This window comes from Wolbachia endosymbiont (group A) of Udea olivalis, assembly GCF_964028365.1.
Lineage (GTDB): Bacteria > Pseudomonadota > Alphaproteobacteria > Rickettsiales > Anaplasmataceae > Wolbachia > Wolbachia pipientis.
This window is the reverse complement of the sequence record NZ_OZ034773.1, coordinates 980,412-1,095,754: the sequence shown is the minus strand read 5'-3', so window position 1 is coordinate 1,095,754 and position 115,343 is coordinate 980,412. Positions and strand designations below refer to the sequence as shown.

General features: G+C 35.3%; 103 protein-coding genes, 4 tRNA genes and 4 pseudogenes (2 of these 111 cut by a window edge). 69 read left to right on the top strand and 42 right to left on the bottom strand.

Annotation, left to right across the window (positions count from 1 at the left end; all coding sequences use genetic code 11):
* Positions 1–1,603, top strand: partial view of an AsmA-like C-terminal domain-containing protein gene (locus tag ABWU32_RS05080; RefSeq protein WP_015589123.1) — the 3' portion only. 1,523 nt of this gene lie to the left of the window's left edge; only the last 1,603 of its 3,126 coding nucleotides appear in the window; the start codon falls outside the window, past its left edge; it ends in the stop codon at positions 1,601–1,603.
* Between the two features lie 294 nt (positions 1,604–1,897).
* Here ABWU32_RS05080 and ABWU32_RS05075 read toward each other — a convergent pair whose 3' ends face one another.
* From ABWU32_RS05075 to ABWU32_RS05055, 5 genes are all read right to left on the bottom strand, one after another.
* Complete coding sequence (locus ABWU32_RS05075; protein ID WP_051062209.1) at positions 1,898–2,305, bottom strand: transposase; 408 nt, start codon at positions 2,303–2,305, stop codon at positions 1,898–1,900.
* Between the two features lie 19 nt (positions 2,306–2,324).
* A complete protein-coding gene (locus tag ABWU32_RS05070) occupies positions 2,325–2,525 on the bottom strand; it encodes a hypothetical protein (protein ID WP_010082383.1) in 201 nt (66 codons plus the stop codon).
* Positions 2,509–2,838: a transposase gene (locus ABWU32_RS05065; protein WP_007548762.1), complete on the bottom strand. Its 330-nt coding sequence runs from the start codon at positions 2,836–2,838 to the stop codon at positions 2,509–2,511. Before ABWU32_RS05065 ends, ABWU32_RS05070 begins: the two co-directional genes overlap by 17 nt.
* Positions 2,839–3,029: 191 nt before the next feature.
* The gene (locus ABWU32_RS05060; protein ID WP_353278436.1) at positions 3,030–3,401 is read right to left on the bottom strand and encodes a hypothetical protein; all 372 of its coding nucleotides are present in this window, start codon (positions 3,399–3,401) and stop codon (positions 3,030–3,032) included.
* A 124-nt stretch (positions 3,402–3,525) separates the two neighbouring features.
* Entirely contained in the window at positions 3,526–5,118 is a 1,593-nt protein-coding gene (locus tag ABWU32_RS05055; RefSeq protein ID WP_353278434.1) for a hypothetical protein, read from the bottom strand.
* A 700-nt stretch (positions 5,119–5,818) separates the two neighbouring features.
* Between ABWU32_RS05055 and ABWU32_RS05050 the strand changes: the two genes are divergently transcribed.
* From ABWU32_RS05050 to lpdA, 3 genes and pseudogenes are all read left to right on the top strand, one after another.
* Complete coding sequence (locus tag ABWU32_RS05050) at positions 5,819–5,986, top strand: hypothetical protein (RefSeq protein ID WP_153296805.1); 168 nt, start codon at positions 5,819–5,821, stop codon at positions 5,984–5,986.
* 433 nt (positions 5,987–6,419) lie between these two features.
* A pseudogene (locus ABWU32_RS05045) lies at positions 6,420–6,740 on the top strand (transposase); the annotation flags it as partial.
* 75 nt (positions 6,741–6,815) lie between these two features.
* The gene (lpdA, locus tag ABWU32_RS05040) at positions 6,816–8,189 is read left to right on the top strand and encodes a dihydrolipoyl dehydrogenase (RefSeq protein WP_015589121.1); all 1,374 of its coding nucleotides are present in this window, start codon (positions 6,816–6,818) and stop codon (positions 8,187–8,189) included.
* Positions 8,190–8,194: 5 nt separating this feature from the next.
* On the opposite strand, the gene ABWU32_RS05035 is transcribed toward lpdA, so the two are convergent.
* On the bottom strand, positions 8,195–8,587 hold the full coding sequence (locus ABWU32_RS05035) for a hypothetical protein (RefSeq protein ID WP_006279962.1): 393 nt from the start codon (positions 8,585–8,587) through the stop codon (positions 8,195–8,197).
* 69 nt (positions 8,588–8,656) lie between these two features.
* On the opposite strand from ABWU32_RS05035, the gene murG reads away from it, so the two are divergent.
* Positions 8,657–9,688, top strand: a complete 1,032-nt coding sequence (gene murG / locus ABWU32_RS05030) for an undecaprenyldiphospho-muramoylpentapeptide beta-N-acetylglucosaminyltransferase (protein WP_015589119.1) — start codon at positions 8,657–8,659, stop codon at positions 9,686–9,688.
* Here the strand turns inward: murG and gshB are convergent.
* Positions 9,673–10,602 carry a glutathione synthase gene (gene gshB, locus ABWU32_RS05025; RefSeq protein WP_015589118.1) on the bottom strand — a complete coding sequence of 310 codons (930 nt, stop codon included), beginning with the start codon at positions 10,600–10,602 and terminating at the stop codon, positions 9,673–9,675. The genes murG and gshB overlap by 16 nt on opposite strands.
* Positions 10,603–10,662: 60 nt before the next feature.
* Positions 10,663–11,259, bottom strand: a complete 597-nt coding sequence (locus tag ABWU32_RS05020; RefSeq protein WP_006279461.1) for a BON domain-containing protein — start codon at positions 11,257–11,259, stop codon at positions 10,663–10,665.
* A 140-nt stretch (positions 11,260–11,399) separates the two neighbouring features.
* Between ABWU32_RS05020 and ABWU32_RS05015 the strand changes: the two genes are divergently transcribed.
* From ABWU32_RS05015 to ABWU32_RS04990, 6 genes are all read left to right on the top strand, one after another.
* A tRNA-Leu gene (locus ABWU32_RS05015) sits at positions 11,400–11,481 on the top strand.
* Between the two features lie 158 nt (positions 11,482–11,639).
* Positions 11,640–12,974, top strand: a complete 1,335-nt coding sequence (gene tig / locus ABWU32_RS05010) for a trigger factor (RefSeq protein WP_353278959.1) — start codon at positions 11,640–11,642, stop codon at positions 12,972–12,974.
* Positions 12,975–12,985: 11 nt separating this feature from the next.
* Entirely contained in the window at positions 12,986–13,612 is a 627-nt protein-coding gene (clpP, locus tag ABWU32_RS05005) for an ATP-dependent Clp endopeptidase proteolytic subunit ClpP (RefSeq protein WP_006280254.1), read from the top strand.
* Positions 13,612–14,889 (top strand): ATP-dependent Clp protease ATP-binding subunit ClpX, encoded by a 1,278-nt coding sequence (gene clpX, locus ABWU32_RS05000; protein WP_006279985.1) that lies wholly within the window; start codon positions 13,612–13,614, stop codon positions 14,887–14,889. Before clpP ends, clpX begins: the two co-directional genes overlap by 1 nt.
* A 15-nt stretch (positions 14,890–14,904) precedes the next feature.
* On the top strand, positions 14,905–17,358 hold the full coding sequence (gene lon / locus ABWU32_RS04995; protein WP_141456951.1) for an endopeptidase La: 2,454 nt from the start codon (positions 14,905–14,907) through the stop codon (positions 17,356–17,358).
* 283 nt (positions 17,359–17,641) lie between these two features.
* On the top strand, positions 17,642–18,937 hold the full coding sequence (locus ABWU32_RS04990; protein WP_141456953.1) for a Na+/H+ antiporter NhaC family protein: 1,296 nt from the start codon (positions 17,642–17,644) through the stop codon (positions 18,935–18,937).
* On the opposite strand, the gene ABWU32_RS04985 is transcribed toward ABWU32_RS04990, so the two are convergent.
* Entirely contained in the window at positions 18,893–19,099 is a 207-nt protein-coding gene (locus tag ABWU32_RS04985; RefSeq protein WP_236718462.1) for a hypothetical protein, read from the bottom strand. The two genes, ABWU32_RS04990 and ABWU32_RS04985, sit on opposite strands and share 45 nt — an antisense overlap.
* Between ABWU32_RS04985 and ABWU32_RS04980 the strand changes: the two genes are divergently transcribed.
* The 3 genes from ABWU32_RS04980 (at position 19,011) to recJ (ending at position 23,247) form a co-directional block, all read left to right on the top strand.
* Positions 19,011–20,222, top strand: coding sequence for a cbb3-type cytochrome c oxidase subunit I (locus ABWU32_RS04980; protein WP_265028061.1), 1,212 nt, complete (start codon positions 19,011–19,013; stop codon positions 20,220–20,222). The genes ABWU32_RS04985 and ABWU32_RS04980 overlap by 89 nt on opposite strands.
* A 1,003-nt stretch (positions 20,223–21,225) precedes the next feature.
* Complete coding sequence (locus ABWU32_RS04975; RefSeq protein WP_041573526.1) at positions 21,226–21,447, top strand: hypothetical protein; 222 nt, start codon at positions 21,226–21,228, stop codon at positions 21,445–21,447.
* 60 nt (positions 21,448–21,507) lie between these two features.
* Positions 21,508–23,247 (top strand): single-stranded-DNA-specific exonuclease RecJ, encoded by a 1,740-nt coding sequence (gene recJ / locus ABWU32_RS04970; RefSeq protein WP_353278432.1) that lies wholly within the window; start codon positions 21,508–21,510, stop codon positions 23,245–23,247.
* A gap of 907 nt (positions 23,248–24,154) precedes the next feature.
* Here the strand turns inward: recJ and ABWU32_RS04965 are convergent.
* Positions 24,155–24,961 carry a YgfZ/GcvT domain-containing protein gene (locus ABWU32_RS04965; RefSeq protein ID WP_015589111.1) on the bottom strand — a complete coding sequence of 269 codons (807 nt, stop codon included), beginning with the start codon at positions 24,959–24,961 and terminating at the stop codon, positions 24,155–24,157.
* A gap of 186 nt (positions 24,962–25,147) precedes the next feature.
* Between ABWU32_RS04965 and ABWU32_RS04960 the strand changes: the two genes are divergently transcribed.
* From ABWU32_RS04960 to ABWU32_RS04950, 3 genes are all read left to right on the top strand, one after another.
* Positions 25,148–25,429: a co-chaperone GroES gene (locus ABWU32_RS04960; protein WP_173862882.1), complete on the top strand. Its 282-nt coding sequence runs from the start codon at positions 25,148–25,150 to the stop codon at positions 25,427–25,429.
* 100 nt (positions 25,430–25,529) lie between these two features.
* Positions 25,530–27,179, top strand: a complete 1,650-nt coding sequence (groL, locus tag ABWU32_RS04955; protein WP_141456977.1) for a chaperonin GroEL — start codon at positions 25,530–25,532, stop codon at positions 27,177–27,179.
* 673 nt (positions 27,180–27,852) lie between these two features.
* Positions 27,853–28,356 (top strand): protein-disulfide reductase DsbD domain-containing protein, encoded by a 504-nt coding sequence (locus ABWU32_RS04950; protein ID WP_015589109.1) that lies wholly within the window; start codon positions 27,853–27,855, stop codon positions 28,354–28,356.
* Positions 28,357–28,512: 156 nt separating this feature from the next.
* Here ABWU32_RS04950 and ABWU32_RS04945 read toward each other — a convergent pair.
* Positions 28,513–28,828, bottom strand: a pseudogene (locus tag ABWU32_RS04945) (transposase).
* Positions 28,829–29,187: 359 nt separating this feature from the next.
* A complete protein-coding gene (locus ABWU32_RS04940; RefSeq protein WP_007552972.1) occupies positions 29,188–29,457 on the bottom strand; it encodes an IS110 family transposase in 270 nt (89 codons plus the stop codon).
* Positions 29,458–29,914: 457 nt separating this feature from the next.
* Here ABWU32_RS04940 and ABWU32_RS04935 point away from each other — a divergent pair, with 457 nt between their 5' ends.
* Positions 29,915–31,258, top strand: coding sequence for an alanine:cation symporter family protein (locus tag ABWU32_RS04935; RefSeq protein ID WP_265027797.1), 1,344 nt, complete (start codon positions 29,915–29,917; stop codon positions 31,256–31,258).
* 346 nt (positions 31,259–31,604) lie between these two features.
* Positions 31,605–34,283, top strand: a complete 2,679-nt coding sequence (locus tag ABWU32_RS04930) for a hypothetical protein (RefSeq protein ID WP_174516893.1) — start codon at positions 31,605–31,607, stop codon at positions 34,281–34,283.
* Here the strand turns inward: ABWU32_RS04930 and ABWU32_RS04925 are convergent.
* The 5 genes and pseudogenes from ABWU32_RS04925 to ABWU32_RS04905 all read right to left on the bottom strand — a co-directional run bounded on the left by ABWU32_RS04925 (position 34,275) and on the right by ABWU32_RS04905 (position 40,072).
* Positions 34,275–34,871: a Maf family nucleotide pyrophosphatase gene (locus ABWU32_RS04925; RefSeq protein ID WP_007550161.1), complete on the bottom strand. Its 597-nt coding sequence runs from the start codon at positions 34,869–34,871 to the stop codon at positions 34,275–34,277. The two genes, ABWU32_RS04930 and ABWU32_RS04925, sit on opposite strands and share 9 nt — an antisense overlap.
* On the bottom strand, positions 34,849–35,112 hold the full coding sequence (gene infA / locus ABWU32_RS04920) for a translation initiation factor IF-1 (RefSeq protein WP_007550159.1): 264 nt from the start codon (positions 35,110–35,112) through the stop codon (positions 34,849–34,851). Before infA ends, ABWU32_RS04925 begins: the two co-directional genes overlap by 23 nt.
* 112 nt (positions 35,113–35,224) lie before the next feature.
* Positions 35,225–37,711 carry a hypothetical protein gene (locus ABWU32_RS04915; protein ID WP_141456969.1) on the bottom strand — a complete coding sequence of 829 codons (2,487 nt, stop codon included), beginning with the start codon at positions 37,709–37,711 and terminating at the stop codon, positions 35,225–35,227.
* Positions 37,712–37,962: 251 nt separating this feature from the next.
* Positions 37,963–38,691, bottom strand: a pseudogene (locus tag ABWU32_RS04910) (IS5 family transposase).
* A gap of 103 nt (positions 38,692–38,794) precedes the next feature.
* Positions 38,795–40,072: an adenylosuccinate synthase gene (locus tag ABWU32_RS04905; protein WP_015589105.1), complete on the bottom strand. Its 1,278-nt coding sequence runs from the start codon at positions 40,070–40,072 to the stop codon at positions 38,795–38,797.
* Positions 40,073–40,252: 180 nt separating this feature from the next.
* Here ABWU32_RS04905 and ABWU32_RS04900 point away from each other — a divergent pair, with 180 nt between their 5' ends.
* Positions 40,253–41,848: a hypothetical protein gene (locus ABWU32_RS04900; protein ID WP_353278429.1), complete on the top strand. Its 1,596-nt coding sequence runs from the start codon at positions 40,253–40,255 to the stop codon at positions 41,846–41,848.
* Here ABWU32_RS04900 and ABWU32_RS04895 read toward each other — a convergent pair.
* Together ABWU32_RS04895 and ccmC are read right to left on the bottom strand one after the other, a co-directional pair.
* Complete coding sequence (locus ABWU32_RS04895) at positions 41,802–42,128, bottom strand: hypothetical protein (protein ID WP_015589103.1); 327 nt, start codon at positions 42,126–42,128, stop codon at positions 41,802–41,804. The genes ABWU32_RS04900 and ABWU32_RS04895 overlap by 47 nt on opposite strands.
* 26 nt (positions 42,129–42,154) lie before the next feature.
* Positions 42,155–42,865, bottom strand: a complete 711-nt coding sequence (gene ccmC / locus ABWU32_RS04890) for a heme ABC transporter permease CcmC (RefSeq protein ID WP_015589102.1) — start codon at positions 42,863–42,865, stop codon at positions 42,155–42,157.
* A gap of 135 nt (positions 42,866–43,000) precedes the next feature.
* On the opposite strand from ccmC, the gene ABWU32_RS04885 reads away from it, so the two are divergent.
* From ABWU32_RS04885 to ABWU32_RS04860, 7 genes are all read left to right on the top strand, one after another.
* The gene (locus tag ABWU32_RS04885; protein ID WP_015589101.1) at positions 43,001–43,831 is read left to right on the top strand and encodes a pyruvate, water dikinase regulatory protein; all 831 of its coding nucleotides are present in this window, start codon (positions 43,001–43,003) and stop codon (positions 43,829–43,831) included.
* 49 nt (positions 43,832–43,880) lie between these two features.
* Complete coding sequence (ykgO, locus tag ABWU32_RS04880; RefSeq protein ID WP_006279631.1) at positions 43,881–44,009, top strand: type B 50S ribosomal protein L36; 129 nt, start codon at positions 43,881–43,883, stop codon at positions 44,007–44,009.
* 49 nt (positions 44,010–44,058) lie between these two features.
* Positions 44,059–44,373, top strand: coding sequence for an FtsB family cell division protein (locus ABWU32_RS04875; RefSeq protein WP_015589100.1), 315 nt, complete (start codon positions 44,059–44,061; stop codon positions 44,371–44,373).
* A gap of 287 nt (positions 44,374–44,660) precedes the next feature.
* Positions 44,661–44,915: a transposase gene (locus tag ABWU32_RS04870; RefSeq protein ID WP_353278418.1), complete on the top strand. Its 255-nt coding sequence runs from the start codon at positions 44,661–44,663 to the stop codon at positions 44,913–44,915.
* 32 nt (positions 44,916–44,947) lie between these two features.
* A complete protein-coding gene (locus ABWU32_RS04865) occupies positions 44,948–45,382 on the top strand; it encodes an IS3 family transposase (RefSeq protein WP_151808064.1) in 435 nt (144 codons plus the stop codon).
* A 3-nt stretch (positions 45,383–45,385) separates the two neighbouring features.
* Positions 45,386–45,547 carry a DDE-type integrase/transposase/recombinase gene (locus ABWU32_RS07965; protein WP_010082071.1) on the top strand — a complete coding sequence of 54 codons (162 nt, stop codon included), beginning with the start codon at positions 45,386–45,388 and terminating at the stop codon, positions 45,545–45,547.
* On the top strand, positions 45,540–45,704 hold the full coding sequence (locus ABWU32_RS04860; RefSeq protein WP_010082072.1) for an IS3 family transposase: 165 nt from the start codon (positions 45,540–45,542) through the stop codon (positions 45,702–45,704). The genes ABWU32_RS07965 and ABWU32_RS04860 overlap by 8 nt, the downstream gene beginning before the upstream one ends.
* A 100-nt stretch (positions 45,705–45,804) precedes the next feature.
* Here the strand turns inward: ABWU32_RS04860 and ABWU32_RS04855 are convergent, their stop codons facing one another.
* The 4 genes and pseudogenes from ABWU32_RS04855 to ABWU32_RS07960 all read right to left on the bottom strand — a co-directional run.
* A complete protein-coding gene (locus ABWU32_RS04855; RefSeq protein WP_174517006.1) occupies positions 45,805–46,887 on the bottom strand; it encodes an efflux RND transporter periplasmic adaptor subunit in 1,083 nt (360 codons plus the stop codon).
* Between the two features lie 209 nt (positions 46,888–47,096).
* Complete coding sequence (locus ABWU32_RS04850) at positions 47,097–48,179, bottom strand: Fic family protein (RefSeq protein ID WP_006280480.1); 1,083 nt, start codon at positions 48,177–48,179, stop codon at positions 47,097–47,099.
* A gap of 237 nt (positions 48,180–48,416) precedes the next feature.
* Positions 48,417–50,165, bottom strand: coding sequence for a DNA primase (gene dnaG / locus ABWU32_RS04845; protein ID WP_015589099.1), 1,749 nt, complete (start codon positions 50,163–50,165; stop codon positions 48,417–48,419).
* A 618-nt stretch (positions 50,166–50,783) separates the two neighbouring features.
* A pseudogene (locus ABWU32_RS07960) lies at positions 50,784–50,870 on the bottom strand (WPE palindromic element domain-containing protein); the annotation flags it as partial.
* Positions 50,871–51,065: 195 nt separating this feature from the next.
* On the opposite strand from ABWU32_RS07960, the gene ubiG reads away from it, so the two are divergent.
* Entirely contained in the window at positions 51,066–52,241 is a 1,176-nt protein-coding gene (gene ubiG, locus ABWU32_RS04840; protein ID WP_015589098.1) for a bifunctional 2-polyprenyl-6-hydroxyphenol methylase/3-demethylubiquinol 3-O-methyltransferase UbiG, read from the top strand.
* Positions 52,242–52,252: 11 nt separating this feature from the next.
* On the opposite strand, the gene ABWU32_RS04835 is transcribed toward ubiG, so the two are convergent.
* Positions 52,253–52,675 (bottom strand): TrbC/VirB2 family protein, encoded by a 423-nt coding sequence (locus tag ABWU32_RS04835; RefSeq protein ID WP_233395601.1) that lies wholly within the window; start codon positions 52,673–52,675, stop codon positions 52,253–52,255.
* A gap of 157 nt (positions 52,676–52,832) precedes the next feature.
* Between ABWU32_RS04835 and metG the strand changes: the two genes are divergently transcribed.
* The gene (gene metG, locus ABWU32_RS04830; RefSeq protein WP_353278426.1) at positions 52,833–54,470 is read left to right on the top strand and encodes a methionine--tRNA ligase; all 1,638 of its coding nucleotides are present in this window, start codon (positions 52,833–52,835) and stop codon (positions 54,468–54,470) included.
* Between the two features lie 73 nt (positions 54,471–54,543).
* Here the strand turns inward: metG and ABWU32_RS04825 are convergent, their stop codons facing one another.
* On the bottom strand, positions 54,544–55,995 hold the full coding sequence (locus tag ABWU32_RS04825) for a hypothetical protein (RefSeq protein ID WP_353278424.1): 1,452 nt from the start codon (positions 55,993–55,995) through the stop codon (positions 54,544–54,546).
* A gap of 117 nt (positions 55,996–56,112) precedes the next feature.
* Positions 56,113–57,564: a replicative DNA helicase gene (locus ABWU32_RS04820; protein WP_141456959.1), complete on the bottom strand. Its 1,452-nt coding sequence runs from the start codon at positions 57,562–57,564 to the stop codon at positions 56,113–56,115.
* A 114-nt stretch (positions 57,565–57,678) separates the two neighbouring features.
* On the opposite strand from ABWU32_RS04820, the gene ABWU32_RS04815 reads away from it, so the two are divergent.
* From ABWU32_RS04815 to radC, 4 genes are all read left to right on the top strand, one after another.
* Positions 57,679–57,761 (top strand) — tRNA-Leu (locus ABWU32_RS04815).
* A 24-nt stretch (positions 57,762–57,785) separates the two neighbouring features.
* Positions 57,786–58,382, top strand: coding sequence for an RDD family protein (locus ABWU32_RS04810; protein WP_174516777.1), 597 nt, complete (start codon positions 57,786–57,788; stop codon positions 58,380–58,382).
* A gap of 178 nt (positions 58,383–58,560) precedes the next feature.
* On the top strand, positions 58,561–58,755 hold the full coding sequence (locus ABWU32_RS04805; protein WP_155968352.1) for a hypothetical protein: 195 nt from the start codon (positions 58,561–58,563) through the stop codon (positions 58,753–58,755).
* Positions 58,730–59,404 (top strand): RadC family protein, encoded by a 675-nt coding sequence (radC, locus tag ABWU32_RS04800; protein ID WP_197907349.1) that lies wholly within the window; start codon positions 58,730–58,732, stop codon positions 59,402–59,404. The genes ABWU32_RS04805 and radC overlap by 26 nt, the downstream gene beginning before the upstream one ends.
* Positions 59,405–59,575: 171 nt before the next feature.
* Here the strand turns inward: radC and ABWU32_RS04790 are convergent, their stop codons facing one another.
* Both ABWU32_RS04790 and ABWU32_RS04785 read right to left on the bottom strand, forming a co-directional pair.
* Positions 59,576–59,698, bottom strand: coding sequence for a hypothetical protein (locus tag ABWU32_RS04790; protein ID WP_255324787.1), 123 nt, complete (start codon positions 59,696–59,698; stop codon positions 59,576–59,578).
* A gap of 112 nt (positions 59,699–59,810) precedes the next feature.
* On the bottom strand, positions 59,811–63,071 hold the full coding sequence (locus tag ABWU32_RS04785; protein WP_141456955.1) for a UvrD-helicase domain-containing protein: 3,261 nt from the start codon (positions 63,069–63,071) through the stop codon (positions 59,811–59,813).
* An 81-nt stretch (positions 63,072–63,152) separates the two neighbouring features.
* On the opposite strand from ABWU32_RS04785, the gene ABWU32_RS04780 reads away from it, so the two are divergent.
* The 12 genes from ABWU32_RS04780 (at position 63,153) to ABWU32_RS04730 (ending at position 70,763) form a co-directional block, all read left to right on the top strand.
* Complete coding sequence (locus tag ABWU32_RS04780; protein ID WP_015589090.1) at positions 63,153–64,019, top strand: 4-(cytidine 5'-diphospho)-2-C-methyl-D-erythritol kinase; 867 nt, start codon at positions 63,153–63,155, stop codon at positions 64,017–64,019.
* A gap of 3 nt (positions 64,020–64,022) precedes the next feature.
* Positions 64,023–64,379, top strand: coding sequence for an Mth938-like domain-containing protein (locus tag ABWU32_RS04775; RefSeq protein WP_015589089.1), 357 nt, complete (start codon positions 64,023–64,025; stop codon positions 64,377–64,379).
* Between the two features lies 1 nt (position 64,380).
* The gene (locus tag ABWU32_RS04770) at positions 64,381–65,181 is read left to right on the top strand and encodes a metal ABC transporter permease (protein ID WP_010962536.1); all 801 of its coding nucleotides are present in this window, start codon (positions 64,381–64,383) and stop codon (positions 65,179–65,181) included.
* A gap of 131 nt (positions 65,182–65,312) precedes the next feature.
* Positions 65,313–65,492 carry a hypothetical protein gene (locus ABWU32_RS04765; protein WP_010082539.1) on the top strand — a complete coding sequence of 60 codons (180 nt, stop codon included), beginning with the start codon at positions 65,313–65,315 and terminating at the stop codon, positions 65,490–65,492.
* 5 nt (positions 65,493–65,497) lie between these two features.
* Entirely contained in the window at positions 65,498–66,490 is a 993-nt protein-coding gene (gene holA / locus ABWU32_RS04760) for a DNA polymerase III subunit delta (protein ID WP_015589088.1), read from the top strand.
* A 169-nt stretch (positions 66,491–66,659) separates the two neighbouring features.
* On the top strand, positions 66,660–67,694 hold the full coding sequence (locus ABWU32_RS04755; RefSeq protein WP_353278420.1) for a Fic family protein: 1,035 nt from the start codon (positions 66,660–66,662) through the stop codon (positions 67,692–67,694).
* Positions 67,695–68,100: 406 nt separating this feature from the next.
* Positions 68,101–68,886, top strand: a complete 786-nt coding sequence (dapB, locus tag ABWU32_RS04750; protein ID WP_010962542.1) for a 4-hydroxy-tetrahydrodipicolinate reductase — start codon at positions 68,101–68,103, stop codon at positions 68,884–68,886.
* A complete protein-coding gene (gene pstB, locus ABWU32_RS04745; RefSeq protein WP_006280935.1) occupies positions 68,883–69,641 on the top strand; it encodes a phosphate ABC transporter ATP-binding protein PstB in 759 nt (252 codons plus the stop codon). Before dapB ends, pstB begins: the two co-directional genes overlap by 4 nt.
* A gap of 78 nt (positions 69,642–69,719) precedes the next feature.
* Positions 69,720–69,974 (top strand): transposase, encoded by a 255-nt coding sequence (locus ABWU32_RS04740; protein WP_353278418.1) that lies wholly within the window; start codon positions 69,720–69,722, stop codon positions 69,972–69,974.
* Positions 69,975–70,006: 32 nt separating this feature from the next.
* Positions 70,007–70,441, top strand: coding sequence for an IS3 family transposase (locus tag ABWU32_RS04735; RefSeq protein ID WP_151808064.1), 435 nt, complete (start codon positions 70,007–70,009; stop codon positions 70,439–70,441).
* A gap of 3 nt (positions 70,442–70,444) precedes the next feature.
* A complete protein-coding gene (locus ABWU32_RS07955; protein ID WP_010082071.1) occupies positions 70,445–70,606 on the top strand; it encodes a DDE-type integrase/transposase/recombinase in 162 nt (53 codons plus the stop codon).
* Positions 70,599–70,763: an IS3 family transposase gene (locus tag ABWU32_RS04730; RefSeq protein WP_010082072.1), complete on the top strand. Its 165-nt coding sequence runs from the start codon at positions 70,599–70,601 to the stop codon at positions 70,761–70,763. Before ABWU32_RS07955 ends, ABWU32_RS04730 begins: the two co-directional genes overlap by 8 nt.
* Before the next feature lie 179 nt (positions 70,764–70,942).
* Here the strand turns inward: ABWU32_RS04730 and prfB are convergent.
* A protein-coding gene (gene prfB, locus ABWU32_RS04725) for a peptide chain release factor 2 (RefSeq protein WP_141456981.1) occupies positions 70,943–72,047 on the bottom strand; the annotation gives its coding sequence in 2 pieces (ribosomal slippage) (positions 70,943–71,971 and positions 71,973–72,047; 1,104 coding nt in all).
* Between the two features lie 153 nt (positions 72,048–72,200).
* On the opposite strand from prfB, the gene mgtE reads away from it, so the two are divergent.
* A complete protein-coding gene (mgtE, locus tag ABWU32_RS04720; protein ID WP_015589086.1) occupies positions 72,201–73,571 on the top strand; it encodes a magnesium transporter in 1,371 nt (456 codons plus the stop codon).
* A 255-nt stretch (positions 73,572–73,826) separates the two neighbouring features.
* Here mgtE and ABWU32_RS04715 read toward each other — a convergent pair whose 3' ends face one another.
* A complete protein-coding gene (locus ABWU32_RS04715) occupies positions 73,827–75,287 on the bottom strand; it encodes a TrkH family potassium uptake protein (protein ID WP_353278416.1) in 1,461 nt (486 codons plus the stop codon).
* 407 nt (positions 75,288–75,694) lie between these two features.
* On the opposite strand from ABWU32_RS04715, the gene ABWU32_RS04710 reads away from it, so the two are divergent.
* A complete protein-coding gene (locus ABWU32_RS04710) occupies positions 75,695–76,681 on the top strand; it encodes a hypothetical protein (RefSeq protein WP_015589084.1) in 987 nt (328 codons plus the stop codon).
* A gap of 79 nt (positions 76,682–76,760) precedes the next feature.
* Here ABWU32_RS04710 and ABWU32_RS04705 read toward each other — a convergent pair whose 3' ends face one another.
* Positions 76,761–77,777, bottom strand: a complete 1,017-nt coding sequence (locus tag ABWU32_RS04705) for a substrate-binding domain-containing protein (protein WP_015589083.1) — start codon at positions 77,775–77,777, stop codon at positions 76,761–76,763.
* Between the two features lie 141 nt (positions 77,778–77,918).
* On the opposite strand from ABWU32_RS04705, the gene dcd reads away from it, so the two are divergent.
* Complete coding sequence (gene dcd / locus ABWU32_RS04700; protein ID WP_006280485.1) at positions 77,919–78,476, top strand: dCTP deaminase; 558 nt, start codon at positions 77,919–77,921, stop codon at positions 78,474–78,476.
* A gap of 5 nt (positions 78,477–78,481) precedes the next feature.
* On the opposite strand, the gene ABWU32_RS04695 is transcribed toward dcd, so the two are convergent.
* On the bottom strand, positions 78,482–79,504 hold the full coding sequence (locus ABWU32_RS04695) for a hypothetical protein (protein ID WP_141456986.1): 1,023 nt from the start codon (positions 79,502–79,504) through the stop codon (positions 78,482–78,484).
* 438 nt (positions 79,505–79,942) lie between these two features.
* On the opposite strand from ABWU32_RS04695, the gene ABWU32_RS04690 reads away from it, so the two are divergent.
* From ABWU32_RS04690 to ABWU32_RS04675, 4 genes are all read left to right on the top strand, one after another.
* Positions 79,943–83,269, top strand: a complete 3,327-nt coding sequence (locus ABWU32_RS04690; RefSeq protein WP_174516821.1) for a glycoside hydrolase TIM-barrel-like domain-containing protein — start codon at positions 79,943–79,945, stop codon at positions 83,267–83,269.
* A gap of 57 nt (positions 83,270–83,326) precedes the next feature.
* A complete protein-coding gene (locus ABWU32_RS04685; protein ID WP_015589080.1) occupies positions 83,327–84,193 on the top strand; it encodes a hypothetical protein in 867 nt (288 codons plus the stop codon).
* Positions 84,194–84,378: 185 nt separating this feature from the next.
* Positions 84,379–85,542 carry a multidrug effflux MFS transporter gene (locus ABWU32_RS04680; protein ID WP_006279533.1) on the top strand — a complete coding sequence of 388 codons (1,164 nt, stop codon included), beginning with the start codon at positions 84,379–84,381 and terminating at the stop codon, positions 85,540–85,542.
* A gap of 133 nt (positions 85,543–85,675) precedes the next feature.
* Positions 85,676–87,376, top strand: coding sequence for an ankyrin repeat domain-containing protein (locus tag ABWU32_RS04675; protein ID WP_264378113.1), 1,701 nt, complete (start codon positions 85,676–85,678; stop codon positions 87,374–87,376).
* Positions 87,377–87,431: 55 nt separating this feature from the next.
* Here ABWU32_RS04675 and ABWU32_RS04670 read toward each other — a convergent pair whose 3' ends face one another.
* Together ABWU32_RS04670 and tkt are read right to left on the bottom strand one after the other, a co-directional pair.
* A complete protein-coding gene (locus ABWU32_RS04670; protein WP_167482804.1) occupies positions 87,432–87,686 on the bottom strand; it encodes a hypothetical protein in 255 nt (84 codons plus the stop codon).
* Between the two features lie 17 nt (positions 87,687–87,703).
* Positions 87,704–89,692 (bottom strand): transketolase, encoded by a 1,989-nt coding sequence (tkt, locus tag ABWU32_RS04665; RefSeq protein ID WP_015589077.1) that lies wholly within the window; start codon positions 89,690–89,692, stop codon positions 87,704–87,706.
* Positions 89,693–89,805: 113 nt separating this feature from the next.
* On the opposite strand from tkt, the gene rpsD reads away from it, so the two are divergent.
* The 8 genes from rpsD to ABWU32_RS04625 all read left to right on the top strand — a co-directional run bounded on the left by rpsD (position 89,806) and on the right by ABWU32_RS04625 (position 94,626).
* The gene (rpsD, locus tag ABWU32_RS04660; protein ID WP_010962555.1) at positions 89,806–90,420 is read left to right on the top strand and encodes a 30S ribosomal protein S4; all 615 of its coding nucleotides are present in this window, start codon (positions 89,806–89,808) and stop codon (positions 90,418–90,420) included.
* Between the two features lie 9 nt (positions 90,421–90,429).
* Positions 90,430–90,516: transfer RNA gene (locus ABWU32_RS04655), tRNA-Leu, on the top strand.
* A gap of 30 nt (positions 90,517–90,546) precedes the next feature.
* Positions 90,547–90,747, top strand: coding sequence for a Fe-S cluster assembly protein IscX (gene iscX / locus ABWU32_RS04650; RefSeq protein ID WP_007552114.1), 201 nt, complete (start codon positions 90,547–90,549; stop codon positions 90,745–90,747).
* A gap of 447 nt (positions 90,748–91,194) precedes the next feature.
* The gene (locus ABWU32_RS04645) at positions 91,195–91,536 is read left to right on the top strand and encodes a DUF721 domain-containing protein (protein WP_010082513.1); all 342 of its coding nucleotides are present in this window, start codon (positions 91,195–91,197) and stop codon (positions 91,534–91,536) included.
* Positions 91,537–91,573: 37 nt separating this feature from the next.
* Positions 91,574–91,888 (top strand): 50S ribosomal protein L28, encoded by a 315-nt coding sequence (gene rpmB / locus ABWU32_RS04640; RefSeq protein WP_353278412.1) that lies wholly within the window; start codon positions 91,574–91,576, stop codon positions 91,886–91,888.
* Positions 91,881–92,744, top strand: a complete 864-nt coding sequence (gene lipA / locus ABWU32_RS04635) for a lipoyl synthase (RefSeq protein WP_015589076.1) — start codon at positions 91,881–91,883, stop codon at positions 92,742–92,744. Before rpmB ends, lipA begins: the two co-directional genes overlap by 8 nt.
* A 53-nt stretch (positions 92,745–92,797) precedes the next feature.
* Positions 92,798–93,514: a bifunctional demethylmenaquinone methyltransferase/2-methoxy-6-polyprenyl-1,4-benzoquinol methylase UbiE gene (gene ubiE / locus ABWU32_RS04630; RefSeq protein ID WP_010962557.1), complete on the top strand. Its 717-nt coding sequence runs from the start codon at positions 92,798–92,800 to the stop codon at positions 93,512–93,514.
* Positions 93,511–94,626, top strand: a complete 1,116-nt coding sequence (locus tag ABWU32_RS04625) for an FtsW/RodA/SpoVE family cell cycle protein (RefSeq protein WP_015589075.1) — start codon at positions 93,511–93,513, stop codon at positions 94,624–94,626. The genes ubiE and ABWU32_RS04625 overlap by 4 nt, the downstream gene beginning before the upstream one ends.
* 194 nt (positions 94,627–94,820) lie before the next feature.
* Here ABWU32_RS04625 and ABWU32_RS04620 read toward each other — a convergent pair whose 3' ends face one another.
* The gene (locus ABWU32_RS04620; RefSeq protein WP_015589074.1) at positions 94,821–95,684 is read right to left on the bottom strand and encodes an Rpn family recombination-promoting nuclease/putative transposase; all 864 of its coding nucleotides are present in this window, start codon (positions 95,682–95,684) and stop codon (positions 94,821–94,823) included.
* A gap of 997 nt (positions 95,685–96,681) precedes the next feature.
* Between ABWU32_RS04620 and ABWU32_RS04615 the strand changes: the two genes are divergently transcribed.
* Together ABWU32_RS04615 and ABWU32_RS04610 are read left to right on the top strand one after the other, a co-directional pair.
* Positions 96,682–98,391 carry an ABC transporter ATP-binding protein gene (locus tag ABWU32_RS04615; RefSeq protein WP_015589073.1) on the top strand — a complete coding sequence of 570 codons (1,710 nt, stop codon included), beginning with the start codon at positions 96,682–96,684 and terminating at the stop codon, positions 98,389–98,391.
* Positions 98,392–98,617: 226 nt separating this feature from the next.
* Positions 98,618–100,414: a hypothetical protein gene (locus tag ABWU32_RS04610; RefSeq protein ID WP_265027792.1), complete on the top strand. Its 1,797-nt coding sequence runs from the start codon at positions 98,618–98,620 to the stop codon at positions 100,412–100,414.
* A 330-nt stretch (positions 100,415–100,744) separates the two neighbouring features.
* Here ABWU32_RS04610 and ABWU32_RS04605 read toward each other — a convergent pair whose 3' ends face one another.
* Complete coding sequence (locus ABWU32_RS04605) at positions 100,745–100,870, bottom strand: hypothetical protein (protein WP_007549126.1); 126 nt, start codon at positions 100,868–100,870, stop codon at positions 100,745–100,747.
* 518 nt (positions 100,871–101,388) lie between these two features.
* Complete coding sequence (locus tag ABWU32_RS04600; RefSeq protein WP_041573564.1) at positions 101,389–102,717, bottom strand: IS4-like element ISWosp9 family transposase; 1,329 nt, start codon at positions 102,715–102,717, stop codon at positions 101,389–101,391.
* A 97-nt stretch (positions 102,718–102,814) separates the two neighbouring features.
* Between ABWU32_RS04600 and ABWU32_RS04595 the strand changes: the two genes are divergently transcribed.
* Positions 102,815–105,922 (top strand): tetratricopeptide repeat protein, encoded by a 3,108-nt coding sequence (locus tag ABWU32_RS04595; RefSeq protein ID WP_353278409.1) that lies wholly within the window; start codon positions 102,815–102,817, stop codon positions 105,920–105,922.
* Positions 105,909–106,085 carry a tetratricopeptide repeat protein gene (locus ABWU32_RS04590; protein ID WP_141457140.1) on the top strand — a complete coding sequence of 59 codons (177 nt, stop codon included), beginning with the start codon at positions 105,909–105,911 and terminating at the stop codon, positions 106,083–106,085. Before ABWU32_RS04595 ends, ABWU32_RS04590 begins: the two co-directional genes overlap by 14 nt.
* Before the next feature lie 38 nt (positions 106,086–106,123).
* Here ABWU32_RS04590 and odhB read toward each other — a convergent pair whose 3' ends face one another.
* Positions 106,124–107,296, bottom strand: a complete 1,173-nt coding sequence (odhB, locus tag ABWU32_RS04585) for a 2-oxoglutarate dehydrogenase complex dihydrolipoyllysine-residue succinyltransferase (RefSeq protein WP_015589060.1) — start codon at positions 107,294–107,296, stop codon at positions 106,124–106,126.
* Positions 107,297–108,417: 1,121 nt separating this feature from the next.
* Between odhB and hemC the strand changes: the two genes are divergently transcribed.
* The 3 genes from hemC (at position 108,418) to ABWU32_RS04570 (ending at position 110,462) form a co-directional block, all read left to right on the top strand.
* The gene (gene hemC, locus ABWU32_RS04580) at positions 108,418–109,296 is read left to right on the top strand and encodes a hydroxymethylbilane synthase (protein ID WP_015589059.1); all 879 of its coding nucleotides are present in this window, start codon (positions 108,418–108,420) and stop codon (positions 109,294–109,296) included.
* Positions 109,287–110,174 (top strand): UDP-N-acetylmuramate dehydrogenase, encoded by an 888-nt coding sequence (murB, locus tag ABWU32_RS04575; RefSeq protein ID WP_141457145.1) that lies wholly within the window; start codon positions 109,287–109,289, stop codon positions 110,172–110,174. The genes hemC and murB overlap by 10 nt, the downstream gene beginning before the upstream one ends.
* 96 nt (positions 110,175–110,270) lie before the next feature.
* A complete protein-coding gene (locus ABWU32_RS04570) occupies positions 110,271–110,462 on the top strand; it encodes a hypothetical protein (protein WP_070356842.1) in 192 nt (63 codons plus the stop codon).
* Between the two features lie 114 nt (positions 110,463–110,576).
* Here ABWU32_RS04570 and ABWU32_RS04565 read toward each other — a convergent pair whose 3' ends face one another.
* The 4 genes from ABWU32_RS04565 to ABWU32_RS04550 form a co-directional block, all read right to left on the bottom strand.
* Positions 110,577–111,509 (bottom strand): Rpn family recombination-promoting nuclease/putative transposase, encoded by a 933-nt coding sequence (locus ABWU32_RS04565; RefSeq protein WP_353278406.1) that lies wholly within the window; start codon positions 111,507–111,509, stop codon positions 110,577–110,579.
* Between the two features lie 306 nt (positions 111,510–111,815).
* Positions 111,816–113,627: a glutamine--fructose-6-phosphate transaminase (isomerizing) gene (gene glmS / locus ABWU32_RS04560; protein ID WP_141457364.1), complete on the bottom strand. Its 1,812-nt coding sequence runs from the start codon at positions 113,625–113,627 to the stop codon at positions 111,816–111,818.
* A gap of 80 nt (positions 113,628–113,707) precedes the next feature.
* A complete protein-coding gene (gene yajC, locus ABWU32_RS04555) occupies positions 113,708–114,079 on the bottom strand; it encodes a preprotein translocase subunit YajC (protein ID WP_015589055.1) in 372 nt (123 codons plus the stop codon).
* A gap of 129 nt (positions 114,080–114,208) precedes the next feature.
* Positions 114,209–114,285: transfer RNA gene (locus ABWU32_RS04550), tRNA-Asp, on the bottom strand.
* 191 nt (positions 114,286–114,476) lie between these two features.
* Here ABWU32_RS04550 and rpsB point away from each other — a divergent pair.
* Complete coding sequence (rpsB, locus tag ABWU32_RS04545; protein ID WP_015589054.1) at positions 114,477–115,325, top strand: 30S ribosomal protein S2; 849 nt, start codon at positions 114,477–114,479, stop codon at positions 115,323–115,325.
* Positions 115,306–115,343, top strand: the beginning of a protein-coding gene (gene tsf / locus ABWU32_RS04540) for a translation elongation factor Ts (protein WP_015589053.1). Its footprint extends 823 nt past the window's final position; the window shows 38 of its 861 coding nt (coding positions 1–38); its start codon is at positions 115,306–115,308; the stop codon falls past the right edge of the window. Before rpsB ends, tsf begins: the two co-directional genes overlap by 20 nt.

Below are 115,343 nucleotides of genomic sequence, written 5' to 3'. Positions count from 1 at the left end.
CAAAGCTGTAAGTGATGCGTATGGTTTATATGAGCCTATAAGATTTAAGCTGGATGATGTGGTGAAGGTTGAAAGGGATAAAGTAAGTGGAATGGCAAAATCCGTATTTAATTTTCGCATTTTTAATCTAAATGCTGATGACAAAAAAGTAGACTTCTCAGCAAATTTTCATTCTGAAATTGACAATTTGGCCGTCTATAATGCAAGTCTTGGTAAATATGATATTAAGCTTAGTTTTGGCAGTGACTTTATAGATTTAAATGGTAGTGGTATGGTGAATAACACACAGCTATTATTTGACCTGAAAAGTAGCAATAGGAATGAAAGTTTCGCCTGGAATTTGACCGGAGATTTACCCGCTCAAATATTTAATTTTGATAGTGGCTATGTCAGTGCAAATTTAGAGTCAGTGATAAATCAAGATAAGACGGGGTATGTTAATGGTGATATAGATTTATCAGAATTTGAATCACATTCAAGCTACTTAGGGTGGAAAAATCGCTTTGAAGATCACAATAAAATTTTGTTTTCTACAAGGTTAAAAGGAGCAGGTGAATTGTTAGTAGATAAATTAGACATTGTAGGAAATGACCTAGATATAAAATTCAGCGGAAGAGTAGAAAATGGAAATTTATATTTAAATTCTAGTAGCTTTAAATTGCCTGATAATGATTTTAGTATAGAAATTGAATCAGGTAAGGAGAAAAATGCCATAACTATTTATGGTGAGGAAATTAACTTAAGTGATATTTTAGGCTTGCTTGGCAAAAACAGTAATGGATTAAATAAAGATATAGAGATTAGTATGAATGTTGACAATGTAATTATGAAAGAAGGCATCGTTATCAAAAATGCTAAGCTGAATGTAACCTGTACTAAAGGTAATTGCAATGGAAGTCAATTTACAGGGCAGTTTCTGGAAGATAGCAGCAACATACTAGCAGAATACAGTGGAATAGGGCTCGAAATATATGCGGATAATTCAGGTATGCTTTTGCGTTCCTTAGGCATTAGTAAATCAATTAAAAACGGCAAATTGTCTTTTTATCTCTCTCCTCAGAGAGAAAGTGGAGAACATTATGGTACGTTATCCATTAGCAATTTCTACATCAAAGATGCTCCACTACTTACTACTTTATTGTCGATGTCTTCATTGCCTGGCATTGTAAATGCCATAAAAAATGAAGGTGTATACTTTTACAAATGTAATGCACCTTTTTCATACAAAGATGGCACTATTGAAATTGAAGAATCTTGGCTTGAAGGGGCGGAGTTAGGTATTAGCACTGGTGGTAAGCTCGATATTAGAAATTATAAATTCCAGGTTGCAGGACAAGTAATACCAGCATATTCAATTAATAAATCTTTGTTAAAAATTCCTATAATTGGAAAACTTCTTACTGGTGGGAAAAGTAGGGGAATCGTTTCAATAGACTATAAAGCAAGTGGTGATGACAAAAACAATAACGTATCTGTTGATCTTATCTCTTCGCTAACTCCAAACCTATTAAAGAGGTTATTGGGAGTGTTTGATCGCATTATGACAAAAACTAACGAAAGTGGCTTAAAAGGTGGTGTGAAAAAGAAATTTGGTTCGATATGACCAAAAGGGAAGTTATTTAACAAAATTATGGACAAAAATGCAAGAATTTCAGAATGATCTACCTGGTTTTTTATTTAGTTGTTTAAGTAATACCACTCCCTTTAACCTCTCTATATTTGCTGAACAACTAAAAAGGGTAGGGGGGTGGTTGTAAATTGTATCTGTTCAGCAGAGTGGCAAAATAAGGTAGACGAGAAAAGACAACTATAGGAACAAATGGGTGTCATGCCAGTGCGTGACACTGGTTTGGCTTTGTTGCATCGCTCTTCGGATAGTAGGTAACGCACAATAAATTTATGAAGCTATCTCAAATTTAGCCATGCCTATTTCAGTAAATTTGTTAAGCAAATAACATTTGAGTAGCAGTTCCCTCTCACGATTCATTTCAGATTTGTTCCTAAAACTAAATCCAAATGTCTTTTTTAATCGCGAGAAAAAACCTTCTATATAAGATCTTTTTCCATAACTCATCTCTTTTTTCCACTTCTTTATACCATCTTCATCATATGACTTTATGAGCTTGACTGCAGAATTTCTCTCAGCCATATAGTCTAACTTTGGATGCTCTGCTGCGTTGTTTTTCGGAGGAATTTTCGTTTTTATACCATATTGATTACACAGCTTATAGAGCTTTTCTCTGTCATATGCCCTATCTGCATATAGTACTTTTATGACATACTGAAAATCGACTTCTTTTAGCAAATCACAAGCTCCATAGTGATCAGCCGTTACTGTATTTTACAGCTATGGCTTTTTTGCTGTTTGTATTCAACATTACATGCAATTTTCTTGTCTGTTCATAGCTGCGATACTTTCTATCTTCGCTATTTTCTTTGCTATGACCAGGAGTGTTGTTGTATATACTAATTCCTGTACTGTCTATAGCAATTTCGATATCTTCCATATTATTTTCTGCAATCATTGATCTTAATATTGAGTTTCTTAAACCTTCTTGATGATTGTGAATAGCTGATAACTTGCAAATTTTTCCCAATTTGCTCAAGGTATCCTGCTATAAACCCAACTGTTTGCCTCAGGCCTATTCTAAATAAACAAGTTATTATGTGCACCAAAATTACAACTTTATCGCTATAAATATTGTTGCCACCTGGTATTTTTGGACCATTCTCGTACCACTTTTCTATGGCTTCGTTGATATAATGAAAAATATTTCCTCTTTTTTCTAGAAATTTGTTATATTCGCTATGGTTACTGACCCTCATTTTTTGTGGCATATTTTTTCTTTCAAGGTTAAATGGCTATTTTATAATGAATTTTGTCAGTAGCCACCAGATTTTTTCAGTTGCTATGCAACAAAGCCATCCCAGTGTCAAGCACTGGAATGACATCACAGGGGCACTGGAATTTTTGTTTCAATATTTGTACATTAGCCATGCATCTGAACAGATACTGTAAATTAGCTATATTACATTAGCCCATCAGATGAGTTGTAATGGTTATAATTGTCTGATAAGTGATCTCTAACATCGTGACCTAACTCATTGGCATCAGGCTTAACTTCGTGATCTAACTCATTAGCATCGAGCTTAAACAAAGAAGGATTATCATCAGATTGTTGATTAGACTCTTTCTCTTTCGACCCAAATAACCATGAAAAGAGTGATGAGATAGAATCAATAATGGATTTAATTGCTGAAAAAATATTGGATAAGAAATTACTGGGTTGCTGAGTATCCTCTTCGGCTGATTCTGGTTCAGGCTCTTTTCCTGCTGTGTCATCCACATCTTGTTCAGGCTTACTTCTGCTTATGAGTGTCTTATCTAACCATTTGGACATATTCTTGTCTGGATTATGAAAATACATTTTCTCTATGTCCTTGTTTTCATCAACAAAAATTACTACAGTTGCATTCTGACTTAATGACCCTTCATTTAATCTATAACGTTCACTAACGAGCGATTCATGAGAGTTCTTTATATCTTTGAATCAATCGAAGTTTTTCTTCTTCTACTAAAAGGTAACCTCTGTGTTGTATAGCATAATTGGTCCCTTTGTACTTAAATTGCAACATTCCTGTAACCTCTGTGTAGTCATCACCTTTTTGTTCTTCTTCTGGCTCTGGATTCGTGCGGTTTTCATTTACCTCTTCTTCAGACTTACTTCTGCTTATAAGTGTCTTATCTAGCTGTTTGAATATATTTTTGTCGGAGTTTCGAAAATACATTCGACTTATCTCCTTATTTTCATCAACGTGAATCGATAAAACTGTATTCTCATTCCCCAATCCATCACATTCACTAACGAGCGATTCATGAGAGTTCTTAATGTCTTTGATAAATTGAAATTTTTCTTCTTCTGAAAAGTACTTGCATCTTACGTTATAAGTGGTGCCTTTGTATTTAAAACTAAATATCCATCCATGGTCTTTATATTCATCTACTAGTTCATGAATATTCTTGACATTTTGTATAGCTTTAAATTTTTCATCTTCTGAAAAGTCCTTGTATCTTACGTTATAAGTGGTGCCTTTGTATTTAAAACTAAATATCCATCCATGGTCTTCATATTCATCTAGTCCAGAATTCTTGACACGTTGTATAATTTGAAATTTTTCATCTTCTGAAAGGTCCTTGAGGTATATACTACCAGTTGTATCTTTATATTTAAATTTAAACATCCATCCATGGTCTTCATATTCATCTAGTCCAGAACTCTTGACACGTTGTATAATTTGAAATTTCTCTTCTTCTGAAAGGTTTAGGCGGTATACACTACCAGTTGTACCTATGTATTTAAAAATAAAACTCCATCCATCGTATTTATATTCATCTACACCCATCTGCTTGCAAATAGCTTTATAATTTTTTTCTTCTACTTCTCGTCCAACAACATTTGCTATGAGTTCAGTATCCAGAATACTCAAAGTTTGGACTGTTGCCGATGGTGAAAAACACAATTGAAATATGTGGCCTAGCTCATGACCCAGAACAAAATCCATGGCACTTTGCTTATATGTCAGAGTATTCTGACAATCTGTTACTCCTCGTGTAATATATCCTGGACTACCATCTTCATCTATGCCGAGAAGATTGTTATACTTTGTATAATCGCTTCTATTATTGAAAATGTAAACCGTTATATTTTTACTTATGCTACTATCTTTGAAGCAAAACTTTTCTTTAAATGCCTCATAGGCAGTTTTAATGTCTGTTTCTATTTGGTTTTGTTCCTGCTCAGATAAGTTGTCGTATTTTATAGTACAATTTATATACCCGTATTTAACGGTAAAGCTGTTAGACAAAACATCATGTATATTTGTGGAAAAATAATTGAACTGCTTTGACTCGGCTTCTTTATACAATTGATGCCCATATTTATCACTAGAATACTTTGGTAGTTTAGGTACTTTGGCAATTAAGTTTTTGTTACTATCAAAAAAAGAAATATCAGAATTACCAATCCTAAAATCCTTTATAGATTGCCCGCAAGTGCCATCATTTGCACAATCATGATTATCTTTCTTATTAAACCATGCGTTGGTGTATTTTTCCATTTTGATACCTCACTACCAAACCTTACTATATTATTATCTTGGTAAAAATCATAATAATTCGTTAACTTGTATTTTAAATCTGTATCAAATGTGCTTTTCTCGTAAGGTATCAATTGTGAAGTAATTAACTTTATTTGTTTAAAATTTTGCTAAAATAGCTCTTTTTATACTATGTTTTATATAGCTAAACTGACTTAGATTTACTGACAATTTGAAAAACAAAAATTCGTCATTCCGCTACTATAGTATTTTCTAAAACGAATGATAAACGTCTAAAATGGTATTACCAACTAAAAGGTGTAAGTTTGTACATTGATGCATTAGAGGTCTGAGGCGACTTTTGATGGTGTGCCAACAATGCTCTATCGGATTTAGATCTTACTATTACCCACAAATATAAATGTTTGTTGCATAGCTCTTAATGGCATAACTTTTGCTTGAAATAACTGTTTATATGGTGCAATTTACAGCTTTTAGTTGCTAAAATTATAACTCTTAGTTTAATAATTTTAGTCTAATAAGCTTTCAGGTTAATAAAATTAAATTATTTGAGTAAATACAATATTATGTTTTTATTTGTGGGTAATAGTAAGGCTTAAAGCAAAATGTAGTACGAACGGTAGGTGGATCTAAAAGATCGAATTACAATCCTGTATACAGCATTTTGCATTATTGTTTGATTATATTTATAGGTACAAAAATGGCTAGAATAATTTTCATGGGAGTAGATGTTTCCAAGGAAGCATTGGACATCTCAATTAATGGCAAGCATAAGCGCATAGCAAACGTGAGTGATGCTATATCTAAGTTTATAGAAACAAATATAGTCGATTTACCCATCAAGTTATATGTAAACTGGTGGCTATGAAAAGCTCATTATAAAATTGTTGCAAGATAACTGTCCATAAAGCTCACCCGAATCGGGTATATGCATTTGCCAAAGCTTGCAATCATTTTGCAAAAACTGACAAGTTAGATGCTAAATTACTGGAAAAATACGCTGAATTTGTCAGTAAAGACGGTGAAGTAAAAGGATGTATAATTTCACAAAAGCAAGAGGAATTAAAGGAGCTGGGGGCAGTTGAGCGTAATTTAAATGATGCAATTCATGCAAACAAGTGTCGCCTGCAAAGTGCGACGGGAAAAGCTAGAGAATACATAGAAAGACAGATAGGGTTTGCTGAAAAACAATTGAAAGAAATTAGGCAAGACATAGAAGACACAATAGATTCTGACCCTGAATTGAAAGGAAAAAATGAGCTTTTAATCAGCTATAAAGGTATTGGTCAAAGACGGCGAGCGTTCTACTGACAGAGGTGCCTGAGCTTGGTAGATTAGAGAATAGAGAAATTGCATGCTTAGTTGGAGTTGCACCTAAAACTAGTGAAAGTGGAAGAAAAGTTGGCAAAGCTCAAATCAAAGGAGGCAGGTTTTATGCAAGGAAAGCACTATACATGTCAGCTCTTGTTGCTATGCGCCACAACAGAAAAATGAAAGCGTTTTATCAGCGTTTGGTTGATTCTGGCAAAGCTGCTAAGGTTGCATTAGTTGCTGTCATGAGAAAAATTATCGTTTGTTTAAATGCCATGATAAAAAATAACAACTTTTATCTTGACTCTTAAGACGGTAGATGACAGACCATTGATTGTATGGGTTCCATCTGTTATATATAATCTTTTTGAATACGAAGAAAACTGATGAATGAGTATGATATTACGGTTATAGGTAGCGGTCCTGGTGGTTATATAGCGGCAATTAGGGCGGCACAGCTTGGGTTTAAAACTGCAATTGTGGAAAAAGAAAAAAATTTAGGCGGTATATGCTTAAATTGGGGATGTATACCAACAAAATCACTGCTTAGAGCATCTGAGGTTTATAGGCTAATAAAAAGATCAAAAGAGTTTGGTATAGAAGTAAAGGGAGCGAATTTTGATATACAATCAATAGTGAAATACTCAAGAAACGTTGTTGATAAATTGTCAAGCGGTGTTGCATATTTGATGAAAAAAAATAATATCAAAGTTCATCAAGGTTTTGGTAAACTTGCAGGCAATGGTACTATAAAAGTCGTTAGCGATAAGGAAGAACAAGAAATTGTTTCCAAGCATATCATTTTAGCAACAGGCGTGAGGGCACGGAATCTGCCTGGAATAGAGGCAGATGGAGATTTAATATGGAATGCGCAGCACGCTATGACTCCAGAGAGATTACCAAAATCGCTACTAATTATAGGGTCTGGTGCAATTGGAATAGAATTTGCAAGTTTTTATAGTACTTTGGGGGTTGATGTAACAATCATAGAGATAAAGAGCACTATTTTGCCGCTGGAGGATAAGGACATTTCAGATTTAGCACAAGAAATATTCACAAAACAGGGGATAAAAATATATACAAACAGTAGCGTAAAAGCTCTTACTAAAAGTAAAGACTCTGCTCAAGTGCTACTAAGTAGTGGTGAAAGCAAAGAATTTGATAAGGTGATTGTTGCGGTTGGAATTCAAGCAAATATTGAAAATATAGGTTTAGAAAATACAAAAATTAAATTAAGCCCTTCTGGCTTTATTGAAACGAATGAATGGTATGAAACTAGTGAATCAAATGTGTATGCAATAGGTGATGTAGCTGGCCCACCATGTTTAGCACATAAAGCGAGCCATGAAGCCGTGATCTGCATTGAAAAGATTGCTGGTAAAAATGCTCATGCGTTAAAAAAAGAATGCATACCAAATTGCACTTATTCTCATCCACAAATAGCGAGCATCGGCCTTACTGAGGAACAGGCAATAAAAGGTGGGTATGATATAAAAATAGGAAAATTTCACTCTAATTTTAATGGTAAGTCTGTTGCACTCAGTGAAACTGAAGGGTTAGTGAAAACGATTATAGATAAAAAAACCGGAGAAATTCTGGGTAGCCACATGATAGGTGCAGAAGTAACGGAGTTAATTAGCAATTTTGCTCTTGCAAAGCAACTAGAAGGAACAGACTTCGACATAAAATCTACGATTTTTCCTCATCCAACCATTTCAGAGATGATACATGAATCAGTGCTTGCTGCAGATGTTAAATAGTTGAACTAACGTTCCATCGTTTTAGAGTTGTCAATGTCTTGAGTAGTAGTTTGATTAGGCACTTTAGTTTCAATAGATTGATTACCACCAGCATCAGAATTCTGTAACTCTTCTTTCAATCCCTTAGCTGCTTCTTTAACTTCAAGCTTTGCCTTTGGATGAAGATCTTCTGGGCCTTTTCCTTTAGTATCCAAACCTTGTTGTAGATTAGTGCTTTTCATTTTATTATGCTGCTCGTGCTCAGGTAGGTCAACGACCGAATTGAAAAGAATTTTTATTATATTTTTTAGCAGTTCTAAAAAACCTCCGCTTCTGCCTTCTCTTTGTTCTTGAGGTTTATTTTTCTCATTAGGTTCTTTTTTACTATTACTTTTAGGCATTTTTAACTCAACTATCATAACGCTTAATAAAATTCTACGTGCAAATTGTTAAATAACAGTTAACAATCTAGGATTTATTATTTACAGATGGATATTATTTTAGCAACAGGTGGCACAGGTGGGCATATCTTTCCGGCCATAGCTTTAGCAAAAGCACTAAAGACACAAGGATACAATTGCATATTATTCACTGATAAAAAAACAAATAAAAATACCGACATAGAAAGCTACACCTTACCATTACGTAGACCAAGCAGCAACAAATTTAAGTTTTTCCTTTTCTTGATATACAGCTCTATGTTAGCACTGTATCAAGTAAGAAAATTAAAACCAAAATCGGTCATTGGTTTTGGTAGCTATGCTTCTTTTCCAACTCTTCTTGCAGCAAGAGTTCTTTCTATACCTATAATTTTACATGAACAAAACACAGTTTTAGGGAGAGTAAATAGATTCTTTTTCAAGAGTGCAAAATTAATTGCAACCAGCTTTCCGGAGACTAAATATGCAGAGGGCAATAAATGTATTTTTACAGGAAATTTTGTTGATATAAAAGCACAGAGCCATTCTAGCACTGAGAAAATCCTAAATATATTGGTCATAGCAGGCAGCCAAGGTGCAAATTTTTTTGATGATGTAGTAAGCAGCGTAATTTGTGATTTACCTATTAAAATGAAAAAGAAAATTAGAGTGACGCAGCAATGTACGAAGAAAAATGTAAACAAGGTCAAAAGTCTATACAAAAGTGAAAAGATCGATTGTGAATTGAGTGAATTTTTTGATGATATGGAGAATAGACTGGCCAATGCTCACTTGGTAATTAGCAGAGCAGGAGCAACTTCAATAGCAGAGATCACTCTTGCTAGGCGTTCTGCTATATATATTCCTTACCCTTACTCAAAAGATAATCACCAATTTTATAACGCAAAATATATTGAAGACTCGAGAGCAGCTATAATAGTTGAGCAGAATAGTGAAGCAAAAAAAAATCTAACAGAGGTACTATTTGATCTATTAAATAATTCTCAAAAATTGCGTGATATGACCAATAGTACAGAAAAAACAGGGATAAAGAATGGGACTACTGAGTTTGTTAAGGTGATTGTTCACAGGTTTAGTTGATGGCTGCTTGCTTTTTCTTCAAACACGTCCCAAAGATCCTTTTCTAGCGATATATTATACAATTTATTGATATAAACTACTCCCGTGGGTGAAGTTGTGTTAATTTCGAGCAGGAAGTCATCTATAATATCAATACCAACAAATATTAGCCCTCTTTTCTTTAATTCAGGACCAATTTTGTTACATATTTCATTGTTTCTATCGTTCATTTGAGCGGGCTCAAAACTTGCTCCAAGTCGCATGTTTGTTCTGATCTCTCCACTGATTTTTGGAATTCGTTTCATTACACCAATTGGTTGGCCATAAAGTAGCAATATTCTTTTATCTTTATCTATGTTTTTACAAAATGATTGTGCAATCACAGGGCATTCGTATTTTGCTATCATGAGATCCACTACTACTTGAATACTATTCTCATCTTGTATTCTTATCACATCGTTTCCTCCATAACTATACAATGGCTTCAGAATAATATCTTGATAGTTGTAGTAGAAATCTCTAATCATTGATATATTTTCAGTAATCAAAGTTGGCGGAATTAGCTCTGGAAATAATGAAGTTATCAATTTTTCAGGACAATTTCTTATTTCTGTTGGATTGTTAATTACCAATGCGCTGGTTTTTTCTAAGATATATGTTGTTGTAATATAACGCATATCAAAGGGTGGATCCTGTCTGATAAATATGATGTCCATTTCATTCAAGTTGATTGCTACATCCTCTTTAGAGATAAAACTAAAATCATCAACGCTGACTTTCTGAGCCAGAGCAATTGGATGGTTTAGCTTTAGTGCTAAATTGTTAGGAGCATAGACAAAAACTTCGTGCTTCCTCCTTTGTGCTTCCTTTATTAGCACGAATGTAGTGTCAGTTTCAAAATTTATATTTTCATCCATCTGAAAGGCAATTTTCATTTATGTTCTCTACCTATTGTCACAACTGTACAAATGTTATAATTTGAAAGCGATTTTTGCCTAATGGCGTAACTTACTGTACCTGTATCGTACATAACTTACAACTTGTTTTACTCCCTTTACTTTTCTTGCAATTGCTATTACAGCTTTTAATTCCGCTTTATTTTGGGCTATACCCATCAAATAAACAACTCTATCAACCGTATTAACGCTATAATTAATTGACTTAATATTTCTTTTTCCCAGGAGTCTTGTTCTTATTTCCGCTGTTATCATGCCATCTACAGTGGTGTCTAGCATGGAAGCCATTTGAATTGGTATTACTCTTATTTCATTTATCACTTCTTTAATTTCTTTTTGCTGCCAAGCTATTTTTTCTGCTGTAAGTTGTTTTTCAGGAGTGTCAACACTTCCAATGAGCAATACTCTTCCTTCACTTACTTTAACCTTTATGGATGAAAATAGCCCATGTTTTAAGAGCCCCTTATTAATTCTGATGACCATAGTCGTATCATCAATGATATTTCCCAAGGATTTGTCCTGCATTGTTATTGCTGTTGCTGTCGCTGTAGCCACCACACCACCTATTATAAGGGTTGTGCAACCACTTTGTGTAATCAAAAAAATTGCGAGTAAGAAGCTTGTTATTAATCTCATTATTGATTTTCATGGTTTAGAGCTTTCATTAAGAAATGTTAATAAGCTTTTTTGATTGTGTAAATACCATAAATTAAGTAAGACTTTAAACCTTGAATATTTTTAATGGAATACCTATAATAGGGTACTGAAAATTTCTTGCGGATATGGCGGAATTGGTAGACGTGCCAGGTTTAGGTCCTGGTGAGCTTGCTCGTGGGGGTTCAAGTCCCTCTATCCGCACTTTAAAGTCATGTAACTTAGGTTTTAAGGGAAAATTTATAATCACTAAATACACTTTTGTTTGTGTAAAAACCTGTTCTTAAGGATTGTGTTTAACTTAAATTCTGGTAAAATGACTCTATTAAGATATGAATTAAAATGTTAATAAATGAATTATGATGTCTAATAATATACCTCAAAATACAGTCGAAGTAAATAGCGTATATACCTACAAAGAGCTTAGTATAGATAAACTAAAGTATGAGTATGAAATCACAGTTGGTAGTGATTATATAAAACAAAAGGTAAATTCCAGGTTGCAAGAGATAGCAGAAAATGCAAAATCACCTGGATTTAGGGCTGGAAAGATGCCCTATGACCTTGTTGTTGCAAATTATAAAAACGAGGCTTTGGAATATGTGATAAATAATACAATTGATTATTGCTCAAGTGATTTGATGAAAAAAATTGAAGTCAAGTCTCACATTTATCCTAAGGTTGATGTTATATCATTACCAGATCTGGGCAAAGAAAATGAGGAGGGCAATTTTGTATACAAGCTATCTTTTGAGTCGATGCCTGAAGTACCGATGATAGATCTTGACAAAATAAACTTAAAGAAAATTGAAGCAAAGATTGAAGAGGAAGATATAAAAGAATTTATTGATTCTATCAAAACAAAGTTCCCCAATTTTGCCTCTGTTGATGATGCTTCTTATCAAGCGAAAGATGGGGATAAATTGATAATTGATTTTGAAGGGCGGATTAGGAATAAGCTCTTTCAAGGTGGAAGTAGCAAAGATTTTGCCGTTAATTTAGGGTCTGGCACATTTATTAATGGTTTTGAAGATCAATTAACTGGTATGAAAAAGGGAGAAACAAAGAACTTTAAGTTGAAATTTCCTGAAAATTACCAAGCCATTTCCCTTGCAGGACAGGAAGCTGATTTTTCTGTGCGAGTTAATGAGATTCAAATTGCCAAAGATTTTGAAAATGATGATGAAATAGCTAAGAGTATTGGGTTTAAAGATTATTCTTTGCTAATAAATCATGCAAAAAAAATGATTGGTGATCAGTGCACCGAAATGAGAAATCTCTTAATTAAAAAGGAGCTGTTTGATTATTTGGATGCTAATTATAGTTTTGATTTACCCACAGACATAGTAAAACAGGAGCAACAAAGAATGGAAGGAGAATTGGGTGCTCAAAATGATTCTCGTAAAGAAGCTGAAAAACGTGTAAAGCTTGCTATGTTATTTATGAAATTTAGTGCAGAACATAAAATATCATTAACTCAAAATGATGTTTTGAGTGTTATTGTAAATCAATATGTCAGTAAAGATGTGCAATTTGACAGAGTAATTAAGCATTTTGAATCAAATAAACAATTTCAAGAATTAGTTAGAGGGCAAGCGCTTGAGTATAAAGTGACAGATTATATAATAGAAAAAGTTAGTAAAGAAGAGCAGATTGTTTCTGTGAAAGAATTAAAGGAATTATTTGATAATATTTAATAGGAAAAGGTATGACTCTTATACCAATTGTAGTTGAACAAACTAGTCGCGGTGAGCGCGCTTATGACATATATTCAAGACTAGTGAAAGAAAGAATAATTTTTGTAACAGGTCCTATTGAAGACAATATGGCCAGTGTAATAGTAGCACAGCTTTTATTTTTAGAATCGGAAAATCCCGATAAAGACATTTGTATGTACATCAACTCACCAGGTGGTGTTGTAACTGCTGGTTTGTCGATCTACGATACAATGCAGTATATAAACCCAGACGTTTCAACTTTATGTATAGGTCAAGCTGCGTCTATGGGTTCTTTATTGCTTGCAGCTGGTACAAAAGGTAAGCGCTACTCTCTACCTCATTCAAGAATTATGATACATCAGCCATCTGGTGGTTATCATGGTCAAGCAACTGATATAGAAATACATGCTAATGAAATTTTGCGAGTTAAGAAAAAACTAAATCAAATTTATGAAAAACATACTGGAAATTCACTGAAGAAAATTGAAGGAATGATGGAAAGAGATAAATTCATGGATCCTGAAGAAGCAAGGAAAATTGGCTTAATTGACAGGGTGATAGCTGAGCGTACAGATATTGAAATTGAAAATATTAAAGTTAAACAAAAGGTGGGTTAATGGATAACAATAATGATTTACACTACTGTTCTTTTTGCAACAAGGCGCAAGATGAAGTAGATAAATTGATTACTAACTCTTCGGATGGTTTAAAGGTGTTTATTTGTAATGAGTGCATAGAATTATCCCATAAAGCAATAAGTCAAAAGAAAGATAGATCTTTTAATTCAGATCGTATATCTGATATGAAGCTATTACTAAAGAAACCTGAGGATATAAAAAACTTTCTCAGCAAGCATGTTGTAGGTCAAGAACACGCGCAACACGTTTTATCTGTAGCTATGTATAACCATTGTCAATCCATGGTACAATTTCATGCTATAAGTGATATTGAAATCGAGAAGTCAAATATAATGCTTATTGGTCCCACTGGTTCTGGTAAGACTTTGCTAGCCAAAACACTTGCTAAAGTTTCAGATGTGCCATTTGCTATGGCTGATGCGACAACTTTAACTGAGGCAGGTTATGTGGGTGATGATGTAGAAAGCGTGTTGTCGCGTTTATTACAAGCTGCAAATTATGACGTTGTAAAAGCACAGCGTGGTATAGTGTTTATAGATGAAATAGACAAGATTACAAGAAAATCTGAAAGCACTTCAATAACCCGTGACGTTTCAGGTGAAGGGGTCCAGCAAGCTCTGCTTAAGATTATGGAGGGTACAGTTGCTTATGTTCCGCCACAAGGAGGGCGAAAACACCCGCAACAAGAGTTTATACAAGTGGATACTAGTAACATACTGTTTATTTGTGGAGGAGCTTTTGAAGGCCTCGATAAAATTATTGAAGCGAGAAAAAAGGGAACGTCAGTTGGCTTTGGAGCAGATATAAGTCAGTCTAAAGAGCAAAAGAAAAAGAATGCTTTACATGATGTTCAACCTGAAGATTTAATCAAATTCGGTTTAATACCCGAATTTGTAGGGCGGGTTCCAATAACTGCTGTTTTAGATGAGCTGGATCATGAAGATTTAATACATGTGTTGACAGAGCCAAGGAATGCACTAATAAAACAGTACAAAGCATTGCTTGCGTTTAGCAAAGTAAACCTTGAGTTTTCAGATGAAGCAATATCAGCTATTGCTAAAAAGGCTATAAGCTACAAAACAGGTGCAAGAATGTTACGTGCTATCTTGGAGTCACTTTTGCTTGACATTATGTATACATCTGGAAACGGAGGCTTTGAAGGTAGCACTATAGTAATCACTAAGAAAATGGTAGAATTAGGAAAAGCAACGGTTAATCATAATAACAATGGCAATGTTATAACGGTTAATGATTAATTTGAGGCATATATTATGAACATTGAACGTGCTGTAAGCTCTAGTTTTACTGCATTGCCAGTATTACCTTTAAGAGATGTAGTAATTTTTCCAAATATAATGGTGCCTTTATTCATAGGCAGAGAAAAATCTGTTAATGCACTAGAGTATGCAATAAGTAGTAGTAATCACCAAAATGAGATTTTTCTTGTAGCACAGAAAGATGGCTCTGTTGATAATCCAGAGCCTGAAGATCTTTATGAAGTAGGTGTGTTAGCAAGCATTGTACAACCGTTAATAAAATTACCTGACAATGCAGTAAAAGTTATAATCCGGGGGATAAGAAGGGGAAGAGTTGTAGAATATATTAGCTCTCATACTTTATTACAAGCCAGGGTAGAGTTAGACAATCATTATAAAGAAGATGAAGACAATATTGATTTAGAAGCTTTAAGGCGGTCTGTTGTAGACGCGTTCGATAGCTGGTGTAAGCTAAACAAGAAAAATCAACCCGAGGTTGCCATTAACTCCATTGATCAAATCAAAGAAGTTGATCAACTTGTAGACACGGTAGCTTCACATTTAAATATAAAAGTATCAGATAAACAAAGTATACTTGAGGCTTATGACCCAGAAGAGCGTTTAAAAAAAGCTTTTGCTTTTATTGAGAGAGAAATGAGTATTTTGAACGCACAAAACCGTTTATATAAGACAATTAAATCGCAAGTTGAAAGCACTCAGAAAGTTTACTACCTTAACGAGCAATTGAAAGCTATACAGAAAGAATTAGGCGAATTTGAGAATGGTGATGAAGGGAATATACTCAATGAATTTGAAAAAAAGATAAATGAAACAAAGCTTTCTCAGGAAGCAAGAGAGAAAGCTATAACTGATTTGAAGAGATACAAGAAAATGAATCCCATTTCTCCTGAAGCTACAGTTATATCTAGTTACTTGCATTGGTTGCTTGAGTTGCCATGGGGAAAGTACAAAGATGCAAAAATTAACTTAAATGCAGCTAAGAAAATCTTAGATGAAAATCATTATGGCATAGAGAAAGTAAAAGATAGAATAATAGAATTTTTAGCGGTATTAAAAAGAGTAAAAGAGATAAAAGGTCCTATACTTTGCTTAGTTGGACCGCCAGGTGTTGGTAAAACTTCTTTAGCTAAGTCTATGGCAAGAGCAGTAGGAAGAGATTTTGTTCGCATAGCTCTTGGTGGTGTGCGTGATGAGTCTGAGATACGAGGGCATAGGAAAACTTATATTGGCTCAATGCCTGGTAAAATCATTCAACACATGAAAAAAGCTAATTCATGCAACCCGCTTTTTCTGCTTGATGAAATAGATAAGATGGGTTCTGATTCGCGTGGCGATCCTGCATCTGCATTACTTGAGGTTTTAGATACTGAGCACAATAAACACTTTACGGATCATTACTTGGAAGTTGAGTTTGATCTTTCAAGTGTAATGTTTGTAGCTACGGCAAACAGCTTAAATTTACCACATCCTTTGCGTGATAGGATGGAAATTATACAATTGTCCGGGTATACTGAAGATGAAAAAATCAGTATTGCTACACACCACCTTATTCCGAAGTTAAAGAAGGAGCATGGTTTGTATCAGAAGGAATGGGACATAACTAATGAGGCGTTATACGAGTTGATACGTTTATATACACGTGAAAGTGGTGTGCGGAGTATGGAAAGGGAGCTTGCAAAGCTCATGAGAAAGGCAGTTAAAGAAATATTGACTGATAAAAATAAGAAAATATCCGTAGGGGTTGACAATTTACAAGATTATTTAGGGGTACGTAAATATACCTTTGGCATTGCGGAAAATGAGAGTTTAGTAGGAATAGTAACTGGGCTCGCCTATACTGAAACAGGTGGTGATATTTTGATGATAGAATCAGTCCTAATTCCGGGCAAGGGAGAAATAAAATACACAGGAAAGCTTGGAGAGGTTATGCAAGAATCTATAAAAGCTGCGTATAGTTATATTCGATCAAATTGTTTGTTTTTTGGTATAAAGCCCGAAAAATTCCAAAATAATGATATACATTTACATGTACCTGAGGGTGCAGTACCAAAAGATGGCCCTTCTGCTGGCGGCGCGGTATGTACGTCTATTGTTTCTCTTATGACGAATATACCAGTTAACAAAAATGTTGCTATGACAGGCGAAGTGACATTGCGTGGTAGAGTTTTAGCTATTGGGGGCTTAAGAGAAAAATTGCTTGCAGCGCTCAGAGGATCAATCAAAACTGTGATTATACCAAGTGAAAATGAGAAAGATATGCAAGAGATTCCGGCAAGCATCAAAGAGGGGATCAACGTAGTTTTTGCTAAGAATATTGATGAAGTTATGAAAGTTGCTTTAATGCACCCTACTACTCCAATTGATGGTGATGATAATCAAAATAGTGTGCCTTCCTCTATAGAAAGTAAAGATGATACTTTTCCTATGTCGGAAACATTGAAGCATTAGATTAAAAAAATATTATCAATCTCCATTTCTCTTTTATCTGGCAAGAATCCACCAACTTGTGCATCCCATAAGGATATGACTTGCTTTGTTGTTATGTCATTCATATTTTTTACTTATTCTATCTCCCAGTTTAATTCAAGTAGATGATATATTATAATAGTCCTTTTCATGGAAACCTTTTCTGGTGGATTGCTTTCTAGAAAAACATTGGTCAAGGTGCCAACTGTGGTTTATAATAATATAAATTATATCATAGTTGATTTGCGTTTATCAGAGCTGAGGTATGTTTTATTTTACAAATTTTTTGCCTATTTTACTGTTCCTATTTCTTTTTGTAGGAAGCGGCATATATTTTACTGTTCTTGGCGTGTCAAATGCTTTTTATCAGTTATCTCCACTAGTAGCCATTGTTCCTGCCATAGCTCTGGGTTGGGTTTTATACAAGGGCAATACTGAAGAAAAAATGTATGCCTTTCTAGATGGGGTAAGAGATCGTAATATTATCACTATGTGCATCATTTTTTTACTTGCAGGTGCATTCAGTGAAGTAACTAAAGCAATCGGTAGTGCTGATGCCACAGTTAATTTGGCTCTTTCATTTATACCAACACAATTTTTACTCATAGGATTATTTTTTGTAGCAGCTTTCATCTCCACTGCTATTGGTACATCAATGGGCACCATTGCAACAATTGCTCCTATTGCAGTTGAACTGACACAAGCTGGGATTTCTCCTTCCTTAGGAGTTGCAACCGTTGTAGGAGGAGCAATGTTTGGCGACAATTTATCTATTATCTCTGATACTACAATTGCATCTGTGATGTCTCAAAAGGCTGATATAAAGAAAAAATTAAAACTGAATGCAAAAGTGGCACTAATTGCTTCTATATTCACAATAATTATATTATTTTATAGCTCAAGCAATAGTGCTGCTATTTCAGTTAAGGAGTATTCTTTATTGCTTGTGACTCCTTACATAATACTTATATTGCTTGCAAACTTTGGAATAAATGTATTTACGGCATTGGTTTTAAGCATAACTTTTGCTGGAATCATTGGATTTATAAATAACAACAATTATGGTTTATTGTTTTTAAGCCAAAACATCACTAAGGGGTTTATGAGTATGCATGAAATTATGCTACTGTCATTGATGGTTGGCGGGCTTTCAGGACTGGTAGGTAAAAATTCTAAGGAGCTTGCAGATAAACTTTCATCTTGGGTTATGATACAACGTGGTGGACAAAAAACTGCGCAATTATTTATTGCAAAAATAGTCAGCATATTTGATATTTTACTTGCAAATAACACCATCGCTATAATTTTTAGTGGTGAAATTGCTAGAGATATTGCTAAGAAATATGAAATACCGCCTCACTATAGTGCAGCATGGCTAGGCATATTTTCTTGTGTATTTCAAGGATTAATACCGTATGGCGCTCAATTGCTTTTGGCTAGCACTATTGCTGGAGTTTCACCTTTGGCAGTCGTGCCACACGTATACTATTGCTATGTTTTAGGTATTATTGCAGTGTTATATATTGTATTGAACAAAATTGAGAAAAAAGATTGTGCTTAATATACAAGACAACGCTCCGCTCTGTAGAAAATGGATGTTCTTGGCAGTATGTGCTCTTGCTTGCTCTGGGTTACTGTCAATAATTGTTATTTTTCTACGATTGCCTTTTATCTCCTCTCTTGTTCCTTCTGCACAATATATTTTTGATAATGCGCTGGTAATACACGTGAACTTGTCAATTTTAGTGTGGATGTGCTCTATAATATCTCTGCTCTTTATCATAAACCTACAAAATACCAATAGTTGGTTTAACTTTTCATGGGTTCTATCAACCCTTTCGATGCTGCTCATGTTTATATCCGCATTCGTTCCAAACACTGAAGTTATCAAAAGTAATTATATTCCCGTGTTACAAAACAAATTATTTTTGTTTGGACTCAGTTTATTTATTGCCAGTATATTAGTAAATACAATGCTAGCATACACATCAAAAAAAGAGGTTTCATTTCTCTCTGTTGGGCAAATTGGGCTAGTTATTATACTTGTATCGTCATTTCTTTGCTTTGTTTTAGCATATAATAATATGCCTCCAGGTCTATATCACTCAGATAATAATTTATTTTACGAATATCTCTTTTGGGGAGGCGGACATTTATTGCAGTTTGCTTTTACTCAAGGAATGTTTTTAGTCTATTTAATGATCAGTGATGTTAGTTTAGCTTCAAGCAATAAAATTACTATTTTACCACTATTTATAAACACGATTTTAGCTGTAGGCGCACCGTTTGTATATTTTGTTTATCCAGTTGATAGTGCCAAGTTAATACAGTTTTTTACTTGGCATATGAGGATTGCTGGAGCAGTTTTGCCGTGCTTTTTGATAATATTAGTGTGCTGCAACATCAGAACTTTTATTAATGATAAAAGCAACTATTTATTACATTCATTTTTGTTGTTCACTTATGGAGATGTGCTCGGAGTGTTGACTATTGAAGGAAATGTCACCATTCCCGCTCATTATCACGGTTCTGTAGTTGGGATCACTATAGCTTTTATGAATTTCATTTATTGGCTGTTACCCAAATTAAACTTTAAAGAGATAAAAGGTTCCATGGTAAGATTACAGATTTATGCCTACAGTATAGGGCATTTTCTCCATATCACTGGTCTTGTGTGGCTTGGTGGATATGGTGCTTTAAGGAAGGTTGCAGATCTGCCAAGTATTTCATCAATGTTAGCACGCACGTGCTTCATTATAGGTGGCGCTATATCAGTTGTTGGTGGAATGTTGTTCGTAATAATTGTGCTTTTACATCTGTTAAAAGGCAAAGCGCGTACCAACTGACCCATAGAAACAAAAAAAACTTCCTTGACAAACTCCGCCAGCCCCCTTATCATGAAACTGAAGCTATTTATTTATCTTCTCTGTACAGATTAAATGACAAAAAAACTCACGTATCTGGCGTCCCATGTTTAATTTTTTGCACTATGTGCACCTTATGTCTTTATAAAATTTCTAGGTTTTTACCTAATATAAGCTGAAATGCGCTTATAAAGCATTTAAAACATCAAAAAACGCCGATTTAAAAAATGGATAGTGAATAACTAGCTACCCTAGGGTTTCTTTTGCCTTTTTTTCTGTTTAGTAAATTTCTTAATGTTTATAATTTAGATTAGTTGCGGCTTAAAAGCAACTAAATCGCGGTTATTAAGCGTTTAGAATAAAAAAACGCCATACTTGAAAGTATAATGTAAGTAATTAGCCAACCACGGGGCTTCTTTTGCCTTTTTTTTCATTTGGTAAATTTTTTAATATTTATACGGAAGGTAGCGCGTGACGCTGGAACCCCAAAAAAAGGATGATGTCATCCCAGTGCTCCTTTTTTTGTCATCCGAGTAGCTGACACTGTCCTCCTTTGTCATCCCAGTGCCCAAACATTGGGATCCAGCATTTCACGCAATCCCATCAAGAACGTTGTATTTTACATAACACTTTTATGCTTACCAACTTAATAAAATTCCTGGATCCCAGTGGGCTTTGTTGCATCGCTACTTATGAAAGGCTAACTATAATTAGGATTATAAGCAACTTATTGAAAATCTTGTTTTTTTTGCAATCAATCTGATCAAATTTAAGAATAGTAACTTGTTATTTATATTAATAAATTTAATTCTATTGAAAATAGCTAAAGCATTGAAATTCTTGAATTTTAGCCGGATTAGTGAGTGGTAGTGAAATTTCTTTTACTCAAATTTAGGTATTCACTGACCGTTCTTGTTATAAATACCAGAATAATAAGCTACTGATATTCTCCACCTTTTTTATCTTTAATCCATCATAGCTAGCGATGCAACAAAGCCATCATAGTCAAGGCACTGGAATGACAAAAAAAGGAGGCACTGGAACGACAAAGTGGAGTGTCTGCTTCTGTCATCCTATGATAGCTAAAAAGACCTGGTCACGCGCTGGAATGACACCGAAGGGGCTACTGCCCTCTTGGATGGAGACCAGTGTCAGCTACTTAGATGATACCTTTTTTCTACTTAGTTTAGGTTATGCAGAAGTCTAATACAATTATAGAACAAGCTTAAAAATTCTGGTAAAGTAGTTTTATTTACAAAGAAAGAATATGCTACTTGAAATTGAAAAGCGCAGCATAACAAATGCATTGTGGAAGTTGCAAGAAGCAGATCAAAGGCAAATCTTAACTCTTACACAGAGATTTGAGTTACCAGAAATATTAGCAAGAATATTGGTTACTCGTGGTGTTAACATAGAAAATGCAAGCGACTTCTTATATCCACTAATCAGATCGCTATTACCAGATCCCTTTCACCTTCTTGATATGGATAAAGCTGTTTCTCGTATAATACGGGCAATAAAAAATGATGAAAACCTTGCAATATTTGGTGACTATGATGTTGATGGTGCAACGTCGTCAGCATTGATTAACAGGTACCTGAGAGCGATCGATATACACTCTATAATCTACATTCCAGATCGTGTTGATGAGGGTTATGGATTAAACACAGATGCTTTATTACAACTTAAAAAGAATGGAATTGATTTATGTATTTCCGTTGATTGTGGTACGCTTGCATATCAACCAATAGAAGATGCAAAGGCTTTTGGTCTTGATATTATAGTTGTTGACCATCACCTTGGTACGGAAAAATTACCAAGCGCCGTAGCAGTTGTGAATCCAAACCGCCTTGATGAGAGCTCTCCTTATAATAACCTAGCAGCAGTTGGAGTGTCATTTCTGCTAATTGTTGCTCTTAATAAAAGCCTACGTGAGCAAGGATTTTTTACCAACAAAAAAGAACCAGATTTATTTGATCTGTTGGATTTGGTTGCCCTGGGAACTGTCTGTGATGTTATGCAGATCACAGGCCTCAATAGAGCACTTGTCTCACAAGGATTAAAAGTTATGTCAACAAGAAAAAACGTTGGCTTGCGTGTTTTATTTGATGCTTTGGGAATCCTTGAAAAACCAAGTGTTTCGCGGTTGGGGTTTAGCATTGGACCGTGCATAAATGCTGGAGGAAGAATTGGAGAAGCATCGCTTGGTGCAAGGTTGCTTTCCACCGATGATGATGAAGAGGCACATTCAATCGCGCTAAAATTAATAGATTTGAATAATGCAAGAAAAGTGTTAGAAAATGAGGCTCTCTTGGAAGCTACAGCACAAGCGGAAAAGTCTGCCCAATCAGGTGCGAATTTTATAATGATAAGTGGCAATTGGCACCAGGGAATAATTGGTATAATTGCATCAAGTCTAAAGGAGCAGTTTCACTTGCCAACAGTAGTGATATCTTTAAATAATGGAATAGGAAAAGCAAGCTGTAGATCAATTTTGGGAGTTGATATCGGTGCTGCAGTCCTTTCCGCAAAGTTTATAAATTTGATTATTGAAGGTGGTGGCCATAGTATGGCGGCAGGATTTTCAATTAAAGAAGACAAAATAAATGATTTGCATGATTTTTTTACTGAAAGATTTTCAAACTCTATAAATGAGAAAACTTTAAAAGCTGATAGTATAGTAACTGCTAAAGCAATAAATTTGTCTTTATGGAATCAATTGCAACGCTTGGGACCATTTGGAGTTGGAAATCCTGAACCAAGGTTTATTATCCAAGGAGCAAAGATAAGAAAGCCTGAAGTTATAGGAGTTGACCATATAAAATGTTTTATTGCTGATGATAATGTTATGGTAAGAGCTATTGCATTTCGTTCTGCAAATACTCATCTTGGCTCTGCTATCATGCAGGGTAATGTTAAAGCTATTTTGGGTAAAATCTCTATGAATTACTGGAATGGCAATGAATTTGTACAATTTTTAATAGAAGATGTATTGACCATTAGTTGAGTGTATCTGTTCAGCAGAGTGGCAAAATAGGTAGACAAGATAAACCAAAAAATCGAGAAAAAGTGAGTTTACAACAACTGGTGTCATGAAATTATCTGACACTGATTTCCATCCAAGAGGGTGTCATCCCAGTGCTCCTATAATGTCATCCCAGTGCGTGACACTGGGATGACACCCTACTTAACCGTCATACCGCGATTCATTCGCGGTATCTCTTAGCCGCTAACAAGTAGCGGGATGACGAGCTTATCGTCATGCCACTGCGAACCGTCATACCGCGATTCATTCGCGGTATCTCTAGATCCCGCTAACAAGCAGTGGTATGACGAGCTTATCGTCACGCCGCCACGAACCGTCATACCGCCGCGGCGCTAACAAGAGATCCCGCTAACAAGCAGCGGGATGACGGCTGTCGCTTAGCCATAAACGTTAAAAAATTTACCAAACGAAAAAAAAGGCAAAAGAAGCCCCGTGGTTATTATCCGCTTTAAAATATTGGCGTTTTTTATGTTTTAAACGCTTGACAAGCGAGATTCAGCCGCTTTTAATTGCAACTAACTTACGCTGCAAATGTTTAAGAAATTTACCAAGCAGAAAAAAAGACAAAGAATCCCCGAGTTAGCTAGTCTTTTACTATCTCTGTCGAGTATTGGCATTTTTTGATGTCTTGTAACGCTTTATAAGCGCGTTCAGCTTATTTAGATAAAAATCTAGATGTAGATGAAGTTTTGTAAAGACATACAGTATCTATATACTGCAAAAAATTGAACATAAGACGCCGATACATTAAGTAATCCTTACCTTTTAATCTGCAGATTGGCGAAAGCAAATACAATAGCTTCACTATCATGATAAGGGCGCTGGCGAAGGGTGTCAAGTAAGTTTTTTCGTTTCTATATGCGCTACCTTAAGACTTCAACGTCTTAACGCACCTAACTCCATCTGCATATAAATTTGCATGGCTCTTTCCAGTATTAAGCAATGCAAATCCAATGTTGTCTACACTAGAGCGCAGTTCCCCTATTTCCTCATTGTTTTCATTTGTCACTTTAGTGCCAATATCTGGAAGTGCGTTATCCCCCTCAACAAGGTAAAGTTTTCTTCTGAATATTTCTTGTCTGCTCATTCGATTTACAACTTCCTGACCTATATAACACCCCTTATTAAAGCTTATACCGTTTACCTTATCGATTAAAAATTGCAGCGGAAACGATGAATTCTGCACCATATCTTTCGCTCCATCTGGAACGAGATTTTGAATTCTAACTTTTTCATACTGAGTAAAATCCCCAACCGGCTCTTTTATTTCATCTTTATGTATGATCCTCATTCCTAGCAGCTTGTGCCTTGGATCTTGAAAAATAACTTGTGACTTACCACTACACTCCGCCAACTTAGTATTAAACAAAACTCCAACCTTATATAGTGCGCTAACGTCTTTAATCTTCACTCTCAAGTAAGTTTTAAGCAAATCCAGTTTCTCGATTATTTGCTGCAAGTGCATGTTTTCGCACTCTAAGAGGGTGTATTTACCATATTCAATAAGAAAAAAATCATATAGATATTTTCCCTGAGGGCTAAGCAATAAAGAGTAAATGGCTTTTTGGCTATCCAACTTATTAATATCATTGGTTATAATACCCTGCAGAAAATCTCTAGTGTCAGGCCCATATAGCACTATCACACCACGACTTAAAAATGGTATATAACTCATGAAATCTCTATAAATAAATCTAAATTTTATTATATAACATTAGGCTCTTTTAGAAACTGCTTTTGGCGTGCATATTTTATAATGGCGTGCATATTTTACAAGCTCCAGCCCTTGAAATCTAACTTACGAGTATATATATATAAACTTATAAGTTAATTTGTTGATGAGGAAAAACAAATGTCAAGTATAAGTTTAAATGTATTAGATGATAGCGTGCTGATCAAGCCTATTAGCGAAGAAAAGCAAGGTGGAATTGTGCTTCCATCAAGTGCTGAAAAGAAACCTACTAAAGGTGAAGTTATAGCAATTGGTGAAGGTTCACGCAATTCAAGTGGCGAACGCGTAACTTTAACTGTGAAAGCTGGTGATAAAGTGTTCTATCGTCAATGGGCTGGTACAGAAATAGAACATAATGATGAAAAGCTTATCGTGATGAAAGAGTCCGATATACTTGCTGTCATTAAATAGCAGTCTTTATTTTACTAAACTTAAACAAAGCGCAACATGACGCATTGTGAATGATTTTATTATAGTTTTCTAAATTTTTTATTAACAAGAGGTGATAAAAATGACTAATGTAGTAGTATCAGGTGAGCAGTTGCAAGAAGCCTTTCGTGAAGTCGCAGCAATAGTAGACTCAACGGTGGCAATAACTGCGGGACCTAGAGGAAAAACAGTAGGGATTAATAAGCCCTATGGAGCACCAGAAATTACAAAAGATGGTTATAAGGTGATGAAGGGTATCAAGCCTGAAAAACCATTAAACGCTGTAATAGCAAGCATCTTTGCACAAAGTTGTTCTCAATGTAACGATAAAGTTGGTGATGGTACAACAACGTGCTCAATACTAACTAGCAACATGATAATGGAAGCTTCAAAATCAATTGCTGCTGGAAACGATCGTGTTGGTATTAAAAACGGAATACAGAAGGCAAAAGATGTAATATTAAAGGAAATTACGTCAATGTCTCGTACAATTTCTCTAGAGAAAATAGACGAAGTGGCACAAGTTGCAATAATATCTGCAAATGGTGATAAGGATATAGGTAACAGTATTGCTGATTCCGTGAAAAAAGTTGGAAAAGAGGGTGTAATAACTGTTGAAGAGAGTAAAGGTTCAAAAGAGTTAGAAGTTGAGCTGACTACTGGCATGCAATTTGATCGCGGTTATCTCTCTCCGTATTTTATTACAAATAATGAAAAAATGATCGTGGAGCTTGATAATCCTTATCTATTAATTACAGAGAAAAAATTAAATATTATTCAACCTTTACTTCCTATTCTTGAAGCTATTGTTAAATCTGGTAAACCTTTGGTTATTATTGCAGAGGATATCGAAGGTGAAGCATTAAGCACTTTAGTTATCAATAAATTGCGTGGTGGTTTAAAAGTTGCTGCAGTAAAAGCTCCAGGTTTTGGTGACAGAAGAAAGGAGATGCTCGAAGACATAGCAACTTTAACTGGTGCTAAGTACGTCATAAAAGATGAACTTGGAATCAAGATGGAAGATCTCACGCTTGATGATCTTGGTACGGCTAAAAATGTTAAAATTACTAAAGATAATACCACAGTTGTCAGCGAAAATAGCGATTCTGACAGTGTGAAAGCTAGAATCGAGCAGATTAAATCTCAAATTGAAACTTCAACTTCTGATTATGATAAAGAAAAGCTAAGAGAACGTTTAGCGAAATTATCAGGTGGCGTTGCTGTGCTCAAAGTTGGTGGAGCAACTGAAGTGGAAGTTAAAGAACGTAGAGATAGAGTCGAAGATGCGCTGCATGCAACAAGAGCTGCAATTGAAGAAGGTATAGTTCCAGGTGGTGGGGTTGCGCTTCTTTATGCTTCATCTGTTCTCGACAAATTAAAAGGTGCAAGTGACGAGGAACAAATAGGCATAAACATTATCAAGAAAGTTCTCAGTGCTCCAATTAGAAGGTTAGTCAAAAATGCTGGTCTTGAATCTGCTGTTATAATTGACTATTTGATTAAGCAGAATGATAAAGAGCTTATATACAACGTTGAGGCTATGAATTACGCTAATGCATTTACAGCTGGTGTGATTGATCCAGCAAAAGTGGTGCGTATTGCTTTTGAAACAGCGGTATCTGTTGCGAGTGTGCTGATAACTACTGAATCTATGATAGTTGATGTACCAAGCAAAGAAAATGCTTCATCTCCTATGGGTGCAGGAGAAATGAGTGGCATGGGTGGATTCTAAGTAGAATGAAACCGTGGAGCAATTGCTCCACGGTAGTTCCAAAAAATCTCACATTTTACTATTCGTTAAAGGTAATACGTTTGGTGCAGAAATGCACTACTGTTTGCATCCGTTTCATGCCTTTATATTGTGGTTGTCTAATAACAAAAAGGCAGCATAAAAGAACTATAATCCCTAGTATATTTATACTATAGCTAACACGTCATACCGCGATTCATTCCACAACTGTACGAACATTACAATATGGCACATAGTAAACGATGTCATGAAAGTAGCTGACACTGGAATTCAGGAAAAAGGATGATGTCATTCCAGTGCTTGACACTGGAATCCAGCATTTCCATAATCATCAAGACATTGTATTTTAACAAAAAACAGCTATTTTTATGCTTGCCAACTTAATAAAATTCCTGGATCCCAGTGTCAAGCACTGGGATGACACCCTCCTTATGGGCCAAAATCACAATGTTCGTACAGTTGTGGATTCATTCGCGGTATCTCGGCATAGATTCCGCTAACAAGTAGCGGAATGACGAATTTGTCGTTTTTCAGATTGTTGTAAGTCAGTTTAGCTATAGGATAATGCTATATTAATAAATAATCTATATAATGCTATTAAATGTAATAATTAAAATCTAAATCACTTTCTCTATAAAAGGAGAAATTTACCTTAATGAAAATATATATATATTTAATATTATTTTTATTTTTTTCTTGCGCTCAACTATATGCTGACGAGGAAATTGCAAAATTTGATTTACTTATTGGCGAGATAAATGAAGCAAGCTTCACTCTTAAAGGTGCAATAAAGGTTACAGTAGAACCAGGCTGGCACATATATTATAAAGATCCTGGAGATTTTGGCCTTCCCACGTCTATTAGTTACAAAGGTAATGCATCAGATATAAATATTCACTGGCCTATTCCAAAGGAACATAAAGATAAAGTAGGGAGAGAGACGTTTGTAAGTAACGTATATGAGGATATGGTATTATTTCCCTTTAAGATGAATATATTTTTAAATCAAGGGTATATTGACCTTAACTTCCATATAAATTATGCGATATGTAAAGATAGGTGCATCCCTAAAAATGTTGAGATAAAAATCAGGCAACCATTAAAGGATTTTATAGATTCTGATATCAATAAACTTATAAATGAGTGGTATGAAAAATAGAGTTCTCATGGGGTAGGTGTCATTCCAGCGCGTGACACTGGAATCTCATTTACTTTTTTGTTCACTATGTGAGGAACTTGGGCCTACAAGTATATAAACATAATGGTTTCACATAAAAAATTTAGATCCCAGATACTGTCTCTGCTGTCAAACAAATTATCCAACAAAATTACAATTAAATGGTTGATTCTTTTTAAGAATACCAAAAAAGACATGCATTAATTTTCGCATTAACGCAAGAACTATGACTTTTGGACATTTGCCTTTACTTGCTAGACGCTGACAAAACTTTTGAAAATGATTATTATGGTTTTTGACTACTATAGCTGGCATATAAAGAGCTTTTCGAATACGCTCAGATCCTATTTTGCATATGCAACTTCTCTTACTTACTGACGATCCCGATTGATAATGTCCTGGCAGCAAAAGCTGTAAATTGTTTAGCATTGTCAAAGTTATCAACTGATGGCATTTCTGCGACAACAGCAACAGCAGTAAGATATCCTATACCTTTTATAGTCTTAAGGTTTTCCACCATATTTTTTAGATGTGGATAGTTATTTATATGCTCATTAATTTCTTTTTCGAGAACAATAATTTACTCCTCTATTGCCAAAATTACTTTAGATATAGCTTCTTTGCAACTGGAATGCATATTTTTGTTTTCCAAGCGATTTGTCTGTTGCACCTTATCATCTTTTAGCGATTGCATGCAACGCCCTCAAATGCCTCATTTCAGGTGCAATGGGCTTCCAAAGAGCAGGTTTGTTGGCGATACAAAATCTAGCTATCATAGCTGCATCTGATTTATCTGTCTTATTTCTGAGCAGCTCACTTTTGCCAAAAGCTTTCTGGGTTTACTATACTGACATTATGTCCTAAATCATGCATAAAAGTAGCCAAATCTTCTCCATACCAACTAGTTGCTTCAAGACATAAATGAGTAAGATTTGCTCCATGGCCATTGCACCAAACTACAAGTTTTGCAAAACCATCTTGATTATTTTGAAAGACTTTGTGTCGTTTTTTACTGTCCACTAACAAACAAACATCAAATTTCTTTTTTGAAATATCCACACCCAAAATAGCATTTACTTGCATAAAATTGCCTCCAAGACTATAAATAAACTGAGAGTTTAGACTAACCTTGTAATACGGGATATAATTCCAAAAGATACTGTTCAGTCTTTAACTCTATGGGAGGGAAGCAAAATCTGGCTTAATGGCATTAGTGTCGCATCAGCTTCACCCTCCCTGTGAGGTATTTTAGCTCTAATGCCTCACATCATAAAGATACAAGTGTCACGCACTAACTGTACGAACATTGAGATATAAGAGTAATTTGTACCAAGAAAAAAGATGTCATCCCAGTGCCCAGACACTGGGATGACATCGTCTTAACATTGTACCATATTACAATGTTCGTACAGTTATATGTCACGCTACTTGGATGACAAGAAAAGGTTTCTAGAATGACGGAAACGAAGTCATACATAGAAAATAGGTTAGGTATTTTCAATTTTTGTTGTATACTCAAATAAAAATCTCACTTTTACAGATGGATACAGTAAAGTTTGTTTTATTACTGCCAACAATATTACTCATGCTAGTTGCTGGTGTTTACCTATCGATTAAACTAAAATGGCTACAGGTATTTAGATTACCATACGCCCTTTCACTCCTTGGAGCTAAAAAAGGAGAAAATAAATTTTCTTCTATAGCCGCTCTGTTTACAATTTTAGGGGGAAATTTGGGAGTAGGAAATATTTCAGGAACTGCTGTTGCTCTAAAAACCGGAGGACCGGGCTCTATTTTGTGGATGGCGATAATTATTGTTATCACTTCTGTGATAAAATATGTCACTTGTTATCTAAGTATAAAAACCAGAAAGGAAAAGAACGGACGGTTTATAGGTGGCCCTGTAGCCTACATGGCTGATGCATTTAACTCTAGAAAAGCTACAATTGTGTTTCTAGTTGTTATGATAATGGTTTCAATAACAGTTGGTAACCTTGTTCAGGTAAATTCTCTATCAATACCACTTAACATGATAGATGTGCCTGTAGTCATTGGTGGCATTGTAATGGCCATAATATTTTTTGTTGTTGCAGCTCTCAGCTTAAAAAAAATTAAAATTTTTATATCGGCTATGATACCGATAATGACGGTAAGTTACCTCACACTTTGCGGTATCATATTATTTAAATTTAGTGAAAATATTCTTCCTTCTCTAAAACTAATAACAAGCAGTTTTTTTACAACCAGTAGCTTTAACTCTGGTTTATCTTTAGGTTTGATTTTAGAAATGTTGACTATTATTCAAGTTGGAACTTTGCGAGGTATTTTTGCAACAGATATAGGGCTTGGCCTTGAAGGAATCGTACATTCTTCAATTGTTCCTAAGAAAAATAACAATAAATTTATTATTGAGCAGAGTCTAATTACGATAATATCGCCTTTTATAGTTGCGTTTATAGTGTTTATTACAACAATGGTACTGTTTGTCACAGATTCTTGGATTACTGATTTAGAGAGCACTAACATGTGCATATTTGCTTTTAGAAAGGCAATGAATTGGCCTTATATTGACTATTTAATTATGGCCATAATGTTTTGTTTTGCTTTTACTACTATTTTTACTTGGTTTTTTTGCTCAAAACAGACAATACGCTATGTGTCTATGGATAATAAATACACTAAAATCTGGATTGTAATTTTTACCATGATCATTCCGCTTGGTGCGATAGGTAAAGTCCGGTTGCTATGGGATGTTGCTGATATCTCGATTGCTGCTTTGTTGTTTATCAACATACTCGCTATACTCAAGCTAACCTCTCAAGATCCAGAAGTGTTTACTATGAGTAGCAGATATTTGAAGTTGCAAAAACAGAGCTATAGCTAAAGCAATTTAGGCTATGCAGCTGTTGTGATATAAGAGTGATTTCCGCCAAGAAGGATGTCATCCCAGTGCCCAGACACTGGGATCCAGGAATCTTGATTGGCACTAAGTTAGTGAGCATAAAAGTAGCTAATCTTATGTTAAAACACAACATTTTTGATGGGGTTCGTGAAAGGCTGGATTCCAGACTGGAATGACAACTTAAATCGTTTGATGTTACCATAAAATAGCTTGTGTCATCACATTAGTAACACAACCTTCCTTAATAAAAATTCAACCAATGCTTGTGATAATTATATTAGCTAGTATTAGCTAGAACTAAAGGCAGAGGGTTATTAGTGAGGGATATATGGGCACTAACGATACACAACAAGAACACATTTATAATGAGCGCATTCAAGAAATTTTTCCTTTATTTGATAAAATAAGAAAGGAAGACGACCCAATTTATAATGCTAGAGTTGATTTTAACACAGTAAAGTTTTTAACAAAACACGCCAACTGGAATTGGGACGAAGAAGAAAACAAAGATAAAGCATATGGAGTTATTCTTCAGAAATGCGACAAGACAAAGAAAGCTGGACAAGACCTTGAAAGTGAAGTTAAAGAAAGGTTGAAAGAGTATGTTGATGATGTTGCAGGAGTTTCAATATACGGTAATCACGCAAGTATTACGCTGGGAAATAACAAAAAAGAGTTTAAAATCAGCGAATTTTTAAACAGTGATTTTTGTGAGAAGAATGAAATCTCGGGATTTTCAACATTGCATAGTGATGGAAAGAGCGGAATGCATGGTTTTGTTGCCGAGGAAGAAGGGAAAAAAATAAGACATTATGTCGTAACTGATGGTTCATATGAAATGACTTTAAAGTGGTATGCGGAGGGGAAGGAATGTAAGATCAAAATTAAGATTGATGCTAACGGTGTAGACCTTGTTAAAGGTGATGATTTTTCTCTAGAACGGTTAGAAGTAAACAGAGATGTAAAAATAGGTGGTTTATTCTTGCATGAAATACAATTCAGGGAGAAAGGACAAGGAAAAGTGAATGAGGTGCAACATAATAAAGACAGTAACGAGCTATCATCTGAAACTACAACAAGAATTGATGTTAATAGAGATGTTAGCGTTCAAGCTACTGATATAACTCGAAAAAAAGAAGATCACCATTCACATTTTGGACCACAATCTAACAGCAGAAGGCAGTCTTACGATAGCGGAATTGGAAAAGATTTTGATGATAAAATTAATTCTCAGGAGGCTAAAGAAAAGCGTGAGCTTAGACAAGCAGCACGAGAAGCAAATTCGGGAGGTCAAGTTTATAACCTACAATCGCTTTTTGAGGAGAATCCTCAGAACAAAAAAACTCCTCCGCCACTTCCACCTAGAACTAGTTCACTACCACCTAAAAAAGGTGTTTTCGATGAGCAAGGGGGAGCCAAATCTGGAAGCCAAAAACCAGATGACTTGCGCGAAAATGAGCAAACACCTAATAATCAGCAAAAAGGTGCAACTTCTGATTCTTCAGATAGTTCTACTTTCACCAAGTCTGTAAGCCACAATCAAGATAATAGGCAAGAAGATGAACGGTATGACAATCCTACATTTGGACATGCTGTACCTGGAAGCCAAAAACCAGATAGAAGTGAGCAAACACCTAATGATCAGCAACAACCTAAAACCCAGCAACAAGAAGGAAATAGCAAAGGCGATCTGTTACAAGACATCAGAAATTTCAAGAAAAACAACTTACGGCACATTGATGTTGATGATAGAAAAGCATCAATTGCAGGAAGTAGAAAAAATAACCCATCACCGTTAGAGACATTAAAGGACAGAATTCCTTATTCATCTTCTCCAGATAACAGTGATAACCAAGATGCTAGTGATGCTAAGTGGAAAGAAAGTGAACAGCCGCTCTCTGCTACAGCACTCAATAATAAAAGTGACTCGGGCTATTCATCTCCAACTCATGACAATAATGAACAATCTCAAGTAAATCCTGAACAGTTAAAGAAGAGCTTAGAGAACATTGAACAAAGTGATCAAACTCCACCTGAAAATCTTCTTAAAGAAATCAGAGATAGATCACAGCAGGATAATAGAGGATTAAGGCAAGTTGATCCTACTGATAAACTGTCACAAGATAAAGAAGATGGATTGCAAAAAGACGATTTAGCAGATGTAAAAATAGTGGAAGGTCCAACTGTTAGTGTCTCTGCTTCAACACCAAATAGTATAAGTGATTCAGGCTATATATCTCCAACTAATAGTGATAGTAAATCTCAAACAGATTTAAAACAGGTAGGAAGGAAATTAGAAGAACATATTAGACAAAGTAATCTAACTCTATTTGAAGAACTTAAAAATACATTAGGTCAAGAAAATCTCGGGTTAAAACCAGCTGATCAGAGTCAGATTAGCGAAGAAACTAAAAAACGCTTGAGAGAAGTTGGGTTGCTAAAAGACAGCTCAACAGACATAAAAGCAAACGATTCGGGCTATTCATCTCCAACTCATGACAATAATGAACAATCTCAAGTAAATCCTGAACAGTTAAAGAAGAGCTTAGAAAACATTGAACCAAAAGAAATCGGAGATACGAGTGAGTTAAAAGGAGCATTGGGAAACCCGGATAAAGGGTTAAGAGAACCGGCACAACAGGCTACTAAAGAAAATATTCCTAAAGATTCATTCTCAGAAAACATTTTAGAAAAGATAGGAGAAGGTAAACAATATGACCCTATACGTAAGTGGTTAGAAAAAACAGTGGCAGAACGAGAAAATAATGACACTAATCCAACTGTAGATAAAAATAGCGAACTATATAAATTACTAGAGAAAGATGAAGCACAACTGAAAGCTGGAGTAATAGAAGAAGAAAGAGGAGATACTTTAACAGAACACACTGATGGTTATGATCGCAATAGAATTGCATTAGCTAACAGAAATAAAAGACCACTAGATTGGGCTAAACAGGTTGCTGAGTCACAACAAAAAAAAGATACTAATAAAGGTATTTCAATATAAATTGAAGTTAAAATAATTGCTTAGCAAACAATAGGTTTCATGTAATGGTAACCCTATAACGGAAGAGTAGGAGCCGCGTAAGAACAATACGAACACTCCAGCTAGGCCTTGTATATTGCATCCCCCCGCCCTATTTTTCCACTCTTCTGATGCTAAATAATACTTAATTTCTTGTTCACTGAGACGTTTAAATTTCACTATTGTAACCACAGTCCTGATATGTTGTTTAGATTGATCGGGAGTTAATAGACATACACTGGTGTATACTCTATGCCTTCTTCCTGATAACAAGCGGATACATTTTTCTGCTTGCTCAACGTTTTCAGCTTTGAGCAATATCCTTCTACCACAAGCAACAACTGTATCAACACCAAGCACAAAGTAATTTGGATTTGAGCTTTGTATTTTCTCCGCTTTACTTTTTGCCATACGGATTGAGTAATCCTTCGGAAGTTCCTTTTTTAAAGGGGCTTCATCTATATCTGCTGGCAAAATTAAACCTGGCTCAATGTTTATTTGTTTTAGTAAAGCTATACGCCTTTTCGATGATGAAGCAAGAATAAGATTATTTAGAGATCGTTCTGTCACTTGTACCTTTAAGCCTTCTAATGATCCTACCCTTTCTCGCATTCCTATCGTAAATGCTCATCTCAACTAACACCCTATCCCCTATAATGATGCGTATTTTACTTCTTCTCACTTTCCCTGATACATGACAGATAATCTCATGTTCATTGTCCAGTTTCACTCTAAATTCTGCTGCAGGTAGTAAAGCAGTTACTGCCCCTTCCACTTCAAAAATTGTTTTCGATTTCTCGTCTTTTATCATATGTTATATTATAATTTAATAATCTTTTTTAGTCTACTATAGATTTTAAATTATTATCAACACAAAAGACCTTTTGCGCCCCACTTAAGTTGCAACTTAACCCCAACCATCTTCACAATGATACCCTACCTACGTTTCTACTCTCTGCCACCTTCTCAATAGAACTTATAGGACTTATGTTGAAAGATAAATCATTATCACAATTTTCTTCATCGCTATCAAGTCCACTATCAACGCTTAAAGATCTGAGTAATGTTGTCTTCTCTCTCAGTGGAACATAAGACTCATTATCAACGCTTGAAGATTTGGATAACCTTTTCTTCTGTCGTGGAGCATTACCAGACTCATTAGAAATTTCTCCCGTTAATTGATTGTTGAAGCTCCTTTGTTCATCAGCACGAATTTTTTCTTCCAGTCCATCAAGCATTCCTACCAATTCATCACCCCATTCATTTTCTTCTTCTAATAATTGTTTACACTTTTCTTTCTCACGCTCTAGCTCGTTTCTTAACTCTTCGACTTTATCTTCATCTTTAGTGAGTTCAAGTGTAAGCACCTTATCTCCTGGAAATTCCTCGTACTCGTTTTCTAGTTCTTCAATGTTGAGTTTTAGTCTCTCTTCTCCAAGTGTATCTTGTAAATCGCTATCCTGCCTATCTGATTCTTTAATCTTTTGCCCAATTTCTACTTGTACCTTATATTCCTGATCTAATTCTCTTAGCTGATCTTTCAAGCGCTCTTTCTGCTGGCGTCGTTCAACCATTATCTGTTCCGCATCTTCTCGTGCTTGATTTAGCTCTTTTTCCAAATTCTTCTTTCCTGCATTAACAATTTTCAGCTCTTCCTTTAGCTTTCTTTTTTCTTCATATACACCTTTAAGTTCTTGTGCTTTCCCTTGTAGCTCTTTTAACACACCTGCTAATTCTTCATTTTTTTGTGCCAGTTCAGTTTGCAATTCCGTGTTTTTTTGCTCCTCTTTTTCAAACCTGTCTTGTAAATCGCTATTCTGCTTCTCTAACTTTACAATTGTTTGATTAGCTTCTGCTTGGGTTGTTTCTAGTTTCTCCTGTAGTCGCTGATTTTCTTGTATTAATTCATGGTGCTTTTTATTTATCACTTGCAACCCTGCTTCTATTTCTTGCTTCAATTCAACAGCTTCTTTTTTCAAATTTGACATTTCTTGCTTCAATTCAACGTTTTTTTCGGACAGCATCTGATTATTTAAAATCAATTCATCCATTTGTTGTGAAGCAAATTCTGTCTGAGTTCCAGTGTGCTGTAAATTGACTTCCGTTTTAGTTTCGATTTGTTGTGAAGCAACTTCTGTTTGAGTTTCAGTGTGTTGTAAATTGACTTCCGTTTGAGTTGATGCATTGCTATTAATAGAAGGAGGAAGGCTATTGTCAGCATCAACTTTAGGGTCTAATTCCCCCTCTGGTTCCTTGCGATAGGCCACTATAGATTCATTTTGAAAATTGTTATTAGCAGTAGGCACAACATCAGCAGCCTTACCCTTTTCTAGTACAGCATCATATAAGGAGAGACTTTGAATATATAATTCATCATTTTGCTTTATCAATTCTAAGATCTCCTCCGATGAAACAAAATCTTCACCATTAAATTTTAGTACTTCAGTTATGCGACCGCTACTCACATTCATAATCATGGTACAAATTGAAACATTCCCGAACTCATCCTTTATAGGCCAAGTGCTTGTCATTTCATAACATGTGCCTTCTTTAAATTCATAATATCTTTTCTTATCTTCTTGATAAGCGTATATTTCATGTTTTTTATTGCAATAGATATTCAATTTTTTAATATCTTTCTCTTGCTGTAAAATGTCACTAATTCTTGTTGGCTCACTTTTATTGTAATTAATAAGGTTAACATTCAAAACTCTATGAGCATTATCAGTTTCTGTGTAATAAGCTTGAAGCTCTACGTCTTTCCTCTCAAAATATTTACTTGCAGTTTTTTTTCCCTGCTCTGCCAACTCTATGCATTTATCTATATCTTCCTTAAAGCTCTTATTAGCAGACTCTGTTACTGCTTTATCTATGTACGTTTGTTTAAAATCTCTATCGTTTATTAGGTCATAAAAACTCCACCCATCCCCAAAAGCCCCCTGCACGTAAGTGAAATTCTTTTTTTCCTTTAGTTCTCTTAAGAACCACACCTTTTCTTTCAGATTTTTCAGTTGAAAGCTTACCCTTGCCTTTACACTAGAGTTTTTGGCAGGAATACTAACTTCTTCTAATTCTTTAAGTAATTTGTTATTTTTTATAATTGAGGAGCAAAACTTTACAATAGCAGAATTTGCAAACGAAGGATCTTTTTTTATATCTTCATCAATAATTTCTTTAAAACGTGCAAATTGAGGTAGAACATAAAAATTGATTATTTCTTTTTCTGATCTTGTTTTATTAGCATAAGAGATATCACCTAATTGTGAATATAACTCTTTTAATGTATAGTAGATAAGCGTAGAGCAATAAACCTCCCTATTCAGTGAAGTTGGTCCAATACACTTTTCAAGTTGATCACCTGTTTTTCCTGCCTCTGCTGTTTTTTCTTCTTTAGCCAAACTTCCAATCATAATACACCTCCTTAACTATATTTATATTATACCAATTAACATATATTAAAAGAAATCAAACTGTATAACCTCGTCCTACACTAACTTTTATGATTACTTAATTGTGTAAAAATAACTGCAAGTGTTAAACTTGAGCTTTTATTTTTCATTATACATTTCTTACTACATGTTTATACTGCTGTCTTGCATAATAGACTATTCGAAGTTACACAAGTATTTTTTTTATTAGATAAGAGTTAGTAAGAGCCTGTTCATAATTTTTTCAGAAGTAAGGCAGTGAAAGCCAGAACTACCATTTGTAGGCTAGTATTGAGTTTTCGCTCACAATTTTTCCACAATCTTCTACATTTTTCTAACCAAGCAAAAGATCGCTCCACAACCCATCTTTTGGGCAATACAACAAAGGAACGTAATTCATTTCTTTTGATCACTTCAACGGTTGCACCAATAATCGTTTTTATTTGAGTTACAAAATTCTTTCCAGTATAGCCTGCATCAACCAGTACATTTTTAACTCCCGAGAGGTTTTCTTTTGCATTTTCGACCATTCTCACAGCACTGCTACGGTCAGTTATCTCTGCTGTTGTTGTATAAATTGCATGCTTGCGTATCTACTGCAATACGGCCCTGAAATCTTCTTGCCTGCATCATAGCTTCAGCAGTATCTGCATTTTTTATACTCTGTGCATCAATTATGCAGAAGCTTTTCCGACCATTGTTTTGTCGCAATTATTTTTTTTTAATACCAGCTCCAGAACACTTTCTTTATTTGCATCTGGTTTTTCACTCCACTTCTTAAAATAGTCGTAACAATTGCGCCATTTTGGGAACTCTTTTGATACCATTCTCCACTGGCAACCACTTTTTAACACGTATAACACTCCACAAAATACATCATGTAAATCAAGTGTTCTTGGTTTTGTCTTCTTTCTGCAAGATTCCAGATCTGCTACAATAATCTCAAACTTTTCTCGACTTATGTCACTTGGTTATAAACTTCGCATATCCTACTTTATATACTTTATCCTCTCACTTTATCTCTTTTTTGAGATTACGTACAGGCTCTAAGATACAAAGACGTTTTCAGAAATCTTTAAGCTTAATAACATCCTCTCTCTTTGGACTAGTTGAGATTAGATGAATTGGTACACCTATTAATTTTTCTAACCTGTCTATATATTTTATTAAATTGATAGGCAATGCTTTAATCGACCTTTTACCTTGAGTGTTTTCTTTCCAGCCAGGAAACTCTTCATATATTGGCTCTAATTCCCCTTGTATTGAATGCGATGCGGGTAAATAATCATACATTTTTCCGCTATACTTGTAACCAGTGCATATTTTAATTGTATCAAAAGAATCAAGCACATCTAATTTGGTTAATACAATGCTTGAAACTCCAGAGAGTTGTACGGCCTGGCGCACTAAAACTGCATCGAACCATCCGCAACGCCTTCTCCTATTGCTCACTGTTCCAAGTTCCTTGCCTATAGTAAATAAGCTGTCCCCCACTTCGTTCTTTTGCTCAGTAGGGAATGGACCATTGCCCACTCTTGTTGTATAAGCTTTTACCACACCAATAATGTAAGCATTGGAGGATAATCCTGAGCCTGTTATTGCTTGCGATGCTACGGTATTACTTGAAGTAACAAAAGGGTAAGTTCCGTGGTCGATATCTAAAAATGCGCCTTGGGCACCTTCAAATATTATTTTCTTACCTTCTTTCATCAAGTCATTTAATATCTTCCATACAGGTTTTTTATATGGAAGAATTTTTTCTGAAATCTCTTGAATTTCCTTTAATATTTCTTCTTTTTTAACCACCTGGTAGTTAAGGCCTTTTCTGATAGCATTGTGGTAATTCAGAAGAGTATCCACTCTTTTGTTGAGCTCATCTGCGTTTTCTAAGTCACAAAGGCGTATAGCTCTCCTGCCAACTTTATCTTCATAACATGGCCCTATCCCTTTGTTTGTTGTACCAATTTTGTGATTTCCGTTTAAATCTTCAAATAGCTTTTCCTTGTCCTTATGTACGCTAAGTATTAATGGACAGCTCTCGGATACCATCAAGTTGTTATAGTTTATGTCCACTCCTTTAACTTTCAATGACTCTATTTCTGAAACTAGAGCATGCGAATCAAGAGCAACACCGTTTCCTATAATAGATATTTTGCCTGGCCTCAAAACAGCAGAGGGCAGTAAATTTAATTTATAAACCTCATCATCTACTACTATAGTGTGCCCTGCATTATTTCCTCCCTGAAATCTCACAACTACATCTGCATTCTCAGAAAGATAATCTACTATTTTACCCTTGCCTTCGTCACCCCATTGCAGACCAATAATTACAATGTTATTCATCATTATTTTCTAAATTAATACATAAATATTAATACAGTACGCTACAAATGAAAAGAGAAATCTACGCCTTTCCTACACCCCTTAAATAAAGAAATATACTGTCGATTTTCTTAATATATTACCAAATTATTCATCATTATATGATATAACTTACAGCATATTTACAGTAAGGTGTTATTTATGAAAGAGACAAAAGGAAAAAATAATAAGAGTCCAGTAGTTAGATTAAAGGCCACAGCTAAAGAGTTCAATTTTAGTAAATTAAGAGCAGATCAAGATAATAAATTAGCGAATTCCGGTGAAACAATGTTCTTAGATTTTCAAAGGATGAATTTTATTATTAACGGAAAAGAAATAGATAAAAATCTTATTATTGCATTTAAGGAAGGAGCTAAGCACCGCAAAAGCGAACTTTTTAATAGTGATGATATATATAATGACGAAATATTTAACAAAAAAGGAACAAGAGAAATAGATACGGATCATGGCAAAGCTTTTGTTGCTTCAGTACTCGAAGATATTGAGAAAGAGCTTGTAAGTAATGCATTGGGTGAGCTATGGAAAAATCACTGTGAAAATTCCAAAACTGCCAATCATCAAAAAACCGATTCATATAAGAAAGAATTTGAAGAATTTTACAATGCTGGCCAAAGGTATATCCATCTATTACCAACAGAGAAAGATGAAAACAAGGATTACCGTTCCTTTGCAAAAGAAGTTTTCAAAAAAATGTTCAGATACGCTGGGGCAGAAGTTCCAAGTGATGCTATTTTAGAAGAGCTAGTTACCAATTGTAATCAAGCAGGGTATGAGGCTGCTCCATTTATACAAACCCAACTTGCACTTGGACAGTCGTTCATAGTAGAAAATCCTAAAAAAGTAATAAACATTGATTGTGCTAACCAAAATAATGTGAGAATTAGATCTGATATGAGGCTACCAATACTCTCTGTTAAAAATCAAGTTATGCATGGCGATAAGATATGTAATCTGTCTAGTTCATTGGAATTTACAATTGAATCTCACAATGGTGAAGACTTTGTAACATACAGAGATGGTAAATTGTCACTTACTATTCCTAAAGAGTTAAAAAATTATAAAGATAATGGCAAGAGCTTGTTTGACATTATTAAAGAATATTTTCAGAAATTCTGTGCAAAATTAGGATTTAAACCTGAGACAAAAATACAAATAGAGCATGGCTTCGGTGCTCAAAGTAACTATTTAGATGGTACAATATCAACCACAGGATCAGATGCAAATGAAGAATTTATCAATCTTTTAAGCGAAAATCTCAGAGAGAGGTTATTGGGGTCAGGAGTTGCTCTAGAAGATGAAGATGTTGATGATATTGTTGAAGTCAGAGTATCTACCGTTATAGATCTATTGAGTGATTATGCTAAATTGGAAGATAATAAAGAACACAGAGAGTTATTAATAAGTAAAATAGCAGATAATTTAGGACTTTCCACTCAAGATAAAACAGCACCAGAAGTATTGATGGAATTAGGCTCTTTACCTTCTTTGATAAAAGGTCAGGTTAATCATAATCAAGTGCAGTCTGTTGTAAATACTTTTATTAAGTTAATTATTGAAGGGAAAAGCGAAGTATACAAAAAAGGAGGTGCGATTAATGCAATTCATAAGGAGATAGATAAGGCAATTGTTGAGCAAGAAAAAAAAGCAACCAACAAACAAGATATAGAAAATGATAAATGGACAGATAGAATCAAAAAACAGAATTATTCTGCGGAATCACATGAACATTTACCTTAAAGATATTAGTAGGCTCTTTAAATATTTTAGAGTTCATGGTTGCAACGGTTGCTATTTTACAGCGCACCTCATCGTAAAAACTACGTGCCGTTGCATCATATGTTTCAAGAACGTTGGTAAAATGTTCAAGTTGATCTCGATTCAATACCTGATCTATTCTAGTTAGTTGGTCATTGCTGCTTTTAAAATTAGTTAGATCACATAACATAGCACGTTCTTCAGTTTCAGCAGGCAAGTATTTAAAGTGACCAAAGATATTTTGCCTAATTTTCTCTAGCATATTTACCTGTATACTTACAAAGCTACCTAATACCGCATACTGATTTCTCTCTTTATCTTATATAAATTAATTAAGTAAAGTGAATACAGTATCCACACTACTAAAAAAAATGTGGCACAAAACATAAACATTGCAACCAGTGGCAACAGCAGGGAACTTTCTATTGCTATTCCACCTTTTCTCAAAATGCTTGCTGGCTGATGGAGAGTGGACCATAAATTCACGGAAAATTTTACTATAGGAATATTTATAGCACTAAAGATGGCAAATACTGCTGCTGATTTTTCTGCCCTCGCTTCATTATCAAAAGCGCTCCACAATGAAAGGTAGCCAACATATAGGAAAAGTAAAATCAGCATTGAAGTAAGTCTTGCATCCCATACCCACCAAGTGCCCCAGGTTCCTTTTCCCCAGATGCTGCCTGTGATTAAACATATTGCCGAAAAGATTGTCCCTGCAGGAGCAGCAGCATGTGCCAAGACACTAGCAACGCTATTGTTCCATACCAATGAAATGAAACTGAGTGATGCAATTAATCCATATATTCCAAGAGCAAGCCATGCAGAAGGCACATGAATGTACATGATTCGTACAATTTCTCCTTGTTTATAATCTTCTGGAGAGAAGAATAACGCCAAAGACATTCCAATTAAAAAACATGCGAAACAAATAACCCCAAGCCAAGGTAGAGCTTTCTTAGAAAAATAAGAGAAATTTGTAGGCTTTAATAAAAACATTCGTTTTGAGAATAATTGTGTTAAGAATTTACCAATTAGTTTGAGTTTTATCAACAGGATAGTTTTTCTATATTTACGTAGGTCAACAAATTAGCATAATTTCAGTAGCAGATTGCTAGCTATTATTTTTAGTATATGACCCTTAAAAAGCTTAATCTACACTTAGTATCAGATTCAAGTGGTGAAACTGTTATATCAGTTGCAAAATCAGCTCTGAAACACTTTCGTTCTATAGAAACGATCGAATATGTTTGGTCTTTTGTGAAAAAAGAGGAGCAGATTGACAAAATTCTGGAGGAAATTAATAGGAAAAGTGATGAGCATAATTTTGTTATATGCACTATTACTGATGATGAGCTAAGAAAATATTTAAAAGATAACTGTATAAAGTTGAAAATTCCCTATAGAGCAATATTATCACATATTATTAGAGAAATTTCGTCCTATCTTGAAATTGAAAAAGACGAAAAGCTTGACTTGCATACTGAGATAAATAACGAATATTTTCAGCGCATTGAGGCAATAAACTACACTATTAATCATGATGATGGACAAAATATTCAAGATATTGATAAAGCAGATATAATTTTGGTTGGAGTTTCACGTACATCAAAATCTCCCACCAGTACGTATTTAGCTTACCGAGGCTATAAAGTTGCAAATATTCCTTTTGTTAGTGGAGTACCCTTTTATGTTGACTTGGCAAAATTAAAAAATAAACTAACGATAGGGGTAACAATAGACGTAAGTAGGCTAATAGAAATACGCAAAAATAGACTTACTTCAATTAACAACGAAGATAATAATATATATGCTAACCCTGAGAAAGTAGAAAAGGAAATTAAAGAAGCAGAGGAGCTCTTTAAACAGAATAACTGGCCAATTATCGATGTCACGCAAAAGTCGATCGAAGAAGTATCAGCAACAATTATACAATATTTTAATAAAATGTTATCAATTGACTAACTCTTGATAAGTGATTATAATGTAAAGTAATTTAATTCTTACTATAGATATGAAAGTCAAAGGGTCGCTAAAATCTCATCGTAACAGAGATAAAAATTGTAAAGTTGTGAAAAGGGGTGGTAAGATTTACATTATAAATAAGGTAAAGCCAAGGTGTAAAGCGCGTCAAGGTTCTTAGCTTTTTGTTCACCTTTTCATGTTATATATTTTTTATATGTGAAAGTACGGTGCTTATATCTAAAAAGAAGCAAAAGTTACTGTGTTTAAGCGCAGCCTTACTCATTTCTTCCCTTACATTATATTTCAGCATTAGCACAATTACAGGTAAACGTGGCTTATTGACGTTAATCGATTTAAAAAAAGAAATCGAGTACAATAAACTTTTGCTAAAGGATGTCTCTTCTGAAAAGGAAAAGTTGGACAACAAAGTATTTGGCTTATATGAAAAAAGCTTAGATTTAGATCTGCTTGATGAGCAAGCAAAAAATGCTTTAGGTTATGTGAACCCTAATGAACTTATGGTTGTTCTTGACGTGAAATAGCAGTAGAGATCTCCCTACGTCATACCGCCGCGGCGCTAACACGTAGCGGGATGACGGTTTTTCAAATTGTCGGTAAATCTAAGTCAGTTTAGCTATATTGTCTCTCACACCGCTTAGCTGAACAGACAATGGCGTCAACTTAAGGAAAAATGTCAGCGATAGTGTATAAAATTTCTCTCTAAAATTTTTACCATTAAATTACCCAAAAGCTGCATGACCTTACCCAGAAAAAGTGGAGAGAAAGAAAGGAGTTTTTTCGGGTAAAATAAAATTTTGGAGGATTAGAAATGGTAAGAGAATATACGGCAGAATTCAAATTGGAAGCTGTTAAGCTGACAAATGAACAAAGAAAGGTAGGTCAACCAGTTGCAAAAGTAGCAAGAGATCTAGGAATAAGGGATAGTGTATTAGGAAAATGGATGAAGAAACACAACGAAAAAAAGTCGGCAGCAGATGCATTTCCAGGTAGAGGTAACATGGCTCCTTACGACAAAGAGAGGTTTGATTTACAAAGCAAGAGTAACAAGGGAAAGAGACATTAAAAAAAAAGCCCTGGCCAGTCAAAAAGAGTAAAATATTTTTTTATATAGTAACTGCTATAAAGTACAGGAATTATGTAGGATTTTCTGCTAGTGGCTACTATAAGTGGACCACAAGAAAAATAAGCAGTAGAGAATCAGCAAATAAAGAGTTATTAGCAGATATTCAAAAAATATATCAAGCTTCTAAATGTAGATATGGAGCTCCTAAAATTCATGCTGAATTGAAGGCTTTGGGTAAAAGTTGCAATTTGAAAACGGTGCAAAGTATTATGCAGAAAAATGACATCAGGGCTATACTGAGAAGAAAGTTTAAAATTAAAAAACAACAAACAGATAATAGAGCTGTAGCTCCCAATATACTAGATCAAAACTTTATTGTTGATCAACCAAATAAAGTATGGGATTACTTACATCAAAACCAAGGAGGGATGGCTATATTTGGCAGCAATAATTCTCACGTATGGTAGTTAATGAGTAGTGCAATAAATAAACAATTGGTTATGAACTCTTTATTAATGGCCATTAATAGGCGTAAACCTGTTAAAAATCTACTGCTGCACAGTGACCAAGGTTCACAATATACTGCGCAAGGGTATCAATATCTCTTAGCTGTAAAGAATATAGATGAGTAATAAAGGCTGTTGTTACGACAATTCTGTTGCAGAAAGCTTCTTTAGCTCATTGAAAAGAGAAATACTTATTGATACTTCACAACACTCTGCTCAACAAACTAGAACTGCAATATTTGAATACATAGAAATTTTTTATAACAAACAACGTCACTATTAACTATTGCGTTCCAGAACAATTTGATGCATCATTCTTTTTGTAAAAAACATTCCACACTTTCTCTCCACTTTTTCTGGGTAAGGTCAAAGGATCTTATGTCTTAAACCTTATCACCAGGCTTAACAAATAGGTGGCCCAATACTATTAACTTTATGGGTTTATCTTCGTTATTTGCTACTATCCAAACCCCATCGCTCTCATGATCAACAATTTCTATTGGTGCAAATACTACATAATTATTGTCATCAACAATCTTTATTCCAAGAGCACCCTCGTCACTTAAGCTCAGGGCTGAAGAAGGAATTTTATATGCAAATCTTTCGCCTGAAGGTAGTCTTACGTTGGCAGTTAATCCCTGCAAGGATATCATTTTATTATTAGTTACCTTTACCTCTACCCTATAAGACCCAGTTTTAGGCTCAGCAATTTTACTAATAAAACTTACTTCACCTGCCAATTCTTTTCCGTCCAGTAAATTAATTTGAGCTGTGCTGCCTAGCTCTATTTTACTTACTTCATTTTCCGAAACGTATAACACCACAAGAATTTGATCGAAATTAACCACGTCAGCTATTTTTTGCCCAGCATTAACAAAATCCCCTTCGTTTGCATTGATTTTATCAATATAACCATCTATAGGAGATGTGACTGCAGTATTTTCTAAATCCAATTCTAGCCTTTTTAGGTCAGCTTTTGCACTTTGTAACGCAGTAAAAGCTGCTTCTACTTGTATTTGTGCCCCATAGCCTTTTTTATTCAGTTTGTGAGAGGAATCATACTCAATTTCACGCTGCTTTAATAAAGCTTTGGCTTTCTGAGCTTGCTCAATCCTGTCATAATCTTCTATCTTTAACACTACATCATCTCTTTTTACCTTTTCACCATCAGGTAAATAAATAGCAATAATCTTACCACTTATTTTTGAGACAAGGCTAGCTCTATGTAAGGGATTTACTGTACCAGAAAAATTTAAATATATAGTGCGGTTTTGCGGCGCACATTCTTGAGTTTTTACTGAAAAGCTACTAGTTGCATTATCGCTATGAACCGCCTGATCTTTTTTTAAAAATGCACTGCTGATAAAAAACAGTAGAATAAAAGCAATACTGGAAATGATGATTACTTTGTTTCTCACCTTTAAACAATAGAATTTGTTGACCAATCTTGTTAGAAACAACTGCATAAATTTTCGAATCAGAAATGTAAGTATAATACATGTACCATTGTCACTCCATAAATAGTTTTATATGAGAACAAACACAAGATTTTCCTACAATAAGTAAGTTTTTTATTGCTAAAATGCAATTTTTAATCGAATAAAAATGTAAAATTGCAAACAAAGTTGTGCATAAGACTGGATTTAAAAAAATCTTGAAAAATATACTAAAACTTTTAAATAATAACTTTATATCTAGTGGCTTTGCCTTCTCCAAGACGCTGTAAGTATTTCATCCCTAGCAGTTTCTTTGTAATTGCCTCTACTGTTCTTGGAGGAAATCCTAGAGCTTCTATAGCATCTTTTCTACTAAATTCTTTATCTGCAAGGCTAAGTGCCCATTCCCAGAAGAACAATTGTTTTCTTGATAATAAATATTCAGTATTCTCCCTCTCAAGAATATAATGCGCCTCATTTGCTTGCGTTTTGAGTACATTAAGAAAAAATATTAACCACGGGGAAATATCTTCTTTGCCACTTTTCCAGCTACTTTGTGTTTTATTAAGCGCTAAGTAGTAATCAAGTTTGTTAGTTTCAATTATCTTTTCATGTGATACAATAGATACAAAATCATAACCCTGCTGCAACAGCATTAAATTAGTCATCAATCTACTAGTTCTGCCATTTCCATCTTGAAAAGGGTGTATTGCCAGATACTCAAAAACAAAGTTAGCAACAATAATAAGAGGATGCTTAAATTTATTATTTAAGGACCAGTGATACCAATCAATAAGCTCTTGTACTTCCTTTCTAACAAGGTAAGGTGGTGTGGGATCAAAAATTATACCAACAACTTTTCCATTCTGATCTTTTGCCTCAACTCTATTAGAACTTGCTTTGTATTTTCCTCTATGATACAAATCTTTTTCACTATAAAGTAGCATCTGGTTGTTAATGTGCAATATTGATGACTCACTAATTGGAATATCCGTATAATCATGAAATATTAGTGTAAGCATTTCTAAGTAGCCAGCAATTTCTTGCTCATCTCTATTTTTAAATTTTTTGACACGTAGGTTTTTATATAGATCCTCAACTTCTTTATCGGTTAGACGATTTCCTTCAATACGGTTAGAAGCGCCAGAAGATGTAACAATAACTGAATGAGTTAATCTTTCAATTGTTTGTGGTAGTAGTTTTTTCGTTATCTGCCAGCTATTTTTAACACTATCAACTGCAGTAATTAACTCGTACACTTGTTCAATTACAGGCCCTTCTAGGTTGAGACGTGTACTAAGACGAAAATTCTTCCAGTTCATATTCTTCTCACATGCATATTATGTGAGATAATGTGAGATAATGTGATAAAAGTCAATAGTAAGCTTTATATGCATAGCAGAGCTAACTACAAAAATTATACATTTTCAAGTGATCCTAACCATATCAAAAACTACAGGGCAAAGCTGTTGGAGGAAGGCTTAATTAGTTAAAAATTTCAATCTTATGTAAAATATTGTCTTATTTTGTAATTTTCTTGTTGACTAACGAGACGATATCTACTTTTCAATAAACTCCATTTGCATTTCTTGTATACTACTTTCTATTTGCTCTATTTGTTCTATTAACCTTTCTTCTAAGTCAAGATTACCGCTCAGCCTCGCTTCGGTTCTTTCTTTTCGTAATGCATTTAATTCTTTTAGTAACACTATATTATTCCACACAATTTCTGCAGATTTTCTCTCGTTCAGTTGGCTATTTAGTACACTAGTTTTTTCAAATACATACTTTATAACGTTAAACTGTTTCAATTCTTGTAACAAAGCCTCTTTATCGAGTTTGCTTTTGTTACTTATTACATCAATTACACGCTGTTGTAATCTTTTCATCTCATTAGTAAATTCAAAATGAGAAAATTGCTCAAAAAATATAGGACGGTTCAAAATTTCAGGAAATTCTACGGCTATACGCAAAATTACGGCCTGATTTTGCTCTGCTTCAATTAGCTCTGGAGATTTGTTATGAAGATACTCACCTTTTGTTGCTCCAGTTTTACTATTAAAAATCTGTTTTTTGAAGCTACTTCTTAGTTCACTAGCCTTATTGTAAAAATAATCTCTGTAATACCTTCTAATACTGCTGTTGCTAATAGTATTTACATATTCCATGAACTTGTGCTCAAGAATTGAATATTTTTCCGGAGCAAGTTTTTCATAATTTTGCAAATTGCTATCGATTATGTGATGCCATAAATATTCAGAATGCAGTTTTGTTGAATGGTCAAGAGCAGTCAACACGTCTTCTTTCTTGTATGCCAGTTCGTTACATATATCGTATGGATCTTTATTACTTGGCAAAGTCACAAACTTTAACGTGTATCCAGGCTCTAATATTGGCAGAGCAAGTTCTGCAACTCGAGTAGCAGCATGACGTCCAGCACTATCGCCATCCATACAGATGGAGATTTCTTTAGCAAATCTCCATAGATTTTTTATCTGCTCTGCAGAAATTGCGGTACCAAGCGGAGCAACTGCATTACTAATTCCTGCTTGATGTAGCGCTATAGCGTCCATATATCCTTCAACAACGAGTATGTGCTGTTTTTTACGTATTTCGCTTAAAGCAAAGTTTAATCCGTATAAATTCTCCCTCTTCTTAAAGAGCTGACTCTCTGGACTGTTTAAATATTTCGGCTGTTGCTCAGAACTTAGCACACGTCCGCCAAAACCAATAACTCTCCCTGCAATGCTCTGTATAGGAAATATCAGCCGGTCATAAAAATAATCATGAAAATTTTTGTTTACTAATCCAATATCAATCAAAATTCTGTCTTCAATACCTGAAGAGTTTAAATACTCTTTCAAACCAGAGCTTGGTGCATAACCTATCTTAAATTTATCTATGATTTTAGGTGAAATCTTACGCTGCTTTAAATAATCTACAACACCTTGATTTTTTTGTGCAAACCAATTTGCAGCTAAATCAAGCGCTAAAAATAGTTTATTGTCCTCTTTTGTAATACTAAGATTTTTGGGCAGTTCAACACCTGTAACCGATGCTAATTTTTCCAATGCTTCTTTAAAGCTTAATCCTTCAGTTTGTGAAATAAATTCAAATGCATCACCACTAGCCAAGCAACCAAAACAGTAATATAACCCCTTAGTATTGCTCACCGAAAAAGATGGGGTTTTTTCGTTATGAAATGGACAGAGCCCAACAAAACTATCTCCTCTTTTTATTAATCTGACTTTTTTACCTACTATGTCGGATAATAATAATTTTGATTTTATAATATCTATATGATCCATCTTGTTAAATTAGTAGTAGGATAAAAATTATATAGAATTTATACACATCTGACTCGAAATTTATTTCTATAACTAAAGCAATTTAGATTTACCGACAATGTAGCTATACAAATTCAAGAGCAATCCTGTCATCCAGGTAGCCCACAGAAACAAAAAACTTCCTTGACAAACCTCGCCAGCGCCCTTATCATGAAACTGAAGCTATTTATTTATCTTCTCTGTACAGATTAAATGACAAAAAAACTCAACGTATCTGGCGTCTCATGTTTAATTTTTTGCACTATGTGCACCTTATGTCTTTATCAAATTTCCGGGTTTTGACCTACACAAGCTGAAATACGCTTATAAAGCATTTAAAACATTAAAAAACGCCAACTTAAAAAATGGATAGTGAATAACTAGCTACCCTAGGGTTTCTTTTGCCTTTTTTTCTGTTTAGTAAATTTCTTAACGTTTATAATTTAGATTAGTTGCAGCTTAAAAGCAGCTAAATCGCGGTTATTAAGTGTTTAGAATAAAAAAACGCCATACTTGAAAGTATAATGTAAGTAATTAGCCAACCACGGGGCTTCTTTTGCCTTTTTTTTCGTTTGGTAAATTTCTTAATATTTATACAGAAGGTGTCATTCCAGTGCTTGACACTGGAATCCAGTTCTTATTATACAGCTATCTGGTGTACTTATTTAAAATTAAGTTTTCTGGATCTCAGTGCCAAAGCACTGGGATGACACCCTTCCTGGCGGAGATTATTCTCAAATCACAATGTTCGTACAGTTGTGGAATGAATTGCGGTATGACGTAGGAAAACCTTAGCTATAGCTTTAGAACTCCCAAAAGGTCAGAAGCATTGAATGACTTGACAGAAAGTTCAAACCCATATAAAATGTCCTTATTTCTTATATGTTAGGTATAGTATCAATTGCCTCAGATCATGCTGGTTATGAATTAAAATCAGAAATAAAACCTTACCTGGAAGCCCTAGGTTACAGAGTAGTAGATCAAGGCTGCACTGCTAAGCAAAAGTGTGTAGATTACCCAAACTATGCTGTTAAAGTTGTAGAAGATATAACAAGCAAAAAAGCAAATTATGGGATATTAATTTGTGGTACAGGTTTGGGCATGAGTACTGTGGCAAATCGTTTTGAAGGAATCTACGCTGCTTTATGTAACAGTGTTGAGATCGCAAAATTAGCTCGCGAGCATGGCAACGCAAATGTACTGTGTCTTGGTGCAGGGTTTACTGCGAGTGGATTAGCAAAAGACATAGTCAAACAATTCCTCGAAACAGAATTTTCAAAAGAAAGCAGACATAAAAAACGCCTTGATAAACTCAGCAATATAACCTCTAAGAAAAAAAAAACAAAAACTTATAACGAAGATGAAATATCAAAATTCGCTAAAATGGCAGGCCAGTGGTGGGATGAGAACGGCAAATTCAAACCATTGCACATGATGAATCCTGTTAGAGTATCTTACATTATTGAGAAAATAAAAGAGTTAAAAAAATGCAATTTAAAAGAATTATCATTGCTTGATGTCGGGTGTGGTGGTGGCATTTTGTCAGAGTCAATGGCACGCGTTGGCATTAACGTTGTGGGAATAGATGTATGTGAAGAAAACATAAAAGTAGCGCATTCACATGCAAAAAAAGTAGGGTTAAATATAGAATATATACACACCAGCATTGAAGAGCTAAGCAATGACAAGAAGTACGACGTGGTTCTGTTGATGGAAGTAGTTGAACATGTGGATAATTTAGAGCTTTTCATGAAAAAAGCGATAGAACTGCTAAAACCGGAGGGGTTAATCTTTATATCCACAATAAATAGAACTATCAAATCCTTCTGCCTTGCAATAATTGGTGCAGAGTACATATTAAATTGGCTGCCAAAAGGTACACATAACTGGAATAAATTTCTCAAGCCGTCAGAAATTGCAAATCACTTAAGAGAAAATAATGTAACGCTGCAAAACATGGCTGGCATGGAGTACAACGTAATAAAGCGTGAGTGGAATCTAACTAAAGGCGTGGATGTTAATTATATACTCTGCGGTTTGTTAGATTTAACTCTATAAAAGCACCATTTTCACTTCCAATACTTTGAAGGATCTTGGCCAGCTTTTATACAGTAGCCTTTATTAGTTAGCGCCCAACCGGAACGACAAGCATAACCTGTACCTACACGTTCATATCCAGGAGCAGCAACACACTTTCCATTCTCCAAGGTTTGACCTTTAAAAAGACAACAAACTTCTTTTTCTGTTACCTTTGTTACAATTTGAGGAGCACCAAAAAACACAGCAACAAACATACCCAGTGCGAAAAGTGCAGGCCAAGGCATTCTGCCAAATATTGCAAGTAAGCTTGAACCAATTATTACCACTGTAATCATTGGTCCACCTATTCCATGAACGTAACCTATTACATTACACATTACATCTGTTGCTCCATCAGCGTGTGCATCAAATGCATAGAAAACTATAAATAGAATTACAAGAAAATTTCTCATTGTTCTTTCAATAATCATGCCTGATTGTTTCTTATTTTAATAAAATTTCAGTAAATAGCTTTTTTCAAAAATTATGCTTAACCCAATCAATATTTATTTATTACTGCCTTTTTAATACTATAATTAACTCAGTTGATTTTTATCAAAATGCTAAACCATGGAACAATTCGAGAACTTTTACATCACCACGCCAGTATATTACGTAAACGATAAGCCGCATATTGGTCATGCATACACTTCTCTCTTGTGTGACGTGGTGGCAAGGTTCATGAAACTAGCTGGGAAAAATGTCAAATTTACCACCGGTACAGATGAACATGGACAAAAAATAGAAAAAGCAGCTAAAGCAAAGGAAATGCAGCCAAAAGAATTTACAGATGATGTGAGCGTTTCATTTAAAGAATTGGCTAAGTTCATGAATTTTGAGTATGACGATTTTATTCGCACTACGGAGGAACGTCACAAAAAAGCAGTTATAGCTTTATGGAATAGACTTGAAGAGAGAGGGCAAATATATTTGGATTCCTATTCGGGTTGGTATTCAGTTCGTGATGAAGCATTTTATCAGGAATCAGAGCTGATAGATGGCAAAGCACCAACAGGCGCAGAAGTTCAGTGGATAAAAGAAGAGAGCTACTTTTTTCGCTTGTCAAACTGGCAAGACAAATTACTGGAACTCTATAAAAATCAGCCAAGTTTTATCTTTCCTGAGAGCAGAAGAAATGAAGTGATATCGTTTGTAAGATCAGGGCTCATTGACCTCTCAATCTCTCGCACTAGTTTTAACTGGGGAATAAAAGTACCAGGTAATGACAAACACGTAATCTATGTCTGGATAGATGCATTAACCAATTATCTTACATCAATAGGTTTACCTAGTACTGAAGGTGAGGAATATAAGAGGTTTTGGGCAGAACCAGAAACACAGATTCCAGTGTCAAGCAGTGGAATGACACCAAACCAAGGGAAAACGCAGATTCCAGTGTCAAGCGCTGCAAACCTAGCTGACAACTCTTTCAACGTTCATGTAATCGGTAAAGACATATTGCGCTTTCATGCTGTATATTGGCCAGCGATTCTCCTTGCAGCAGACCTACCACTGCCAAAACAAATTGCAGTTCATGGTTGGTGGTTGAACGAGGGAGAGAAAATATCCAAGTCCCTTGGTAATGTCATAGATCCAATTGGCCTCGCTCAAGAGTTTGGTGTTGATCAGCTACGCTATTTTCTCCTCAGGGAAGCAAGCTTCGGCCAAGATGGCAACTTTAGTAAGAAAAATATGATCAGCCGGATAAATTCAGAACTGGCAAACAACATAGGCAATTTAGTGCAAAGAACAATTTCATTTTTACACAAGCAATGTTCTGGAATTGTACCAACAATCGATCAAAGCCTACTTAAAGGTGAAGAAAGTCTTCCAGGTTGCAAAGCTATACTCGATCAAGTGATGAATCACCTATCAAAGTATGAATTTAACCATATCATACTTCTAATCATCAACATCTCTTCTGAAGCAAATGCCTACATAGACAAAAGTGCACCCTGGACACTAAGCAAAACTGACAGAGAGCGCATGAATTTAGTAATTTACAAGTTACTGGAATATATCAGGATAATAGGCATTTTATTGCAGCCAATCGTTCCCAAGTCAGCAGAGATGATACTAAATCAACTGCAAATTCCGAAAGAACAACGAGATTTAAAATCTTTGTGCGACGCGTGCGTAAGTTCAGGCATAACATTGCCTAAACCTACGCCGGTTTTTTTGAGGGTTGATGCTAAAGAGGAGAAATAGTGTAAAAACTATTTCTCCTGGATGGGATTATCTTTAGTTAACGACGGTGCACACCGCTGTCTACATATTCAAGTTAGGTGGCAAGTGCCTTAGTTACTTTAGCACAATATGGTTTAGTAACATCAGCACCTATCACTACTACTTCAGTCATTGCCGACTTAACCTTTCCTAGGCTCCATGCAAACCAGCCTTGACCATTTTCTTCTTTAGTTGGCTGACTTTCTGGGCTAGAAATCTCAGTACCTTTTTCATCACCAGATTCTGCATCATAAAATACATCCTGATCCTCAGAAAGACTCATTAAATAACTTTTAGCAGCATCAACATTTAAATGATCAGGTTGCTTAGGAACGTTATCAATATTCATCTGATTTTCCTGGCTAGGAGTCTCAGTTTTTAAATTTTCTTGTGTAGCCACATTCTTTTTTTCATCAGTTTGCTCTCTTAAAAATTGCCTTACCATCTTCTGTTTTTCTCTAAACAAAAAATCAAATAATATTGGAGAAAGCTCTAGCTTTGCCCCCTCTGGAATAACAATACCATTACCTTGAGATTCACTTGAAAGTTGACTAGCACCACTTGCTTGATCTGCCTTATTACCAAACATCAAGTTTTTAACACTATTCCAGTATGGTGAAAATTTTTCTGAGACCCATGAAAATTCTATTTTAGTTGATGGCATAGTATCATAAACATTTTTTAATTTATTTCCAACACTACTAATTGTCCCTTTTGCTGACTCAATTGATGTATCACAAGTGTTTTTCAAGCTGCTTCCAAAGCTATTAAGTGCACTTTTTACTGGTTCAAATGACGTACCATAAACATCTTTTAAGCCATCTTTAACAATACGAGTTACACGACCACTAATAAATGCTTCTTTTGTAGAAGTAAATGCTTTTTCAGATGCTGTTTTGATATCCTTTGCAAACTCAGCTGATGGCATAGTATCATAAATATTTTTTAATTTATTTCCAACACTATTAAATTTCCCTTTTGCTTGTGAAATAATGGCTTGCTCTTGAGTTTGTACTTCGAAATCTCTCTTAGTAAGCTGCTGGTTTATGCTATCAAATTCTACCGCATTACCTGCCTGAGAAGCATTAATCCTTCTGGTTGCAGCCAACTCATTTTTCATTCTAAAAATCTCCCGATCTTTCTCAGAAATAGTTTTATCTTTATCTTCTATCTCTTTTGCTTGATTAGCCAGTTGAGTATTTTTTTCGGATATTTCTTTTACTTTCTCAGAAATTATTTTACCTTTAGCTTCTACTTTACTTTTTTCATCAGAAAGCTGAGCTTCCTTCTCAGAAATAGTTTTGTTCTTACTAACTGCTGCATACGAAAGTGCAATAGCTACAGCAGAAAATACAGTACCACCAATAATAAATGGAAGGCCAACACTTAATGCTGCAACTGGAGCTAAGAAACCAATATAAGGAGCTGCAGCAAACACTCCAGATGCTAATAAAGTTAAAGCAGCCAGAGTTCCAGCTATATAATAGGGTACATTGTTTTTATTCATCATCTCACGTATTATAAAATATAATACCATATATAAAAGGATTTTTAAGAAATTGTCAAGCTATCTTTACATAAAAAAATAATCAATGAACTTGGGAACAAGAAGATTGCTGCCAAGCTATGAACTATGCCTTTCCGTGTAATCTTTGAATGCACCTCTGTTAGAGTCAAAATATAGCTTCACACTGCCAATTGGTCCATTTCTCTGCTTTGCAATAATGAGCTCTGCAATGTTTCTAATTTTTTCCATTTTCTCTTGCCATTCCCGATGTTTATTGTTTCCTTCATTTGGCTGTTTTCTTAGTTCATAATACTCTTCTCTATAGAGAAACATTACTATATCTGCGTCTTGCTCTATGCTCCCTGAATCACGTAAATCAGAAAGTTGTGGTTTTTTATCATCCCTCTGCTCAACAGAACGAGAGAGCTGAGATAGTGCAACAATGGGAATATTTAGCTCCTTTGCAATTGCTTTCAAACCCTGCGTCACTTCCGAGATTTCTTGCACTCTATTTTCATTACTCCTTTTTGTTGTTCCTCTGATTAGCTGCAAATAATCAATGAATACCACTTCTACATTATATAATTGATACAGCAAGCGTATTCTGGTGCGAAGGGCACTAATTGATAGCGCAGGGGTGTCATCTATGATGAAAGGCAGTTCAGATAATTCTGTACTAGTATTGATAAATTCATGCAATTCAAAATCACTAATTCTCCCGGTTAATGCCTTATAATAACTAATCCCTGAATCTATAGTGATCAGCCTTGCAGTTAATTGCTCTGCTGACATTTCAAGTGAGAAAAACGCTACATGGTGTTGTTTATCTGCTCTTTTTTGCAACATCTTACAAGCATTAAGTGCAATGTTTAGCGCCAATGCTGTTTTACCCATAGAAGGCCTTGCAGCTAAAATTAATAAATCAGATTTTTGTAGACCACCAAGAAGCTGATTTAGATCTTGAAGTCCGGTTGTAACGCCTAGCGCTTCTGGATTATTTTTCAGTGTGCTGATCTTCTCAACTACATCTTTAATTGAACTTGCAAGTTTTATATATGTTTTCTCACCTTGTTTTTTTACTGCCAAATTGAACAATTTTGTCATTGCTTGTTCAATTTGCGCCTGTGCAGGATTTTCAATATCGTAGTTGTAGCTATCACCAACTATTTCTTGCCCGAGCTTAATTAAACATCTCCTTAAGTAAGTATCACGGATTATTCTAGTCAAACTATAAATATCAAGTGCAATACTTGCCTTCGCTGCAAGCTTTGCTAAGTACTCTACCCCGCCACACTCGGTAAACGCTTGGTCGTTCTCAAAAAACATTTTGAGGCTCAGTTCATTGGCAACTATACCGTGTTTCCTGGTTTTAGATATTTGCGTAAAAATACTTTGATGCAGTGGATCATAGAAATTTTCTGCTGTAATTGTGTCTTCAACTGCATCACAGATTCTATTATCACGAATCATTGCACCAATAAGCATCTGTTCAGCTTCTAAATTATGCGGTAATTTACATATTTCCTTATCTACACTTCTTGAACTGAGGAGATTGGCTAATTCATTCATTTTAAGTTTTGAGAGTAACTGTTGATTATTGTAGAATATTTAGTCCTCATTTGAAAGATGTAAAGGCAAAAAAATTTGACTAATTCCGTGTTGCCTATAGCATTAAAACTTAATGCCCCTGTGGTGGAATGGTAGACACGGCAGACTCAAAATCTGTTGCTTGCAAAAGCATGCTGGTTCAAGTCCGGCCAGGGGCACGTTAAATATTGGAAAGTATATATATGTTACATAAATTTTTTAATCGTTTATTTTCTATTTTTTCTTCTATAAATGTTATTCAAAAGGTAAAGAAAGATGAAAATGGGATATGTTATGTAACGGGCCTCAGGCGCTATATATCAGTATTGCTTGATTTGATTATTATCGTTTTGTTCTTGCAGTTTTGCAGCCAAGCCTTAAATCAGCTCTTTATGAACTCAGAGGATAGCAAAATATTAAGTCAAATTGCTGCAAAATCCCCAATGCAAGCACCACTGTCTGCGGAAGAAAAGACAACGCAGAGTAGACTTATAAAATTACTAATCCTAAATCAAATAGTCCAGTTTATTATGCTCTTTTGCTATGTAATATATATGTGGGTAAAGTTTGCTACTACACCTGGAAAACTATTATTTGGGCTTAGAGTTGTGGATGCACAAACTTTCGAAAAGATGACCCTAAAACAAGCAACAAAGAGATTTTTTTCCTTTATATTGTCAGTTGCACCATTGTTCTTGGGCTTTTTATGGTCAAATTTCAACAAACGCTGTCAAACTTGGCACGATAAGATCGCAGCCACAGTGGTTGTCACGAGTAAAAGCCTTAGAAGGCAGAGCTAAAAACTACTTGACACCCTTCGCCAGCCCCTTTATCATGATACTGAAGGTATTCATTTATCTTCAATCTGTGCAGATTAAACGACAACAGTATTACGTATTGGCGTCTTATTTTTAATTTTTTGCACTATGTGCATGCACTGGGATGACACCTCTGGGCACTGCCGTCGTAAAGGAACCAGTGTCAGCTACTCGTATGACAAAGGAGGACAGTGTCTCAGCTACTTTCATGACACCATTTGCTGTCTTTAAAAATGAATGTTCTTACAATTGTGCGTCATGCGCTTTATTAAATATTTTACTTAAAAATCTAATTTCTTATTATACAAGAGATAAGCAATTCATTGATGATGAAAAATTACAAAAAGGGGCATAGAAAGCGCCTAAGGGAGAAAATTATTTTAGATAATGGACAATCATTACTTGATTATGAGGTTTTAGAGCACATTTTATATTCAGCATACAGTAGAATTGATGTAAAGCCGATAGCAAAGAGTTTGATAGAAAATTTTGGCAGTTTGAATAAAGTTTTTAATGCTGACCTGGAAGCGCTGCAAAACGTTGATGATGTCAGCAATGCAGCGATATCTGCCATCTTTTGTGTAAAACAAGCCTTTGTTCGTTCTGCAAGAGAAGAAATAAAAAACCTGCCTGTAATCGATAACTGGGAAAAATTGCTTGATTATTTAAGAATAAGTATAGGAAGCCTCAATAAGGAAAATTTTCGTGTCATCTATATGAATAAAAAGTATCGTCTAATAGCGGAAGACCTGCAAAATATTGGTACAGTAGATCAAACTCCTCTTTATGTCAGAGAGATCATCAAGCGCGCACTTTTGATTGGTTCAACATCCATTGTAATATCTCACAATCATCCAAGCGGAGATACACAACCTTCAAATAGCGATATATCTCTCACTAGACAACTAGCAGAAGCTTGCCAAAGTATAGGAATAGAATTAATAGACCACATTATTATTACATTCAGTAGCTATTTTAGTTTCAAGGAAAATAGGTTGTTGTGAAAGCCTTTATAGCTACAGTAACTTAGATTTACCGACAATCGTCATTCCGCTACGTGTTAGCGGCTAAGAGATACCGTGACGGGATGACGTAGGGGTTGCCGAGAACTTGTCATTCCAGTGCTTGACACTGGAATCCAGTTTTCTTTACAAATTCACCAAAAGTGCTTCATTCTATAACGCAAAACCCATACTCACCAAACCCAATGCATTACTTGCAATTAAGTTTCCTGGATCCAAGTAGTCAGGGCACTGGGATGACACCGTCATAAAGGAACCAGTGTCAGCTACTTTCATGACACCCTTCTGGTAGGCCCAAATCGCAATGTTCGTACAGTTGTGGAATGAATCGCGGTATGACGGTTCGCGGTGGTATGACGTAGTAGCTATTTCTTGCAATCAAGTTTCGTTAAAAGTCAGATTGAATGGTTAAATCTTCCACCCAAATAACCACGCACTCTACTTGCTTGTTTGGATATATTTCTTGTACTAAGGTTTTATAGATTAACATCTGTTTTTTTATTTCATTTAATAAGGAAACAGAAACGTTACGGTGTGACTTGTAGTCAATTATGATTGCTTTATCTTGCGTTATGCATAGCCTATCTAGTCGTACTAATACTGGTTCGCCATCGATTATTCCACTCAGTGTAATCTCTGATTTGCCTCCTAAGTCAAACAAATAGCCATATTTTTCATTAAAGGCCAATATTTTACTGTAAATTTCATCCTTATCTTCACTGGTGTTGATGTTATCAAGGTATTTTCTGACCCAATTTTTTCTCCTTTCTTTTTCTATCTTGGGCATATACTGCAATATGCTGTGAATTATTAGGCCTCTTGCATAACCATCTGTCATCCCAGTGCTCTTTTTTTTGTCATTCAAGTAGCTAGACACTGGCTTTTTTTCTCTAGGTTCCAGCGTTACGTGCTGGAATGACATTGATAGGTTTGGCGGAAGAGAAATGACCGGAACGTCAAAGTAATCACGTTTTTTATAAATGTAAGGGTAGTTTGCGTTCACACATAGCACTTCAACTTTTTCTTTAAATATTGGCTGTAAGCATGCTTGTTTCTTTTCATATGATGTTCCATACTGAGTGATTAAATCATACCAAGAGCCCTTTTGCACTGGCTCTTTGCTTAAGATGTATAACTCATCTTCAGCACGCGTGAGTGCTACGTATAATAAACGCAAATATTCATTATAATCCTCTAGTTTTTTCTCTCTTTTTACTTGATCACAATAAGCATTGTTGTTTTTTCCACACCAAAATGGCACTTCCATTCCATCAAAGATGATACTTTCATTGCTTCTTGGCACCGTATTTGTATCAACCAAAAATACTATGGGAGCTTGAAGACCTTTTGATTTGTGAATCGTCATTATTCGCACAGCATTGCGTTCTGATTGCATATCATTCTTAATCTCCGGATTATTCTCCTTGATCCATTGAACAAACGCTTGAAGAGATGGGTTTTCAAATTGCAACACAAGGTTCATAAATTCGTCTAGAACCTCAAAGCACTCAAGACCTAGCCTTGCAGCAAATTTCTTCTTACCTGTGCGCAATATATGTGTAAATAGTGCAAGAGGAGACTCTATGCGAGATAAGTTAATGAGATAGTTTAATTCACTATAGATAACCACAGAATAATCCTGAATTCTTTCCCATAGTGAATGCTCTTTACGGTCGTATGCAATGTTAAATAAATCATCCTCGGTGAAATTAAATAGCGGTGATTTTAAAGCATTTGCAAGAGCTAAATCATTTGCCTGGAGGAGTAAAAATTCGGCCAAAGCTATTAAGTCCTGCACGGCTATATAGTCCATAATTCTAAAATAATCCCGGCCTACAACTGGCACATTTGCTTTTTTAAGTTCGCTTATTATGTAATCAACTAACACGTTTCGTTGTCGCACCAAAATCATAATGTCTCTTGGCTCTATATGGCGATCTTTAGCGACTAAAATCCGCCCTTCGTTTAACCAATTGTGAATTCTGTTAGCTATTGTTTGAGCAAGTAATCGATCTGCTATTGTATAACCTTCCTTGCATGTCAGAGGAATTTGTAAAGCTCGCTGTTCTTTCTCTTTGCGCCTTGGTAACGCTGGCCAAATTTCAATATATCCTTGGTCATTTTCTCTATGTGGAACATGTTTTATTTCATTATCATTAAAAGATATTTCTGCGCGGAAGTTATTAAATATTCTATCTACAAGCATCAAAACTTCTGGAGTTGAGCGAAATGACTTTTCAAGTTGGCATGATATCCAATCTCTACCACCAGTTTTCGTATGAAAGTATTGTTGCATATAGTTGAATAGATGGGGATTTGCTCCTTGAAATCTGTATATTGATTGTTTTACGTCACCAACTACAAATAAGGTTCGCTTTTCATCATTACCGGCAAAAAATTCATCGCAGAGATTTGTTATAATTTTCCACTGGCTGATGCTATTGTCTTGTGCCTCATCAACAAGGATGTGATCTATTTTTTGATCCAAGTTAAACAATATCCAATCTTTATAGTTTGGATTGCTGAGAAGATTTGTTGCTAAGCCAATTATATCATTGTAGTCAAGCAGTGCATTTTTTGATTTTTCGCTACTGTATAGATCAACATATACTTTAAATATACCAAGTAAGCTACTGGTTCTCTTGAATATTTGATAAGAGTTCATGTCTCTTATATGGGTAAATACTACATTCTGAACGCTCTCTATTATTTGCTCTGCATCTTTGAATTTCTCCAAAATACTTTTTGTTGCAATGGATGATATGCTCTTTTTTTCGTGCGATTCTGATTTTAGAAATACCTTGGCTAGGTTTTCTATTTTGGTGTCATTCCACTTTATTCCGGTGTCATCCGAGTAGCTGACACTGGTTCTTTTTTTCTGGATCCCAGCTGGGATGACAGTAGAATAAAGTATTTCACTATAACTCTGATCTCTTTTACTGCCTTCACTTAATATCTCGGCTAGTCTTCCCACGTGCTCAATTGTTTCACTCTGTAAGTCATGAATTCCATCTGGGGCGCTCAATTTATCTTTGATATATTTCGAATCATTTGCTGACATCGATCTTTTTACACATAAAGTATAAAGCAAATCGCGTAGTTTATTTTCATCAATTTCAGTTGCAATAAGGTTGATATCATCCTGCACAGTTTCGTTATGAAGCACTTTATTGAATATGATGGAATGTAATTCTTTACATTCACTCAGCGTGCAATTTGGAGCAATGCCAGCTTCTATGGGAAAGCTGGAAATTAATTTGTAACAGAAAGCGTGTATGGTTTGTATAGTTAGACCAAGATTTTCCAGTTCAGAGAAAAGCCTTCTTGCTCTTGTTAAATAATCTTTATTTTTTCTGGATCCCAGTGTCACGCACTGGGATGACAAGTAGGGGTACATCGGAAAGAAATCTAGTTGTTCCAGATCCATTATTAATTCACTATCTGAACATATTGCCCACTTACTGAGTATGCTGTGAATGCGATTCTCCATCTCGTTTGCTGCAGCATTGGTGAATGTTAAGCAAAGAATATTTCTTTTGTTTTCTAATAAAAGTCTCAATACTCTGTCTATTAAGATTTTTGTTTTGCCTGTACCAGCGGACGCATTTACCCACACAGAGAAATTAGGATTTATGGCATTTGATCTCATCAGAAGTGCGAGAACCTTATAAAAGTTGACTAGAATAGCATTATACATATAATGTAAAAATAGTGTTAGTGAAGATATATAATGAAAAGTTTTTGTGTAAAGGCGCCTGCAAAAATCAATCTTTTTTTGCATGTTGTAGACAAAAAAGAAACAGGGTATCACTTGATTGAAGGTTTATTTGTCTTTGCTAATCTCTCTAATTTTTTGGAAATAAAAGTAGGTGAGAAGGATTCTAGATACGATAACTCTACAGTTGAATTTATAAACTCCGAGTCTAGAATAAATAACCAGTATAACACTGTAATGAAAGCGGTTAATCTGCTGCTTAGGCATGCTCCTGTACGCACTAAAGTCACTGTAAAGGTTGTAAAAAACATACCAATTGCTGCAGGACTTGGTAGCGGATCCTCAGATGCTGGAGCTGTGGTACGTACGCTAGGGAAGCTGTGGGAGATTGATAGGACGATTTTAAATGAAATAGCCTTAAACGTTGGTGCTGATGTTCCCGCAAGCGTAGATAGCAAGCCAGTTTTTGTTAGAGGTATTGGCGAAGAATTATGCCACATTAAAAAATTCTCTTTACCTACAAATGTGGTGCTTGTGAAACCGAAAAAAAGGTTTTTGAGTACACCAGAGGTATTTTCCAAACATGAAGGAAAATTTTCTGAGCCAATTAAATGGAGCGATGACGCTGAAAAGGATTTGTTGAAGCTTCTTAAAGAGACGAGAAACGATCTTCAAGAAATAGCAATAAGCTTTGTACCTGAAATTAAGGATGTGATATCAACACTTGAGTCACAAGAAGGCTCTATACTTTCTCGCATGTCAGGCAGTGGTGTATCATGTTTTGGAATATTCGATAGTGAGGAAAATGCAAAAGCTGCTGCAGTTAATATCGGAAAAAAGCAACCAGAATGGTGGGTATGTGACACTCAATTAATAGTTTGACTTATGCCCTTAATTTCCGAGAATAAAAATCTTATAAATGGTTACAGGGAAGGAAAATTTTTGGTGAATAATAGAGAATATTGCGGCTCAATTATAATTTTTCCTGAAAAGGTGATTAAATTGAAAGAAAGTGATATAAATAGCAAGGAACATTTTAAATCTTTTTTAACAGAGGAAATAGAAATTTTGATAATAGGTACTGGTAAAACACGCAATATACTAAGTTCTTCAGTGAAGTCCTATCTTATGGAACAAAAAGGTTTAAATTTTGAATTTATGACAACAGGTTCTGCATGCAGAACCCATAACGTTTTAATATCCGAAGATAGATTTGTTGTCAGTTATCTAATAGCCATATAGCATGCTTACCCAGGACTTTTTCATCAATAGTCTAGTTGCAGTAGTTGTAATTAGCCTAGTAACAGGCGCTTTAGGATCGTTTATGATATGGCAAAGGTTATCTTATCTTGGTGATAGTTTGTCCCATTCTTCGTTGCTTGGTGTTGCACTTGCTTTAATCTTTAAGATTAGCCCATCGCTTAGCATAATGCTCATTGCAATTACATTTGCTATACTACTTTCTCTTAATTTTAACAGATTATATTCTGCTGATACGATATTGAACATTGTTACCAATGTAGTTTTATCATCGAGTTTAATACTTATGTCTTTTCTTCCATCTGGCAATAATAGTATTATTAGCTCACTGTTTGGTGATATATTAACGCTCGATCAAAGTGATATAGTATTGATTTTTTTAACCTCTGCAGTAGTTACTTTGATATTAATATTTAGATGGCGTTATTGGTTAATGATTTCAATTAATCAAGATTTAGCAGTAGTTGAAAAAATTAATGTTACCTTTGTTAGACTAGAATTTTTAATCACTCTTGCTATATTTATAGCAATTGCTGCCCAACTAATAGGAATATTACTCATTGCTGCATTTTTGCTAATACCAGCAGCATCTGCAAGGCTCATTTCGAAAACTCCAATGCAGATGATTATTGTTGCAACAGTTTTTTCTGTGATCTCTGGGATATCAGGTCTCATGTTATCTGCAAGTTTTGATTTGTTAACTGGACCTGCAATTATACTTGTTGCAGCGGTATATTTAATTATCGCTTATTTTATAAGGCTAGTATTAAGCAGGTTGGCTTAATTTTGATCTCGAATGTTAATAATTTTGTAATATACTCATTATAAAACATCACTATCTTAGCACAAAATAGTTTTTGCTATACTATTATTTATATGCTAATGATAAGTTGTTAATTTTATGGAGTAAGCAATATGAGCGAAGAAGGATTTTTTTCCAAATATATATCTCAACCTGTGAAAAAATTTTATAATTATATTACAGGAAAAACAGAAGAGTCAGATGATGTAGCAGGTGATGTGCATAATATTGCACAAGGAGACTCAGAGTCTTTGGATACTCATGTACAGTCAAATGAGAATGATATCATATAGATAGCATGAGGGTCACACCATCCAAAGTTAAAAAATTCCTAGAGAAACCTGATGCTTTACGTGGTGTGTTAATTCATGGAAGTGATAACAGTAGGGTTGATTTTTATGTACAAGAAATAATTGCTAATTTGGGTGAGTATTCAGTTCAGGTGATGGATTTTGCAATAGTGAATAAGTCACCCAGTTTACTGTTTTCTGAATTGGCAAACGTTTCGATGTTTACCAGCAAAAAATTAATTAAGCTGATAAATGTGAGTGGAGGTATATCCAAAGAGTTAAAAAACGTATTGGATTATAACGCAAGTGGTCACTATGTAATGATGGTAGCAAGTGATCTTCCATATAATTCTGCGACTAAAAGTTATATGGAGAGTTCAAAAATTTTTGGTGTGATTGCTTGCTATAAGGACAGCAACAGCAATCTTTATGACATTATATCAAGTTACTTAAAACAAAATGATATAAAATGCACAAATGAGATAATCTACCATTTGCAATCTTACTTTAATCATAGCAAGCTGCCTATATGTTCAGAACTTGAGAAGTTAGTTTTATACTTAGGGGAGAGAAAAGACCTAAAACTTACTGATATAGAATTATGCTTTTCAACTTCCGGCAACGACTATGCTACACTTGATGATTTATGTTCTGCCATAGCAAGTAAAGATATGTTGCGCTTCATTAGAATTTCTGATGCATTGGTATCGCAAGAAAATTTTTCACCGATAGCGCTAATTCGCATTATATCAAATTATTTCCTACGCCTTGAAAACGTTTTGCTGTCAGTGCAAGGTGGAATGAGTGAGCAGGCTGCGATTGATCAGCTAAGCCCTCCATTGTTTTTTAAACAATTGCAGAGTTTTAAATCTCATTTGAAAAGTTTGCAACTTTCAGAACTTAAGAAGATCTTGGAAAAATTGATAAGCTTAGAAGTTACCTGTAAAAAAACTGATTTAGATCATAAAATGATTTTTCAACATGCACTGACGGGTAGCTGACTACTCGGATCCAGCCTTTCTTATAATTTCATCAAAATGTTGTATTTTAACATAAAATAGCTGCTTTTATGCCTACCAAAATTCATTCTTTAGTGTGTGTCTCACAAGTATTCTTTGCTAATAGGATATTTTCGAATATAATTGAATATAACTAGATAAAAATACAGATATGTTTGACATTTCAAAAATTGTAATAACACCTGAAATGTTAAAATTAGTTGCTGAAATTGATGAATTTAAAGGAGCATGGCAATTGTTTGGTAATTTAGCTCCAGAACGTTTACAAATGCTCAAGAAAATTGCAACAATTGAAAGTATTGGTTCTTCTACTCGTATTGAAGGGGCAAGATTATCAGACCGTGAAGTTGAGCAATTACTATCCAAACTTGATACACGCTCATTTCGTTCTCTAGATGAACGAGAAATAGCCGGATATGCGTATGTGTGTGAAGAAGTATTTCAAAACTTTAACAAGATGCCATTTACAGAAAACACTATAAAACAGTTTCACATCTGGCTTTTACAATTTTCATATAAAGATCAAAGGCACATGGGAGAATATAAAAAATTCCCCAATCATGTTGAAGCGTTTGATGAATCTGGAAAAAGCTTGGGCATAGTTTTTGAAACAGCCTCTCCATTTGAGACAGCAACACAAATGCAAGAACTTATTTATTGGACTAGCCAGCAATTAGAGGTGAAATCGTTACACCCTCTATTAATTATTGGCATTTTTATAGTTACTTTTTTAGCTATTCATCCCTTCCAGGATGGAAATGGCAGATTATCACGCATTCTCACAACTTTCTTGTTACTAAAGTTAGGGTATATCTATGTACCTTACAGTTCCCTTGAAAGTAATAAGGAGAGTTACTACTTAGCTTTGCGTCGTACTCAACAATCCTTGAAGACGAGCAGCAATGATTTTAATCCATGGCTTATGTTCTTTTTAAGGTCACTACAAAAGCAAAAATTTTATCTTGAACAAAAGGTGTCACATGAAAAAGTGTTAAATCTCTATTTAGCACCACTTTCTGCTGAAATACTAGCACTACTCAGCAAACATGGACGTCTTACAATTAAGGATTTGGAAAATATTACTAAAGCAAACTGCAATACCTTAAAGAAGCACGTATCTAATCTCGTAAAGAGTAATCACATTACTCAGCATGGAAAAGGCAGAGCAACCTGGTATGTAATATAGAGCTCAATAGGATATGTATTCATTTTGAATTGTTAAATTATTCAGCTATAGAATATAGATCACAGCTGTACAAACATTGTAGTTTGAGCCCACTAGATCCCAGTGCCCTATTCTTGTCATCCCAGTGCCTTCTCCTGTCATCCCAGTGCCCAGACACTGGGATCCAGAAAAGTTTGCTTGTAAGCAAGCAAACTAGCATAGAAAGTGGTTACAACGTTTTCGATGAGATTGCAGAAAGGCTAGATTCCAGACTGGAATGACATCGTTCACTATGTACCATATTGCAATAGTTGTGGTCAAGGCACTGGGATCTGAAATTGCAGTGTTCGTACAGCTATAGAATATAGATCAGAAGTGACAGAGCTTAAAAAAAGGCCTAACATTCTTAATAAACGTAAAAAGCTTTATGAAAATCAGAGTTGGAGTAATAGGCTGCTTAGGCAGAATGGGCAAAAAAATACTCAATGAATTAATTACAAATACCAAAGTGGAAATAGCAGGTGCTGTTGCCCGTTCAGGTAGTAAGTACATAGATTCAGATATTGGACCAATTATAGCCAATCTAGGAATTAAAGTTACAAGTTCTATTAGTGGCATATTTGAGTCATCTGACGTTGTAATAGATTTTACAACTAAAGAATGTATGTTAGACTGCCTTAAAGCAGCTGTAAAATTTAAAACACCGCTGGTTAGTGGCACAACTGGAATAGAAGGTGTCGATTTGAAAGAATATGCTGCTGAAGTTCCAATATTATGGTCAGCAAATATGAGTGTTGGGGTTAATGTGTTGCTGAAATTGGTAAAAAAAGCTGCTGAGCTTTTAGGTAATGAATATGACGTTGAGATTTGGGAAATGCATCATAACTTAAAAAAGGATTCACCATCTGGAACAGCTATAGAACTTGGCAAAACAATTGCTAACGCTTCAAAAGTGGATTTTCAGTCCAATCAATATTTACATAGTGGTTCAAACATAAGGAAAAAGGGGGGAATAGGTTTTGCAGTATCTCGTGGAGGTGGAGTAATAGGAGATCACAGCGTGATGTTTGTTAATTCTGATGAACGGATAGAACTAAACCACAAAGCAATTGATCGCACAACATTTGCTAGAGGAGCTGTTCAAGCAGCAGTATGGCTATACGAAAATAAAAGAGAAATTCCGGGGCTCTATTCAATGCAGGATGTGATATGAGCAATACACGTGCCTCTGTTAAAGATTTAAATCTCTGGTACGGCTCTAAGCAAGTTTTATTCGATATAAATTTGAATATTTATAAAAGAAAAGTTACTACTTTTATCGGACCATCCGGGTGCGGTAAATCAACATTTTTGCGTTGTTTTAATCGTATGAATGACTATGTACCAGGTTGCAAAACTGTTGGTGAATTAGATATCGATGGGCTGGGTGATATATATTCACGCGATATGGATGTTGTACTACTTAGAGCAAAAGTTGGTATGGTATTTCAAAAGCCAAATCCTTTTCCAAAATCAATATATGATAATGTTGCTTGTGGGCCAAAATTGCATGGTATGGCGAAGGATAAGCAAAAATTGAATGAGATGGTGGAAAATAGTTTAACCAAGGTTGGTTTATGGGAAGAATTGAAGGACAGATTGCAAGATAGCGCACTCAATTTATCCGGTGGCCAACAACAGAGGCTATGCATCGCTCGCGCAATTGCAGTGAAGCCAACTATTTTATTAATGGATGAACCGTGCTCTGCTCTTGATCCAATGGCAACCAATGCAATCGAAAATCTTATACAAGAGCTGAAATTAAGATTTACTATAATTATGGTGACTCATTCAATGAAGCAAGCTAAAAAGTTATCTGATAGTGTAATTTTCTTTCATAATGGCAGAATTGTTGAGTCTGGAAGCACTCAAGAAATATTCGAAAATGCTCAATCTCCCTTAACAAAGGAGTATATCCTGGATCATTAAATTTCTGACCTTACCCAGAAAAAGTGGAGAGAAAGAAAAGAGTTTTTTCGGGTAAAATAAAATTTTGGAGGATTAGAAATGGTAAGAGAATATACGGCAGAATTCAAATTGGAAGCTGTTAAGCTGACAAATGAACAAAGAAAGGTAGGTCAACCAGTTGCAAAAGTAGCAAGAGATCTAGGAATAAGGGATAGTGTATTAGGAAAATGGATGAAGAAACACAACGAAAAAAAGTCGGCAGCAGATGCATTTCCAGGTAGAGGTAACATGGCTCCTTACGACAAAGAGAGGTTTGATTTACAAAGCAAGAGTAACAAGGGAAAGAGACATTAAAAAAAAAGCCCTGGCCAGTCAAAAAGAGTAAAATATTTTTTTATATAGTAACTGCTATAAAGTACAGGAATTATGTAGGATTTTCTGCTAGTGGCTACTATAAGTGGACCACAAGAAAAATAAGCAGTAGAGAATCAGCAAATAAAGAGTTATTAGCAGATATTCAAAAAATATATCAAGCTTCTAAATGTAGATATGGAGCTCCTAAAATTCATGCTGAATTGAAGGCTTTGGGTAAAAGTTGCAATTTGAAAACGGTGCAAAGTATTATGCAGAAAAATGACATCAGGGCTATACTGAGAAGAAAGTTTAAAATTAAAAAACAACAAACAGATAATAGAGCTGTAGCTCCCAATATACTAGATCAAAACTTTATTGTTGATCAACCAAATAAAGTATGGGATTACTTACATCAAAACCAAGGAGGGATGGCTATATTTGGCAGCAATAATTCTCACGTATGGTAGTTAATGAGTAGTGCAATAAATAAACAATTGGTTATGAACTCTTTATTAATGGCCATTAATAGGCGTAAACCTGTTAAAAATCTACTGCTGCACAGTGACCAAGGTTCACAATATACTGCGCAAGGGTATCAATATCTCTTAGCTGTAAAGAATATAGATGAGTAATAAAGGCTGTTGTTACGACAATTCTGTTGCAGAAAGCTTCTTTAGCTCATTGAAAAGAGAAATACTTATTGATACTTCACAACACTCTGCTCAACAAACTAGAACTGCAATATTTGAATACATAGAAATTTTTTATAACAAACAACGTCACTATTAACTATTGCATTCCAGAACAATTTGATGCATCATTCTTTTTGTAAAAAACATTCCAAACTTTCTCTCCACTTTTTCTGGGTAAGGTCACTTTTCCACTGATCATATTTAATCGCCATAACTTTACTCCTACTTTAACAATATTTTAATTATCATATATTATGGCAAGAAAGTCAACCCTACCTAATTTTGCTTAGTAAGCACACTAACTATGAAACAATCTATATTACCATCAAAAACAGAATTTATATTGCCCACTTCATGTCCGGTTCTTAAATCCTTCACCATTTGATATGGATGCATAACGTACGATCTGATCTGATTACCCCAGCCTATATCGCATTTTTTACCATATTCTTCAGCCATTTTCTGTTCTTTTTTTTCCAGTTCAATTTGGTATAAACGTCCTTTAAGTAATTTCAATGCCTCATCTTTATTTCTGTGTTGAGAACGACCATTTTGGCATTGAACTACAACACCAGTTGGAATATGCGTAATGCGTACCGCACTTTCAGTTTTGTTCACATGCTGACCGCCTGCTCCAGAAGCTCGGTAGGTGTCGATCTTTAGATCCTTTTCATCCACAGCAATATCAATTGAATCTTCTATCACTGGAGTTACTCCTACACTTGCAAAACTGGTATGACGTTTACCATTTGCATCAAACGGCGATATTCTAACCAGCCTGTGAATTCCACTTTCACTTTTTGCCCACCCATAAGCTTTTTCTCCAACGATTTTTATCATTGCAGACTTTATACCAACTGACTCTCCTTCTAATTTTTCTACAACTTCAACTTTAAAGTTGTGATAAATTTCTGCCCACCTTATATACATGCGCATCAGCATTTCAGCCCAATCATTGCTCTCGGTTCCGCCAGCTCCTGAGTGGATTTCTAAAAAGCAGTTATTATTATCTGCTTCACCAGTAAATAAGGACTCTGTTTCTTTATACTTGATTAATTTCTCTAGCTTAGCTAATTCATTTTCAACTTCAGAGAAAAATTCTTCATCATTTTCATCAATAGCAGACTTCATTAAGCTGATGGCATCGTTGTAATCGCTTTCCAGCTTTAAAAACGACTCTACGTCATTCTTAATTTTAGAACGTTCTTTTAAAACTTCTTGTGCTTTTTGGTTATCTTGCCATAGGTCATCATTCGACGCTTGGGAGTCAAGCTCTTCAAGGCGCAACTTTAATTTTTCTATGTCAAAGACACCTCCTGATAAGAGAAATACTTTTATTTAAGCTTTGAAAGTGTTCAAGAATTTCTGGATAAGTTTTCATTATACTTTAGATTTTAATATATTTACTATCAATAACAATAACAGTAAACAAAATAGAAATTTAACCATATGATAGTTAATTTAAATAATTTCATTATACTTTAATGTTTAAGGAAATCAAGCGCGTATATTTATTAAAAAATAAGGTAAAGTAATGAATATTAAAATAAGTTCTCATTATGGTTTAGACAAAAAGGCTATTGATGACTTAATAGAGTCACTTGATAACGAGGAGCTAGAGAATGTTTGTAGTATTGTAAAAACGATAGATAGCGTTCAGTTAGCTTATTTTTTATCTACTTCAATCAGTGATCACAGGGAGAAATTAGTTAATATCCTCGATCAACATTTGTTAAGTGATGCCCTAGTGCATGTAGTGCCAGATTTACAAATAGAGATCATAGAAACATTGGGAATAGAAAATACAGCAAAGTTACTAATGCTCCTTGATGTAGAAGATATAGTAACCATAGTGAAAGATTTAGATAGAAAGTCTGTAGAAAATATACTTTACTATTTGCCCAGCAAAACTCAGAAATCGGTAGAGGAGTTGCTATCATATCCAGAAGAAAGTGCAGGAAGGTTAATACATAAAGATATGGTTATAGCTCCATATTATTGGACAATAAATCAACTGACAGAATTTGTGTGCAACTATAAAAAAATACCAGAAAAATTTCACCAGATATTCATTATCAACTCAAAATTAGAGCCTATAGGCAGTGTTAATTTAAATAAGGTAATATCTCACTCAGGAGACACAATAATAAAAGAGATAATGGATCATGACATAAAAATCATTAAAACTGGAGTAGACCAAGAGGAAGTAGCAAGAATATTTAAAGATTACTCTCTATTATCGGCTCCGGTAGTAAATAAGAATGGTAAAATTATTGGTGTGATCTTAATTGAAGATGTGATAAAAGTTGTTCAACAAGAAACAGAAGAGGATGTACTCAAAATAAGCGGTGTATCTTCTAAAGCCGATATAAATGCCCCTATACATAAAACTATAATTAAAAGGCTACCTTGGTTACTGTTTAACCTCTTAGCTGCAACAATGTGTTCCATAGTAGTTGGCTTTTTCGATGATGTAATAAAAAGTTTTATAGTGCTGCCAATAATCATGCCGATAATTGCATCAATGAGCGGAAATGCAGGATCCCAAACAGTAACGCTAACCATCCGGGCAATCGCAACAAAATATCTAACTGAGCAAAATGCAAAAAGAATACTGATGAAAGAATTTTTAATAGGTCTTATAAACGGGGTGATCTTATCTACTATTTCATTAGTAGTGTTAGCAATAAGGTTTCACAACTTCAAAGTGGAGATGATTTTTGTGGTCTCCATGATTATGATGTCAATTATTGCAACGTTCATCGGAACTTTCATTCCTATAATGCTTCATCGCTTAAAGTCTGACCCTGCCGTTTCTTCTTCAATCCTAACATCGGCAACAACTGATATTCTCTCAGCTTTTATATTTCTTGGTTTAGCTACGATCTTTTTATTAAATAGCTAATACTATCTATAGCTATACCGCCGCGAACCGTCATGCCGCGATTCATTCGCGGTATCTCTTAGCATAGATCCCGCTAACAAGTAGCGGGATGACGAGAAAGGGGCTACTTGGATGACATTCTTCCTGGTGTGCCCAAATCACAATGTTCGTACATCTGTGGATTTATTCGCGGTATAGATATCGCTAACGAGTAGCGGAATGACGGTTTTTCAAATTGTCGTAAGTCAGTTTAGCTATAATATCAAGTTTCACCAACTATTTCTCTCTATTAAATAAGAATAAATTACCTATACAAAAATAGATTGGCAATATTTCAAGTCTGCCAAGCAGCATTAAAAACGATAGAAATAATTTTACTTCATTACTGAAAGAGGAATAATTACCCGAAGGACCTATTAAATTACTAAATCTCGGGCCAGAGTTTGTAAGCGTTGCAGAGACTGAACTGATGCTAGTTATAAAGTCTGCATTGCTTAAGTAAGACATCACTATTGATGAAATGGTAAACGTTAACATGAAAATTGCAAAAAATATAAAGACAGAGTGAACTTCATCATTCTCCAGAATTTTTCCATTGAGTTTTACTCCATTGTCTGCATCAGGGTTTAATAAAAGGTAAAAGTAATTTCTTATAGACCTTAAAAGAACAATCAAGCGGAAGATTTTGACACCACCACTTGAAGAACCGCTACATCCACCAACAAAGGTTAGAAAAAAAGCTAAGACTGAAATGAAACTCCAATCTATATGATTACAGATTGCATAACCAGTTGACGTAATCAAGGAAGTGATGGTAAATGTGCTGCATCTAAATGATAATGACACTCCTAAATCAACATTTTTATACAACCAAAAACAAGCAAATAAAGATGAGATAGTAGCTATCTTAACAAAGTAAGAGACCTGTTCATCATAGCAAATGTCTAACCGTCTTATAATTTTTAAATAGCTAAGAAAAGGCAGAGAACCCAAAATCATAAAAACGATCGTTATGGCTTCTAGTATGGGATTATTATAGTGCCCTATAGAATCATTATAGTTAGCAAATCCACCAGTTGATACAGCAGACATTCCGTGACATATTGCATCAAATAGTGGCATACCAGCTAGATAATAGGAAAATATGCATAACAAAATTAAGCCATAATATATTGCCGTAACATGAATCACTACGCTTCGCGTGTTCGGCAACTTCCTTTTGGTAGCATCTGAATATTCAGAATAAAGTAAATTATTTAGGCTGAGAACCTTAAACATAGGAAAAACTGCAATTCCTAAAGTGATTACACCAAAACCCCCCATGCCGTGTAGCATTGCTCTCCACAGCAGTATTCCTGGAGATTGTTTTTCAATATCATTAAATATAGTTGCCCCTGTGGTTGTGATGCCAGATATCGTTTCAAACAATGCATCAACATAGCTCAGATTATCAAAATAGAAAGGAATAGCTGCAAACAGAGACAAGGCAATCCAGGTGCAACTAGTAATCGCAAAAATTGCTGGCATTCCATGCAATCTACTTAATTTACCGAGTAAAATAAAAATTGCGCCAGATGTGCAGGTAATTATGAATCCAGCGAAAAAATTTTTCCATTCGTAGCTGAGATACTTATTGGTAATAGCAGGAATAAGCATTGCTAAGCTAAATAGCAATAGGAATATTCCCACAATAAATGCAATTGAACGTAAAGTTTGTAAACGTTGATGATTTTTCATAGAGTTACTTCCTCGCTATACAAAGCCATAAAAGCTACTCTAACGTCAAGCATTTTGTTGGCCTTTATTAACAGTTATTAACAATATACTTGATTTACTTGTAAATATGTATGATAATTAAATTTTTATTAGAGGTAAGATATAGTTGAATTAACTGATGCACAAGAAGAAATTCTAGGTTCATTAAGACAGGCAGTCAGGAATGACAATTTTCAAGAAGTCCAGAACGTACTCAACAATAAGGAACATAATGATATACAAGCAGTTTTGAGCCACGAGGGGACTCTGACTAGTGACAAAGGTACCATTTAAATGATGTTATTGGCTGTACTAAAACTAGCGTTAACACTAAAGTAGGGATCATTGAACTAATTTGGAAGGAAGCTGATCAAAAAACTCGTGATTTTTTGTGTGATTACAAGGTAACAAAATCTTTTGAAGATCAACCATATTTTACGGATACAATAGATGATCTTAAACGCTTTCAAGGAAAATTTGACCCTCATAGCACAGAATATTTTGCTCTTGTACAAGTTGTTCAAAAAATAGAAGATCACAAGTGGGTAATGGATCTTGATTCCAACTTACAAGAAGCAATAGAAAACCTTGATATTGATCAAGTTAAAGCAGCATTAGAGAATTGTGGTGAAGATGTAGAAAGGGTTTTAGAGCGAGAGGTATATTGGAGTAGTGGAAGAGTAGATGCCCTTTTAGTTTATCCTCTGAAAGTTGAATATAGTGAAGAATTGAACCAAGAAGATGTGGAAAAGATAAAAGAAAGCTTTAAATTAATGTTTGATGCTGCTTCTCCAGGGCTCCTTGGGTTCGAGCCCAATGGAAATAACTATGTAATGGATAAACTTACATGTGCACAAAAACGTTTTGCTAAAATACCTGGAGTAGGTGAGCAATGCTTTCAAGATTTGATTCAAGAATTTGAGGAAAAACTTAGTAAAAATGAACTAGATAATGCCAAGATTAATGATCAGATAGCATGGGATAAAGAGTATGCGACTCGATTTTCACAAGAAATCAATCAGGATCCGTCTGAGAATGATGATCTTAACTTTATAGATGACACTGATCTAGATCAAAACACCGTAAACTCTGCACCAACTGCAGACAACAAAACCCCAGAAAAAAACGATACAAACTTCTGGAGTGAACACAAAGGGAAGATCGCTCTGGGCGTTGTTGAACTATGCGTAGTTGGTGCTATTGCAGCCTATGTGCTGGCATATCCTGTAGTTGCATTAGTTTTAGAAGTTTTAGCAGTTTCAGCATTGGCTGTACTAGCTTATATTGGAGGAGTTTGTGAGAAATCAGAAAGCCCAAATACGAAAAGCTCGGACCCGGTTGTTTCTGGGGTGTTGCAACAACGCAGAACTGTCTAATTAGTAATCCATTGTCATCCCAGCGCGCCGCGCTGGGTCTGACTACGCTAGAACAAAGAATATAAAAGAAACGTTGCCGTCACGTTATATCATAAACCTTTGCTGAAGCTTTCTTTATATCTTCACTTGAAAGTGGAATTAGACCAAGCCTAGATAGGTACCCATCTTCAATGCCGATCGAATCTATAATTTCTTTTATGAATTCTCTTAATCCATCAACAGTATCCAGGTGTTCTTTCTTTATATAAAGGTATAGAGGTCTTGCTAATATATATTTTCCCGATGATATATTTTCGTAAGTTGGCTCAATTCCTGCAATTGTGCTCCCTTGTATTTTATCTTGATTCCTCATTAAAAAGCTAAAACTAAATATCCCTAAAGCGTTCTTGTTACTTTTCAATTTTTGTATTATTATGTTTTCATTAATTCCAACTTCTATATACCTTCCGTCATCCCTTATATTACCACATGCTTTCTTTCTTTCTTCCTGATCTTTATAATTCTCTTTGAAAATTCTCGAGTTCATGCATGAATATTGATCAAGCATAATAGAATTAACCAAAGTTTCGTATGTGCCTGTATTTTGATGTGGACCATAAATTTCAATTTCTGTTTTTGGTAAGGCTTGATTTACATCAGACCAAAACTTCTTATTATTTTTTACTAATTTATCATTTTCTTGAGAATATGCAGATAAAGTTTCAAATAAGTCCTTCTTTGTGAAATCAAATCTATGGCTTTGATTTGAATTTGCAATGACAATTCCATCATAGCCAATGATGATCTCTATCACTTCATTAATTTTATTTCTTTTACATAGTTCTCTTTCTACTTCCTTCATAGGGCGAGATGAAGTGGTGATGTCTGGCGTGTCTTCCCCTATTCCTGAGCAAAACATTTTGAACCCTGATCCACTTCCTATTGATTCCACAACTGGAGTCTTAAAAGGGAATACACGATTGAACTCCTCGGCTATAAACGAGATAAAAGGAAAAACAGTTGAAGATCCAACAATTCTGATGTATTTCCTGGCATCAGCATTTGACGGCGGCGTGAATAATACGAATACAAAAATCAGGAGAAAGTTTCTAAGCATTATTTTTAGTTAAGAACATAAATCTAATTATTGTAACAAAACATCAAACTGAAAAGCTTTAATTGCATGACAAAAGCTACAGTTTACATTTAAATTTTATTTTATATTATTGTAAGTATTACACAACTTTAAGGAACAGTTATGGCAGTTATGCCAGATAAATGGATAAGAGAAAAAGCTGAAAACTTTGGAATGATAGAGCCTTTTGTGAATCACAAAAGCAGCAAAGGTGTTATATCTTTCGGACTATCATCTTACGGTTACGATGCAAGAGTGGATAATAAATTTAAAATTTTTACTAACGTTAATTCAGCCATCGTGGACCCTAAAAATTTTTCTGAGAATAGTTTTATAGATAAAGAAACAGACGTATGCATAATTCCACCAAATAGCTTTGTGCTTGCAAGTACAGTGGAATATTTTCGTATACCAAGGAATGTACTGGTCATTTGTGTTGGTAAATCAACTTACGCAAGATGTGGAATTATAGTAAACGTTACTCCCTTAGAACCTGGATGGGAAGGTCATGTCACACTCGAATTCTCAAACACCACTCCACTTCCTGCAAAAATTTACGCTAATGAAGGCGCATGCCAATTCGTATTTTTAAGCGGCGAAAGTGAATGCGAGAAATCATATGATGATATGAAAGGAAAATACATGAATCAGCATGGTATCACTTTGCCGTTAGTTAAGTGATTACTTTAGGTAAAGCGTGATATTGTTTTATTGTACTGAAGATTACTAAAATGAGTTTTAACTAATTTGTCGCATTCTTTATCACCTAAAACTGCACGTGCAGAGTGGTTTTTAAATGACTCTACATAGCTTGAAAAGAAATTTGTAGAAGGATTACTTAAAGCTTCTGCAACTTCTTTTTTTTCTTTATCATTGGAAAGCTGATTAAATAGTTCTTCTCCCTTTTTTTGCAGCTCATTTTCAAATTCCTGCTTTATAGTATTCTTATCTGCTTTTTGCAAGAAGGAAAACTCTTCAAAAGTGTACAAGGAAGAGACAATACTGTTAAATGTGCCAGTAAAACATGCACTTGAACCACGACCACCACGCACTCCGTATTCTGTTTGCGATTCTACTAAATGTTTAACCAGTTGATATTTTCTCTGTGATATGCGGGTATTAATAGCTATATTATTTGCTCTAGTTTGATCGTTGCAAGCCTTCCAAACTAAATTTAAAACTTGCTTCAATGTTAACCCGCTTCCACTATGTGTACCAGGGTTATTTTTTATACGCTTCAAGCACTCAAGTGCATGTTTTTTCTCATCTTCTGTAAGTTGATCTTTATCTGCAGCTTTTTGTGTGCCATTTGCTATGCACTCTAACTGATCAATAAATCCTTCTATTTCCTCTATAAACTTATCATCAATATCAGGCTCACCGTAGTTTTCTTTTAGCTTTTGAACGTTAATATTAATTGCATCATTTACATCAGTATCATGCGTTGTTTGTGGAATACGTGCTGCCTCCATAAATGCTTCAGCTCTTTGCTCTAGCCATTCTGGTGCTTTGCCTCCTGCAAAAAGATATAGCTTACTCAATACATTGGCGATTGAGAGAAACACCAGGAAAGAAATAACAAATATTATCAAAAGTACTACAGATAAACCTATGATTAGCCACCTTACAGGAGCTAGCAGAATTTCTTTTGCTTTTTTTAATTTTGACGGTCTTTGTATGTTGTCTGGTGTATTTACTACTGCTGGCATAATTAGTTTAAGTTAATATCAATATTATTAATATACTATATTTTTTCTTATTTTGTCAACTCAAATTTCTACTTCCGCACTTTCTTATTGTTGCTTACAATGATTATAGCTACACCATGTGCTTTTCTTAATTACAAACTTCAACTATTCATTGTAAATTATTGAATTTCCTACTATTTAGTAGCAAATTGTCATCCAAGTGGCTGTAAAACGACAAATTCGTCATTCCGCTGCTTGTTAGCGGCTAAGAGATACCGCGAATGAATCGCGGTATGACGGTTAAGTACCCTGCTACGTGTTAGCAGGATCTAGAGATACCGTGACGGTATGACGGTTCGCGGCGGCATAACGATAAGCTCGTCATCCCGCTGCTTGTTAGCGGCGCGGCGGCATGACGTAGAGCCTACATTAACTATAGAAACAAAAAGGAGGATTACCATGTCTACAATAATTTTATCATCAATTTTTGGTCAAGCAGGCAGCATTTTTGGGCCAATTGGCCGGATTATCGGCTCAGAACTTGGTGCTCTTCTTGGTGCACAGCTAGATGGGGCAATGTTCGGCCTTGAAGCCGAGCAAAAAGTAACGCATGGGGCAAGGCTAAAAAATCTGCAAGTTCAAACCTCAACCTACGGCAGAACGATCCCAATTATCTATGGCACTGCTCGTGTTGCAGGGAATATTATTTGGGCACAGCCAATAAAAGAAGAGGCGATAACCACCAAAAGTAAAATTGGAAGAGGTATGAACGTTACATATAATTACTATGCAACGCTTGCAATTGCGATCTGCAAGGGGAAAGTAGAAAAATTAAACAGAATCTGGGCAGATACAACATCACTTAGCTTTGATGAAATAGATTATACTTTTTACAGCGGCAGAGAAGACCAAAATCCTGATCCATTTATGTCATCAATTGAAGGAGAGGGGAATGTGCCGGCTTATAGGGGAATATCTTACATAGTCATCAAGAATTTTCCTTTAGCAGACTATAATAATCATGTTCCGGTATTTACGTTTGAAGTGCAAACTGCAGTAAAGTCAAATGAATTTTCAGTAGCAAAAAATATTCGGAATATCAATATCATACCAGGTTCAGGTGAGTTTGTATATGATACAAAAATACAGAAGAAAATCGCGCAAGAGAAAATAAGCAGCAACCAATATATCCCATATGGGCTGGCGCAAAGGGTAAATCACAACAACCACACTAAAAAGAGCGATGCAATGCTTTCTTTGGATCAATTAAAAGAAGATTTGCCAAATGTTGAGTTGGTGTCGGTGGTAGTCAATTGGTTTGTGAATAATCTGAACATTAAAGATTGTAAAATATACCCTGCAGTTGAATTTCAAGATGATTCCGCGATATTACCTGATGATTGGCAAGTAGGGGGTGTAACCAGAGATAATGCTCAGCTAATTTCAAAAGATGCGAGTGGAAACCCAAGGTATGGTGGCACAGTTAGTGATGCAGCGTTAACTAGATATATAGAAGAGCTGCACAGCAGAGGTTATAAGGTGATGCTCTATCCAATGCCCTTACTTGATACAAAGAACAAAGAGTGGCGAGGAAGATTGAGTGGGGCTCCTGAAGATATAAGTGATTTTTTTAAGAATCAGTACAACAAATTTATAGAGCATTATGCAAGCATTGCCAAACAAACTAAAGTGGAAGGGTTTATCATTGGTTCTGAATTTGCGCAACTTACCAAAATCAGGGATGAACAAGGGAATTACCCTGCCGTTATAGAGCTGGTCAAGCTTGCAAAGCGAATAAAACTTAATCTTGGAAAAGAAGTAACAGTTACCTACGCTGCAGATTGGAGCGAATACCATTCATATGATGGTTGGTATAATATGGATGAACTGTGGTCTTCAGAGTACATCGACGTTGTTGGCATAGATGCTTATTTTCCACTGACTGATGGTCCAGAGCCTCCTTTTGGCTATTCTGCGGAAGATGTAATGGGTGGTTGGAGCAGTGGAGTGGGGTATGATTATTTCTATGATTACTCAAAGAGTGAGTCTGAAAAAGTAAAGTATAACGACAGCAGGTATGCGTGGAAAAATATAGAGAAATGGTGGAGTGAAACTCACATAAACCCCGGTGGTAGTAAAACAAAATGGCAACCAAAAATGAAAAAAATATGGTTTACTGAATATGGATTTCCCAGTATGAACGGCTGCACTAATGAGCCAAATGTGTTTGTTGACAAAGGCAGCATAGAGAGCAAATATCCACGATATTCAAACGGAGAGGTGAGCTTTCTTTCGCAAAAAATTGCAATTGAAGGAACGCTAAAAAAGTGGCAAAGTTCAGAAATGGTAGAAAAAATGTTTCTCTGGGCATGGGATGCAAGGCCATTTCCTTATTTCCCCAATTTGTGTGATATGTGGACTGACTGCCATAATTGGCAGACAGGACATTGGATTCAGGGAAAGCTTTCACAGCTTAATATTTCCGATGTTTTATCGGATCTGTTACAAAAAACAGGTTTAAAAAGCGATCAGTTCGATGCAAGCAACGTCAAAGGGTTATTGTCTGGGTATGTGATAAACGACCAGCAATCGGTACGTTCAATTATTAAAATGCTGCAAAGTTGCTATTTTTTTGATGTGGTTGAACAGGACTCTAAACTGAAATTTGTCCAAAAGGGCAGGGGAGTTACGACTGGAATACCAATTGGTGAAATGGTTTTCAGTAACAATTCAAAACTTGCTAATATCAGTCAATTAGATTTAAACAATAAAGTTAACGTCGTTTATTTTAATCGCAATTTTGGCTATCCAATTGATGTTAAATATGCTGAGTTGCCAAAGCAAGGCGCTGCTATAACAGTTGAAATACCGCTCATTATGGAGGAGGGAGAGGCGCAAAATATAGCTGAGGTTTTACTTTATTCTTCGTGGCAAGAGAGAAATATATACAATTTCAAGCTGCCGATAAAATATGCGTGGCTTGTGCCAAGTGATGTAATAACGATTTTAGACGGTGAGAAAAAGCATACGGTGAGAATTATAAAAACAAAATTCGAAAGCATGTCCATTCAAGTAATTGGCGTTGGTTATGATCACTCTATATATAAGCTTTCTTTTCCTTCAACAAGGTCACTTATGCTGAAGGAATACCCTCCCTCTCACATTAGCAAAACCATCGTAGAAATGATAGATTTACCGGATATTAAAGGTAATAGTGCAAGCTTTACTTTAATTAGTGAGGAAAAGAATTGGAAGGGAGCAACACTCTTTATTTCGTACAACGATAAGGATTATAAGCCTATTGCAAGCACAAACAAGCAGTCTACTTACGGATATGTAATGGAATCTACCGACGAGGGGCTTATAGTAGTGCTACGTTTTGGTATATTGAGTTCTTCATATAACCATTATTTAAGTGATGGTGTCATCCCAGCGCTTGACTATATTTCTCCTGGATCCCAGTGTCTGGGCACTGGGATGACGGAAGAGGGTTTTACAAGCACTAACGTTAGTACTATAAATGTAAGCAATTTAGCACTGGTTGGAAAAGAGGTGATAAAGTTCCAGAGTGCTGAACTAATAGATAAAAATAAATATAAGCTTAGCAACCTAATTAGAGGGCAAGAAGGCACCAAAGAGTATCAGCACACCACAGGTGAAAAATTTGTTCTACTTGATGATTCAATAATATCTTTTGAAGTGCAACCAGGAAAACGACTTTTCCTTAAAGCAGTGACTTATGGTGATTCATTGGATAATACGGAAGCGAAGGTCTTGAGTAATTGAAATTTAATAAAGTAAGTGCTAAAATTAATATACAGGTATTAATGGTAGAGATATAACATGTCAAAGGAAATGGTCAATGCGTTGAAAGCTGAAGTGAAGAAGCTCAAATATGCTGATTTCAAAGCTAACACTTGGGACGAAGTAATTTCTGGTGAGGGAACATATAAGGATCTTAATAGAACACACGGCCTTGCTATTAACGGACAAAAAATAACTAACGAATTTATTAACAATCTGTATTCAAACCATAAAAATCTAATTCTACGGGATGAAAACGGAAAAGGGAATTATCGTCCATTTCTCAGACAAATTTTTACAGAAATGTTTAAACACGTTGGTGCAACAATTCCCAATAACTCTATTATTGAGGAGTTAATAAATAACTATTATCAGGGCGGATATACTCATTTTCTTCCTAATGATATGAATCAAGCTCTTGGATCTTTTCATTTGTCAACGCAAGGCAACTGTATGACAAGAGAGTATATTATGGATTGTCGTGAACCCAATTGTATAAAGCTTAGTTTTAGCATGAAATATACAAAAATGCTTAACTATGATGATTGTACATATATCGAAACACCAGGTTTTTGCAGTTCAGCGGAGTTTAAGCTGAAATGTAAGGATGAAAATGTGACGTATGAAGACGGTAAGGTATTGCTTACCATTCCTAAAGAGTTAGAGGACTATAAAGCTGGTGATGACGGTTTGTTTGATAAGCTTACTTATATTATAAATAAGCTTATTGAGTATTTCAAAAAACTTTGTGAGAAATTGGGCTTTGAGTTTGATACAAGAATAGAGTACGATCCTGAGCGTAATATAAAAATAGAGCATAATCTTGGTGAACCACTAAAGGTAGTAAGTGAGGCAAATGCATCTTCTGTTGAAGACTTAAAGCTTAAAGTGAATAATCAAAGATAAGGTATTGAAATTCAGGCTTTTCATGATTTTAGCTTAAGATTTCAGTGTCCGCTACTCGAATGACATCGTTTACTATGTAACATTGTACTTATACTAATGAAAAAAATACATTATAATTAAGTATATTTAATCCAGTAAATCATTAAGTGAAAACAGCTCTTCCGCAAAATATCATCTCTCTTATTATGATATTGTCTGTAGCAATTGTCGATATGGCAACTGACCTATACTCAGTTGCACTACCAAGCATTGCCAATTATTTTAAAGTAGAAGGCAGTGTAGTGCAGCTTACAATTAGCTTGAATCTAGTTGGATTTGCAGTATCTGGCTTAATTTATGGTCCATTATCGGACCATTATGGTAGGCGTCCAATGATGCTGATTGGTATGACAATTTTTACTTTGGCAAGTGTCATGTGTTATATAGCCGACAGTATTGCGCTCTTGATACTAATTCGCTTCATACAAGGAACAGGGGCTGGTGTTGCAGGTGTTGTTGGGTATGCAGCAATAAGGGATATGTACTCGGGTAGTGAATACTCGAGAGTCATTTCAAAATTAAATATGGTTGTGGCACTCTCACCTGGAATAGCTCCAGTGGTGGGCAGTTATATAATTTCACATGGGTATAGTTGGAAATTTTTGTTTTTTATTATATCACTTGCAGCAATTGCTATACTTATTTTTATCTACTTTAAGTTACAAGAAACACTCACTGTAAATAAAAATGAAACCAGTATAACTAACATAACTACTAATATCTGCAAGCAATATATATCAATATTTAGAAATTATCGTTTCCTTGGGTTTTCAGCCATTCATGGATTAACTTTCATGTGGCTTTGGGCATACATTGCTAACTACCCTTTCATATTTGAATCGATGGGCATTGAAGTACAGTATTTTGGCTACCTCATATCGATCATAGTCATATTTTACATAATTGGAACTTTAATTAATAGAAGGTATGTACCAAAAGTAGGGGTTAGCAAAATGCTAATAATAGGTTTGGTGTTACCGATAATATCCGATAGTTTATTGGTATATTTTTATTTCGCGGACAAGTTAAATATATTAATTCTTCAAACTGTTTGGATTCCAGCCAATATCGGACTTGCATTAATAATAAGCAATAACGTAACTTCTGCTTTAGAAACGATCAAAGGTATAGGGCTTGGTAGTGCAGTTCTCTCATTCTGCAATATGATGTTTGGGGCTATTGGAATATATATAGTAGGAAAATTTTTTCGCTATGGTATTTTACCAAATTTACTATTAACAATAGCATGCTCTACAATTGCAATTCTTATGTACAGCCAGCTCAAATGTACTGAAAAACACAGGGAATAACCATTATTTGCGTGATCCAGAGCTCATGGGTTATTAATGACTTTATCATGATAATATAATTTTACAGGGGGTGAGAGCTCATAGATTATTAACGGCTTTATCATAACAATATAGTTTTACAAAGAGGTGTAGGATGAGTAGTTCACAAAGTAGAGATAATTTTTTTAAGGCTGTTGAAAGAGGTGATATTGATGCAGTAACCCGTCTAATAAGTGAAGGAGCAGATGTTAAGGTAGAAAATGATAAAGGAGAGACTCCTTTACATATTGCTGCTGTATGGGGCCATAAAGATGTAGTAGAAGCCCTATTGGATAAAGGGGCAAATGTTAATGCAGTAGATAAAGATGGAAAGACTCCTTTCAAATTAGCTGCTAACGAAGAAATACAAACTCTATTAGAAAACACAGCTAAATTACTTGAGGCTGCTAGAAAAGGTAATATTGAGGAAGTAACCCGTCTAATAAGTGAAGGAGCAAAGGTTAATGTAAAAGATCAAGATAACAAGACTCCTCTACATTGGGCTGCTGAAAAGGGCCATAAAGAGGTAGTAGACGCCCTACTGAAAGTAAATGGAATCAATGTTAATGCAACAGATTGGTCGCAAAAGACTCCTTTACATTTGGCTGCTGTAGAGAGCCATAAAGAGGTAGTAGAAGCCCTACTGCAAGTAAATGGGATCAATGTTAATGCAACAGATTGGTCGCAAGAAACTCCTTTACATTTAGCTGCTGTAAAGAACCATAAAGAGGTAGTAGAAGCCCTATTGGGAAAAGATGGAATCAATGTTAATTTACCAAATAACAAGAAAGATACTCCTTTACATTCTGTTCTTAAAAAGGACAACATAGATATAAATGTATTGAACGCTCTACTGGGAGCAGAAGGAATCAACGTTAATGCACAAGATAAATATGGCAAAACTCCTTTACATTTGGTTCTTAAAAAGGGCAATATAGACATAAATGTATTGAACGCTCTACTGGGAGCAAAAGAAATCGATGTTAATGCACAAGATGGAGATAGGGCTCCTTTACATTGGGCTGCTGAAAAGGGCCATAAAGAGGTAGTAGAAGCCCTACTGCAAGTAAAAGGGATCAATGTTAATGCAACAGATTGGTCGCAAAAGACTCCTTTACATTTGGCTGCTGTATGGGGCCATAAAGAGGTAGTAGAAGCCCTACTGCAAGTAAAAGGAATCGATGTTAATGCAAAAGATCAAGGTGGAAAGACTCCTTTACACTTTGCTGCTGAAAGTGGTTATCAGCAGGTGGTGCAAGCTCTATTGGATAAAGGGGCAGATGTTAATATAAAAGATAAAAATGAAAAAACTCCCTTAAATTTAGCCACTGATAAAGAAATACAAGCTCTATTAAGGAATGCAAAAAACCCTGGCGACGGTTCTAAGCCATCGACGGACAATGAAGAAAATTCAGAGGAAGATGCTGGTACACGAGAGAAAGAAAAACAAGAAGGTGATGCTCAATCAGGATCAGACATTACAAAGCAAGAAGCTGATAAAACTGTAAATTCGGGGAGTGGAACACCACAAACACAACAGGGGACCACCAGTGCAGGACAAGGAACTGATGTACAAGACAACGGTGTAAATTATGTTGCTTCCACAGAACCTGCACAAACAGAAGAACAGCCGAGCTCTTTTTTTGGTAGTTTGTTTAGTATACTTATGAAGCCTTTTTCATTAGTTGCATCATTTTTTGGTGGGTTTTTTTCATGGTTGTTTGGGTCTGATGAGCCAACACAATCATCATCTGAATTTGATCAACCAGTTGTATTAGAATCACCAAGTAGTTCAGAAGGCAATGACATAATATAGCCAGAGGTTTACTAGATTCCAGCGTCACGCGCTGGAATGACATGGTGGTATGTATTCAAGTAGCTGACACTGGTTCCTTTATGACGGCAGTGCCCAGAGGTGTCATCCCAGTGCCCAGACACTGGGATCCAGGAAACTTAATTGCAAGTAATGCATTGGGTTTGGTGAGTATGGGTTTTGCGTTATAGAATGAAGCACTTTTGGTGAATTTGTAAAGAAAACTAGATGCCAGTGTCAAGTGCTGGAATGACATCATCTTGGATGGAAATAACGTCACGCGCTGGAATGACAAAGAAGAGTGGGCTTTCATATGGTTATGCAAGAAGTCTACTGAATGTAAACCAGTTTCTCACACACACATTTTACCACATGATCAGCGTTGATATTAAAATGCTCATAAAGTGTTTTATAAGGTGCTGATTCTCCGAAGCTTTTCATGCCAATAAATATACCGTTTGAACCTATGTATTTATGCCAACCCATTTCACTTCCGGCTTCAATTGCAACTTTAATGCTGTCATTATTTAATATTGCCGCTTTATATTCATCGCTTTGCTCGTCAAAAAGCCTCCAGCATGGCATAGAAACAATCCTTGTACCTATACCCTTTTCCTGCAATTTCTCCCTTGTTTCAACTGCAATTTCAACCTCGGACCCCGTAGCAAATATCGTCACTTTTAATTCTTTTGAACATTCACACAAAATATATGCACCAAACTTCGATAAATTAGCAGATTGATCGATATCAGAGTAGAACTTGCGCATGTAACTTACGTTTTGCCTTGAGAGCGCAAACAGTGCTGGAGATTCTTTCTTTTCGAGTGCAATGCTAACACACTCCAGAGTTTCAACTGCATCGGCTGGCCTAAAAACATATAGATTTGGTATAGCACGCAAAGAGGCTAAATGCTCTATTGGCTGATGAGTTGGGCCATCTTCTCCCACTCCAATTGAGTCGTGAGTCATGACATACATAACCTGCTGCTTCATCAGAGCTGAAAGACGTATAGCAGGACGACAATAGTCGGAAAATACCAAAAAAGTGCCGCCATAAGGAAGAATCGCGCCGTGAAGTGCCATACCATTCATACATGCTGCCATAGCGTGCTCTCTCACTCCATAGTGGACATAAGAGCCACTATAATTATTGCTATTTATTACCTGCATGTGCTTATATTTAGTGCAATTTGACCCGGTAAGATCAGCAGAACCGCCGATTAATTCCGGCATATGTTGTGTTAAAAGTTCCATTACCCTACCAAAAGAAGATCGAGTAGCTTCGTTTGGCATTAGCTCACATATTTGTTTCTTCAGGTCAGCTAAAACACCAGCGATATTATCCGGCAAACGCTTATCAAGTCTTCTTTTTAGTTCTTCATTTTTTTCTCTGGATTCCAGTGTCACGCACTGGAATGACAATGAATTGTAATTTTGTTTTGCTCTCTCAACAGTTTTCTTCCAGGCATTTTTCACATCTTCTGGTACATGGAATGGTTCATAATTCCAGTTTAATTTCTCTCTCATCTGTTTGATGTCTTCCTCCGAAAAAGCACCACTGTGAGCAGAGGATGTGCCAGCACGGCTTGAAAATTTTCCGATAATGGTTTTGCAGCAGATCATTGTAGGTTTATCAGACTTTTTTGCTTGCTCTATTGCAAAGGATATGGCATCAAAATCATGGCCATCAATTTTGTCAACATTCCATCCATACGCTAAGAAGCGTTTCTCTACATCGTCAGAACAGGAAAGGCAAGTAGCGCCATCTATAGAAATATCATTATCATCAAAAAGAGCTATAAGCTTATTCAATTTAAGATGCCCAGCAAGTGATGCTGCTTCATGGCTTATTCCTTCCATAAGACAGCCATCCCCTAGCATCACGTAAGTGTAGTGATTGATTCTAAACTGCTTTTCAAGTATCGATTCAGCAAGTGCCATGCCAACAGCAGCGGCAAACCCCTGCCCTAAAGGGCCTGTTGTTGCCTCTACTCCGGAAGTCAAGCCAAACTCTGGATGACCTGGGGTCTTGGATCCCATTTGCCTGAAGTTCTTTAGCTCATCTATGCTAATATAACCTGTCAAATATAATATTGAATATAGTAACATTGACCCATGACCGTTTGATAAAACAAAGCGATCTCTATTGAACCATTTAGAATCATCAGGATTATGATTCAGATATTTAGCAAACAAAACAGTTGCAACATCTGCCATGCCAAGTGGCATACCTGGGTGTCCAGAGTTTGCTTTTTGTACTGCATCAATTGATAAAAAACGGATGGCGTTTGCCATAGATTCCAAATGTGAATGATTCATGTGTTAATAGAAAAACTTAAAAATGAAGTATAAAAGATTATATCAGCAAAAACAAGTTGACACTGAGTGCTAAAATCCTTAATAATCTAAAGTTAAATCGTGAGAGTTTTTATATGACAACTGTTATCACTAGAAAGTATAGGATTAGCCGTAGACTTGGTGTAAATTTATGGGGTAGAGCTAAAGACCCAGTAAACAAAAGGAAATACCCTCCAGGTCAACATGGTATTCTTGGATTCAAGAAGTTATCCGACTTTGGTAAGCAGTTTGCTGCGCATAAGAAATTTAAGTTTTACTATGCGATTTCAAGTAAGCAGCTCAGACGTACATTTTTAGATGCTTATAACAGAAAGGGTTATACGGCTGATAATTTTATCGGTATCTTAGAATCGAGATTAAGTTCTGTTTTATACCACTCTGGTCTTGTTCCAACAATTTACTCAGCAAAGCAGCTTATATCTCACAAGCACGTTACAGTTAATGATAAGGTGGTTAACATATCGAGTTATCGAGTGAAGCCAGGTGATATAATAAAAATAAGAGAAAGGGCAGCAAAAATCCCTGTAGTAGTAGAGGCTGAACAAAAACAAGAGCGCAAGGCTCCGGATTATTTAGAAGCAGATAGTAAAGAGCATTCAGTGAAGTATTTGAGGTCACCTCAATATTCTGAGGTTCCTTATTCAGCAGACATGGAAGTCAATTTAGTAGTAGAGTTTTACTCTAGATAGATAAAAAAAGCCCGTGTGGCGGAATCGGTAGACGCAGCGGACTTAAAATCCGTGGGTTTTGCGACCTTGGGAGTTCAAGTCTCCCCATGGGCACCAATTTAACTTAGCAGATAAATACAAAAAAGTATGAAATGGCTTGATATAGAAGATATTGTGGAAGCTCTGGAGGAAAAATTTCCAAATGAGAATATAATTAGTATCAGATTCACTGAGCTTAAAAAAAAGGTCTTGAGTTTAGAGGAATTTGATGATGATGAAAAACGCTGTAACGAGAAAATACTCGAAGCCATTCAGGCAGCTTGGATTGAGGAAAGATTAACCGCATAGCAATAAACCATACGCAAACGTGATTTCTATTACAATTTGCATATGGATTATGCTATTTTTTGGATCTAGCCTGGCAAGTTAATAATAATTTAACTAATTACAATTAAAACAGCTATAAGGTTAATTATGAGGCAAAGATGACAGCACAAAATTTGGTAAATGGAACGATCTTGACAAGTGCTACGTTGAGATAAGTTTTGCATAAAAATACTGCTTTTACGGTGTGAGGCTAGAGGTTTGTAAAGCAGTTAGAAGGTTGTCATCTAAGTAGCGTGACCAGAGCTAGATTCCGCGAACACGCCGCGGAATGACGACTATGCAATATGCGTTGCGGAGTGACGATTATGGTCATACCGTCACGGTATCTCACAAACATGTAGCAGTAATGACAAAATCTCAAGTTATATGTATACTTTTATATTATCTACCTACTAAAAAAACAGAAAAATGCTCAAACGTAGCGGTCCAAAAAAATTAAAGTCTATAATAGAAAACTATGCATTAAAATGCATGAAAAATAAAATTAGCAAAAATGAAATACGTCTTATTTTAAACTGGCGAAATATAGTAGGGAAAGAAATAGCAGAGTGTACAAAACCGAAAAAGATCTCATATGCACAGAATATAAATTCGGGTGTGTTGCATCTGGTAGTAACAAATGGCAGCAAAGCATTGGAAATTCAGCATATGATTTCTCTTATAATAGAAAAAATTACGATATTTTTTGGCTATAAAGCAGTATATGGTATAAAAATTAAGCAAGAGAGTATTGACTATTTGACTATATAAGGTAATCTAAGTACATAGAATAATTTGGTATATTGAAGTGAGTAGAGTTTGTGAATTAACAAATAGAAAAAAATCTTTTGGTAATAAGGTATCACATTCAAATCGTAAAACAAAGCGTACCTTTCTTTTAAATTTACATAAGGTTACGTTGACAAGTGATATATTGAATGAAAAGTTTAGATTTCGTGTGGCAACAAGAACTTTGAGAACTATAGATTACAAAGGTGATTTAGATGCTTTTTTGCTCAACACAAGAACGATTAAACTAAGTGAGAAAGCGCAGAAGATAAAAAGAAGGTTGAAAAAAGTTTTAGTAAAGCAAGAGGTAGAGTTAGCAGTTTCAGATGCATAGCAAACCTCAATGGCTCAGAGCAAAAGCTCCGACCGGTGAAGTGTTCAATGAGACCTTAAACATCGTTAAACTGCATAACTTGCATACAGTGTGCGAAGAGGCTGCATGTCCAAACATTGGTGAATGTTGGAATAAACGTCATGCTACTGTGATGATTCTTGGTTCTGTTTGCACTCGTGCTTGTGCATTTTGCAACGTTGCAACTGGCATTCCTGATAAACTAGATCCTCATGAACCAGAAAATTTAGCAAAAGCAATAAAAAAATTAAACTTAAAGCATGTTGTTATTACTTCCGTTGATCGTGATGATTTACCAGATGGTGGCGCAAATCAGTTTATACAGTGCATAGAAGAAATTAGAAAGATAACTTCAGAAACAACAATAGAGATTTTAACTCCTGATTTTTTAAATAAGAAAGGAGCATTTGAAGCAATCGCTGTTGCATCACCTGATGTCTATAACCACAATATTGAAACAGTGCCGAGATTGTATGCAAAAATAAGACCACGAGCTCGCTATTTTCATTCACTATATTTACTGAAGATGGTAAAGCAGATTAATTCTAAAGTTTTCACAAAGTCAGGGCTTATGGTTGGTCTTGGAGAAACAAAAGAGGAAATACTTCAGGTTATGGACGATTTGCGCAGTGCTGAGGTTGATTTTATTACAATTGGTCAATATCTACAACCAACTCCAAAACATGCAAAACTTGATAGGTATGTTACCCCAGAGGAATTTGAGCATTATAAATATATCGCTTACTCCAAAGGGTTCCTAGTGGTTGCATCAAGCCCACTAACTCGGTCATCATACCACGCTGAAGAAGATTTTAACAGGCTCAAGGCCTGTCGTTGACATTTGTGTTAATTCAAATTAATTTTTACTAATTATAAAGGAGTTTTTACGTAATGTCTACTATAAAAATCGAGAAGAAATCACAATTAGTTAAAGAGGTATTCGATTCCGTGGCAAGTCGCTACGACACCATGAATGATATAATGAGCCTCGGAATGCACAGATTATGGAAAGATAAGATGGTAAATAGTGTGCATTTTACAAAAAACTCTAAGGTTTTAGATGTTGCTGGAGGAACTGGAGATATAGCAATAAGAGTAGTAAGAAAAGAGCCAAGTGCTAAGGTTACAGTATGCGATATAAATCAAAACATGCTAAACAGAGGACGTGATAAAGCTATAAATTCAAACCAAATTAATTTTGATTGGGTATGTGCAAGTGCAGAAAGTTTACCATTTGAAGACTCCGAATTTGATTATTGCACAATAGCTTTTGGCATTCGAAACGTTTCTGACCGCAAGAAGGCTTTAAATGAGGCGCACAGGGTATTAAAACCACATGGAAAATTTATCTGCTTAGAATTTGCCCCTATGCACTATCAAAATGAGATATTTACCAAACTTTATGACTTATATTCATTTAAAGTAATTCCTAAAATTGGCAGCATAGTTGCTAAAGACAAGAGTTCTTATGAATATTTAGTGAGGAGCATTAGAGAGTTTCCAACTCAGGCTGATTTTAAAATGGAAATTGAAGAGGTAGGCTTTAAGAATGTTGAGTTTCATAATATGAGCTATGGAATAGTGGCATTACACATTGGAACAAAATGAATATTAAACTCTGGTATAGAACGCTGGATTACTATCTCATCCTTCCAGTGTTTTTTTTGCTCACTATAAGCTTCATTCTTGTTTATTCAGCAAGCCCTGTAATTGCGCAGCGTCTTTCTTTACCACAAGATTATTTTATACGGCGTCACACAATTTATATAGTCCTGTCACTAATTACCTTGGTGACATTTTCTTTTCTCAACACAAGAACTATACTTAACCTCTCGTTCGCAGGTTTCATTTTATTTACTATTCTAGTAGCAATTGCGATAATACTTGGTATAGAGGTAAAAGGTGCGAAACGATGGTTACATATTGTCAAAATTTCAGTTCAACCATCTGAGTTTGTAAGGCCATTTTTTTCTGTTGTTATAGCTAGTATCTTGGCCAGCGAAATGAAGTTTAAAATACACATATCAATCATAATATTTCTGTTAGTTTTTGTGTTGTTACTTTTGCAACCTGATTTCAGTATGTCTATGCTTTTAACATATTCTTTTATTGGTCAAATGTTTATTGCATGTATACCATTTTTATACTTTCTATGCATAATAGGAATGGCCACAACTGGAACTACAATAGCTTACTTATGCCTCCCACATATAAAGCAAAGGATTTACAATTTTGTCTTTTTTACGCAGCGCGATAACTTTCAAGTCACAAAATCATTAGAAGCATTCAAAAGAGGTCAATTAACTGGGGTTGGACCTGGTGAAGGTAGCGTAAAAGCCTCTCTTCCTGATTGTCATACAGATTTTGTGTTTTCTGTTTTAGCAGAAGAATTTGGTTTGATTACGTGCTTAGCCACATTGATGTTATTTGGCATCATTTCCGCCCGTTTGCTTTACGTTGCATATAGGGAAAATGAATTATTTAATCTGTTAGTGATTCTCGGTATCTCAATGCAATTCATCACACAATTCATAATAAACATAGGGGTAACATTGAGTGTTTTTCCAACCACCGGCATAACCCTGCCGTTACTTAGCTATGGTGGTTCTTCTCTTTTATCTTCGAGCATCGCACTTGGCATAATGCTGTCTTTTAGTAGAAATCAAGCTATTGCATTAAAGTTTCGTGAGCGTATTATGCTTGGAAGGTATATGGACTAAACTTGTACCGCTCACAACTATTATTGGTATCCCTCCAAAATGGGTATCTGTTCAGATGAGTGGCAAGAGATATTATGAAATCTGAAAGAGTTATGTGGAAATTTTTCAGAAAATATTCCACTGACATGCTGAACAACAAATACATCACTATGTCGTTTATCGCAAAAACTTATATTTTTCGTAACCATTCACACTTAATTCTGCAATTCTTTGATCTCACTCATAGAAAGACCAGTAGTTTGAGCTATAATATTAAAAGAAACACCTGCTTTAAGTAGATTCTTTGCGACTTCAATTTCCCTCTCTTTTCTACCTTCCTCTTTAGCAAGATCAAGTCTGTATTCAAGAATGGCTTCTTCTTTGCGCAGATCCATTATTCTTTCTTCATAAGCTATTAGATCTTTTTCATTCCAGTGAAACTTATCTAATTCATCATATGCTAGCTTTATTATTGGTGATTTTTCCGCAATTTTTCTGAGATCTTCGTCCGTTGTTTCATCTGCATATTTGAAAAAAAATAGCCAACGGTCTACTACACTTTCTAGTTGTTCTTCTCTACTCTTAGGAAATTTTGGCAGCTCTATGAAGATAAATTGAAAATCTTTTAAGTCATGCTCATTGGTTTTCTCATCTCTTATGGTATGGCTAGATATATAGTCAAGCTTATCAGGGAATAAGGTACAATTTGAAATCGCGATAAAGAAAATCTTCTTTAAATCAACGTATTTACCAGATTTATCAGCTTGTCTTGAGTAAGCCTTAGCAGCATAAAGTTGTGCACGTTTTTCAAAGCCTTTATCACGAGTGAGCTGCATCTCAATTATATACCTGTTCCCACTAGAATCCCTGCAAAGAACATCAACAATGCTTTGTTTATCAGAAGCAATTTCAGGGTCCATAATGGTGCTTAAGAATTCTACTTCTTGTATAGTGTTGACTTCAGTACATCCTAAAATATCGTTCAAAAAATGAATAAGAATATTCTTATTTCTCTCAGTACCAAATATTTTTTTAAATGTTAGGTCCAATTTTGGATCGAGAAATTTAGAAAGAGCCATAGTAAAAATACTGAGAAAAGATTAATAATTATACACTATTATTAACAACTATTCAACCATATTTTTAAGTATAGCTATACCGCTGCGGCGCTAACACGTAGCGGGATGACGAGCTTATCGTCATACCACCGCAAACCGTCATACCGCGATTCATTCACGGTATTTCTAGATCCCGCTAACACGTAGCGGAATGACGAATTACTATCTACACTGTCATACCGCGATTCATTCGCGGTATCTCTCAACATAGATCCCGCTAACACGTAGTGGGATGACGAGCTTATCGTCACGCCGCCACGAACCGTCATACCGCCGCGGTATCTCTTAACATAGATCCCTTACTTAACCGTCATACCTTAACATAGATCCCGCTAACACGTAGCGGGATGACGATTGTCGTTTAGCTATAAATATTAAGGAATTTACCAAACGAAAAAAAGGCAAAAGAAACCCTAGTCATTGTCTATTTTCAGTATTGGCGTTTTTTAAGTCTTAAACACTGCAATTTAGCTGCTTTTAATTGCAACTAACCTACGCTGCAAATGTTTAAGAAATTTACTAAGCAGAAAAAAAGACAAAGAATTCCCGAGTTAGCTAGTCTTTTACTATCTCTGTCGAGTATTGGCATTTTTTGATGTCTTGTAACGCTTTATAAGCGCGTTCAGCTTATTTAGATAAAAATCTAGATGTAGATGAAGTTTTGTAAAGACATACAGTATCTATATACTGCAAAAAATTGAACATAAGACGCCGATACATTAAGTAATCCTTACCTTTTAATCTGCAGATTGGCGAAAGCAAATACAATAGCTTCAGTTTCATGATAAGAGGGCTGGCGGAGTTTGTCAAGCAAGTTTTTTGTTTCTGCGAGCTACTACCCTTTCTTGGTGGACTAAAATCACAACAGCTGCAGAACCTAAATTGCTTCATACTACACCTTTTCCCTTTCCCCTGAAACTAGAATCTATATACTTAACTTTAGAAACTTTAAAATAAGATGCGATCTAATATTAGGCAGTTATTTTACTATATAAAGCCTAATCTATCTTATTTCATCATAGCTTTTATTGCAGTTTTATTTTCAGCCTTAATGATCCTCCTCTTTGGCAGAGGCTTAAGCAATATAATTGATTCTGGCACAGAGCACGATTTTACTACCAAACTATTAGTTGCAATACTTATAGTTTTAGCCATTTCTCTCACTGCATTTACTCGGTTATATTTCATTGGCATTGGCAGCGAGAAAGTTATCGCAAGAATCAGATATGACTTATATAGCAGTATCACTAACTTGCAACCAAGTTTCTTTGAGAACACAGGCGTACAAGATGTTATTTCAGCGTTAGTTACTGATACCTCTGTGCTGCAATCAATAATAAACAGCAGCTTACTAACCATATTACGAAATTTTGTGATTCTGATTGGTAGTGTTGCTATGTTATTGTATACAAATATACAACTAACTGCGTATGCAGCCGCAATAATACCTATACTACTCATTATCATGACCTCACTTGGAAAAAAAGTGCGTAGCTATGCACGCTTTGCCCAGGATAAATTAAGTGAGCTTGCGTCATTTAGTGAGGAAAATTTTAGATCTATAGTGACTATCAAATCGTTTGTACTCGAGGAAAACGAAAAAATCCGTTTTAAGGAACATTTAAACTCAGTATCAAAATCATACGTAAAATTAGTACTCTTGCGTGCTATTTTAGTAACTCTAGTTATCACGTGTGTGATAGGTTCACTAGTTGTTTTGCTCTTTTTTGGTATTAAAGAAGTCTTAAGCAATAATATAACTATTGGAAAACTCTCCTCATTTGTGTTTTATTCAGCGCTCGCAGCAGGAGCTATAAATAATTTGAGCGATAATATCAGTGATTTACAACGAGGTCTTGGAATAGTAGAGCGTTTATTTGAATTTAAAAATATGAAAAGCTCTATAGCAGATCCCGATGATCCTATAAAAATTTGTAGTGTTCAAAAGGGAATTTCGTTTAATGGCGTAACATTTTTTTATGAATCTCAGTCTGATAAGCCAGCGTTAAATAACGTATCATTTTCTATAGAGGCAGGTCAAGCAGTATCAATTGTTGGACCATCTGGCAGTGGTAAAAGCACCATTTTAAAGCTTCTGCTCCGTTTTCATGATCCAAACAAAGGTAGCATTACTATCGATGGGCACAATATTAAGTCAATTGCGCTAAATGACCTCAGATCGTTGTTTGGCTTAGTGCCACAAGATCACATGATATTTTCTTGCTCAATAATGGAAAATATACTATATGGCAAACCAGGTGCCGAATATGAGGAAGTGAAGCAAGCAGCCATCAGCGCTTATGCGATGGAATTTATTGATAAGCTGCCTGATAAATTTGATACATTTGTAGGAAAAAGAGGATTAAAACTTTCTGAAGGACAAAAACAACGTATTGTAATAGCAAGGGCCATACTCAACAATCCTCAGGTTTTAATACTGGATGAAGCAACCTCTGCCCTTGATTACAAAAGTGAGAACCTCGTGCAAAAAGCCTTGAGCAAGTTAATGCAAAACAGAACAACAATCGTAATTACACACAGGCTATCAACCGCACTCAAGACTGACAAGATTATAGTAATTAATCATGGAAAAGTAGAAGAAGTAGGAACTCATGACTCTCTAATAAGTAAAGACGGGCTGTATGCAAAACTGGCGAAGATACAGTAGGCATGAAATATTGTGTAAATTAAAAGAGAATTTAAGCTATATCGTTGTTGATTTAATGAGTATGCTAGATTTAAAATTAAAATTATTAATTTTTTAATTTTATTATTTTATAATGGTTCCATAGTTATCCGGAAATTTCGTGACCTGTGGTTTCTTTCATTCACGTTATATTCATAGCTTGTTCTATCTTAATGTAATTCCAATTTTAACTGTATAGGAGGTCTCTATGTTAAAACATAACTATAGTGATAAAATCAATAATCGCTATTCATATACTAACAAATTTTCTTATAGTGATGAGGGTGTAGATGAGACGATCAAGGATAAAATCACAACTGAAGATCAGGTAGTAACTGATGATAAGGTAGTAACTGAGGATCAGGTTACGGGTCTAAGAGATCAGATCGAAAAAGAGAAAAAGGATGATGAATTTACCAGAGAAACACTTGAAGAGTGCAAAGACAGGGCTAAGAAGGCAGAAGATGGTGCTAAAAAGGCAGTAAAACGTGCAGAAGATGATGCTAAAAAGGCAATAAAACAAGCACATGGTGAAGCTAAAGAAGCAAAAGAACAGTTTGCGAAATGTGAAAAAGATGCTGAGAGGATAAAAGAAGACGCTGGAAAGGCAATCAATCAGGCAAAGAATGATGCTAAAGCAGAAGCTGCGGAAGCAGTAAAACAAGCACATGGTGAAGCTAAAGAAGCAAAAGAGCAGTTTGCGAAATGTGAAAAAGATGCTGAGAGGATAAAAGATGATGCTAAACAGGCAATAGAACGTGCAAAAGATGATGCTAAAGCAAAAGCTGCGGAAGCAGTAAAACAAGCACATGGTGAAGCTAAAGAAGCAAAAGAGCAGTTTGCGAAATGTGAAAAAGATGCTGAGAGGATAAAAGATGATGCTAAACAGGCAATAGAACGTGCAAAAGATGATGCTAAAGCAAAAGCCGATTTAGCAATAAAACAAGCTCAAGATGAGATTGAAAAAGTGAAAGCAGAAGCTAAACAGGCAAAAGCAGACGCTGGAAAAGCAAAAGAGGAGGCTGAAGGGATAAAAGAAGCATTTGTACAGTGTGAAAAGAAAGTTGAGAAAGCCAAAGAAGAAGTTGTAAAGTGTAAAATTGGAATGGCAAAGGCAGAGGTTGAGTGGTATAAAAAAGAAGCTGAAGAATGCAAAAAAGAGAAAGGAATTGGTACAGGCAAACCTGATACTGGTGAAAAAGGAGATGAAACTGGTACAAACAAACCTGATACTGATGAGAAAGAAGATGAAACTGGAAAAGCAAGTGTCATTACATCTCAAGAAATAACCTTAGATTGTTCCCAAGCTGAAAATTGTGGAGCATATGCTTCTTGGTATACAGCTTATAATAAGATAGGTCATCAAGGTTTTAATACATCTGATTTACTAAAGGAATTGTATCCTGAGATGTATAGTAATCCTAAAATTGCGACATATATAGAAAAGGGAATAGAGGGTTATTACGGTGTAGTAAATTTTAAATTTGCCTTTACAGAGCTTTTTGATTCAGCACACTATTTTAGTAATATGTCATGTAAAAAATGTATGGATAATCCACAAGAGATAGCCTGTCAAGACGATGAAATTAAGAGTTTCTGTTACCCTGCCGGTTATCATAATAATAAAGAATACAACAAAAGCTTTTTTATGAGAGAATCATGTCCTGATCTCATTAGAGAGTCCGATCGAACAATTGTTGCGAAAGCAAAACAAATTGCACCATTGATACTTGTTAACACATTAGGACAAATGATAGATAAAGAGGGCAATAACACTCAGATATTGTATAGTTCATTAAAGCCTTATCTAAAGGCTAATGGCAAAATAAAGGACTGTGGAGTTGACAAAAAGTGTGAAGATTTTGCTAAAATTATGAAGAAAGTTGCATGGGACAGTGATAAGGAAGTACTATTAAAAACTGTTTTTGATAGTACGGAAAAAACAAATCCTTACTATTATGATAATGAGGATAGTCTTGTTTCTGTTGATACTAATTTTATATAAGACTGAATGCTTTCTGGGCTTTTCAGCCCAGATGGCATTTTTGCAGAAAAATAGAGTGAGTAACCAGGATCGAACTGGCGACATTCAGCACTACAAACTAACGCTCTGCCAACTGAGCTACGGTTGCCAATAGGAACTCACAACTCTCTAATAAGTGAAGACGGGATGTATGCAAAACTGGCGAAGATACAGTGGAGTTGAAAAAAAATTTAAATCATACCGTTAGTTGATATGCTAGATTTATAATTTAAATTATTAAATTTTTAATTATTTTAATTTATAATAATCTCATAGTATTTTTTAAAGGATCATTATGGTTTATAATTATAGTCATTTACCAAAACTACCATGTACGGCTTTTAATTCGCCAGCATCAGTTTCACCAACACCAGTATCGAACTGTGCACAAGCTTGTGCACCTGCATACGCACCTTGTGCTACTAATTCGTGCCACAATCATTTTAACTCATATCATAATTATTATGACACATGTCATAATCCTTGTGATGAATTTGGGTTTCTTTGTTAGAAGATTGTTTTTAAACAACTCATAAACGCACGTCTAGCTATACGTGCTTCCAAGAGCACATGGGTGTTATTCAACCCATGTGTTTCATGTTTTGCTTGAGAAGATAAGCAATTGTTATTCACAGTAACCATATATTACAATTTATTTCAGCAACACGACTAATTTGACTACTGACAGCTTCTTCTTGGAATCTTATCATTATTCTACCATAGTAAAACTTTTAACTCTAATATCTGCTACATTAAAGTCGTATTTTGAAATGTACTGTAGGTTAAGGACTTTGTATATGCTAATTTTAGCCTTAAAATTATTAAATCATTAACTTTTTTATCCTATAATAATCTAATAGTTGCTTTTTAAAGGATTTTTATGACTTACAATTTTTCTTCGTATCCACGTATGGATTCATCTACTCCTGTGCGCACAGCTTGCATAACCATACGCGTCAAGTTAAGGAATGTAGAGAGCTTAAAGTAGATACCCTGGTCTTCCTATATCTGTCTTTCAAAGAAAACTTTGACCAGATTATAGTAAGCTTTTTTAGAAAAATTTTTAAATTATTGACAATATTGTTTAATATCAAAAAGAGCTCTCTAACCCGCCTTTTCAATTCAATAAATGCCTTTGTTAAACTGAGCTCCGTGTTCTTTTTTAGTTTTACACAGCCAATCATTCCGTGAAATACGAGAATAGCACATAATTTTGCGTATAGCTCGCACAATACTCTAAATGGATTTGTCTTTCCTTTTAGTTTATCAAGATTGATATGACTTTTATATAGTTTAAATAGTAATTCGATTTGCCATCTTACTCTATAAACCGTCAATATTTGTTCAGCATTAATTTTACTCTCTGGAACATTAGTTATAAATATTGACCAATCTAATAACTTTTGATTCTTTTGAGAAGATGTATATCCATGTGACTTTGCTAATTTATTAGCCTTTCTTCTTCTAGCCATAGACTGTTCTTCAGTTAGCTTTTGACATATAATTCTTACCTTAATTTTTACTTCCTTTCCTAATAATACTTCTTTTTCTGAAGATAATTGACCTTCCAAATACTCCAATAGCTCTATTTTTTGATTTGTTTCTATATCATATATATTGGTATCAGACTTATAACGACTAACAAAATATGCACCTGCTTCATCAATCTGTTTAAAAGAACTAGGCACAAAGTAGCCCAAGTCAAATATTAGCAAATCATTGGCTGATAAACCGTTCAGATAATCCCTATAACCTTGATCCGACCTTATTCCTTCCATAAAATTTAACTTATCTAGCGCTTGATTCAGGTAATCAAAGACTAACTGTAGCTTTATTCCTGATTTGGTATTATTCTCACAATCTCTATAGCTACTGCCATATCCTTTGTACATATCTTCCATGCTACTGGGCAGGCTAATGTAGCTGCTATCCAATAATTTAACGCTTCCAAATTGCTGTAAAATTTTGCAATCAATCTGTAGACTTTTTTTAAATAAACACAAAGCTTCGTTATACATTTTTTTCATGAACTCAACTGCTTCTTCACTAAACCTAAAATCTAAACCCTGTTTTGTAATTTCTATCGAGTCTTCATTTAGCAATTGGCACATTGTTTCTATGCTGCAATCATCAACTCCTATGTTACCAAAAACCATAGCTTTTATGAATGATGAGCCATTAAGTTTTCTCTTTCTTTTTATAAAACCTACTGCAATTGATATTTCGTCTGCTTTTTCATTAAAGAATTCATTGAGGTCTTTTGATAAGCAAGCTATTCTGTCCATTGTAAGTTCTCTCATTCATATATCCAAGAGAATTTATACCTTATTATTTTCCTTCACTCTATCAACTTTACTTACACTTTTCCTTAACTTGACGCGTATGGTTATATTAACTGCTTTGTACGGGTTAGGTGGAGTAGGTAAAACACAGTCAGTGCTAGATTTTATTCAAAAACATGGGAAAGAATACAAGGCAATATGTTGGTTTAATGCAAAAGATGAAGATCAACTACTCAGTGAATATGTTAATTTAGGAAGAAAATTAAATATTATTCACGATGAAGACAACATTTCTATTGCACAGCGAGCTTATTATGTGAAAAACTGGCTAGAAGATTCTAAACGTGAAGGCTGGTTGTTGATTTATGATAATGTATCAAATTATGAAGTCATTTCTAAGCTCAGACCTACAAAAGGCGGCAAAATAATAGTTACGTCTCGTAATACTGAATGGCCACAAGGGAGTATAGGTGTAGACGTTTTTACTCCCCCAGAATCAGAATTATATGTTAAGAAAATTCTAGGCCAGGTTTCAGAAAGCGATAGGCCAAATATAGGTATATTGGCAGAAAAGTTAGGTAGATTACCTTTGGCATTAGCTCAGGCTTGCGCTTACATCAAAGAAAACAAAATGACTATCTCACGTTACTTAGAAATTTATGCAGAAAGGAAGCTTTATTTATTATCTCATAAAACACTACCTAAGGATTCTAACCATGAGCCTGTGTTTATTACTTGGGATATTACAATGGACACAATTCGTAATGAGTCTAAACTAGCAAGCAAGTTGTTAGTAGCTTGTGCATATTTAGACAATGATATTCCTAAAGATTTGTTAAGAATATTTCCTGAGATTGTAGAGAACAATTCTGAAGAAAAACCTTTTGAAGAAGTATTAGGTATATTATTGAGATATTCGATGCTAGTGTCCAATGAGCAGAGTAGTAGTGTTTCTATTCACTGTTTAGTACAAGATGTAATTAGGCTAAAGTCAAAGGAAAGTGGAAAAATTAAAAAAGATATAAAAACCGTTTTTCAATTATTAAAAGAAAGCTTCCCTGACGACAGTGATAAATTAGAAGATTATGCTAAGAAGCGACAATTATTGCCGCACTTAGAAGCGTTTTTATCACATATAGATAATTGGCTAGCAAAAAATCCTTCAGAAAAACAAACAATAGAAAAGGATTATCTTGTGTATTTGTTAATATGGATGAACGATGGATACCATGACTTGGGTAATCCCAGAAGACAAAAGGAGCTGCTTGAACAGGCTTTATCTATCTTTAAGAAATATTATGGGCCTTATAATTTTCAAGTTGCTATAGCGCTGGCAAATCTAGGTATCGCTTATGGGGATCTGGGTAATCATAGGAGACAAAAGGAGTTACTTAAACAGGCTTTACCTATTCTTGAGAAACATTATGGCTCTGACCATTTCCAGGTTGCTATTATACTGACAAACCTAAGCAACGCTTATGGGGGTCTGGGTAACCCTCAGAAAGCAAAAGAGTTACTTGAACGGGCTCTAGCAATTCAAGAGGAACATTATGGGCCTGATCATTCCCAAGTTGCTGTTATATTGACAAACCTCGGTATCATTTATGGGAATTTAGGTAACTATGAAGAAAAAAAGGAGTTGCTTGAACGGGCTTTAGCAATTCAAGAGAAACATTATGAGCCTGATCATTCCCAAGTTGCTAGCACATTAGTAGGTCTAGGTACCTCTTATAGAGCTTTAGGTGATTCTCAGAAAGCAAAAGAGTTACTTGGACGGGCTTTAGCAATTCAAGAAAAACATTATGGCTCTGATCATTTTCAAATTGCCATTGCATTGATAAACCTCGGTATTGTTTACGGTACCTCAGGTGATCCTCAGAAACAAAGGGAGTTGCTTGAACAGGCTTTACCTATTCTTGAGAAACATTATGGCTCTGACCATTTCCAGGTTGCTATTATACTGACAAACCTAAGCAACGCTTATGGGGGTCTGGGTAACCCTCAGAAAGCAAAAGAGTTACTTGAACGGGCTCTAGCAATTCAAGAGGAACATTATGGGCCTGATCATTCCCAAGTTGCTGTTATATTGACAAACCTCGGTATCATTTATGGGAATTTAGGTAATTCTCGGAAAGCAAAAGAGTTGCTTGAACGGGCTTTAGCAATTCAAGAGAAACATTATGAGCCTGATCATTCCCAAGTTGCTAGCACATTAGTAGGTCTAGGTACCTCTTATAGAGCTTTAGGTGATTCTCAGAAAGCAAAAGAGTTACTTGGACGGGCTTTAGCAATTCAAGAAAAACATTATGGCTCTGATCATTTTCAAATTGCCATTGCATTGATAAACCTCGGTATTGTTTACGGTACCTCAGGTGATCCTCAGAAACAAAGGGAGTTGCTTGAACAGGCTTTACCTATTCTTGAGAAACACTATGGCTCTGATCATTTTCAAGTTGCCATTGCACTGACAAATCTAGGTAATGCTTATGGGGATTCAGGTAATCCTAGTAGGCAAAAAGAGTTGCTTGAACAGGCTTTACCTATTCTTGAAGAATACTATGGTTCTGATCATTTTCAGGTTGCCATTGCATTGGCCAATCTAGGTGATGCCTATGGGAATTTAGGTAATTCTCGGAAAGCAAAAGAGTTGCTTGAACGGGCTTTAGCAATTCAAGAAAAACATTATGGACCTGATCATTTCGAAGTTGCTAGAACATTAGTGAGCTTCGGTACCACTTATAGGACTTTAGGTGATCCTCAGAAAGCAAAAGAGTTACTTGAACAGGCTTTAGCAATTCAAGAGAAACATTATGGCTCCGATCATTTCCAAGTTGCTATCACATTGACAAACCTAAGTAACGCTCATGGAGATTTAGGCAATCTTCAGAAAGCAAAAGAGTTGCTTGAACGGGCTTTAGCAATTCAAGAGAAACATTATGAGCCTAACCATTTTACAGTTGCTATAATACTAAAAAACCTAGGCGGAACTTATGGAGACTTAGGTGATTCTCAAAAAGCTAAAGAGTTGTTTGAACGGGCTTTACCTATTTTTGAGAAACATTACGGTCCTGATCATCTTGAAGTTGCTAAACTATTGGCAAACCTAAGTATTACCTATGGGGATTTAGGTAACCCTCAGAAAGCAAAGGAGTTGCTTGAGCAGGCCTCATTTATTCTTGAGAAGCATCATGTCCATGATTACTTCTAAAGTTGTTGAACTATGGGAAATTCTAGGCCCCGCTTATGGTGCTCTAGGTAACCATAAGAAACAAAAGGAGTTGTTTGCACGGGCTTCATCCATCTTTAAGAAACATTATGGCCCTGATCATCCGGAAGTTGCTAAACTGCTGGCAGAACTAGATGACATTTAGGTTTTTAGCAATACTGGATTAACAACAATTCATTTGAGCTACACTTCCAAAACTAATCTATTTGGATCTTCTATATAATTTTTTATTTTAACGAGGAAAGTAACTGCTCCTTTGCCGTCAACTATTCTGTGATCGTAAGAGAGGGCAATGTACATCATAGGTCTAATCTCAATTGAGTTGCCCATGGCAACTGGCCTGTTTTGTATTGAATGCATTCCAAGTATTCCAGATTGCGGAGGGTTTATTATCGGAGTAGAAAGGAGCGAACCATATACTCCGCCATTTGAAATGGTAAATGTTGCACCTTCCATTTCTGATACTTGTAATTTACCTTCTCGTGCTTTTTTGCCAAGAGCAACTAAAGTCAACTCAATTTCTGCAAATGACATCTGATCGGCACCCCGAATAACTGGTACAACAAGACCTTTATCGGTGCCAACAGCAACACCTACGTCATAGTAATGTTTATATATGATTTCATCGCCTGAGATTTCAGCGTTAATTTCAGCAATTTCTTTCAATGCTTGCACCGCTGCCTTTATAAAAAACGACATAAAACCAAGTTTTATTCCATATTTTTTTTCAAAGGCGTCCTTATATTTTGCTCTTAGATCCATGACATTCTTCATGTCAATTTCATTGAACGTGGTCAGTATTGCAGCAGTATTTTGCGATGCTTTCAAACGAGCGGCAATTACTTGTCTTATTTTGCTCATTTTTACTCGTTCCTCTCTTTGCTCTCCACTTACTACACTTTTTGGCAATTCATATTGTTTTATTGCAGGTTGTTCAGCTTTGTTCATATGGCCTATCACATCTGCTTTTGTTATTCTGCCTCCCATGCCAGTTCCTTTGACGCTTTCTGCACTGATTGCATTTTCTTCCATAATTTTACGAGCTGATGGAGCATCTTTTTTAGCAGCACTTTCGCTTTTATCTTCTTTTCTCGCTTCCTCTTTTACTTCTCCCACGGAAAGCTTCGCTAACAATTGATCAGGGCTTATTACATCATCTTCCTTTACAAGAAATTCAGTTATTTGCCCCGAAGCTTCTGCAGTTAATTCGAGTGCTGTTTTGTCAGTTTCAATTTCAAAGATCAAGTCATCTACTTTTACTGCTTCTCCAATACCCTTCTTTATTTTTACTATACCTTCTGTAACTGATTCACCACCAAGAGTTTTTGGTGCTCTGATTTCTATAATTTTGCTCATAAAACAACTTCCGTATAAAACTTTCTATAGATTTATACATGAAAAGAGACATGTAATAAACTAATAAATTCATTGAGGCTCTTATCATTTAGAAGTGGACCACAACTCCCAAATGTCATTCCAGCGCAGCCATAAAAATTCCTTGACAAACTCCGCCAGCCCCCTTATCATGAAACTGAAGCTATTTATTTATCTTCTCTGTACAGATTAAATGACAAAAAAACTCACGTATCTGGCGTCTCATGTTTAATTTTTTGCACTATGTGCACTCTATGTCTTTATCAAATTTCTGGGTTTTTACCTACACAAGCTGAAATATGCTTATAAAGCATTTAAAACATAAAAAAACGCCAACTTAAAAAATGGATAGTGAATAACTAGCTACCCTAGGGTTTCTTTTGCCTTTTTTTCTGTTTAGTAAATTTCTTAATGTTTATAATTTAGATTAGTTGCGGTTTAAAAGCAGCTGAATCGCGGTTATTAAGTGTTTAGAATAAAAAAACGCCATACTTGAAAGTATAATGTAAGTAATTAGCCAACCACGGGGCTTCTTTTGCCTTTTTTTTCGTTTGGTAAATTTCTTAATATTTATGGCTAAACGACAATCGTCATCCCGCTACTTGTTAGCGGGATCTAGAGATACCGCGAATGAATCGCGGTATGACGGTATGCGGCGGCGTGACGATAAGCTCGTCATCCCGCTGCTTGTTAGCGGGATCTCTTGTTAGCGGCTGAGATACCGCGAATGAATCGCGGTATGACGGTTCGCGACAGCATGACGATAACCTCGTCATCCCGCTACGTGTTAGCGGGATCTAGAGATACCGCGAATGAATCGCGGTATGACGGTTCGCGGCGGTATGACGATAAGGTTTATACCTTGTCATGCAAGTACTAGAATCCAGTAAGCTTATTTATGCATGTAAAAGGCTATTATTTTGTAAAGTCAAAGTTGCTTTTGGTTTTAAGTTAAAGTACAATAAATGCAAAGGCTCATATAAACTGGATCCAAGTACTTGAATGACATCAGAGAGAGGGTAACCGAGGTTCATGCGATACACGCTACCAAAGTGTTTAAATAATTAATTAGGTTAAGGTTTGGTATTCAAACAGTCGTACACATGCCAGTCAAAATAGGTACCAGAGGAAGCAAGCTTGCAGTTGCCCAGGCTTTGGAAGCAAAACAAAAGTTGCTGGATTCTTTTCCTAACTTATCTATTGAAATTGTTAAAATAAAAACTTCTGGAGATAAGTATGCAAACGCAAATCTTGCTGAAATAGGAGGCAAAGGATTATTCATTAAAGAAATTGAGACTGAATTGCTCGAAAATAATATAGACATGGCAGTTCATTCGCTAAAAGATATGCCTGCGTTTTTCTCAGGGGGTTTAACAATTCCTTGTGTTTTAGAAAGGCTAAGTTCATGCGATGCGTTTATTTCTCATAAACACAATAGCCTTGAGTCTTTGCCACAGCAGGCTACTATTGCCACTTCTTCAATAAGAAGAAAAGTTCAGTTATTAAATGTTAGACCAGATTTAAATATAGTACCGCTACGTGGAAATGTAACAACCAGATTGCAAAATCAAAGTTTTGATGGAATAATTCTAGCTGAAGCAGGACTCATAAGATTAGAAAAACATCACTTGATTACAGAGGTATTGCCACCAAAAGTTATGTTAAGTGCAGTGGGGCAGGGGGCGGTTTGTATTCAATGTAGAAGGAATGATGTAAAAATTATCAATCTTTTAGAGAAAATTAATAATAATATGTCTTTTATAGGAGTGAAATCAGAGCGCAGTTTTATGAAGACAGTGAATGGTTCATGTTTTACACCACTTGCAGCTTTGGCTGAATATGTGAGCGAAAATATGCTACACCTTCGTTGTATGTTAGCAAGTGGAAAAAATATATACTTCACTGAGCGCACTTCATTTATAGAAGATGCGGAGAAAATGGGTATGGATGCAGGATTAGAGTTGAAATCAAAATGCTTATAAGCTTACCTAAAGTACGTGGAATCTATCGTTATGATGTCTTAATGTCTAAAGCGACGTGGTTAAATGTTGGTGGACGAGCTGATGTATTATTTAAACCATGTGATATTGAAGATTTAACATACTTGATTAAAAATACTGAACTGCCAGTTAGCGTTATTGGTGCAACATCCAACATAATAGTGCGAGATAGTGGCATTCGAGGAATAACAGTAAAATTAGGTAAGGAGTTTGCATATATTAAAAGTAAGGGTAACAACTCTATTGTAGCTGGGGGAGCTGTGCTGCTCAGCAACCTTGCTCACTTTGCGGGAAATCAGCAGATTAGTGGGTTGGAGTTTCTAGTTGGAATTCCAGGAACAGTTGGTGGCGGAATAGAAATGAATGCAGGTGCATATGGTAGTGATATCGCAAGTGTTGTACAATCCATAAAAGCAGTGAATCTAGAGGATGGAAACCTATATGAGTTCTCCAGCGAAGAAATGGGGTATTTTTACCGTGGACATAGCCTAAAAGGAAATTGGATTTTTGTTGAAGCTGAGTTTAAAGGAATAAACTCAGAGTATGAGCTTATACTGCAAAGGTTAAAGGAAGTTATTGAGAGGAAAAATAAAAGCCAGCCAATAAGAGGAAAAACTGCTGGGTGCATATTCAAAAATCCAAAAAACTACCGAGCATGGGAGTTAATTGATAAATCTGGCTGCCTAGGGTTAAATATTGGTGGAGCTAGAATCTCTAAGAAACATTGTAACTTCTTGCTCAATTACGATAATGCAACTGCATCTGACTTGGAAAACCTTGGCAACAAAGTAAAAGATGCAGTAAAGGATAAATTTAATGTTGAACTTGAGTGGGAAATAAGGGTTTTGGGTAGCTATTAGATAGTTTTTATAGCTTATGTATATTCGTTCAGGAGAACGGCAAATAAGGTAAACAAGTAATCTAAAAAAATAATCATAGAGAAACCGTGAGGTAATGTGGTTAATCTTGTAGAACTTTGCAAGAATCTAGAGAGAAAAATAGCAAAGTTATACCAATTCTCATTATTAGTGAATCAAATAAGCGATATTGTAGAGTTATTTAATTGTGGAGTGAGAAAGAAAGGCAATAGTATGGCTTTTTTTCCATTGTTATCTATCCGTTTATTGTGCAGTGGGAATTGGTATTAGCTGAACGGACACTATTGTTATACTATATCTTATATACAATTGTGCAATATGGACAATGGCAACAAATTTACTAGCGAAATTCAGTGATTTATGATTGATAATTAAAGTTCTTAATTAGTAAGCGTTCACACTTAATTCTTCAATCTCACTAATAGAAAGGCCAGTAAATTTGACAATAGTGTTGACATCAACATTGTTAGCCAGCATTGCTTTTGCGACTTCGATTTTTCCTTCGATTTTTCCTTCAATTTTCCCTTCCTCTTTACCGATTTTGATGCCTCTTTCTTCGCCAATTTGGATGCCTTTTTCAGTAGCAAGGTCAAGTCTGTATTCAAGAATGGCTTCTTCTTTCCGTAGATCCATTATTCTTTCTTCATAAGCTACTAAATCTTTTTCATTCCAGCTAAACCTGTCTAATTCATCGTAGGCTAACTTTATTATTGGTGCTTTTTCTGCTATTTTCCTTAAGTCTTCTTCCGTAGTTTCATCTGCATATTTGAAGAAAAATAACCAACGATCCACTATGCTTTCTAGCTGTTCTTCCTTATTCTTAGGAAATTTAGGTAGTTCAATAAATACAAATTGAAAATCTTTTAAGTCATGCTCATTGGTTTTCTCATCTCTTATAGTGTGGCTGGATATATAATCAAGCTTATCAGGAAATAAATTACAATTAGAGATAGCAATAAAGAAAACCTTCTTTAAATCAATGTACTTACCAGATTTATCAGCTTGCCTTGAGTAAGCCTTAGCAGCATATAGTTGAGCTCGTTTTTCGAAGCCTTTATCGCGAGTAAGCTGCATTTCAATCACATACCTGGCCCCACTAGAATCCCTGCAAAGAACATCAACTATACTTTGTTTATCAGATGCAATTTCAGGATCCATTATAGTACTGAGGAATTCCACTTCTTGTATAGTATTTATCTCAGTAAACCCTAAAATATCATTCAAAAAATGTATGAGAATATTCTTATTTTTTTCAGTGCCAAATATTTTTTTGAAGGTCAAATCCAGCTTAGGGTCGAGAAACTTAGATAAAGCCATAGCCAAAGTGCTTAAAAATATTAATAATTATACACTATTATTAACAATTATTCAACCATATTTTTGAAGATAGCTATGCCGCCGCGAACCGTCATACCGCCGCGGTATCTCTAGATCCCGCTAACAAGCAGCGGGATGACGAATTACTTAACCGTCATACCACCGCGAACCGTCATACCGCCGCGGTATCTCGGCATAGATTCCGCTAACTAGTAGCGGAATGACGATTGTGTATCGTGTTTTGCTAAAAATCACAGAATGCAGTCTGGTTACCTTATTAGAAGTTTAGCTTTAACTTTAAATGGACTACTCAACCGTGACAGACTTAGCTAAATTTCTTGGACAATCTGCATCTAACCCTTTTTTTGCTGCAGTAAAGTAAGCAAGGAATTGCATAGCAACACTGTAGATGATTGGAGAGATAAAATTATCAGTGTCTGGAAGTTGCACCACATCTGCGCAAACTCCCCTTAGGAATGGCGCTCCTTGTTTATCACTGAAGGCAATTACTTTGCCTTTTCTTGCAATAATCTCTTGTATATTAGATAGCGTTTTAAAGAATAAATCATCATAAGGGATAATTGCTATAACAAGCACAGTAGAGTCTATTAAAGCAATAGAACCATGCTTCATTTCTCCCGCTGCAATACCAGTTGTATTGATATATGAAAGCTCTTTTATTTTCAATGCGCCTTCCATTGCAACTCCGTATGAACTTCCTCTGCCGATTAAAATAACGTTATTGTGTTCTAATATACTGCCCGATATATGTTGTATTTTCATCACATTCAAAACGTGCTCAACATACTCGGGAATAGAATTGATAGCACTGCTTAGCTGTTTTATTCTCTCTCCACCCAGTATACCTTTTATTTTTCCAAGCTCCACGGCAAAGCATGCTAAAGTTGCAAGTTGCGCAGAAAAGGTTTTTGTTGAAGCAACACCAATTTCTGGCCCAGCAAGAGTATGTAACACAATATCTGAGATCTTTTCAATGCTGCTGCTAAATGTATTAGTTATACTTATGATTGTTTGCTTCTGTGATTTCGCATAACGCAGCGCTTCTATGGTATCTGCAGTTTCGCCAGATTGAGAGATAAATAACCCAATGCTGCCTTCTTCCAGCTTGACGTTGCTATACCTAAATTCTGATGAGATTTCTAGATATACTCGAACTTGAGCGACATTTTCCAGCCAATACTTTGCTATTAGCCCAGCAAAATAAGATGACCCGCATCCAACTATAGTAATGTGATTCAGTTCAGAGAATAATTTTTTGTTGACCTCTTTATATTGCTTGTAAAATTGGTTTATTGTTTTGTTTAATGCACAAGGTTGCTCAAAAATCTCTTTTAACATGAAGCTAGGGTAACCATTTTTGCTAATTAGAAAATCACTTGGACTACTATTTTCTATACTGCGTTTAACTTGTGTACCATTGTTGTATATACTAACTCCACTAGATTTTATCACTGCAATGTCATCATCTTCCAAATGCGATATTTTTTCCACAAATGCACTTAAAGCATTAGAGTCAGATGCAGCAAACACTGTGTTACAGTTATAGCCTATTGCTAAAGGCAAATTTCTCTTCGCAACAAATAAGGCGTCTGGATATTCTGCAAATAATAAGACCAAGGCAAATGAGCCGTGTAGGTTGTTTAAACACTTAAATAGAGAATCAACTGGCGACAATCCTTCATCAAGATATAAGGTTAGCATGTTTGGTATGATCTCTGTGTCAGTGTCAGTATGGAATGGCATTCCCCTTTCTTCTAGACCCTTTTTTAGCAGATTGTAATTCTCAATTATGCCGTTATGAGCAACAACAACATTATTTGTACGAATGGGATGAGCATTTTTAAGGCCTGGAACTCCATGTGTAGCCCAGCGAGTATGTGCTATACCAACTGTACTGTGAGACATCTTGCTGTCATCAACAACTTCACATAACCTTTCGACTTTACCTTCTGATTTTTTGACTTCTATCTTACCTTCGTTATTTATGATTGCTATACCTGAGGAATCATATCCCCTATATTCCAATTTTTGTAACCCAGTTAGTAAGGTTGGTATTACTGAATCACCGCTACTTACTACACCAAATATTCCGCACACAAATGGATCACCAAACAAACTTTTTTCTAAACATGTTAAGCATTTTTGCCTTTATTACTGGTTGATTTATATTCTTTTTATCATTCTTTCGATTTTACCTTTTTAATTGGTTTAGCTGCTACTTTTTGAGTTTCTTTGCTTAAAACCTCAGATATAGCGGACTTTAGAACTTTTATCTCAACTTTTGGTGCTATTTCTATTATAAATTGTGCATTTGCCTCATCAACTTTATTAACTTCACCTATTATTCCACCAGAAGTAATGACTGTATCACCACGTTTTATTTGATCTATCATCTTTCTATGTTCTTTTAGTTTTTTTTGTTGTGGGCGAATAATGAGAAAATAAAATACCACAAATATTAAAATCAATGGAGTAAAACTAGCAAAAGATGCGCCGATACTTGATGTATTGCTAGTTGCATCTGCTGCAAAAACTTCAGAAATGAGCATATTTAATCCTAATTGTTAATGATAAAAACAAACCTATTTAAGTATTAATTACAATACCATGCCATGTCAAGTTTGGTGGAAGCATTTCTCAATATCGGTTGCGAATTCTAAGTTATGCTAAAACTAATATGGCGGGAGTGATGAGACTTGAACTCACGACCTCATGCGTGACAGGCATGCGCTCTAACCAACTGAGCTACACCCCCCTAATTTCTTTTTAGCGTTTTCGGGCTTCAACTTTAAAGCTAATAAACATGTTGCCCTTTGTCAATATTTTTTGTTTGCGCTTTGCTGTCTTTTCTATTACTATGTAAATAATTTAATTTCACACATGGCTTGTACAAGTAGTCCCATTAGGGTTATGCCATGGAAGATAAACTATTTGGAGGAATGATATATGACAAATTTGCCTAAAGTCACTGTGCGTGATTTAGCTGAATCTGGTGTACATTTTGGTCACAAAATTAGTCGCTGGAACGCAAAAATGGCTCCATATATATATGGGGTACATCAAGAAAATCGTATACATATAATTGACTTGCGAAAAACATTACCATTGCTACAGGTGGCCATGAAGGCTTTATATGACGTTGCATTTCAAGGTGGTCGCATTCTATTTGTTGGTACAAAGTTTCAAGCTTTTGATATTATTGCAAGTGAAGCGATTCGTTGTGGTCAATATTATGTGAATCATCGTTGGCTTGGTGGTATGCTTACTAATTGGGGCACTGTTTCTTCTTCGATAAAAACCTTGATGCAATATGAGAAAATATTAAATGACGAGGATAGCATTTTAACAAAGAAAGAATTGGGAAACATTGAAAAGAAAAAGCAAAAGCTTGATAAGGCGCTTGGCGGTATTAGAGAAATGGGAGCAATTCCTGATATCTTATTCATCATTGATACTAATAAAGAGCATATAGCGGTTAAGGAGGCTAAGAAGTTAGGAATTCCAATAGTTGCAATACTTGATACTAATTCTGATCCAGATGGTATTACTTATCTAATACCTGGAAATGATGACTCAAGAAAATCAATAGAGCTCTATTGTAAATTAGCTACCGACTCTATATTAGCTGGAATAGAGTCTAGTCTAGCAAAATCTGGAGTTAAGATTGATGATATAAGGGGTGATGAGTTTATTCAAGAAAAAGAAGACGGTATTGTGCAAACTAAAAAGAGACGTAGTAAAGTTTACAAAGAAGAAGAAAGGGAGGTAGTAACAAATGAAGATGAATCCAGATGATATAAGAGAATTACGTGA

Coding starts and splice junctions, on each gene's coding strand:
- ABWU32_RS05070 (WP_010082383.1), bottom strand. CDS start 2,525: ATGATTGCAGAAAATAATATGGAAGATATCGAAATTGCTATAGACAGT.
- ABWU32_RS05065 (WP_007548762.1), bottom strand. CDS start 2,838: ATGCCACAAAAAATGAGGGTCAGTAACCATAGCGAATATAACAAATTT.
- ABWU32_RS05060 (WP_353278436.1), bottom strand. CDS start 3,401: ATGTCCAAATGGTTAGATAAGACACTCATAAGCAGAAGTAAGCCTGAA.
- ABWU32_RS05055 (WP_353278434.1), bottom strand. CDS start 5,118: ATGGAAAAATACACCAACGCATGGTTTAATAAGAAAGATAATCATGAT.
- ABWU32_RS05050 (WP_153296805.1), top strand. CDS start 5,819: ATGGCTAGAATAATTTTCATGGGAGTAGATGTTTCCAAGGAAGCATTG.
- lpdA (WP_015589121.1), top strand. CDS start 6,816: ATGAATGAGTATGATATTACGGTTATAGGTAGCGGTCCTGGTGGTTAT.
- ABWU32_RS05035 (WP_006279962.1), bottom strand. CDS start 8,587: ATGATAGTTGAGTTAAAAATGCCTAAAAGTAATAGTAAAAAAGAACCT.
- murG (WP_015589119.1), top strand. CDS start 8,657: ATGGATATTATTTTAGCAACAGGTGGCACAGGTGGGCATATCTTTCCG.
- gshB (WP_015589118.1), bottom strand. CDS start 10,602: ATGAAAATTGCCTTTCAGATGGATGAAAATATAAATTTTGAAACTGAC.
- ABWU32_RS05020 (WP_006279461.1), bottom strand. CDS start 11,259: ATGAGATTAATAACAAGCTTCTTACTCGCAATTTTTTTGATTACACAA.
- tig (WP_353278959.1), top strand. CDS start 11,640: ATGTCTAATAATATACCTCAAAATACAGTCGAAGTAAATAGCGTATAT.
- clpP (WP_006280254.1), top strand. CDS start 12,986: ATGACTCTTATACCAATTGTAGTTGAACAAACTAGTCGCGGTGAGCGC.
- clpX (WP_006279985.1), top strand. CDS start 13,612: ATGGATAACAATAATGATTTACACTACTGTTCTTTTTGCAACAAGGCG.
- lon (WP_141456951.1), top strand. CDS start 14,905: ATGAACATTGAACGTGCTGTAAGCTCTAGTTTTACTGCATTGCCAGTA.
- ABWU32_RS04990 (WP_141456953.1), top strand. CDS start 17,642: ATGTTTTATTTTACAAATTTTTTGCCTATTTTACTGTTCCTATTTCTT.
- ABWU32_RS04975 (WP_041573526.1), top strand. CDS start 21,226: ATGCAACAAAGCCATCATAGTCAAGGCACTGGAATGACAAAAAAAGGA.
- recJ (WP_353278432.1), top strand. CDS start 21,508: ATGCTACTTGAAATTGAAAAGCGCAGCATAACAAATGCATTGTGGAAG.
- ABWU32_RS04965 (WP_015589111.1), bottom strand. CDS start 24,961: ATGAGTTATATACCATTTTTAAGTCGTGGTGTGATAGTGCTATATGGG.
- groL (WP_141456977.1), top strand. CDS start 25,530: ATGACTAATGTAGTAGTATCAGGTGAGCAGTTGCAAGAAGCCTTTCGT.
- ABWU32_RS04950 (WP_015589109.1), top strand. CDS start 27,853: ATGAAAATATATATATATTTAATATTATTTTTATTTTTTTCTTGCGCT.
- ABWU32_RS04940 (WP_007552972.1), bottom strand. CDS start 29,457: ATGCAAGTAAATGCTATTTTGGGTGTGGATATTTCAAAAAAGAAATTT.
- ABWU32_RS04935 (WP_265027797.1), top strand. CDS start 29,915: ATGGATACAGTAAAGTTTGTTTTATTACTGCCAACAATATTACTCATG.
- ABWU32_RS04930 (WP_174516893.1), top strand. CDS start 31,605: ATGGGCACTAACGATACACAACAAGAACACATTTATAATGAGCGCATT.
- infA (WP_007550159.1), bottom strand. CDS start 35,112: ATGATAAAAGACGAGAAATCGAAAACAATTTTTGAAGTGGAAGGGGCA.
- ABWU32_RS04915 (WP_141456969.1), bottom strand. CDS start 37,711: ATGATTGGAAGTTTGGCTAAAGAAGAAAAAACAGCAGAGGCAGGAAAA.
- ABWU32_RS04905 (WP_015589105.1), bottom strand. CDS start 40,072: ATGAATAACATTGTAATTATTGGTCTGCAATGGGGTGACGAAGGCAAG.
- ABWU32_RS04900 (WP_353278429.1), top strand. CDS start 40,253: ATGAAAGAGACAAAAGGAAAAAATAATAAGAGTCCAGTAGTTAGATTA.
- ABWU32_RS04895 (WP_015589103.1), bottom strand. CDS start 42,128: ATGCTAGAGAAAATTAGGCAAAATATCTTTGGTCACTTTAAATACTTG.
- ccmC (WP_015589102.1), bottom strand. CDS start 42,865: ATGTTTTTATTAAAGCCTACAAATTTCTCTTATTTTTCTAAGAAAGCT.
- ABWU32_RS04885 (WP_015589101.1), top strand. CDS start 43,001: ATGACCCTTAAAAAGCTTAATCTACACTTAGTATCAGATTCAAGTGGT.
- ykgO (WP_006279631.1), top strand. CDS start 43,881: ATGAAAGTCAAAGGGTCGCTAAAATCTCATCGTAACAGAGATAAAAAT.
- ABWU32_RS04870 (WP_353278418.1), top strand. CDS start 44,661: ATGGTAAGAGAATATACGGCAGAATTCAAATTGGAAGCTGTTAAGCTG.
- ABWU32_RS07965 (WP_010082071.1), top strand. CDS start 45,386: ATGAGTAGTGCAATAAATAAACAATTGGTTATGAACTCTTTATTAATG.
- ABWU32_RS04860 (WP_010082072.1), top strand. CDS start 45,540: ATGAGTAATAAAGGCTGTTGTTACGACAATTCTGTTGCAGAAAGCTTC.
- ABWU32_RS04855 (WP_174517006.1), bottom strand. CDS start 46,887: ATGCAGTTGTTTCTAACAAGATTGGTCAACAAATTCTATTGTTTAAAG.
- ABWU32_RS04850 (WP_006280480.1), bottom strand. CDS start 48,179: ATGAACTGGAAGAATTTTCGTCTTAGTACACGTCTCAACCTAGAAGGG.
- dnaG (WP_015589099.1), bottom strand. CDS start 50,165: ATGGATCATATAGATATTATAAAATCAAAATTATTATTATCCGACATA.
- ubiG (WP_015589098.1), top strand. CDS start 51,066: ATGTTAGGTATAGTATCAATTGCCTCAGATCATGCTGGTTATGAATTA.
- ABWU32_RS04835 (WP_233395601.1), bottom strand. CDS start 52,675: ATGAGAAATTTTCTTGTAATTCTATTTATAGTTTTCTATGCATTTGAT.
- metG (WP_353278426.1), top strand. CDS start 52,833: ATGGAACAATTCGAGAACTTTTACATCACCACGCCAGTATATTACGTA.
- ABWU32_RS04825 (WP_353278424.1), bottom strand. CDS start 55,995: ATGAATAAAAACAATGTACCCTATTATATAGCTGGAACTCTGGCTGCT.
- ABWU32_RS04820 (WP_141456959.1), bottom strand. CDS start 57,564: ATGAATGAATTAGCCAATCTCCTCAGTTCAAGAAGTGTAGATAAGGAA.
- ABWU32_RS04810 (WP_174516777.1), top strand. CDS start 57,786: ATGTTACATAAATTTTTTAATCGTTTATTTTCTATTTTTTCTTCTATA.
- radC (WP_197907349.1), top strand. CDS start 58,730: ATGAAAAATTACAAAAAGGGGCATAGAAAGCGCCTAAGGGAGAAAATT.
- ABWU32_RS04790 (WP_255324787.1), bottom strand. CDS start 59,698: ATGAAAGTAGCTGACACTGGTTCCTTTATGACGGTGTCATCCCAGTGC.
- ABWU32_RS04785 (WP_141456955.1), bottom strand. CDS start 63,071: ATGAGATCAAATGCCATAAATCCTAATTTCTCTGTGTGGGTAAATGCG.
- ABWU32_RS04780 (WP_015589090.1), top strand. CDS start 63,153: ATGAAAAGTTTTTGTGTAAAGGCGCCTGCAAAAATCAATCTTTTTTTG.
- ABWU32_RS04775 (WP_015589089.1), top strand. CDS start 64,023: ATGCCCTTAATTTCCGAGAATAAAAATCTTATAAATGGTTACAGGGAA.
- ABWU32_RS04770 (WP_010962536.1), top strand. CDS start 64,381: ATGCTTACCCAGGACTTTTTCATCAATAGTCTAGTTGCAGTAGTTGTA.
- ABWU32_RS04765 (WP_010082539.1), top strand. CDS start 65,313: ATGAGCGAAGAAGGATTTTTTTCCAAATATATATCTCAACCTGTGAAA.
- holA (WP_015589088.1), top strand. CDS start 65,498: ATGAGGGTCACACCATCCAAAGTTAAAAAATTCCTAGAGAAACCTGAT.
- ABWU32_RS04755 (WP_353278420.1), top strand. CDS start 66,660: ATGTTTGACATTTCAAAAATTGTAATAACACCTGAAATGTTAAAATTA.
- dapB (WP_010962542.1), top strand. CDS start 68,101: ATGAAAATCAGAGTTGGAGTAATAGGCTGCTTAGGCAGAATGGGCAAA.
- pstB (WP_006280935.1), top strand. CDS start 68,883: ATGAGCAATACACGTGCCTCTGTTAAAGATTTAAATCTCTGGTACGGC.
- ABWU32_RS04740 (WP_353278418.1), top strand. CDS start 69,720: ATGGTAAGAGAATATACGGCAGAATTCAAATTGGAAGCTGTTAAGCTG.
- ABWU32_RS07955 (WP_010082071.1), top strand. CDS start 70,445: ATGAGTAGTGCAATAAATAAACAATTGGTTATGAACTCTTTATTAATG.
- ABWU32_RS04730 (WP_010082072.1), top strand. CDS start 70,599: ATGAGTAATAAAGGCTGTTGTTACGACAATTCTGTTGCAGAAAGCTTC.
- mgtE (WP_015589086.1), top strand. CDS start 72,201: ATGAATATTAAAATAAGTTCTCATTATGGTTTAGACAAAAAGGCTATT.
- ABWU32_RS04715 (WP_353278416.1), bottom strand. CDS start 75,287: ATGAAAAATCATCAACGTTTACAAACTTTACGTTCAATTGCATTTATT.
- ABWU32_RS04705 (WP_015589083.1), bottom strand. CDS start 77,777: ATGCTTAGAAACTTTCTCCTGATTTTTGTATTCGTATTATTCACGCCG.
- dcd (WP_006280485.1), top strand. CDS start 77,919: ATGGCAGTTATGCCAGATAAATGGATAAGAGAAAAAGCTGAAAACTTT.
- ABWU32_RS04695 (WP_141456986.1), bottom strand. CDS start 79,504: ATGCCAGCAGTAGTAAATACACCAGACAACATACAAAGACCGTCAAAA.
- ABWU32_RS04690 (WP_174516821.1), top strand. CDS start 79,943: ATGTCTACAATAATTTTATCATCAATTTTTGGTCAAGCAGGCAGCATT.
- ABWU32_RS04685 (WP_015589080.1), top strand. CDS start 83,327: ATGTCAAAGGAAATGGTCAATGCGTTGAAAGCTGAAGTGAAGAAGCTC.
- ABWU32_RS04680 (WP_006279533.1), top strand. CDS start 84,379: ATGATATTGTCTGTAGCAATTGTCGATATGGCAACTGACCTATACTCA.
- ABWU32_RS04675 (WP_264378113.1), top strand. CDS start 85,676: ATGAGTAGTTCACAAAGTAGAGATAATTTTTTTAAGGCTGTTGAAAGA.
- ABWU32_RS04670 (WP_167482804.1), bottom strand. CDS start 87,686: ATGAAAGCCCACTCTTCTTTGTCATTCCAGCGCGTGACGTTATTTCCA.
- tkt (WP_015589077.1), bottom strand. CDS start 89,692: ATGAATCATTCACATTTGGAATCTATGGCAAACGCCATCCGTTTTTTA.
- rpsD (WP_010962555.1), top strand. CDS start 89,806: ATGACAACTGTTATCACTAGAAAGTATAGGATTAGCCGTAGACTTGGT.
- iscX (WP_007552114.1), top strand. CDS start 90,547: ATGAAATGGCTTGATATAGAAGATATTGTGGAAGCTCTGGAGGAAAAA.
- ABWU32_RS04645 (WP_010082513.1), top strand. CDS start 91,195: ATGCTCAAACGTAGCGGTCCAAAAAAATTAAAGTCTATAATAGAAAAC.
- lipA (WP_015589076.1), top strand. CDS start 91,881: ATGCATAGCAAACCTCAATGGCTCAGAGCAAAAGCTCCGACCGGTGAA.
- ubiE (WP_010962557.1), top strand. CDS start 92,798: ATGTCTACTATAAAAATCGAGAAGAAATCACAATTAGTTAAAGAGGTA.
- ABWU32_RS04625 (WP_015589075.1), top strand. CDS start 93,511: ATGAATATTAAACTCTGGTATAGAACGCTGGATTACTATCTCATCCTT.
- ABWU32_RS04620 (WP_015589074.1), bottom strand. CDS start 95,684: ATGGCTCTTTCTAAATTTCTCGATCCAAAATTGGACCTAACATTTAAA.
- ABWU32_RS04615 (WP_015589073.1), top strand. CDS start 96,682: ATGCGATCTAATATTAGGCAGTTATTTTACTATATAAAGCCTAATCTA.
- ABWU32_RS04610 (WP_265027792.1), top strand. CDS start 98,618: ATGTTAAAACATAACTATAGTGATAAAATCAATAATCGCTATTCATAT.
- ABWU32_RS04600 (WP_041573564.1), bottom strand. CDS start 102,717: ATGGACAGAATAGCTTGCTTATCAAAAGACCTCAATGAATTCTTTAAT.
- ABWU32_RS04595 (WP_353278409.1), top strand. CDS start 102,815: ATGGTTATATTAACTGCTTTGTACGGGTTAGGTGGAGTAGGTAAAACA.
- ABWU32_RS04590 (WP_141457140.1), top strand. CDS start 105,909: ATGATTACTTCTAAAGTTGTTGAACTATGGGAAATTCTAGGCCCCGCT.
- odhB (WP_015589060.1), bottom strand. CDS start 107,296: ATGAGCAAAATTATAGAAATCAGAGCACCAAAAACTCTTGGTGGTGAA.
- hemC (WP_015589059.1), top strand. CDS start 108,418: ATGCCAGTCAAAATAGGTACCAGAGGAAGCAAGCTTGCAGTTGCCCAG.
- murB (WP_141457145.1), top strand. CDS start 109,287: ATGCTTATAAGCTTACCTAAAGTACGTGGAATCTATCGTTATGATGTC.
- ABWU32_RS04565 (WP_353278406.1), bottom strand. CDS start 111,509: ATGGCTTTATCTAAGTTTCTCGACCCTAAGCTGGATTTGACCTTCAAA.
- yajC (WP_015589055.1), bottom strand. CDS start 114,079: ATGCTCATTTCTGAAGTTTTTGCAGCAGATGCAACTAGCAATACATCA.
- rpsB (WP_015589054.1), top strand. CDS start 114,477: ATGACAAATTTGCCTAAAGTCACTGTGCGTGATTTAGCTGAATCTGGT.